Raw genomic sequence first — 113793 nt, 5'->3', positions numbered from 1 at the left:
AGTCCGACGGGTTCCGGCGGGCGTTCCTGCGTCAGGTCGCGCGGGCGGCGGGGCGGCGGTTCGTCCCCGCGCCCGACACGTCGTTCGGCGCGCTGCGCGAGGAGCAGCTGGACCGGCTCGGCGATCTGATCGAGCAACACGCGGACACGGAGGGGCTGTTGCGGTTGATCGAGGGTGGGGCACCCTCGTCCCTCCCCTTCGTCCCTCCTGGGGCTCCGCCCCAGCCCCCCGAACCCACTCCGTCCCAGGAGGCCACCCCTTGAACACCCCCTACCCCTTCACCGCCCTCGTCGGCCAGGACGATCTGCGGCTCGCGCTGCTGCTCAACGCCGTCTCTCCGGCCGTGGGCGGCGTGCTCGTGCGCGGTGAGAAGGGCACCGCCAAGTCCACGGCCGTACGCGCCCTTTCGGCGCTGCTGCCCGAGGTGTCCGTCGTCTCCGGCTGCCGGTTCTCCTGCGACCCGGCCGCGCCGGACCCGAACTGCCCGGACGGGCCGCACGAGTCCGGTGCCGCGGACGGCCGGGCCGCACGGATGGTCGAGCTGCCCGTCGGCGCCTCCGAGGACCGGCTCGTCGGCGCCCTCGACATCGAACGGGCGCTGTCCGAGGGCGTGAAGGCCTTCGAGCCCGGCCTGCTCGCGGACGCGCACCGCGGCATCCTCTACGTCGACGAGGTCAACCTCCTCCACGACCACCTGGTCGACCTGCTGCTCGACGCGGCCGCGATGGGCGCCTCGTACGTGGAGCGCGAGGGCGTGTCCGTACGGCACGCTGCGCGGTTCCTGCTCGTCGGCACGATGAACCCCGAAGAGGGCGAGCTGCGGCCGCAGTTGCTGGACCGGTTCGGCCTGACCGTCGAGGTGTCCGCGTCCCGGGAACCGGACCAGCGGGTCGAGGTGGTGCGGCGCAGGCTCGCGTACGACGACGGGCCCGAGGAGTTCGCGGCGCGCTTCGCCGCCGACGAGGCCGAGTTGCGGGAGCGGATCGTGGCGGCGCGTGCGCTGCTGCCGTCCGTGCGGCTCCGGGACGCGGCGCTCCGGCAGATCGCCGCGACCTGCGCGGCGTTCGAGGTCGACGGGATGCGCGCGGACATCGTGATGGCCCGTACGGCGACGGCGCTCGCGGCGTGGGCCGGACGCGAGGACGTGCTCGCCGAGGACGTGCGGCAGGCCGCGCTGCTCGCCCTGCCGCACCGCAGGCGCCGCAACCCCTTCGACGCGCCCGGCCTCGACGAGGACAAGCTCGACGAGACCCTGGAGGAGTTCGGCGGCCCCGAGGACGACGGCCAGGACCCTGATCCCGACCCCGAGCCCGAGCCCGACGGGCCCGGTGACCCTGACGGACCCGGTGACCCCGACGGGCCCGGCGGTGGCGCGCAGCCCCCGCAGGGCGGCCCCGAGGTGCCGCCGCAGGGCGGCGAGGCCCAGGACGCCCCGGAGGACCGCGAGCCCCAGGCCGCCCCGGCGCCCGCCCCGGAGCAGGCGCCGGTCGCCGCGACGGAGCCGTTCCGCGCCAAGCTGCTCACCGTGCCCGGCACGGGTGCGGGCGCGGCGGGCCGCCGCTCGCGGGCCCGTACCGAGCACGGCCGTACGACGGGTGCGCGGCGGCCGCGGGGCGCGCTCGGCAAGCTGCATCTCGCGGCGACCGTGCAGGCCGCGGCGCCGCACCAGCACGCGCGCGGGCGGTCGGGTGCGGGGCTCGTGGTGCGCCGGGACGATCTGCGGCAGGCGACGCGGGAGGGGCGTGAGGGCAACCTCGTGCTGTTCGCGGTGGACGCCTCCGGGTCGATGGCGGCACGGCAGCGGATGAGCGCCGTGAAGGGCGCCGTGCTCTCGCTGCTGCTCGACGCGTATCAGCGGCGCGACAAGGTGGGCCTGGTGACGTTCCGGGGCAAGGGCGCCGAGGTGGCGCTGCCGCCCACGTCGTCCGTGGACGCGGCCGCCGCACGCCTGGAGCAGCTGCCCACGGGCGGCCGGACGCCGCTCGCGGAGGGCCTGTTGAAGGCGCACGACGTGCTGCGCGTCGAGCGGCTCCGCGACCCGGCGCGGCGCGCGCTGCTCGTCGTCGTCACGGACGGCCGGGCCACCGGCGGGCCGGAGCCGGTCGCGCGGGCGACCCGGGCCGCGGGCCTGTTCGCCGCCGAGGGCGTCGCGACCGTCACGGTCGACTGCGAGGCGGGCCCGGTCCGGCTCGGCCTCGCCGCGGAGCTCGCGCGGAACCTCGGCGGCAGCGCGGTCACCCTCGACGAGCTGCGCGCGGACAACATCGCCGGACTCGTCCGCGACCTCCGTGACGTACCCGCCAACTCCTCCACCAGAAAGGCCGCCTGATGCCTCAGGGACAGCCGTCCGTCGTGCCCGACGACGGGCTCACCACCCGCCAGCGCCGCAACCGCCCGCTCGTCGCCGTGCACACCGGCACCGGCAAGGGCAAGTCGACGGCCGCGTTCGGGCTCGCTCTGCGGGCCTGGAACCAGGGCTGGCCCGTCGGGGTGTTCCAGTTCGTGAAGTCGGCGAAGTGGAAGGTCGGCGAGGAGCGGGCCCTGAAGGTGCTCGGCGCCTCCGGCGAGGGCGGCACCGTCGACTGGCACAAGATGGGCGAGGGCTGGTCCTGGGTCCAGCGCGACCTCCAGGGCGACAACTCCTCCAACGAGGAGAAGGCCCTGGAGGGCTGGGAGCAGGTCAAGCGCGACCTCGCGGCCGAGACGTACCGGATGTACGTGCTCGACGAGTTCGCGTACCCGATGCACTGGGGCTGGATCGACGTCGACGAGGTCGTCTCGGTGCTGCGGGACCGGCCGGGGCAGCAGCACGTGGTGATCACCGGGCGGAACGCGCCGCGGGCGCTGGTGGACTTCGCGGACCTGGTGACGGAGATGGGCAAGGTCAAGCACCCGATGGACGCGGGCCAGAAGGGTCAGAGAGGCATCGAGTGGTGATGTCGGACCACCAGCTTCAGAGGGGCCCCGCCTCGTGACCTCCGTACCGCGTCTGGTCATCGCCGCGCCCTCCTCGGGCAGCGGCAAGACCACCGTCGCCACCGGACTGATGGCGGCCTTCGCCGAGGCCGGGCTCGCGGTCTCCCCGCACAAGGTCGGGCCCGACTACATCGACCCCGGCTACCACGCGCTCGCCTGCGGCCGCCCCGGTCGCAACCTCGACGCGTACATGTGCGGCACCGGCCTGGTCGGCCCGCTGTTCGCGCACGGCTCGGCGGGCTGCGACCTGGCCGTGGTCGAGGGCGTCATGGGGCTGTACGACGGGGCCGTCGGGCAGGGCGAGCTGGCGTCCACGGCGCAGGTCGCGAAGCTGCTCAAGGCGCCCGTCGTGCTGGTCGTGGACGCCTCGTCGCAGTCCCGCTCGGTGGCGGCGCTCGTGCACGGCTTCGCGTCCTGGGACCCTCAGGTGCGGCTCGCGGGCGTGATCCTCAACAAGCTGGGCTCGGCCCGGCACGAGGAGATCCTGCGGGACGCGCTCGGCGAGTCCGGGGTGCCGGTGCTCGGGGCGCTGCGCCGGGAGAGCCAAGTGAAGGCGCCGTCACGGCACTTGGGGCTCGTGCCGGTGGCGGAGCGGCGGGCCGAGGCTCTGGAGTCGGTGGCCGCGCTCGCCGCGCGGGTACGGGAGGGCTGCGACCTCGACGGACTGCTCGCCCTCGCCCGCACCGCGCCCGCCCTGCCGGACGCGCCGTGGGACCCGACGGCCGGCCTGGAGCCCGTCGCGGGTCCGGGGAAGCTGGTCGCGCTCGCCTCCGGGCCCGCGTTCACGTTCTCGTACGCGGAGCACGCCGAGCTGCTCACCGCCGCCGGTGCCGAGGTCGCGCCGTTCGACCCGCTGCACGACGAGCAACTCCCGTACGGGACGGCCGGGTTGGTGATCGGCGGCGGCTTCCCTGAGGTGTACGCGCCGGAGCTGTCCGCCAACGAACCGCTGCGCAAGGCCGTGGCGGACCTCGCGCTCAGCGGGGCGCCGGTGGCCGCCGAGTGTGCCGGTCTGCTGTACCTCGCCAAGTCCCTGGACGGGAAGCCGATGTGCGGGGTGCTCGACGCCGAGGCGCGCATGTCGGAGCGGCTGACGCTGGGGTACCGGGAGGCCGTCGCCGTGTCGGACAGCTCGCTCGCGGCGACGGGCACACGGCTGCGCGGGCACGAGTTCCACCGCACGGTGATCGAGCCCGGCGCGGGCCCGACGCCCGCCTGGGGCATGCACCTTCCGGAACGCCGGGTGGAGGGCTTCGTGCGGGGCGGCGTGCACGCCAGCTATCTGCACACCCACTGGGCGGCCGCCCCGGACGTGGCCCGCAGATTCGTGGCAAGCTGCAACTCGTGAGCCCCGCAGCCGAGTTGGACCACCTGGTCCTCGCCACCCCCGACCTCGACCACACCGTCGCCGAGGTCACGGCGGCGACCGGGGTGGCCCCGGCCGAGGGCGGCCGCCACCTCGGGTACGGCACCCGGAACTTCCTGTACGGGCTCGGGCCCGTCTCCCCGATCCTTACGGGCCGACGGGCCCCAGGCTCCGGGGCGTACCTGGAGATCGTCGGTCCCGACGAGGAGCAGCCCGCCCCGCGCGGCCCGCGCTGGTTCGGCATCGACGCGCTCGACGGGCCCCGCCTGGTGGCCTGGGCGGCCCGGGTCGACGGCATCGCGGAGCGGGTCGCGTACGCCCGGGCCCGCGGGTACGACCCGGGCGAGCCGGTGTCCATGGCCCGGCGCGCCTCCGACGGCTCCTCCCTCGCCTGGCGGTTGACGCTGCCGGGGCCCGAAAGGCTGCTGCCGTTCCTGCTCGACTGGGGCGCCGCCGTGCACCCCTCGGAGCGGGGCCTTCCGGTGCTGCCGCTGCTGTCGTTCGAGGCGGGCCACCCGGATCCGGAGGCGGTACGGGCCGGTCTGGACGCGCTGTGCGCCGGTGCGGCCGCCCCACGGGTCACGAGCGCCCCGCGGCCGTACCTCCGGGCCGTGGTCGAGGGCCCGCGCGGCCGGGTCGGGTTCGGGCGGGGAGTCGTACCGTCATGAGGAGCCGCGCGCGCTCACTCCGCCGCGCCGACCACCAGCCAGATGAAGCCGACGCCCGCCACCGTGCAGCACAGCGTCGGCACCGCCGGGTGGTCGTGGTGGGCCTCGGGGAGGATCTCCGCGGCCGCGAGATAGAGCAGCGCGCCGCCGAAGAAGCCGAGATAGCTGCCGAGGAACTCCTGGGGCAGCGTGAAGAACATCGTGGACGCGGCCCCCACGACCGGCGCCGCGGCGGCGGCGAACAGCATGGCGAGCGCCTTGCGCCGGGCGTTCCCGTACAGGCTCGTGATCGTGTACGTGTTGAAGCCGTCCGCGAAGTCATGGCTGATGACGGCAAGGGCGACGGTCAGGCCCATCGCGCCGCCCGACTGGAAGGCCGCGCCGAGCGCGACGCCGTCCATCAGGCTGTGCAGGACCATCGCGGCCGCCGCGGTGAGCCCGACCTGCGGCACCCGCTCGTCGGAGCCGTGCGCGGCCTGTCGTACGGCGAGCAGCCGCTCCACGACGTGGGCGACGAGGAAGCCGCCGACGAACAGCAGCAGCGCCTGGGGCACGCCGTGGATCTCGCCGTCCGCGGCCTCCAACGCCTCCGGCAGCAGCTCCAGGCCGACGACGCCGAGCATCAGGCCGCCCGCGAAGCCGAGCACCAGGTGCCTGCGGTCGGTGACGCGCTGCGCCGCCCAGCCGCCGACCAGCGTCATCAGGAACGCGCCGAGCGCGACGATCACCGCCATGGGGTCTTGCTAGCGGATGGACCCGGTCCCTCCGGCCTGCGACACACCTGATATCTCCTGGTCACACCTGCCCCGTACGTGTCCGCCCGCGCTGTTCGAACCGAGAGGAGCCGCCCATGCCCGGCACGCCGCCACGCTCCGGCACGCCGCCACGCTCCGGTGCGCTGATCGCCGGTGTGGGTGCCGCCCGTGGTGTGCCCCTGGACGAGGTGCTCGGCGTGGTGCGTGCCGTGCTGCGCGAGGCGGCCCGGCCCGAGTCCGGCCTCGGCGCGCTCGCGACGGTGGACGCGAAGGGCGGCGAGCCCGGCGTCGTCGGGGCAGCGCGGGCGCTCGGCGTACCGCTCCTGACGTACCCGGCGGCCGAGTTGGCGCGGGTGGCCGTCCCGAACCCGGCGGGCGCCGTGCTCGCCGCCGTCGGCACGCCGTCCGTCGCCGAGGCCGCGGCGCTCGCCACGGGCGGCCGGCTGCTCGTGCCCAAGCGGAGGTCGAGCCCCGAGGGCGGGCCCGCCCGGGCGACCTGCGCGCTCGCGCACACCGACTCCTTCCCGTACCGCCCCCTCCCCGAGGAGACCGTGTGACCACACCTGAGACCGAATCGGCCGCCGCCCGGCCGGTACTGCTCGTCGCGGACGACGGCACCGAGGCGCTCCGCGCCTTCGTCGACGCGCTCGGCCGCCACAGTCCCGAACTCCCGGTGGCGGGCGGCCACTTGAAGCAGGTGTCCGGCCTGATGGGCGACGGCACGGCCCGCCCGACCGTCGTACCTCTGACGCTCGCCCCCGCGCCGCACGCCGAGCGCGCGGTCGCCTCGGCCCTCGATCCCGCCCGGCTCTCGTACGCGTACGGGCCCCTGCTCGGCGGGCATCCCGTCCTGCTCGACGTCCTGGAGCGGCGGGTGGAGGCGGCGCTCGACGCCGGGGCGGCGCGCACGCCGGGAGACCGGGCCGGGGTCACGGTGCTCCTGGTCGGCCCCGGTGCCACCGCTCCGGAGGCCAACGCCGAGGTGCACCGGGTGGCGCGGCTGCTGTGGGAGGGGCGCGGGTACGCGGGGGTGGAGACGGCGTTCGTGTCGCTGGCCGCGCCGGACGTGCCGAGCGGGCTCGACCGGTGCGTACGGCTCGGGGCGCGGCGGATCGTGGTGCTGCCGTACTTCCTGCTCGACGGCGCCCTGCCGGACCGGGTGCGGGCGCAGGCCGAGGGCTGGGCGGAGGCGCACCCGGAGGCCGAGGTGCGCACGGCGGACGTCGTCGGCCCGGACCCGGCCCTGCTCGACCTGCTGGTACGGCACCACCACGAGGCCACCACCCCGCACGACCCCCGGGAAAGACATGCACAAGCACACTGAGCGCCTGCCCGCCCACGGCCACGACCTGCGGCACCACGGTGACGCGGAGGTCAGGGACGACGGCGCGGAGCTGACCGACCTCGCGGTCAACGTCCGTACGGACACGCCGCCTTCGTGGCTGCGCGAGCACATCGCCGCGTCCCTCACATCCCTCGCCGCGTACCCCGACGGCCGTGCGGCGCGGGCCGCGGTGGCCCGGCGGCACGGCCTCGCCCCGGAGCGGGTGCTGCTCACGGCGGGCGCGGCGGAGGCGTTCGTGCTGCTCGCGCGGGCGCTGCGGGTACGCCGGCCGGTCGTCGTGCACCCGCAGTTCACGGAGCCGGAGGCGGCGCTGCGGGACGCGGGGCACGAGGTGCGGCGGGTGCTGCTGCGCGCGGAGGACGGCTTCCGGCTCGACCCTGCGGCGGTGCCCGATGACGCGGACCTGGTGGTGGTGGGCAACCCGACCAACCCGACGTCGGTGCTGCACCCCGCCGGTGCGATCGCTCAACTCGCCCGCCCTGGGCGGACGTTGGTCGTGGACGAGGCGTTCATGGACGCGGTGCCGGGTGAGCGCGAGGCCCTCGCGGACCGTACGGACGTGCCGGGCCTGGTCGTACTGCGCAGCCTCACCAAGACCTGGGGGCTCGCGGGCCTGCGCATCGGCTACGTACTGGCCGCGCCGGAGACCGTAGCGGACCTGGAGCGGGCCCAGCCGCTGTGGCCGGTCTCCACACCGGCCCTCGCGGCGGCCGAGGCGTGCATGACCCCGCGGGCGCTGGCGGAGGCGGAGGCGGCGGCCCGCACGATCGCCGTCGACCGGGCCCATCTCCTGGCGGGCCTGGCGGAGTTCGAGGAGGTCACGGCGGTGCGCGAGGCCGAGGGCCCGTTCGTCCTGCTCCGCGTCACGGGGGCGGCCGACCTCCGCGCCCACCTGCGCGACCTCGGCTTCGCACTCCGCCGCGGCGACACCTTCCCCGGCCTGAACCCGGACTGGCTCCGCCTCGCGGTACGAGACCAGGAGACGACGAACCGGCTGCTACGGGCACTGGAGAAGACGCTGCTGTCGACCGGACGCTGACCGTCGGGGTGAGGGAGAGGCAGCACAGGGCAGGCGCGGCCTCCCCCCGTCCTCAGGCGCGCCCGCGGGCCAGGGCCGGGGTGCCGCGCCCACCTGCGCGACCTCGGCTTCGCCCCCACCTGCGCGACCTCGGCTTCGCGCTCCGCCGCGGCGACACCTGGGTGAGGGAGAGGCAGCACAGGGCAGGCGGCCGCCTCTCCCCCACGTCCTCAGGCGCGCCTGCGGGCCACGTACAGGGCGCCGCCGCCCAGGGCGAGCAGGAGCACCGCGCCGGCCGCGACGTACGGCGTCGTGGAGTCGCCGCCCGTCTCGGCGAGGTGTTGCGGCTTCGTTGCCGCCTGCGGGCGGGTCTCGTCCTTCGGCTGTTCCTTCGGCTGTTCCTGCGGCTGCTCCTCCGGGGGCTGCTTCGCGGGCGGCGTCGGGGCCTCGCAGGTGGCGCCCGCGAGGGTGACGGTCCCGTCGACCTCGGCGACGTTCAGCTTCAACGGGTTGACGGACACCTTGAGTTCGAGCGCGGAAGCCGCGGCCGTACGGGACGTGGTGTGCGTCTTCGCCAGGTCGAGGCGGACCTCGCCGACGCCGGGCACGTCCACGCGGGTCGGTCCTGCCGCGGAGAGCGTGACCTTCTTGCCGAGCACGGTCACCGACCCCACCACGTCGGCCTCGGCGACCGGCTGCCCGCCCGCCACGCAGACCGCCTTCGAGGTGACGTTCTCCAGCTCGATCAGCGGCAGCCCGGGCAGCCCCGGCAGGTGGACCTTGGCCCGTGTGAGGTGCGTACGGCCCTCGGCCTTGTGCCGGTCGGCGGTGGCCTTCGCGGAGGCCGCCTCGGCGCGCACCATGCTGAACGGGCGGCCCTGGTCGATGCCGTCGACGTCGACGGTGAGCGCGGTCTTCTCCGCCGACGCGGGCGCGTTGACCTCGTTGAGGGAGGCCCGGACCGGCACGTTCACGGACTTGTTGAGCAGCGAGACGTCGAGTCCCGCGCGCAGGACGACCGCACTGGCCTTGCCGTCGCCACCCGTGGCATGGGCGGGCACGGCCCCGGCGAGGGCCGTGGGTCCTGCGGCCAGCGCCGTCGCGGCCGCGATGGAGGCGATCCGCCGGGACCGCCGGGACCGCCGAGGACACGGCACGGGCGTGCGGAAGGTGTTGCTGTTCACGGTGGTGGAACCCCCACGAGAATTGAGCGCGAGCGCTCAGGGACGAGGGGCCGCTGACGCCGCCGTACGGGGACAGTCGTACGGCGTCGGCGGCCCGGACCCCGGCATCGTTACGCACACGGAGTGAACCGGCAGCGACATGGGGTCACTTCACTCCAAAGTGGGGTTTCCGCCCTCGTTTTCGAATCCCCCGGCACGTGCGTTCCCTTCCGCCTCCCGCGTCACGCCCCTTGCCGGACCTGGGAGTTGTCGTACGGGAAGGGTCCCGCGGGGTGGTGAAAGGTGCGCAACGAGTCGTGGGCGCGCGGGGGCACGGGTGCGTCAACCCGACGCCACGCGCGCCCCCGCGCCCCCTGAACCCGCTGCGGGCTCACCCCACGACGTTGCCGTTCACCACGATCCGGCGCGGGGCCGCGAGCGCGCGTACGTCCGCGCGCGGGTCCTCGCCGTACACCACGAGGTCGGCGGCGGCGCCCTCGGTGAGACCGGGGCGGCCGAGCCAGTCGCGGGCGCCCCAGGTGGTGGCGGAGAGCGCGGCCAGCGGCGGGATGCCGGCCTTTGTGAGCTCGACGACCTCGGCGGCGGCGAGGCCGTGCGCGAGGCCGCCGCCCGCGTCGGTGCCGACGAAGACGGGGATGCCGGCGTCGTAGGCGGAACGCACGGTGTCGTAGCGGCGGTCGTACAGGCGGCGCATGTGGTCGGCCCAGATGGGGAACTTGCTGTCGCCGCCCGCCGCCAGTTTCGGGAAGGTCGCGATGTTCACGAGGGTCGGGACGATGGCGACGCCGCGCTCGGCGAAGAGCGGAATGGTGTCCTCGGTGAGCCCGGTGGCGTGCTCGATGCAGTCGATGCCCGCCTCGACCAGGTCCCGCAGCGAGTCCTCGGCGAAGCAGTGCGCGGTGACGCGGGCGCCGAGCCGGTGCGCCTCGGCGATCGCGGCCTCCACCTCGGCGCGCGGCCAGCAGGAGCCCAGGTCGCCGGTGGAGCGGTCGAGCCAGTCGCCGACGAGCTTGACCCAGCCGTCGCCGCGCCGCGCCTCCTGGCCGACGTAGGCGACCAGCTCGTCCGGCTCGATCTCGTGGGCGTAGTTGCGGATGTAGCGCTTGGTGCGGGCGATGTGCCGGCCCGCGCGGATGATCTTCGGCAGGTCCTCGCGGTCGTCGATCCAGCGGGTGTCGGAGGGCGAGCCCGCGTCCCGGATCAGCAGGGTCCCGTTGTCCCGGTCGGTGAGGGCCTGCCGCTCGGCGGTCCCGGCGTCGACCGGGCCGTGCGCGTCGAGGCCCACATGGCAGTGCGCGTCGACGAGGCCGGGCAGCGCCCAGCCCTCGACGGTGGTGACGTCGTCCGCCCCCGGCGGCCGCGTGAAACTGATCCGCCCGCCGACGACCCACAGCTCGTCCCGTACGTCCTCCGGCCCGACGAGCACCCGCCCCCGGACCCTCAGCACCCCTGAATCACTCATGTCCCGAGCGTAGAACCCACTCGGTACGCTCGGACCGGCACCCGGACAAGAACACGTCAAGCGGTCCCGCGGACCCTCCGCGGGGCCGCAGGACCGTCAAGAAGAGAGCACCACCGTGACGCACCCCTTTCTCGACCTGGCTCCGCTGACCCCCGCGCACTTCGCCGCGATCGAGCAGCGGGTGGCGCGGCTGATGCGGACCGAGCAGGACGTCGTGATCATGCAGGGCGAGGCGCTGCTGCCTCTGGAGGCCGGTATCCGCTCCGGGGCCCGGCCGGGTTCCACCGCGCTGAACGTGGTGACCGGGCCGTACGGCCAGACCTTCGGCAACTGGCTGCGGGACTGCGGCGCCACCGTGATCGACCTGGCCGTGCCGTTCCACACGGCCGTCACCGCCGACCAGGTGCGGGAGGCGCTCGCCGAGCACCCGGAGATCGACTTCGTCTCGCTCGTGCACGCGGAGGCGGCGACCGGCAACACCAACCCGGTCGCGGAGATCGGCGAGGTGGTCCGGGAGCACGGCGCGCTGTTCTACCTGGACGCGGTGGCCTCGATCGCCGCGGAGCCGGTGCTGCCGGACGCCTGGGGCGTGGACCTGTGCATCATCGGCGCGCAGAAGGCGATGGGCGGCCCGGCCGGGGTCTCGGCGGTGTCGGTGAGCGAGCGCGCCTGGCAGCGGTTCGAGGAGAACCCGCGGGCGCCGCGCGCCTCGTACCTCTCGCTCCTGGACTGGAAGGCGCGCTGGATCGACGGCGGCCGCAAGGCGCTCCTGCACGCCCCGGCGCAGCTGGAGATGCTGGCCCTGGAGGCCTGCGTGGAGCGGATCGAGTCGGAGGGCCTGGACGCGGTCACGGCCCGGCACGCGACGGCCGCGGCGGCGACACGGGCGGGCGCGGTGGCGCTCGGGGTCCTGGAGCCGTACGTGCACGAGGCGCGGGACGCGGCGCCGGTGGCGACGACGCTGCGCGCCCCGGCGGGCGTGGACGCCTCGGAGCTGGTGGCGCGGGCGCTCGCGGCCGACCCGGCGCTGCCCCTGGTGGCGGGCGGAGGGGCGCTGGCCAAGGAGATGATCCGGGTCAACCACTACGGTCCGGACGCGACGCGTGGCGCGGTGCACGCGAGCCTGGCGGCACTCGGCGCCGCGCTCGGCGAGGCGGGGCTCACGGTGGACCTGGAGGCCGCTCGGCGTGCGGTGACATCCGCCTGGGAGTAGCGTTTCAGGTTGCCCGTCAATTTCGCATCAAGATTCGCATCAAGAATCGGGCAGCAGCGCTTGGGCCTCCGGCTTCGAAATCTTCCGGGGCCATAAATCAATGTCGTATTCACGAATGCGGGGAGCTGCTTTTCGAGCGCAGCTTCCCGTATTCTTCTGCCCGCTTTCCCCGGTCCTAAACGCAAAAATTTTGCGAACGCCAAACGACGTAATTCGGGCAGATCTCGTGAGGGTTTCCAGCTTGTGACCGACGCCACACGCGGAGCGATATGCCCCAGAATATCCGGACAAATAAGGGCATCCAGCGGGCTGTTTGCGCGAGCGCGCACGCCCGCGTGATAACACATCAAGCCCGTTCAGGTAACCCCTCCTCGCGATGCAATTTCTTTTTTCGGTCGGTAAATTCAATATGCATGACAGCCGCACAAGCAGACCTTGCAAGTGCCCGTACCGCCTTTCGCGAAATGCCGGGGGACTTGCGGCTCGACACCCCGGAGGTGACGGACGGAGCCGCACTCTGGCGTATCGCCCGTGACTCGAAGACCCTCGACCTGAACTCCTCGTACAGCTACCTGCTGTGGTGCCGTGACTTCGCCGGCACCTCGGTGATCGCACGGGACGCGGACGGGGAAGCGGTCGGGTTCATCACGGGATACATCAGGCCCGAGCGCCCGCAGACCCTCCTGGTCTGGCAGGTCGCCGTCGACGCGTCGCAGCGTGGACGCGGGCTCGCCGCCGCGATGCTGGACGGCCTCGCCGAGCGCGTCGCGAAGGAGCACGGGCTCCGGTCCCTGGAGACCACCATCTCGCCCGACAACATCCCGTCGCAGCGCCTGTTCACCTCGTTCGCACAGCGCCACGACGCCGACCTCGCACGAGAGGTGCTGTTCAGCGCCGAGCAGTTCCCCGACGGCGGCCACGAACCCGAGGTGCTCTACCGCATCGGGCCGCTGCCGTACTGATCCGCAGGCGGACCGCCCCGAGCGGCCCGCAGTCCATCCGTCAGTCCTGACCATCCACTCGGACCCCCCACGCCTATATCTCCCAGGAGGAGATTCGCTGTGACCATCACCCAGCCGGACCTGAGCGTCTTCGAGACCCTGGAGTCGGAGGTGCGCAGCTACTGCCGCGGTTGGCCGACGGTCTTCGACCGCGCGCAGGGCAGCCGCATGTACGACGAGGACGGCCACGAGTACCTCGACTTCTTCGCCGGAGCCGGCTCGCTCAACTACGGGCACAACAACCCGGTCCTCAAACGCGCCCTCATCGACTACATCGAGCGGGACGGCGTCACGCACGGCCTCGACATGTCGACCACGGCCAAGCGCGCCTTCCTGGAGTCGTTCCAGAACACGATCCTGCGCCCGCGTGACCTGCCGTACAAGGTCATGTTCCCGGGCCCGACGGGCACCAACGCCGTCGAGGCCGCGCTGAAGCTGGCCCGCAAGGTCAAGGGCCGCGAGTCGATCGTGTCCTTCACCAACGCCTTCCACGGCATGTCGCTCGGCTCGCTCGCCGTGACCGGCAACGCCTTCAAGCGCGCCGGCGCCGGCATCCCGCTGGTGCACGGCACCCCGATGCCGTTCGACAACTACCTCGACGGCCGCACCCCCGACTTCATCTGGTTCGAGAGCCTCCTCGAGAACTCCGGCTCGGGCCTCAACAAGCCCGCCGCCGTGATCGTCGAGACGGTGCAGGGCGAGGGCGGCATCAACGTGGCCCGCGCCGAATGGCTGCGCCAGCTCGCCGACGTGTGCAAGCGCTGGGACATGCTGCTCATCGTCGACGACATCCAGATGGGCTGCGGCCGTACCGGCGGGTTCTTCTCCTTCGAGGAGGCGGGCATCGTGCCGGACATCGTCACCGTCTCGAAGTCCATCTCCGGCTACGGCCTGCCGTTCGCCCTCACCCTGTTCAAGCCCGAGCTGGACGTGTGGGAGCCGGGCGAGCACAACGGCACCTTCCGCGGCAACAACCCGGCGTTCGTCACCGCGGCCGCCGCGCTCGACGCCTACTGGGCGGACGGCCAGATGGAGAAGCAGACCCTCGCCCGCGGCGAGCAGGTCGAGCAGGCCCTGAAGGCGATCCGCAGCGAGCACCCCGAGGCCACCGTCGAGTACCGGGGCCGCGGCCTGGTCTGGGGCCTGGAGTTCCGCGACAAGGGCCGGGCCGGCAAGGTCGCCAAGCGCGCCTTCGAGCTGGGTCTGCTGATCGAGACCTCCGGCCCGGAGAGCGAGGTCGTCAAGCTGCTCCCCGCCCTCACCATCACGCCGGACGAGCTGGACGAGGGTCTGCGCACCCTGGCACGCGCCGTACGCGAGACCGCCTGAGCGCGTCCCTCACCCAGCTGTACGTACGTAAGAGAAAAGGAACCAACTCACCGTGATCGTCCGTTCGTTCAAGGACATTGAAGGCACCGACCGGCACGTCAAGTCCGCCTCGGGCACCTGGGAGAGCAAGCGCATCGTGCTCGCCAAGGAGCGCGTCGGCTTCTCGCTGCACGAGACCATCCTCTACGCGGGCACCGAGACGTCCATGTGGTACGCCAACCACATCGAGGCCGTCGTGTGCACCCGGGGCGAGGCGGAGCTGACCGACGACACGACGGGCGAGAAATACACCATTACGCCCGGCACCATGTACTTGCTCAATGGCCACGAGAAGCACACGATGCGTATCAAGGAGGACTTTCACTGCATCTGTGTCTTCAACCCGCCCGTCACGGGCCGCGAGGACCACGACGAGAACGGCGTGTACCCGCTGCTCACCGAGCCGGACGAGGGCTGACAGCAGGGCTTGAACAGCCCCCCTTGACTCCCGGTCGCCGCACCCCGCCTCGGGGGCGGGGTGCGGCGGCCGGGTACATCCCGAACAGGGCCGTACGAGAGGAGAGGCAGGCAACACCATGACCACCGCACCCGAACGCACCGCAGACCTGTACCCGACCCGAGGCACCGCCGAGGTGCTCACCGAGCGCGAGGACCCAGTCATCTGGTCCGAGCCGGGTACGGAGGGGCCGTTCGCGGCCGCGGAGCTGTCGGCGTTCGACCGGGACGGATTCATCCAGGTCGACGAGCTGGTCTCCGGGGACGAGGTGGGCGTCTACCAGGCGGAGTTGAACCGTCTGACCCAGGACCCCGCCATGCGTGCCGATGAGCGCTCCATCGTGGAGAAGAGCTCGGGGGAGATCCGTTCCCTCTTCGAGGTGCACAAGATCAGCGATGTCTTCGCCAAGCTGGCGGCGGACCCGCGCGTCGTCGGACGAGCCCGGCAGATCCTGGGTTCGGACGTCTACATCCACCAGTCACGGATCAATGTGAAGCCCGGCTTCGGCGCCTCCGGCTTCTACTGGCACTCCGACTTCGAGACGTGGCACGCGGAGGACGGGCTCGCGAACATGCGGACCGTGTCCGTGTCCATCGCCCTCACCGAGAACTACGCGTACAACGGCAGCCTGCTCCTCATGCCGGGTTCGCACCGCACCTTCCTCGGCTGCGAGGGCGCCACTCCGAAGGACAACTACAAGCGTTCCCTGCAGATGCAGGACGCGGGCATCCCCTCCGACGAGGCGCTGACGAAGCTCTCGGACGAGTACGGGATCGCACAGTGGGTCGGCAGCGCCGGTTCGGCCGTGCTGTTCGACTGCAACACCATGCACGGCAGTGGGGACAACATCACTCCCTTCCCGCGGAGCAATGTGTTCTTCGTCTTCAACAGTGTGGAGAACACCGCGCAGGAACCCTTCGCGGCACCCATCCGGCGCCCCGAGTACATCGGCGCCAGGGACTTCACCCCGGTACGGTGAGCCCTTCGCGGTGACGTAAGTGATGTGACGCTTGGCCCGGTTCCCCTTGAGGGAGCCGGGCCAACCGTCGTATACGGCAGGGGAGTTCAGTCGCAGAGGAGTTCAGCCGCCGAGCGCGTCGAGCAGCCGGTCCACGTCCGCGCCCGAGTTGTACAGGTGGAACGCCGCCCGCAGGTTGCCCGCGCGGTCCGAGACCTCGACGCCCGCGCGGCTCAGCTCCTCCTGGCGGAAGCCGAGTCCGGGGACCGACACGATCGCGGAACCGGGCGCGGGGACGGGTTCGTGGCCGAGCCGGGCGAGCCCTTCCCGGAACCGGTCGGCGAGCGCGGTGTCGTGGGCGTGGACCGCCTCGACGCCGATCCGCTCGATCAGGTCGAGGCCGTGCCGGGCCCCGACGTACGACAGGAGGCTGGGGCTGACGTCGAACCGGCGGGCGGAGTGGGCGAGTTCACGGACCGGCCCGTAGCAGCTGTCCCAGGGCTCCTCCCCCGCGACCCAGCCCGCGAGGATCGGCGTGAGCGAGCCGAGGTCGTCGGGCACGACCAGGAACGTGACGCCGCGCGGGCAGAGCAGCCACTTGAAGGCGACGGCCACGGTGAAGTCGTCGCCGGAGGCGTCGTACGGCAGCCAGCCCGCGGACTGCGAGGCGTCGACGAGCGTACGGGCGCCGTGGGCGCGGGCGGCGGCGCGGATCGCGTCGAGGTCGGCGATCCGGCCGTCCGCGGACTGGGCCAGGCTGAACCCGACCAGGGCGGTGCCGGGCCGGACGGCCTCGGCGAGGCTCTCCAGCGGGGCGGTGCGGACCTTGAGGTCGCCGCGGACGTGGAACGGGTTGACCAGGGAGCTGAAGTCGCCCTCGGGGAGCAGGACTTCGGCGCCCGGCTGCAGGGACGCGGCGATCAGGCCGGTGTAGACGGCGACGGAATCGCCCGCGGCCACACGGGTCGCCGGGACGCCGACGATCCGGGCGAAGGCGGCGCGCGCCGCCTCCACGTCGGCGAACATGTCGCCCGCGCGCCCGGCCGCGATCGCCACGACGGCGTCCTGGACGGCCCGGACGCCGTCGGCGGGGAGCAGGCCGCTGCTCGCGGTGTTCAGATACGTCGTCTGCGGTGCGAAGGCCGCACCCGAGAGGCTCTCCATGTCCCTACTCTGCGCCGCGGCCCAACCCCTCGTCCATTGCGCGTTGTTACGGGGTGGCCCCAAGCGGTGCTTATACGTCGCCCTTGACCTGCGGAACCTCGCAGCCGTCGGGGCCGCAGCTGTCTCCGTCAGAGGTGACGGAGGTGACGGCGGTCAGCGGGGCCCGGTCGCCCCACGCCTGCTCCAGGGCCTGGGCGAACACCTCGGCGGGCTGGCCGCCGGAGACGCCGTACCGCCGGTCGAGGACGAAGAACGGCACGCCGGTGGCGCCGAGTTCGGCGGCCTCGCGCTCGTCGGCACGCACCGCGTCGGCGTAGGCGTCCTCGTCGGCGAGCACCGCCCGCGCCTCGGCCTCGTCGAGTCCGGCCTCGACGGCGAGGGCGAGCAGCACCTCGGGGTCGAAGACGGAGCGCTCCTCGGCGAAGTTGGCGCGGTAGGCGAGTGTGAGCAGCTCGTCCTGGCGGCCGCGCGCCCTGGCCAGGTGCAGCAGCCGGTGGATGTCGAAGGTGTTGCCGTGGTCGCGGCCCTCGGTGCGGTAGCCGAGGCCCTCGGCCCGGGCGTTCTCGGCCACGTGCTGCTCCATGGCGCGGGCCTCCTCGACGGTACGGCCGTACTTCCGGGCCAGCATGTCGATCACCGGGGCGGTGTCGCCCTTGGGGCGGTCCGGGTCGAGCTCGAAGGAGCGGTGCACGACCTCGACGGCGTCGCGGTGGGCGAAGGTCGCGAGGCCCTGCTCGAACCGGGCCTTCCCGATGTAGCACCAGGGGCAGGCGATGTCGCTCCAGATCTCGACGCGCATGGTGTTGCTTCTCTTCTCCGTACGGGGGTGGCGGTACGGGGTGGTCAACGTGGCACCGGGACCGCGCATTCCCGCGTCACAGCGCGCGGTGCATGACGTACAGCGCGACCCGCCCCCGCGTGGGGTGCTCGAAGGCCTCCGGGATCGTGCCGACGACGGCGAAGCCGAGGGAGCGCCACAGGTCGAGCGCCGGGTTGGTCTCGACCACGGCGTTGAACACCATCGCCTCGTACCCGTCCTTCGCGGCCGCGTCGAGTACGTGCTCGGCCAGGCGGCGCCCGATGCCGCGGCCGGTGTGGGCCGGGTCGACCATGAACCCGGCGCCCGCGACATGGGCGGCCGGTCCGCCGTAGTTCCGCTTCACGGACGCGGAGGCGAGGACGGTGTCCGGGTCGGAGTCGTCGACGGCCACGAACACCCGCGCGCCGGGCGGCATCCAGAGGGCCCGGGCCGCGTCCTTCGGGGTGTCCCGGTCCCAGGAGTAGGTCTCCCCCGCGCTCACGATCCGCTGCCAGAACGGCCAGATCCGGTCCCAGTCCCGCTCCCCGGCGTCTCTGATGGTCAGCATGGCCGGAGTCTCGCAGAGGGGCGCGCGGTGGCCGAAACCAATTCTGTCGCCCGGCGGACGGGCCGAGCAGGATGGCCCGATGACCGATCACGGGGAACACCGCAAGCACAGGGCCGCACTCGACACGCTCGCGCGCGACCCGTACCCGCTGTACGCGCGCGCCCGCGACACCCCGGGCCTCACCTTCGTACCGGAGTGGGACGCCTGGCTGGTCTCGCGCTACAAGGACGTGCGGGAGGTGCTGCGCAGTCCGGAGGACTTCTCCTCGGCGCGTGCGCTGCGGCCCCCCGCCCGGCCCGCGCCCGAGGCGCTCGCGGTGCTCGCCGAGGGGCCTGGTGGCGGGCCCGTGGTGCTGTCCTCGGACGGCGAGACCCATCAGGAGCTGCGCGCTCCGGTCGTACGGGGCCTCTCGGCGCCGCGCGTGGCGGCGGTGCGGGAGTTCGTGACGGCACGGGCGGGCTCGCTGATCGACGCGTTCACGGCGCGGGGCGGGGCCGAGCTGATGGAGGCGTACGCGCGGCCGCTGCCCGCCGAGGTGATCTGCCGCCTCTACGGCCTGGACGAGGCGGAGACAGAGGTGGCGCTGCGCGGCAGCCGGCAGGCGGAGGCCCTGCTGTTCCGCACGCTGCCGGTGGACGCGCAGGTGCGGGCGGCGCGGGACGTGGTGGCGCTGCAGCGGCTGCTCGCCGGGCACGTGGTGCGGCGGCGCGAGCGGCCCGGCGACGACCTGATCTCGGAGCTGACCCGCGCGCTCGCCCCGCCGGACGCGGGCGCGCTGTCGGACGAGCTGCTCGCCCGGGTGGTGTCCAACCTGCAGAACCTGCTGGCCGCGGGCCATCTGACGACGACGGCGCTGATCGGCACAGTGGTGCATCGGCTGCTCGCGGAGCGGTCGCTGTGGGAGCGGTTGTGCGCGCATCCGGAGTCGATCCCGGAGGCCGTCGAGGAGGCGGCCCGGTGGGGGTCGCCCGTGCAGGGCTTCTTCCGGCTCACGACCCGTCCGGTCACGTTGAGCGGTACGGAACTCCCGCCCGGCGCCTCGCTGTTCGTGTCGTACGCGGCGGCCAACCGCGATCCGTCCCTGACCGCGGACCCGGACACGTACGCCCCCTCCCGGCCGCGCACCCACCACCTGGCCTTCGGCCACGGCCCACACGCCTGCCCGGGCTCGAGCCTGGCCCGCGCGCAGCTCCACACGACGCTGGACCTGCTGACACGGCGCCTGCCGTCGCTTCGCCTGGCGGCGGGCGGGCCGGTGGAGATGTCTCCGACCCTCATCCACTGGTCGCCCAAGTCACTCTCGGTCGCGTGGGATTGAGTTCTCCCCCGCCGACGATCGAGGGGGCCCGTCCGGCAGGCCACGCGGCGCCGGCCGCATATTGGCACAGCGGGGAAGGGGCGGGGAGGGGAGAAGAAGCGTGCCCACTCCCGTCACCGCGAGCAGCCCCGCGCTGATCAGCATGCTCACCCGCAGCCCCGGCAGGAAGTCCTCGGCCAGGAGTGCGCCGAAGGTCGCGATGCCGAGGGCGCCCGAGACCTGGCGGGCGGAGTTCAGGACGCCCGCCGCGACGCCGGCGCGTTCCGCGGGGACGGCTTCCATCATCGCGGCGGTCAGCGGCGGGATGGTCAGCGCGCAGCCGAGGGCGAGCGGCACGAGGAGGAGGGCGAGGTGGAGGGCGGGTGTGGTGGCGTCGACGGGGAGGACGAGCAGGAAGCCGAGGCTCGCCAGGGCCTGGCCGATGAGCATGGGCAGCCGGGGACCGTACCGTCCGGCCAGCTTGCCCGCGACGACGTTGGTGCCCGCGATCAGACCGGTCATCGGCAGGAAGATCAGCCCGGCCTCCAGAGCCGAACGCCCCTGCACCTGCTGGAAGAACAGGCTGAAGACGAAGGTCACACCGTAGAACGCGACACTGCACGCGGCGCCCGCGGCCATCAGGACGGCCACGGACCGGTCGCGGAACAGGTCGAGCGGGACGACCGGGTGCGGTTGACGCGACTCGACGTACAGGAAGAGCGCACCGGCGGCGAGCGCCACGGCGCCGGAGACGAGGCCGGTCGTACCGCCCTCGATGACGGCGAAGGTGAGCGCGGTCAGGGCGACGACGGCGGTGAGCTGTCCGGGCAGGTCGAGGGGGGTTGGCGCGGGGCGGCGTTCGGTGCGTGGGGCGCGGACCAGGAGAGCGAGGGCGGCCGCGCCGAGGGGCAGGTTGACGAGGAAGATGCCGCGCCAGTCCCAGGCGGTGGTGAGGGCGCCGCCCGCGACCGGGCCGAGCGCGATGGCGACGGAGCCGCCCGCCGCCCACAGCGCGACGGCGCGGGCCCGCGCGGTGGCGTCGGCGTACGCCTGGCGGACGAGGGCGAGCGAGGCGGGCAGGACGACGGCGGCGGCGATGCCCTGGACGACGCGGGCGCCGATGAGCAGGCCGAGGCTCGGGGCGAGTGCGCAGGCCACGGACGCGGCGGTGAACAGGGCGATGCCGATCCCGTAGGCGCGGCCGGCGCCGGCCCGGTCGGAGAAGGCGCCGGTGGACAGCATCAGGGCGGCGAAGGCGAGGGTGTACGCGTCGACCACCCACTGCAGGCCGGTCATGCCGCCGCCGAGTGCGTCGCCGATGGCGGGGAGCGCGACGTTGACGATGGACGCGTCCAGGGTGATCAGGGCGAAGCCGAGGAGCGCGGCGAGGAGGGTGAGCGCCGGGGAGGTCGTGGCCCGGCCGGGCTCCAACTGCCCCTGCTTCAGCGGCTGTTGGGAGGAGTCGGAGTGTTCGGGCCGATCGGTGGTGACTGCCATGCGCTCAGCTTGTCGATCTCCGCGGGCGTAGAGTAGTGGCTTGAATGCCATACGTCCGGAGGTTCTGGCCATGCCGTTGCCGCACCGGGTCGCGGTGATCGCGCCCTCGCCCGTGTCGATGTTCAACCTGTCCGTGCCGGAGCTGCTCTTCGAGAAGGTCGAGGTGGGCGGGGGTCCGGGCTACGAGCTGGTCGTGTGCACCGCCGAGCCCGGCACGATCGTCACGTCCGGCGGACTCGAACTGCGCGTGGAGCGCGGCCTGGACGCCGTGGCGGAGGCCGACACGGTGGTGGTCGCGGGCACCGGGCGCCGGTACGCGCCGGACCCGCGCGTGGTGGCGGCGGTGCGCGCGGCGGAGGCCGCGGGCAAGCGGATCGCGTCGATCTGCAGCGGGGCGTTCGTGCTCGCCGAGGCGGGGCTGCTCGAAGGGCGCGCGGCGACGACGTACCACGGCCTGGCCGCGGAGCTGCGGCGCCGCTATCCGTCGGTGGACGTGCAGGGCGATGTGCTCTACGTCCAGGACGGGCAGGTCATGACGGCCTCGGGGTACGCGGCGGGGATCGACCTGTGCCTGCACATGATCCGTACGGACTACGGGGCCGCGGTGGCGAACACGGTGGCCCGGCTCGCCCTGGTCGCGCCGGTGCGGCCGGGAGGCCAGACCCAGTTCACGCAGACGCCGCTGCCGGCGGAGCGGGGCAACGTCTGCAAGGACACCCGGGGGTGGGCGATGCGAAACCTGGACCGCACGCTCACGCTCGCCGAGCTGGCGCGGCATGCGGGGGTCAGCGTGCGGACGCTGAGCCGGCGCTTTCACGCGGAGACCGGGGTGAGTCCGCTGCAGTGGCTGCTGCATCAGCGGATCGAGCGGGCGAAGGAGCTGCTGGAGACGACGTCTCTGCCGATGGAGCAGGTTGCCCGTGCCTGTGGTCTCGGCACGGCGGACTCGCTGCGCCAGCATGTGCAGCGGCGCACGGGGCTGACGCCTTCGGCGTACCGGGCGACGTTCACTCGGCTCGCCGCGGGCTGATTCTTCCCCTCCCCGCCCCTTCCCGAACTGGGGCTCCGCCCCAGACCCCGCTCCTCAAACGCCGGAGGGGCTGATTTTTCAGCCCCTCCGGCGTTTGAGGAGGCCCGTCCGGCAGGCCACGCGGCGCCAGCCGCATATCGACACAGCCGGGAAGGGGCGGGGAGGGGAGAATCGCGCCCGCGGCCTACGACCCGTCCCGCAGCGCCCCCAGCCCGTACTCCCGGAAACGGACCTGCTCGAACCGCACCCCGCACCCCTCCCCCTTCGGGGACTGGGCCATGAAGCCCACGAGCGCGGCGCGGGCCGCCCGCTCCTCGCCCAGGGTGAAGACGCGGACGAACGTCCACCGCACGCCGTCCACCGACGCGTGGAACGCGAACACCTTCCCCGTACGCGCGATGCGGAGCCAGACATACTCGCCGCGAACCTCGAACGCGTTCGCGTCGTCCGAGTAGCCGCGGGTCACGACCGTGCAGACGTACGGCCGGTCCGGGGAGAGTTCCAGGCAGAGCTTGGCCCACTCGCGCTCGCCGACGTGGAGATACAGGACGCCCGCGTCTCCCGGCGCCCGCAGCTCGGCCCGTACGCGCGCGATCAGCTGGAAGTCGCCCTCGGGCGCGCCGAGCAGCCGGGGCGCGTCGGAGGCCGGGGCGAGCGCGGCACCGCCGGGCGGCACGAAGCGGTCCTGCCCGGCGCCCGCACGGCCGGTGAGCACGCCGTTCTCGTACGACCAGCCTCCGTCGGGCCCGAACTCCCGCAGGGGGAAGGGCAGTTCAGGGAGCAGCAACAGATTCACCCCTGCTCGCGGCGCGGCACCCCGAGCGGGTTGTCGTCGCGCAGTTCGGGCGGGAGCAGGGCCTCGGGGGTGTTCTGGTACGCGACGGGCCGCAGCCAGCGCTCGATGGCCGTGGCGCCTACCGAGGTGGAGGTGGAGGTCGTCGCCGGGTACGGGCCGCCGTGATGCTGGGCGGGGGCCACCGCGACCCCCGTGGGCCAGCCGTCGACGAGCACGCGCCCGGCGAGCGGCGTGAGCTCGGCGAGGAGCTGTGCACCCCGGTCGCTCCCGCCCGCGGACTCGGCGGCGGAGAGGTGCAGTGTCGCGGTGAGGTTGCCGGGGAGCCGGGACAGTACGGCGGTGGCCTCGGCGGCGTCCGCGTACCGGGCGACCACCGTGACCGGGCCGAAGCACTCCTCCAGGAGCAGGTCGTGCGCGCCCTCGGCGGCGAGCCGGGAGGCGGGCACGGTGAGGCAGCCCGCGCCGACGGTGTGCTCGCCGCCCGCGCCGGGGGTCACCGGGGCGTCCACGTCGGGGAGTTCGGCACGGGCGCGCACGCCGTCGACGTACGCCCCGCGCATCCGGTGGTCGAGCAGGACGCCCGCCTCGACCTCGCTGACCTCGTGCGTGAGGGCCTTGACCAGGCGGTCGCCGGGCTCTCCCGCGGGGGCGAGGACGAGTCCCGGCTTGGTGCAGAACTGGCCGACGCCGAGCGTCATGGACGCGGCGAGTCCGGCGCCGATCTCCTCGGCCCGTTCGGCGGCCGCGGCCTCGGTGACCACGACCGGGTTCAGGGACCCCAGCTCGCCGTAGAAGGGGATCGGGTGCGGGCGGGCGGCCGCGGCGTCGTACAGCGCGCGGCCGCCGCGTACCGAACCCGTGAATCCGGCGGCCGCGACCAGCGAATGCCGTACGAGCTCCACGCCCGCCTCGAAGCCGTGCACCAACTGCACGACGTCGCCGGGCAGTCCGACCCGCTCGGCGGCGCGGCGCAGCGCGTCGGCGCAGAGTTCGGCGGTGGCGGGGTGGTCCGGGTGGGCCTTGATCACGACGGGGCAGCCCGCGGCGAGCGCGCTCGCGGTGTCGCCGCCGGGCACGGAGAAGGCGAGCGGGAAGTTGGAGGCCGCGTAGACGGCGACGACGCCGAGCGGGACCTTGTAGCGGCGCAGGTCGGGCCAGGGCGGGGTCTGCGTGGCGTCGGCGCGGCTGATCAGCACGTCGAGGTAGGCGCCCTCGTCGACGACGTCCGCGAAGGACCGCAACTGGTAGGTGGTGCGGGCGAGTTCACCGGTGAGGCGGCCGGGGCCGAGGGCGGTCTCCGCGTCGGCGGCCTCGATCACGTGCTCGGCGCGCTCGTCGAGCAGGTCGGCGGCGGTGCGCAGGAACGCGGCGCGGACGTCCCGGGGGGCGAGCGCGGCGCGTGCGGCGTGGGCGGTCCGCACGGCCTGGTCGACCTCTGCGGGGGTGGCCTCCACCGCAACTTGCTCGCGCGGCTTCCCCGTTCGGGGATCGACACTCCAGACTGGGGCGGGGGATGCTGCCACGGCCGGTTCCTCCTGGTGTGACCAGATGTGACTGTTGGTGCCGCCACGTGATTGCCGGAGGGAATTACCGCCGACGTGGCCCCACCCACCAGGGCGTTCGTTATGGTGAACGACGTCTCCGAGGGTGAATGGTGGAGTCGGAGGCTATGTCCAGGCGAACGAAGGGGTCAAGGGCGATGTCGGCTGCCGAGGCCAGCGGTGGGGCGCAGGTCAAGTCCGCGGTTAGGACCGTGGAGTTGCTCGAGTATTTCGCAGGCCGGCCCGGAATGCACTCCCTCGCGGCGGTCCAGGAGGCCGTCGGCTATCCCAAGTCCAGCCTCTACATGCTGCTTCGCACCCTCGTGGAGCTCGGCTGGGTGGAGACGGACGCCACGGGCACGCGGTACGGGATCGGGGTGCGGGCTCTGCTCGTGGGCACCTCGTACATCGATGGTGACGAGGTCGTGGCCGCCGCCCGGCCCACGCTCGACCGGCTCTCCGACGACACCTCGGAGACCATCCACCTGGCCCGGCTCGACGGCGTCAACGTCGTCTATCTGGCCACCCGCCAGTCCCAGCACTATCTGCGGCCCTTCACGCGCGTCGGCCGCCGGCTGCCCGCGCACTCCACCTCGCTCGGCAAGGCGCTGCTCGCCACGCACACCGACGAGCAGGTCCGCAAGATGCTGCCGGAGACGCTCGCGCCGCTCACCGAGAACACCCTCACGGACCGCGAGAAGCTGATCGAGGAGCTGCACCAGATCCGCGAGCAGGGCTTCGCCGTGGACCGCGAGGAGAACACCCTGGGCCTGCGCTGCTTCGGCGTCGCGATCCCGTACCGCACACCCGCGCGCGACGCCATCAGCTGCTCGGTGCCGGTGGCGCGGCTCACGCCGGGGCACGAGCAGATGATCAAGGACGCGCTGTTCGACGCCCGTGACCGGCTGACACTCGCCACCCGGAGGCTCTGATGCATCGGCCCGCCTATGCAGTCGCGCTGCGCCCGGTCCACGACAGCGATCTGCCCGTCTTCTACCGGCTAATGAACGACCCCGAGTCCGCCCGCGTCGCCGCGTTCACCTCGCCGAGGACCGCGGACTGGGACCTGTTCCAGGACCACTGGACCGGTATCCGCACCTCCACCGCCGTGGCGCGCACGGTCCTCGTCGACGGTGACGTGATCGGCAGCGCCGTGGTGTACGGCGAGCCGGGCGAGCGCGAGGTGACGTACTGGATCGACCGCGCCTTCTGGGGCCACGGCATCGCGACGGCCGCCCTGCGCGCCCTGATCGCCGAGGTCCCGGAGCGTCCGCTGTACGGGCGCGCCGCCGCCGACAACGTGGGCTCGCTCCGGGTCCTGGAGAAGTGCGGCTTCGCGGTGACGGCACGGGAGAGCGGGTACGCGCACGCGCGCGGCGCCGAGATCCCCGAGTACGTGCTGCGCCTGGACTGAGCCCTCCGCGTACGGCCTCACCCGGCCTCCCCCGCGCGGCGGAGGCGGTTCGTCTTCGGGCAGGACGTGCGGCGGCGGCCCGGCCGGGAGCGTGGAGGCATGACCTCGCACACCGTTTCCGCGCCCGCGTCCGCCCCTACGGGTCTCCAGCCTCGGCCGGGCCCTCCAGGCCGTCGGCGATCCTCGCCTGCCCACCCGCATCTCCATTTGATCACCCATGAACACGTTGCACAGGAAAGCGGTCGTAAAGGCCGACGTACACACTTCAACGGGAGCAGTGTCGATCCGTTCTGATCTGCAGCTCATACTCACTGCCGTATGTGCGTACGGTTGCTCGCATGCAGCTTCGGTACAGCTTTCGTCTGTACCCAAACCACACCCAACGCGGCTTGTTGGCGCGGGCATTCGGGTGTGCACGGGTCGTATTCAACGACGCCGTGCGGGCCCGGGAGGACGCGCGCGAGGCGGGCTTGCCGTTCCCGAAGGCTGGAGAGCTGTCCACGCGCCTGATCACCCAGGCCAAGCAGACCGAGACCCGCTCCTGGCTCGGCGAGGTGTCCGCGGTGGTGCTCCAGCAGTCCCTGCGTGATGCCGAGTCGGCCTACAAGAACTTCTTCGCTTCCCTCAAGGGCGAGCGCAAAGGCCCCAGGCTGGCGGCGCCAAGGTTCAAGTCACGTAAGGACGCGCGGCAGTCGATCCGGTTCACCGCCAACGCCCGCTGGTCAATCACCAACAACGGGCGGCTGATCCTGCCGAAGATCGGTGCGGTCAAGGTGCAGTGGTCGCGACACCTGCCGTCGGCGCCCTCATCTGTCACGGTGATCAAGGACGCTGCCGGGAGGTATTTCGCCTCGTTCGTGATCGACACCGACCCGGTTGCCGACGCAGCGCGCATGCCCGACACCGGCCAAAGCGTGGGCATCGACCTGGGCCTGACGCACTTCGCGATCCTCGACGACGGCACAAAGGTCGACTCTCCGCGATTCCTACGCCGCGCGGAGAAGAAGCTGAAGAAGGCCCAGCGGGGGCTGTCCCGCAAGCAGAAGGGATCCCGAAACAGGGAGAAGGCCCGCCGGAAGGTCGCCCGCGCCCATGCCCAGGTCGTCGACGCGCGCCGTGAATTCCACCATCAGTTGTCCACGAAGCTGATCCGCGAGAACCAAGCGATCGCAGTGGAAGACCTGGCGGTGAACGGTCTGGCGCGCACGAGGCTGGCTAAGAGTGTGCACGACGCGGGCTGGGCACAGTTCGTGGCTATGCTCGTCTACAAGGCCGAACGCTACGGACGGACCCTGATCAAGATCGGCCGGTTCGAGCCGACCAGCCAGACCTGCTCGCACTGCGGCCATGTAGACGGACCCAAGCCCCTGCACGTCCGCGTATGGACCTGCCCCGCATGCGGAACCGTCCTGGACCGGGACACCAACTCCGCACGCAACGTGAAAAGGGCCGCCGGACTGGCGGCATCAGCCTGTGGAGCGCCGATAAGACCAGAACCTCTTCTGGCACAGTGCAACGAAGCAGGAAGCCACGGGTTCCCTCCTGAAGTCTGCACCGCCTAGCGGGGCAGACTTCGGGAGAGAAGTCCAGAATCCTCGGGCTTCAGCCCAAGGAGCAAGTCAAGCCGTGGCCGTGCCGCTCGCCGCCTGCGCCGCCGCGGCCGCGGGCCTGCTCGCCCGGTGTGCGCCGTCGCTGCTCGGGCCGACGCCCGCGGACCGGCTCGCGCGGGCGGAGGCCCGCGCCGCCGACCTGGCCGTGCGCAACCGGCTCGCGCGGGAGCTGCACGACTCGGTGGGCCATGCCCTCAGCGCCGTGACGCTGCAGGCGGGCGCGGCCCGCCGGGTGCTCGACAGTGACCCCGGCTTCGTCCGCGAGGCGCTCGCCGCGATCGAGGACACCACCCGCCGTACGGTCGGTGAACTCGACGCGGTGCTCGGCCTGTTGCGGACGGGCGACGACGCGACCAGCTTGCCCGCGCCGACCCTCGCCGACGGCCTCGACGGACTGCTCTCCCGTACGCGCGCGGCGGGTCTGACGGTGACGGCAGAGGTCGAGGGAGACCTGGCGGCCCTGACCGCCCTCGTCGGCCGCGAGGGGTACCGCATCGTGCAAGAGGGCTTGAGCAACGCGCTCCGGCACGGCGACGGAGGCCCGGTCACGGTCCAACTTGCCCTGAAGGACGAGGAGTTGAGCCTCGTCCTGACCAATCCCGGCACGGCGCCCGTGAAGCCGCGAAGCGACGGCGGGCGCGGCCTGCGCGGCATCGAGGAGCGCGCCCGGCTGCCCGGCGGCACGGCCCGCGCGGGCGCCGCCGACGGCACCTGGACCCTGGACGTACGACTCCCTGTGGAGGCTCTCCCATGACCACACCGCCGGTACCGGCAGGCGCGGGGCGGGCGGCGCTGCGCGTCGTGCTCGCCGACGACGAGCGGATGGTGCGCACCGCGCTGCGGGTCATCCTCGACGCGGAGCCCGGCATCGAGGTGGTCGGGGAGGCGGCGACCGGCGCGGAGGCGGTGTCGGTGGTGCGCGCGGAGCGGCCCGACGTGGTCCTCATGGATGTGCGGATGCCGGAGATCGACGGCATCCGCGCCACCGAGCAGATCCTCGGCTCGCTCGCGGCCCCGCCGCGGATCGTGGTCGTGACGACCTTCGAGAACGACGCGTACGTGTACGGCGCGCTGCGCGCCGGCGCCTCCGGGTTCCTCCTGAAGCGGGCCGAGCCCGACCAGCTGGTGCAGGCGGTGCGCCTGGTCGCCACGTCGGACTCGCTGCTGTTTCCCGCGGCCGTACGGGCCCTGGCGACGGCGCACGCGCAGGCCGGCGCGGCGCCCCCGGGGTGGGTGGGGCGGCTGACGGAGCGCGAGGGCGAGGTGCTGCGACTGATGGCGACCGGCCTGAGCAACGCGGAGATCGCCCGCCGCATGGACGTGGGCCCGGCGACGGTCAAGTCGCACGTGGCGGCGGTCCTCGCCAAGACCGGTGCGCGGGACCGCACCCAGGCGGTGATCGCGGCGTACGAGGCGGGTGTGGTGGGCGGGGCGCGGGACCAGCGCGGATGAAGACTTCCTGAGAAACCCGCCCGAAAGGGAACATCAGTCGCTGCCTGACGCGTCACCTCTGTGGGATGAACAAGACGATCAGGCGCGCTTCGGTCTTTTCGCTGCTGCTCGTGCTCGCCCTTCTCCTGAGGGCGACGTGGGTGCAGTTCTACGACGGCGAGGCGCTCGCAGACAACAAGCACAACCGCCGGGACGCGATCGAGCAGTACGCGTACCCGCTGGGCAACATCGTGGTGGCCGGAGACACGGTCACCGGTTCGGAGAGGACGACAGGCAGCGACCTCGCGTACAAACGCACCTACACCGACGGCAAGCTCTACTCCGCCGTCACCGGCTACAGCTCGCAGGTGTACGGGGCGACGCAGCTGGAGGGCATCTACCAGGACGTCCTCGACGGCACCGACAACCGCCTGAAGAGCCCGGTCGACGCGGTCACCCGCAAGCACGCCGACCCCGGCAACGTGGTCACGACCCTCGACCCGGCGGTGCAGAAGGCGGCCTACGAGGCGCTCGGGGACACCAAGGGCGCTGCCGTCGCGATGGACCCGGGCACGGGCGAGATCCTCGGCATGGTCTCCACCCCGTCGTACGACCCGTCGAAGATCAGCGGGTCCGCGGACGGGGAGGCGTGGCAGGCGCTCACCGGGGACGAGGACAAGCCGATGGTGAACCGGGCGCTGCGCCAGCCGCTGCCGCCGGGCTCCACGTTCAAGCTGGTGGTGGCCGCGGCCGCGCTGGAGAACGGGCTGTACAACTCGGTCGACGAGCGCACCGACAGCCCCGACCCGTACACGCTGCCCGGCACGAGCACGGTGCTGCGCAACGAGAACGCGTCGGCGCCCTGCGAGGACGCCACGCTCCGCACGGCCCTGCAGTACTCCTGCAACAACGTCTTCGCGAAGCTGGCCGCCGACCTGGGCGCGGACGAGGTGAAGGCGACGGCGGAGAAGTTCGGCTTCAACGACGACGAGCGGGACGTGCCGGTGCGCGCCTCCGAGAGCGTCTACCCCGCCGGGATGGACAAGGCCCAGACGGCTCTGTCCGGCATCGGCCAGTTCGACGTGACGGCGACGCCGCTGCAGATGGCGATGGTGTCGGCGGCCCTCGCGAACGGCGGTGAGCTGGTCGACCCGCACATGGTGTCCGAGGTGACGGACGGGAACGGTTCGACCCTTGAGGACCTCTCCGACGCGTCCTCGCACCGGGTGGTGAGCGAGCGCACGGCCGAGCAGCTGACGTCCGCGATGCAGACGGTGGTGGACAAGGGCACGGGTTCCAACGCCCGGATCGACGGCCTGACGGTCGGCGGCAAGACGGGCACGGCCCAGCACGGCGAGAACAACTCGAAGACGCCGTACGCCTGGTTCACGTCCTACGCCGAGGACGCCTCCGGCAAGCAGGTCGCGGTGGCGGTCCTGATCGAGGACTCGGGCGCGGCACGCTCGGAGGTCAGCGGCAACGGGCTGGCGGCGCCGGTGGCGGAGGCGGTCATGCGGGCGGCACTCGGGTAGTCGGTCCCGCACCGTCGACGTGGGCACCGTCGATCGCCCTGCGGGCTCGTCCTCAAACTCCCCCAGCCTCCGGCCGGGAGGTGCCCCCAGACGGGCTGAATTCACGTGCCCCGACAGGGGCGCGGGGAACTGCGCGACCAGCCACGACGGCGCGGCAGCCGAACAACAGCTGCTGCAAGCTTTCGGGAAGGGGCGGGGTGGGGAAAATCAGGCCGCAGGCCAGTCGGGGCGGCGCCCCGCCAGGCCGACCACCTGGTCGAGGAGCGGGGCCCCGGCGGGCACCTCCAGCACCGGGCCGAAGATCTCGCCGCGATCCTCCGGCGCCCGGGACTGGTCCAGGAACCCGTACGTCACCGCGAGGCACTCCGGGTCCGGGGCGTAGTCCTGGCCGGTCGCCCGGGCCAGGTCCCAGCCGTGGACGACCAGCTCGTCGACCGCGACAAGCCCCATCACCTCCGCCGGCAGCGTCACCCCGCCCGCCCGCGTCTCCCCCTCCCACGCGGACGGATCACGCCACGCCTCCCCGAGCTCGCTCAGCGCGCCCCGCAGCTCGGCCCGCCAGTCCTCGCCGATGTCCGGGACGCCGCTGCCCGGGTCGGTGTCGGTGGTCGGCCCGAAGTCCTTGCGGGCGGCGTCCCGGAACGCGACGGCCAGCTGCGTGAGGTGGCCGAGCAGATTGCGTACGGCGTACTCCGGGCACGGCGTGGGATCGCCGAGCCGGCTGTCGTCGACCTGCTCGGCGAGGCGGGCGACGACTCGCGCCTGGGGCGTGAGGTCGGGCATGCCGTCGGTGGTCGTGTCGTCTGCCATCGCGCGCTCCTTGTTCCGGTCGGGTCTCCTCAGGGTGGACCGCCGCCGAGCCCCGGACTCATCGGTGGGCGCCGGACGGCTTACCTCCGCAGCGCCCGCCGTACCTCCGCCAGGTCCGCGTCCGACGCCAGGCCCGCGTGGTAGAGCCGCAGCTCCGTCGCGCCCGCGCGGGCGGCGCGTTCCGCGTCCCGGGCGAGGGTGCCGGGTGCGCCGCCCATGCCGCTCACCACGGTGAGGTTGGCGGCGAGGACCGTCCCCGGTGGGGCGGCCGCGGCGAACGGCGCGAGCAGGGCGGGCCCGCCCGTGCACGGCACCACCACCCCGTCCGCCACCGCGAGCACATGAGACGGCTCGACGCCCGCGTTGGCGCCGCAGTGGTACGGAACGGGGTCGGCGTGCAGCAGCACCTGGAAGCCCGCGGGCGCCGCCGCACGTACCGCCGCGCTCGCGTCCTCCTGCAGCGTACGGGCCGTACGGCCCCTGAACTCCAGGGTGGCGGCGGCGAGTTCGGCGCCCAGGAGCCGCTCGACCGTCGCGCCCTCGCCGGTCTCGCCGCGCCACACGGGCGCGAGGGCGTCGCGTACGGAGCGCGCGAGCCGCCCGGCGGACAGCCCGGCGTCCTCGTACCCCCGGGCGCAGGCGGCGCAGAAGCAGAGGGACATCAGGTACTGCGCGGCGTCCCCGAGGGGGACGCCGGAGGTCTTGTCGTGGGCGTGCAGATGGGCGAGCCCGTACCAGCCGCAGGACTCCAGCTCGGTGCCGAGCGCGCCGGGGCGCGCGGCGGAGTCGGCGGCCAGGGTCGTGACGTACGCGCGGACCTCGGGCTGCGCGATGCAGGGCGCCCAGGGGTAGCGGTCGCCGTAGGCGTTGACGACGGAGGTGTCCGGATGGTCGGCGCCCATACGGGAGTTGTGGGCGAGGACGACCCAGGAGTGGACGTCGAGCCCCGCGTCGGCGAGGGCGGCGGCGGCCTCGGCGAAGGCGTCGCCGGGCGCCCAGTCCCCCGCCGGGTACGGCCGCAGCCGCCGCCCCTGCCACGGCGGGCCCGGCGGGTGGAGTACGGCGGCGTGCGCGGCCGTGACGACGCGGTGGCGCGGGTGGCGGGGGGTGAGGGCGCGGGTGGAGTGGTAGGCGGAGGCGAGGATGACCTGCTGGACGCCGAGGTCGACGAGGCGCGCGGCGGCCTCCGGGTCGCCGTTCACGTCCCAGGGATAGAGGAAGGCGGACGTCTTCACGCGGCGCCGCCTTGGCCGGCAGGCGTCCCGTCGGTCAGCTCCGGGCGCGTTCGATGAGCTGGGCCAGCTGCTTGACCGTGCCCGGGTCCGGTTCGGTCAGCGGTGACCGTACGGGCCCGACGTCCAGGCCCCGCAGCCGCACCCCGGCCTTGACGAGCGAGACGGCGTATCCGCGGCCCGAGTCGCGCAGGGCGACCAGGGGCCGGTAGAAGCCGTCGAGGAGCTCGACGAGTAGCCGCTCGCCCTCCGGCGTACCGGCGTTCAGGGCGCGGTGGAAGGCCAGCGCGGTCTCGGGGGCGAAGCAGAACGCCGCCGAGGAGTAGAGCGTGACGCCGAGGGCGCGGTAGGCCAGCTGGGTCCACTCGGCGGTGGGCAGGCCGTTGAAGTAGAGGAAGTCCTTGTTGCCGGAGACCCGGACGGCGCTGATGATGCCCTGCATCAGGTCGAGGTCGCCGCGGCCGTCCTTGAGGCCGACGATCCTCGGGTGGCGGGCGAGTTCGACCACGGTGGCGGGGGTGAACACGGCGTTGTCGCGCTGGTAGACGATCACGTCGAGCGCGGTGGCGTCGGCGATCGCGGTGAAGTGCCGTACGAGGCCCGCCTGTTCGGCGGCGACCAGGTACGGCGGCAGGGCGAGGACGCCGTCCGCTCCGGCCTCTTCCGCGAGGCGGGCGTACCGCACCGCGAGGGCCGTGCCGTAGCCCACGCCCGCGACGACGGGCACGCGCCCCCCGGCCTCCCTGGCCCCTTCGGCCTCCGCTGCCCCTTCGGCCTCCGCTGCCTCCCCCGCCTCCTCGACGGCGGCGGCCACGCAGTCCCGGAACTCCTCGGGGGTCAGCGCGTGGAACTCGCCGGTGCCGCAGCAGGCGAAGACGGCGGCGCCGCCCGCCTCGATCCCGGCGCGCACGTGCGTACGGAACGCGTCGAGGTCGACCGCGCCGTCCGGCCCGAACGCGGTGACGGGGAAGAACAAGGGCCCGCTGGGGACGCGGAGTCGGGCGGCGAGCGGGGCTGACGTCACGGGCTCTCCCTCGCGATTCTGATCGCTGTCCACATTTCTGAACTCGACCACGCTAAGGCGGCGGGCGACGCCGGTCAGGGATCAGTAGAATCCGTCAACCACCCACTTCGGCGCCGGTCTTGACGTCACCGAGTCGCACTTCCCAGCTTGTCCGAGCATGTGAATGACTGTCTGTGCGTTTGTTTGCCTGTCCGATGGAGGAGAGTTCATGGCCGCGCCCCGCACCGTCCTGCTCACCGGCGCCGCGGGCGGCGTCGGCACGCTGATGCGCGAGCTGCTTCCGCGGTACGGGTACGAGCTGCGCCTCCTCGACCTGGTCCCCGTGGAGGGCGCGCCGGACGCGATCACCGCCGACCTGGCCGACAAGGACGCCCTGCGCGCGGCCGTCCGGGGTGTGGACGCGATCGTCCACCTGGCGGGCATCTCGCTGGAGTCCTCGTTCGAGAACGTCCTGCGCGCCAACATCGAGGGCACCTACCACCTGTACGAGGCGGCCCGCGAGGAGGGCGTGCGGCGGATCGTCTTCGCCTCCTCCAACCACGCCGTCGGCTTCACCCCGCGCCCGCGCCCCGGCGACCCGCTGATCCCGGTCGACACGCCGCGCCGCCCCGACACGTACTACGGCCTCTCCAAGGCCTTCGGCGAGGACCTCGCGCAGCTCTACTGGGACCGGCACGGCCTGGAGACGGTGTCCGTGCGGATCGGCTCCTGCTTCCCCGAGCCGACGTCGGTGCGGATGCTGTCGGTCTGGATGAGCCCGGCCGACGGCGCCCGGCTCTTCCACGCCGCGCTGACCGCGCCGGAGGTCGGACACACGGTCGTGTACGGCTCGTCCGCCAACTCCCGCCTGTGGTGGGACCTTTCGAGCGCCCGCGCACTCGGGTACGAGCCGCGCGACGATTCGGAGCGGTACGCGGAGAAGCTCGTCGCCGAGCAGGGCGAGCTGGACGACTCCGACCCGGACCACGCGCACCTGGGCGGCCCCTTCTGCACGAGCCCGCCCATGTGGCCGCGCTGACGCCCGAGCGGGCGCCCTGCCGGGCGGGCAGAAACCGGGCACAGTACGGGCACGAACGGTCACCCCCAGGGGGCTCCGCCCCCGGACCCCCGCTCCTCAATCGCCGGAGGGGCTCATTTTTGAGCCCCTCCGGCGCTTGCGAAGCGGGCACGTTCCGCCCCACCCCGGACATGCCCCCACCCCGCCCCGCCCGGTAGAACTTTCCTCAGGGCGCCCGAACGGGCACCCCCGTCCGAGGAGAGGAGCCACCCGTGAGTGCCGAGGAACGCCAGCGGGAGATCGTCCGGGCCGCCCGGCGCGCCGGCAGCGTCGACGTCACGGCCCTCGCGGCCGAGCTCGGCGTCGCCAAGGAGACCGTCCGCCGCGACCTGCGCGCCCTGGAGGACCACGGCCTGGTCCGCCGTACCCACGGCGGCGCGTACCCCGTGGAGAGCGCCGGCTTCGAGACGACCCTGGCGTACCGCACCACCATGCGCGTACCCGAGAAGCGCCGGATCGCGGCCGCCGCGGCCGATCTGCTCGGCGACGCCGAGACCGTCTTCGTCGACGAGGGCTTCACCCCGCAGCTCATCGCCGAAGCGCTGCCGACGGACCGCCCCCTCACCGTCCTCACCGCCTCGCTCGCCACCGCGAACGCCCTCGCCGAGGCGGCGAACGACACGACGGTGCTGCTGCTCGGCGGCCGGGTGCGGCCCGGCACTCTCGCCACCGTCGACCACTGGACGACCAGGATGCTCTCCGGCTTCGTCGTCGACCTCGCGTACATCGGGGCCAACGGCATCTCCCGCGAGCACGGACTCACCACCCCCGATCCCGCCGTGAGCGAGGTCAAACGGCAGGCCATGCGGGCGGCCCGGCGGCATGTGTTCGCCGGGGTCCACACCAAGTTCGGGGCCGTGAGCTTCTGCCGGTTCGCGCACATCGGCGAGTTCGAGGCGATCGTCACGGACACCCAGCTGCCCGCCGCCGAGGCCCAGCGCTACGCCCTGCAAGGGCCCCAGGTCCTCCGCGTCTGACCCGCACCCCCGCACACCCGCACACCCGCACACCCGAGGAGCGTTCATGCGAACCCAGAGCCGAAGGAAGCCGCGCGCCCCGCTCGCCGCGGCCGCCGCAGGCGCGCTGTTGCTCTCCGGCTGCTGGACCGGAGCCGGCGGGACCGGTTCCGGTGACTCCATCGACGTACTGATGGTCAACAACCCGCAGATGATGGAGCTCCAGAAGCTCACCGCCGCCCACTTCACGCAGCAGACCGGCATCAAGGTGAACTTCACGGTGCTCCCGGAGAACGACGTCCGCGACAAGATCAGCCAGGACTTCGCCAACCAGGCGGGCCAGTACGACGTGGCGACGCTCAGCAACTACGAGATACCGATCTACGCCAAGAACGGCTGGCTGCGCGAACTCGGCCCGTACGCACGCAAGGACACCCGCTTCGACCAGGGCGACATCCTGCCCCCGATGCGCCAGTCCCTCACCGGCGACGACGGGAAGCTGTACGGCGAGCCCTTCTACGGCGAGTCGTCCTTCCTGATGTACCGCAAGGACGTGTTCGCCCGGCACGGCCTGGACATGCCCGCGCGGCCCACCTGGCAGCAGGTCGCCGAGCTCGCCGCGAAGGTGGACCGCGCCGAACCCGGCATGAAGGGCATCTGCCTGCGCGGGCTGCCGGGCTGGGGCGAGCTGACGGCGCCGCTCACCAGCGTCGTCAACACCTTCGGCGGCACCTGGTTCGAGAAGGACTGGACGGCCCGCCTGGACAGCGAGGAGTTCAAGGAGGCCACGCGCTTCTACGTCCGACTGGTGCGCGAGCACGGCCAGTCGGGCGCCGCCCAGTCCGGGTACGCGGAGTGCCTCAACAACCTCACCCAGTCCAAGACGGCCATGTGGTACGACGCCACGGCCGCCGCGGGTTCCCTGGAGGCGGCGAAGTCCCCGGTCAAGGGCAAGGTCGGATACGTACCGGCGCCGGTCGTGCGCACGGAGTCCTCCGGCTGGCTCTACACCTGGGCCTGGGGCCTGCAGAAGGCGTCCCCGAATCCGGACAAGGCCTGGAAGTTCATCTCCTGGGCCTCGGGCAAGGAGTACGAGCGGCTCGTCGGCGAGAAGTTCGGCTGGGCCAACGTACCGGCGGGCAAGCGGGCCTCCACGTACGAGATCCCGGAGTACCGGCGGGAGGCAGCCGCCTTCCAGGAGGTGACGCGGAACGCCATCGCCTCGGCGCGGCCGCGCGACCCGGGCGTGCAGCCGCGGCCCGCGCCCGGCATCCAGTTCGTCGGCATTCCCGAGTTCACCGACCTCGGCACCCAGGTCTCGCAGGAGATCAGCGCGGCCATCGCGGGCCGCCAGTCCGTGGACAGCGCCCTGGCGACGTCGCAGCGGCTCGCCGAGAAGATCTCCGAGGAGTACGAGGGCCGATGACCACCACCACCGTCACCCGCGCGGCGACCGCGCCGCGCGCCGCCACTCCCCCGGTCCGGCTGCGGGCCTGGGCCACGCGGGCGCCGCTGCTCCCCGCTCTGGTCTTCATGATCGTGATCACCCAACTGCCGTTCGTGGCCACCCTGGTGATCTCCTTCTTCGACTGGAACGCCCTCTATCCCGAGGCCCGCGGCTTCGCCGGACTCGGCAACTACGCCGAGGTCCTCACCGACCCCGACCTGCGCCGCTCGGTCCTCACCACGATCGCCCTCACCGCGACCGTCGTCCTGGTGAGCCTGGTCCTCGGGCTCTGCCTCGCGCTCCTCCTCGACCGGCCGTTCCGGGGCCGCGGCCTCGTCCGTACGCTGCTGATCGCGCCGTTCCTGCTCGTGCCCGTGGCCGCCGCGCTGCTGTGGAAGCACGTGCTCTTCAACCCCGAATACGGCCTGTTCAACGGCCTGTTGAGCCTCGTCGGAGGGCCGCAGCCCGACTGGGTGTCGACCATGCCGCTGATGGCCATCGAGGCCTCGCTGATCTGGCAGTGGACGCCGTTCATGATGCTGATCCTGCTCGCCGGACTGCAGAGCCGCTCCCCCGAACTCCTGGAGGCGGCCCGCATCGACGGCGCCGGCAACTGGCAGATCTTCCGCCATATGACCCTGCCGCACCTGCGCCGCTACCTCGAACTCGGCGCCCTGCTCGGATCGATCTACATCGTGCAGAACTTCGACGCCGTCTTCACGATCACCTCCGGCGGCCTGGGCACCGCCAACCTGCCCTACACCGTCTACCAGTCCTTCTACCAGGCCCACGAGAACGGCCTCGCCTCCGCGGCGGGCGTCCTCGTCGTCCTCGGCTCCCTGGTCATCGCGACGTTCGCGCTGCGCGTGGTGTCGTCCCTGTTCCGTGAGGAGGTGTCCCGCGCATGAACGCGCCCCGCACGACCTTCGTTGTACGGATACGCCGCTCGGGCCTCGGCGTCCTCGCCTGGCTCGCCGCCCTCGCCTTCGCCCTGCCGCTGGCGTGGATGGGCCTGACGTCCTTCCACTCCGAGCAGGACGCGGCCACCAACCCGCCCTCCGTCGCCGCTCCCCTCACCCTCGACGGCTACCGCGAGTTCTTCGGCCTCGACGGCGGGGCGAGCCCCTGGCCCGCGCTGATCAACTCCACGGTCGCCTCGCTCGCCTCGACGCTGCTCGTCCTGCTGCTCGCGCTGCCGGCCGCGTACGCCCTGTCCATCCGGCCGGTGAAGAAGTGGACCGACGTCCTGTTCTTCTTCCTGTCGACGAAGATGCTGCCGGTCGTCGCGGGCCTGCTGCCGATCTATCTGTTCGCGAAGAACGCCGGGCTGCTCGACAACATCTGGCTGCTCGTCCTGCTCTACACCTCGATGAACCTGCCGATCGCCGTCTGGATGATGCAGTCCTTCCTCGCGGAGGTGCCGGTCGCCGTGATCGAGGCGGCGCGGGTGGACGGAGCGAGGCTGCCGACGGTCCTCGGCCGCGTGGTGGCCCCCATCGCGCTGCCCGGCATCGCGGCCACGGCCCTGATCTGCTTCATCTTCAGCTGGAACGAGCTGCTCTTCGCCCGGGTCCTCACGGGTGTGGTCGCCCAGACGGCGCCCGTCTTCCTCACCGGCTTCATCACCAGCCAGGGCCTGTTCCTGGCCAAGGTGTGCGCCGCGTCCCTCGTCATCTCGCTGCCGGTGCTCGCCGCCGGTTTCGCCGCCCAGGACAAGCTGGTCCAGGGCCTGTCGCTAGGAGCCGTGAAATGAACCCGGGAGCCGCCCTATGAAGGCAGCCGTCATCGAGTCCGTCGGCAAGGTCACTGTCTCCGAGGTCCCGGACCCCGCGCCGGGCCCCCGCCAGGTGGTCGTCGAGGTCGCCGCCTGCGGCCTGTGCGGCACGGATCTGCACATCCTCCAGGGCGAGTTCGCGCCCTCCCTGCCGATCGTGCCGGGCCACGAGTTCGCCGGTGCGGTCGTCGGCCTCGGCAGCGAGGTGACCGAGCTGCGGATCGGCGACCGGGTGGCGGTCGACCCGTCGCTCTACTGCTACGAGTGCCGCTACTGCCGTACCGGCCACAACAACCTCTGCGAGCGCTGGGCGGCGATCGGCGTCTCCACCGCGGGCGGAGCCGCACAGTACGCGGTGGCCCCCGTCGCCAACTGCGTCCGCCTGCCCGAGCACGTCCGCACCGCCGACGCCGCCCTGATCGAACCGCTCTCCTGCGCGGTACGCGGCTACGACGTGCTGCGCGCCCGCCTCGGCGCCCACGTCCTGATCTACGGCTCCGGCACCATGGGCCTGATGATGCTGGAGCTCGCCAAGCGCACCGGCGCGGCCAGCGTCGACGTCCTCGACGTCAACCCCGAACGCCTCGCCACCGCACGGCAGTTGGGCGTCACGGGCGCGGCCACGAGCGCCGACGAGCTTGACCGGCCGCAGGGCTGGGACATCGTGGTCGACGCGACCGGCAACGGCGCCGCGATCCAGGACGGCCTGGACCGGGTCGCCAAGGCGGGCACGTTCCTGCAGTTCGGCGTGGCCGACTACGCGACGACGGCGACGATCAGCCCGTACCGGATCTACAACCAGGAGATCACCATCACCGGATCGATGGCCGTCCTGCACAGCTACGAGCGGGCGGCGGAGCTGTTCGCCGGGGGCGTGCTCGACCCGGAGGTGTTCATCAGCGACCGTCTCCCGCTCTCCCGCTACCCGGAGGCGCTCGACCACTTCGCGTCCGGGGCGGGGCGCAAGACGGTGGTCGTACCGGACTGATCCGTTCCGGGGGCCGTGGCCCGTGACCCGCGAGGGTCACGGCTCCGCATCGGGCCGGTGAAACCTGCCGGAGTAAGGGAACGGTAAAGCGGGGTCGTTCGTTACCTGGGGCATGACAGCTATGACCCCCGGCTCGAACATCCCTCTCTCCGCCGCGCGCGTGACGGTGGACGTCGCCGCCCCGGTGCGGCTCGACGTATCGGGCCTGCTGCTCACCGCCGACGGCAAGGTGCGCTCCGACGACGACTTCATCTTCTACAACCAGCCCTCGGGCCCCGGTGTCACCTATCGCTCGGGCGGCGGCTCCGCGCCCGACGCGATCACGGTGGACACCTCGGCGGTCCCGGCGGGCATCGAGAAGATCGTCGTCACCGCGAGCCCGGACGCCGCGGGCCAGACCTTCCAGGGCGTCGAGCCCACGGCCACCATCCGGGACGCGGACGGCGGCGCCACCCTCGCCACCTTCACCCCGCCGCAGCTCGGCGCCGAGACCGCGCTCGTCGTCGTGGAGATCTACCTCCGCAACGGCGCGTGGAAGGCCCGCGCGGTCGGCCAGGGGTACGCGAACGGCCTCGCCGGCATCGCCACCGACTTCGGCGTCTCCGTCGACGAGGAGCCGGCCGCCCCCGCCGCCCCGGTCGCCGCGCCCGTCCAGACCCCGCCGCCCGCTCCCGCGGCCCCGCCCGCCCCGTCCGCGCCCGAGCCCGCGCGTGCGATGGCGCAGACGCCTCCGCCGCCCGCTCCCCCGGCCCCGGCCGGCGGTCCGAACGCCCCCGGCACCGGCAAGATCAACCTGGACAAGGGCCGCGTCAGCCTGCAGAAGAACCAGACGGTGTCCCTGGTCAAGGGCGGCAAGCCGCTGCTCTCGCAGGTCAAGATGGGCCTCGGCTGGGAGCCCGCGTTCCGCGGCAAGGACATCGACCTGGACGCCTCGGTCATCGCGTACGGCCCGAGCCGCAACCACGTCGACAGCTGCTACTTCGGCAAGCTCGCCATCCTCAACGGCGCCATCAAGCACTCCGGCGACAACCTCACGGGTGAGGGCGGCGGGGACGACGAGGTCATCGTGGTCGACCTCGGCCGCCTCCCGCAGGAGGTCTCCGGCCTGGTCTTCACGGTGAACTCGTTCTCGGGCCAGAAGTTCAACGAGGTCGCGAAGGCCTACTGCCGCCTGATCGACGCCGCCACGAACGAGGAGCTGGTCCGCTTCGACCTGACCGGCGCCGAGCCGCAGACCGGCGTGATGATGGCCAAGCTGATCCGCCAGTTCTCCGGCGAGTGGGAGATGACGGGCATGGGCGAGTTCGTGAAGTCCCGCACGGTCCGCGGCATGGTGAAGCCCGCGGCGCAGGCGCTCTAGCCGCACGCAGGCAGCCGTACGCAGGCAGCTGTACGCAGGCATCCGTACGCAGGCATCCGTACGCAGGCAGCCGTGCGCGTCAGGGCGGTCACGAAAGCGTGGCCGCCCTGTCGTGTGCCCCGGGGAAGCCCGGTCGGGCGGCCGTTTCAGCTCGACGGCTTCGCGTAGTCCTGCGCCATACCACCGGCGAAGTCGTACAGCACGACCTGATCGTCACCGACGACCCACGCATCGTGCCCGGGCGGCAACACGAAGACATCGCCCGGTCCGACCTCGGCCTCCGCACCGTCGTCCATCCGGATCCGCATCCGGCCCTGTACGACATAGCCGTTGTGGTGGATCTGGCAGCTGTCGGTCCCCGCGAGCGGGGCCACGGACTCGGACCAGCGCCAGCCGGGCTCGAAGGTGCCCACGGCGAAGTCGAGCCCTGTCAGATGGACCGCTTCGAGGTGACCGCGCGGGAAGTCCCGCCGCTCGTCCGGCTTCTCCACCGCCTTGACCTCGATCATGATCACGCCCTCCGTTCTGCTCGTACGGACGTCACGGAGTCGGTCGTCGTCGGCGCGGCCGCGCCCGCGGCCGGCCCCTCCCTTCCATCGTCCGCCTGCCGACCGGGCGCCGCATCCGTTGCCGGTGCCGCCCCTCCGCGGCTCCTCGCGGCGAGTCCAACAACCCGCAACGTTCCGTCCAACGACCCTTCACCCAGGGCGAGTTACCTTGCCGCCCATGACTCCCCCCACCCGCAGAAGCATCCTCACGGCGGGCGGTCTCGCGCTCGCCACGATTCCGCTCGGCGGGCTCACCGCCGCGCAGGCCGCCGCCCGCCCCCGACCCGCCGCGGCCGCGACCCTCGACGTGATCAGCGACGTCCAGGGCGATCTGGCCGACCTCGGCCGCGCCCTCGACAACCTCGCCGCACTCGGCCGCTCCGACGCCCTGGTGATCGCCGGTGACCTGGTGGCGCAGGGCACGCAAGCGCAGTACGAGGATCTGTACGGGACCCTCGCCGACCACAGCCACCCGGACCGGGTGCTCGCCGCCCTCGGCAACCACGAGCAGTACAACGCGGACCCGTTCGACACCCAGGTCAAGCGGTTCCTGCAGTACACGGGCATGCCGGACGTGTACTCGCAGACCACGGCCGCCGGGCTGCCGCTGCTCTTCATCGGGACCACGGCGCCCGCCGTGAACGGCACCAGCCCGCCGTTCGTCACCCTGGGCGCCTCCCAACTCGACTGGCTTGACGGCGCGTTGGCGGCGCACGCGGACCAGCCGCACGTCCTGGTCTTCAGCCACCACGTACTGCCGGGCACCGTCTCGGGTACGACGGGTCCTGACGCGGCGCGCTTCTACGACCAGGACTTCGTGGACGAGACCGAGCTGCTGACCATCCTCGGCCGCCACCCCAACGTGGTGTTCTTCTCCGGCCACACCCACTGGGACCTGAACCGCGACGACTGGGCCGCGAAGAAGGTCGTGGAAGGCGGCGACCCCGCCGGGTTCACCGTGGTCAACACCGGCTTCATCCAGACCATGTTCGGCCCGGACGGCAACGGCGGCGAGGAGGCGCTGTCCGGCGCCGAGTCGCAGGGCCTCCGGCTCCTGGTCGGCGAGGGCGGTGAACTCACCGTCGAATCAAGGGATTTCCGGCGAGACAAGCTGATCCGCAGCCTCACCCTCTGACGCGCGGCGCACAAGCCGAGGGCCCGTCCCGCCCCCCCCCCGTGGCGGGACGGACCCCCGTGGCCGGACGGACCCTCGTCGTCAGGCATCGCTCACGCCACCCACGGCCAGTCCGCGTCCCGGCCCCGCTCAAGGAGCGGAACCATGCGGAAGGCCGCGTCCGAGAGCCCGCCGAACGTGTGCCTGTTCAGCTTGCCCGACTCGCCATGGCCCGCGCGGTAGCCCGCGAGGTTCCAGGTGTAGACGGGCACGTCCGCCGGGACCTGCTCGGTCGGGTCGCCGAGCGCGCTGTACGCGTACTGCTCGTCGGTGACGATCAGCACCCGGTCGTGGCCGCCGTAGAATCGGCGTACCGCCGTGGTCGTGTCGGTGCCGCCCAGGTCTCCGAAGCGCTCCAGGACCTTGAGGACCGACTCGCCCTTGCGGCACGTCACCGAGGAGCTGGTCGAGCCGAACTGCACCAGCTCCGCCGACTCGGCCCGCATCGCGAGCGCCGTACCGAAGATCGCGGCGGCGTCGGCCCGGTTGAGCTCGGAACGCTCCGACAGGCGGCCCCACATCGACCCGGACCGGTCGACGAGGATCAGGGTGCGGCCGGGCAGCGCGGGCACGTTGGCCAGCGAGTGCCCGAGCGCCCGCTCCAGCGGGTAGGCCCAGCGCAGCGACGGTGCGTGCTGGTACGCGGCCAGGTACCGGAACGGGAACTGCCGCGAGCGCGCCACCTCGGCCGGGTCGGAGATCTTCGCCGCGACCCGCTGCGCGACCTCGTCCGAGACCCCGGCCTCGTCGAAGTTCCGCAGGTTCCGTACGAGCGCCATGGCGCCCATGGATGGAATCACGGCCTCCCACGCGGCCTTGTCCATCGGCCCCTGCAGCCAGCCCGCGAGCGCCTCCCAGGTGATCCCGGCCGCGGCGAGCCGCTCGGGCCCGTCGGGCGCGGTGACCACGGCGCGCCGCTCGGCGACGGGCAGCGCCATCAGCGCGCGGTGCGCGGCGAGCACCGGCACCGAGGCGGGCGGCACGGCCGTGTCCGGGTTGTGCCGCCGGTCGAGCGCGTACTGGAACAGGTCGCCCTGCCACGGCTTGTCCGGGTCGGGCGCGGCGTGCACGAGGTTCAGGATGTCGCCGAAGCGGTAGCCCTTGCTCGAAGTGTCGTACTTGAGCAGCGACTTGCCGTGGTAGAGCCGGCGCACCGCGTCCGCGACGCCGCGCTTGACGGGCTTCGGAACGGCGCGGCCGTACGTCGCGGTCCAGTAGCCGAGCAGCTCTCCGGGCTCGTCCGGGCGGCGCAGCACGGAGGCGATGACCTGCCGGTTCGACGGGCCGTCGGACACCCCGGCGTCCAGGCGGGCCTTGACGTACTCGGCGGCGCCGACGAGGGCGGCGGTACGCAGGTTGCCCTCGCCGCGCAGCCAGGCGAGCAGGCCCGCGGTCCACTCCGGGTCCTCGATCGCGAGACGGCGCACCAGCCGCGCGAAGCGGTCGTCGCGCGCGGCGCCGTCCTCGTAGAAGGTCTGCTGGGCCACGAAGTTGGCGATCGACAGAAGGAAGAGCTCGGAGCGTGCGTCCCGCTCGGTACCGCGTCCACCCTCGTACGTACGGAGGGTGCGGCCGGTGGACGTCACGCGCGAGGTGCCGCGCGGGCCGGAGTTGCGGGTGTTGAAACGCGCCATGAGAATTCCCCCGAATTCAATGCGTGAGAGATCGTAAGAGAGATACGGAATCAGGGGGAGGCTGACGGCACGGCAGAGCCCGAGTTCAGAAGCGGCGACGGACTATCCGAATGCTCTACCCAGTTGAGCTACACCGACCCGGAGTCGATGACGGGACTCGAACCCGCAACCCTTCGATCAAAGAAGTAACCGTTGCCTACGCACCGGGCTCACCGATGCCTTGGCCTCCCGAGTTCAAGAGTGGCGGCGGCGTGAATTCTTGAGAGGAAGTAGCCGCAGCCCGCGCACCGGGAGGTGCAGGACATGCATGAAGTTGTGGTGTCCAGAGTTCAGGCCGGCGGAACCGACATTAGGTGCTCTGGCCCCTGAGCTACACCGGTATGAGTACCGGCGGCGGGATTCGAACCCGCGACCTCCCCGTTATCAGCGGAAGTAGGTCCTGCCTTCGCACCTGGACGAGAATTACCTTAGGAGGAACGGCAGTCGGGGCGCCAAGGGTTTTTCGCCGGGACGCATCCGGCTCAGCGGGGCTGGCGCTTCCACGGCCCCGTGATGGCCAGCATGATGCCCGGCTCCTGGATGTTGGCGTACAGCGTGCGCCCGTCGGGCGAGAAGACGACGCCGGTGAACTCGCTGTACTCCGGCTCCGCATCCGTACCAATGTTGAGGTCGTTGCGCGCGATCGGATACGTGCGGCCGCGGTCCGTGGCGCCGAAGAGGTGCTGCACGCCCTCGCCGTCCTCGGAGATGATCAGGCCGCCGTACGGGGAGACCGTGATGTTGTCCGGGCCGTCGAACGCGCCGTCCTTCGAGGGGTCCGGGTTGACGCCGAGGAGGACCTTCAGGGTGATCGTCCGGCGGCGCGGGTCGTAGAACCAGACCTGGCCGTCGTGCGGCTTGCCGGGGCTCTCGTCGCGGGCGTACGAGGAGACCAGGTACGCGCCGCCGTCCGCCCACCACATGCCTTCGAGCTTGCGGCCACGGGTGACCTCGTCGTCGGCGAACTGCTGCCGTACGGGGGTGGTGCGGGCGTCGCGGTCCGGGACGTCGACCCAGTCCACGCCGTACACGGTGCCGATCCTCGTGGCGCGGGAGAGGTCGTCCACGAACCGGCCGCCGGAGTCGTAGCACTGGGGCGCCTGCAGCACACCGGCTCCGTCGGCCAGGGTGCGGAGCTTGCCGCGGCCGTGCTCGAAGCCCTTCGGCGGGACCCAGCGGTAGAACAGGCCGTTGGGCTCGGCGTCGTCCTCGGTGAGGTAGGCGTGGCCGCGCTTCGGGTCGATGACGACGGCCTCGTGGTCGTAGCGGCCGAAGAACTTCAGCGGCTCGGGGTGGCGGTTGGCGCGGCGGTCCAGGGGATCGACCTCGAAGACATAGCCGTGGTCCTTGGTCATGCCGTTCTCACCGGCCCGGTCGGAGTTCTCCTCGCAGGTCAGCCAGGTGCCCCAACGGGTGCGCCCGCCCGCGCAGTTGGTGGACGTACCGGCGATCCCGACCCACTCGGCCACCTCGCCGCCGCGGCGGACCTCGACGACCGTGCAGCCGCCGGCCGCGGCCGGGTCGTACACGAGCCCTTCGGTGAGCGGCACCGGGTGGTCCCAGTCGGCGCGCGGGCCCTTCAGCTCGTGGTTGTTGACGAGCAGGGTGGCGCCGCGCGGGCCCTCGAAGGTGGCGGTGCCGTCGTGGTTGGAGGGCGTGAACTCGCCGGTCTCCAGGCGGGTCTCGCCGGTGCGGGTGATGACGCGGTACGAGAACCCGGCGGGCAGGGCGAGGATTCCGGCCGGGTCGTCGATCAGCGGGCCGTAGCCGGGGCCGTCGTCCTTCGCGGTCGCCTCCGCGGTCTCAGCGGCGTCCTGGGTGGCGAGGGCTCCGTCGGTGGTGGCGAGCACCCCGGCGGTGCCGACGACGGCGACCCCCGCTCCGGCGACGGCGGAGCGTCTGGTGAATTCCCTGCGGCTGAGCGGCATCGTCTCTCCCGAAGCGGTGGATCCAGGTGTGTCCGAGCGGGGTGGCTGCGGGCTCAGGGTCACGGCCGCGTATAAACGGCGGTTGAACACCGCCCGACGTCTGGAGAGCCGCTTTCATGAACCTGCCTGCCACCGGCCGCCGCCGCGTCCTGGTCTCCGGGGCCTCCCGCGGGCTCGGCCGCGCCGTCGCCCAGGCCTTCGCCGCGCACGGCGACCGGGTCGCCGTGCACTACAACTCCCGCCGTACGGAAGCCGAAGCGACGCTCGCGTCATTGGAGGGCGAGGGGCACGTCCTGGTCGGCGGTGACATCTCCGACCCTGCCGGAGCGGCACGCGTCGCCGAGGAGGCGTTCACGGGGCTCGGCGGGATCGACGTACTGGTGAACAACGCGGCGGTCAACGTCCGGCATCCGCTGCCGGACACCTCGTACGGGGAGTGGGCGGCGCAGTGGCAGCAGCATGTCGCGGTGAACCTGCTGGCCACGGCGAACCTGAGCCATCTCGCGGGGCGCCGGATGATCGAGCAGGGCACGGGCGGGCGGATCGTCAACGTCGGCTCGCGGGGCGCGTTCCGGGGCGAGCCGGACCATCCGGCGTACGGGGCGACGAAGGCGGCGGTGCACGCGCTCGGGCAGTCGCTCGCGGTGTCGCTCGGGCCGTACGGGATCGGGGTCGCGTCGGTGGCGCCGGGCTTCTTCGAGACGGAGCGGGTGGCGGGGCGCCTTGAGGGCGCGGAGGGCGAGGCGATCCGCGCGCAGTCGCCGTTCGGGCGGGTGGGGGCGGCGGAGGAGATCGCTGCGGCGGTGCGGTGGCTCGCGTCCCCGGAGGCGGAGTGGGCGTCGGGGACGGTGTTGGACCTCAACGGGGCTTCTCACTTGCGGACATGAACCGGCACCCGGCGCCGGGGCTGAACTCGTCGTTCAGCGCACTCGGCGCCGGGGGTTGTGCCCACCCTCCCCCAAGCTCTCGGCTTCGCTCGAGCAGGGGGGACCCCCATCGCCCTGCGGAACAACTGCCCACAACGATAAAAACTAGCGGCCGGCGCTTCGCGCCTTGAACGCTGCCTTGCGGGCCTCCTTGGCTACCTTCTTGTCGGGGTGCAGCCGCCCCATCGCCTCCAGCACATCCGCCGTGGCCGGGTGGTCCACCCGCCAGGCCGTGTCGAAGAACCCCCCGTGCTGCTGCGCCAAGCCCTCGACGAGCCCCTGGAGTTCCTCCGAGTTGCCCTCGGCCGCGAGCTGCGCGGCGACCGTGTCGATCGTCAGCCAGTAGATCATCGCCTCGGAGGGCGGCGGTACGTCGGCGGCGCCGTGCTCGGTGAGCCAGACGCGGGCGAGGCCGCCGAGCTCAGGGTCGTCGAGGACCTCGCGGAGCGCGGGCTCGGCCTCCCCGCCGACCAGGGACAGGGCCTGCTGGCAGCGGAGCCGGCGCAGCGGCGCGTCCTCGTCGCCGCCGCGGGCGGCACCCAGCAACTCCCGTGCCGCGGGCAGCGGTTGGTGCTGCCGCAGCCACAGCTCGGTCTCGGCGCGCGCGGCGCCCTCGGGGAAGTCGGCGGTCGCGGCGAGCAGGACGTCGGCACCCTTGTCCGCGAGGTCGCCGACCGCCGGGGCGTCGATCCCGGCGTCCAGCATGCGGGAGCGCACGCCGTACAGGCCGAGCGGGGTGAGGCGGACCATGCCGTAGCGGCTGATGTCCTCCTCGTCCGGGGAGAGTTCGGCGGGCTCCTCGCCGGCCTCGGCCATCAGCGCCTCGTCGACCGGGGTGAAGTCGACGAGCCCGACGGGTTCGAGCAGCCGGAACTGGTCGTCGAGCCGCATCATCGCGTCGGAGACCTGCTCCAGGACGTCGTCGGAAGGCTCGCCCATGTCGTCCGGCACGATCATGGACGCGGCGAGCGCGGGCAGCGGCACGGGGGCGTCGGCCGGGGCGTCCTCGGCGACGGTGAGGAGATAGAGGTTGCCGAGGACGCCCTCCAGGAACTCGGCCTCCGCCTCCGGGTCCCAGCCCAGGCTGTCGAGGTCGATCTCGCCGCCCTCCTCCAGAGCGCCGACGAGGTCGTCCAGGTCGGGCACGGCGGCGTCGGCGAGGACCGTGTCGAGGGCGGTGAGCCAGATGGAGAGGACGTCCTGCGGGGAGCCGGAGGTGAGCAGGGCGAGCTCCTCGCCCTGGGTGACGGTGGCCTCGGGCTCGTCCCCGTCGCCCTCCCCGGACTCCCCGGCCTCCTCGGCCTCCTCGGCCTCCTCGGCCTCCTCGGTGATCTCCACGAGGCCGGTGTCGACGGCCACGCGCCACGCCTCGCTCGCGTATCCGGGCCCGTCCTCGTCGTCCGCCGCGTACCCGAGGAGTGCGGCGGCCTCGGGGAGCTGCTCGTCGGCGAGTTCGCCGCCCGCCCCGACCCGGGTGTCCGGCCCCGCCCAGCGAGCGAGCCGCACGGCGCGGGCGAGCAGCGGAACGGTGAGCGCGTCGCGCGCCAGTTCCGCCTCGGAGTTCAGCCGCACCGGCGGCAGGGTGGGGCGTTCTGGGGACATGGAGTGGTTCTCCTCGGACGGTCAGGGCTTGGCGGCTCCCAGCGTAGACGGATTTCCACCCAAGCAGCCCGGTTCATGGGTACGTGGACGTTCCTTCGACGGGCGTACACCGGCCGAGCCTTGACAACTCCCTTGGCCACACAAGAGATTGACGCGCGTAGAGAGCCTGTGCAACTCCTCACCCCCCATCTGACACCTTCTGGAGTCCGACGATGCCCTCGCGTATATCCCGCAGATCCACCGCCGTCGCCGCCGTGCTCGCCACCGCGCTTGCGGCCGGCCTGATCACCGTCTCGACCACCTCGTCCGCCTCGGCCGCGGAGATCCGTGTGCACGACGTCCAGGGCGGCACCCGGCTCTCCCCGCTGGCCGGGGAGCGGGTGAAGGACGTGCCGGGCACGGTGACGGGGGTGCGTACGTACGGGGCGCGCGGCTTCTGGATCCAGGACACCGCGCCCGACGGCGACCCGGCGACGAGCGAGGGCGTCTTCGTCCACACCGGCTCGACCACGCCGACCGTCAAGCCCGGTGACGTCGTACGGGTCTCCGGCACCGTCAGCGAGTACGTGCCGGGCGGCGCCGACTCCGGCAACCAGTCGGTCACGCAGATCACCAAGCCGACGGTGGCCGTGGAGTCCTCGGGCGGCGCGGTGCCGAAGCCGCGGCGGATCGACGCGGACGCCGTGCCCTCGGCGTACACCCCGAAGGGCGACCCGGCGGACGGCGGCAGCATCAACAAGCTCGCGCTCGACCCGGAGGCGTACGCCCTGGACTTCTACGAGTCCCTGGAGGGCATGAACGTCTCGGTCGGCTCCTCGCGGGTGGTCGGCGCGACCGACCCGTACCACGAGCTGTGGATCACGGTGAAGCCGGACGAGAACCGCAGTCGGCGCGGCGGCACGGTGTACGGCTCGTACGCGGCGCAGAACACCGGACGGCTGCAGATCCAGTCGCTGACGCCGGTCGCGGAGAAACCGTTCCCCAGGGCGGACGTCGGGGATGTGCTGTCCGGTACGACCGAAGGGCCCCTGGACTTCAACCAGTTCGGCGGCTACACGCTGACGGCCCGCACGCTCGGCGAGGTCACCGGCAAGGGCCTGGCGCGCGAGAAGACCCGCAGGCAGGGCGCGGACGAGCTGGCGGTCGCCACGTACAACGTGGAGAACCTGGACCCGAAGGACCCGCAGGAGAAGTTCGACGCGCTCGCGCAGGCCGTCGTCGCCAACCTGGCGAGCCCGGACGTCCTCGCCCTGGAGGAGATCCAGGACGACAACGGCGCGACGGACGACGGCACGGTGTCCGCCGAGGAGACGCTGAAGAAGTTCACGGCGGCGATCGCGAAGGCGGGGGGCCCGGCGTACGAGTGGCGCTCGATCGACCCGGAGGACAAGAAGGACGGCGGTGAGCCGGGCGGCAACATCCGTCAGGTGTTCCTCTTCAACCCGGAGCGGGTGGCGTTCAGGGACCGGCCGGGCGGCGACGCGACGACCGGTACGGACGTGGTGCGCAGCCGGGGCCGTGCCGCGCTGACCCACTCACCCGGCCGGATCGACCCGACGGACGCGGCGTGGGAGAACAGCCGCAAGCCGCTGGCCGGCGAGTTCGTCTTCCGCGGCCGTACGGTCTTCGTGATCGCCAACCACTTCGGCTCGAAGGGCGGCGACGAGTCGCTGGTCTCGCACCACCAGCCGCCGAACCGCTCCTCGGAGAAGCAGCGGCATCTGCAGGCGGCGTCGGTCAACGCGTTCGTGAAGAAGGTCCTGAAGGCGCAGAAGAGCGCGGACGTCGTGGTGCTCGGTGACATCAACGACTTCGAGTTCTCGGCCACGACCGAGACCCTCACGGCCGGCGGCGCACTGAAGGCGGCCGTCAAGTCCCTTCCGCGCGCGGAGCGTTACTCGTACGTCTACCAGGGCAACTCCCAGGTTCTCGACCAGATCCTGACGAGCCCGGGGGTCGGTCGGTTCGCGTACGACAGCGTGCACATCAACGCCGAGTTCGCGCGGCAGAACAGCGACCACGACCCGCAGGTGCTGCGGTTCCGGCCGTAAGGCGGGGGGGTGACGCGGGAGTGAGGCGGGGTGCGGCGCCCGGAACGGCGCACCCCGCCCCTCGTTACCCGTTGCTGAGGCTCACGGCGGGCAGGTACCGCTTGAATCCGCCTCCCTCCGCGAGGCCCGGGTGGTGCTGCACCCGGTGCCAGGCCTCGGTGGCCGAGCCGATGCCGTCGCCGGGGGCGGCGAGCGCCTCGATGTGCGCCTGCTCGCTCTCCCACTCCGCGTAGTTCATGACCCGGGTGCCGTCGAGGCTGGTGTGGAAGGACGCCGAGATGCCGCCCGGGTGGGGCTCGTCGCTGTCGAGCGCTGCGAAGACGAGGTCGACCCACTCGCGCTGCCGCTGCGGATCGGGCCCGACGAACGGCACGTCGACGATGACGACGCAGCCGGGCACGCGCGCCTGGTCGGCCTCGTCGTTCAGGGATCGCCCTCGGTACAGCTCGTACGTGCGCAGCCCGAGCCGCTCGATGCCGGGGACGGCGGCGTCGATGTCGGCGTTCCGCGCGTCCCGCCCGTTGCCCGCGGCGGCGGAGAACTCCTCGTAGGCGTCGAGGTCGCGCCACTGCGAGTAGTGCAGCAGCGTGGAGCCGTCAGTTCCGGTGTAGACGCTGTACGAGAGCAGCCCCTCGTGCGGCCACTCCCGGCTCTCCCAGGCCTTGGTGATCGCCTCGACGGCAGCCTTCTGCCCCTCGGGCGTGCGGACGGCCCAGGTACTGGAGAGGACGACGCCGACCCCGCCCCTGCGCGGGTCGGGCAGGATGCTGCGCTGCACGGACATGGTGACCTCCCTGTGGATACGGGCACGGCCCCGGGTGGCGCCGTGATCACCATGCTCGAACTTGAACTTCGGTTGAGGTCAAGCGCGTTCGACCGTCCCTTCGGACCGGCTGGCCCCGCTTCCCCGCACGCCCGCTCCCGCCACGGCGAGGGGTCACCCTGGGTGTAGCACCGCTTACCCGTACCCTGAAGCAGAATTAAGTGGAGTCCGTGCCACCGCGTACCGAGACTGCACGCATGACCTCAGCCTCGCCCCTCGGCCGCGCCCTCTGCGCGATGATCACGCCCTTCGACGCTTCCGGCGCCCTCGACCCGGAGGGCGCCGGGCGGCTGGCCGTGCGGCTCGTCGACGAGGGCTGCGACGGCCTCGTCCTGTCCGGCACCACCGGCGAGTCCCCGACGACCAGCGACGCCGAGAAGGCCCGGCTGATCCGCGCGGTCCGGGAGGCCGTCGGCGACCGGGCCTCGATCGTGGCCGGGGTCGGCAGCGCGGACACCGCGCACGCCAAGGAGCTGGCCAGGCAGGCCGAACAGGCGGGCGCGGACGGCCTGTTGCTGCTCACGCCGTACTACAGCAAGCCCCCGCAGGACGCGATCGAGGAGCACTTCCGTACGGTCGCGGACACCACGGGCCTCCCGGTGCTGCTCTACGACATCCCGGGCCGCACCGGCACCCGCATCGAACCGGAGACGATGCTGCGCCTGGCCGAGCACCCGCGGATCGTCGGCGTGAAGGACTGCGCGTACGACCTGCTCGGCACGCAGAAGGTCCTGGCGCGCACGGAGTTGGCGTACTACACGGGCTGCGAGGAGTTCATCCTGCCGCTGTACGCGGTCGGCGGCGCCGGGTACATCAGCACGGTGGCGAACGTCGTACCCGCGGAGCTGCGCGCAATCCTGGACGCGTTCGACGCGGGTGACACGGCGGGCGCCACGCTGCTGCAGCGGCTCGCGCTGCCGCTGATGGAGCTGATGATGGCGGACGGCCTGCCCGGCGCGGTGACAGCGAAGGCCCTGCTCGGCGCACTGGGATTGCCCGCGGGCCCGGTACGAGCACCGCTGCGGGCGGCGGACGAGGGGCGGACGGCTCGGCTGGTGATGGCGTACGGGGCCACAAATTCAGCCCGTCCGGCAAATCCAGCCCGTCCGGCGTTTGAGGACGAGGCCGCAGGCCGATAAAAAGCCCGTCCGGCGTTTGAGGACGAGCCCGAAGGGCGACTTACGGCAACCGAGTCAACGGAACCCGCAAGTCGCCCTAACAACTAGTCGTTGGAGTGCAGAACCTCGTTCAGCCCGCCCCACACCGCATTGTTCGGCCGAGCCTCCACCGCACCGGTCGTGGAGTTGCGGCGGAACAGGATGTTCGAAGCCCCGGACAGCTCGCGGGCCTTCACGATCTGCCCGTCGGGCATCGTCACCCGCGTACCCGCCGTGACGTAGAGCCCGGCCTCGACCACGCACTCGTCGCCGAGCGCGATGCCGATGCCCGCCTCCGCGCCGATCAGGCAGCGCTCGCCGATGGAGATGCGCTCCTTGCCGCCGCCGGAGAGCGTGCCCATGGTGGACGCTCCGCCGCCGATGTCCGAGCCGTCACCGATGACGACGCCCGCGGAGATGCGGCCCTCGACCATCGACGTGCCGAGCGTGCCGGCGTTGAAGTTGACGAAGCCCTCGTGCATGACGGTGGTGCCCTCGGCGAGGTGCGCGCCGAGGCGGACGCGGTCGGCGTCGGCGATGCGCACGCCCTTGGGAGCGACGTAGTCCGTCATGCGCGGGAACTTGTCGACCGAGGTGACCGAGAGGTGCAGGCCCTCGGCGCGGGCGTTCAGGCGGACCGTCTCCAGGTCGTCGACGGCGACCGGGCCGAGCGAGGTCCAGGCGTTGTTGGAGAGCAGGCCGAAGACGCCGTCCAGGTTCTGGCCGTGCGGCTGGACCAGGCGGTGCGAGAGCAGGTGCAGGCGCAGGTACGCGTCGTGCGCGTCGAGCGGCTTGTCGTCGAGGGACGCGATGACCGTACGGACGGCGACGATCTCGACGCCGCGGCGGGCGTCCTTGCCGATGGCCTGGGCGGCGCCCTCGCCGAGCAGTTCGGTGGCGCGGTCGGCGGTGAGCTTCTCGGTTCCGGCCGGGCCCGGCTCGGCGGTGAGCTCGGGGGCGGGGAACCAGGTGTCGAGAACGGTGCCGTCGGCGGTGATGGTGGCGAGGCCGGCGGCGACGGCGCCGGTGGTGCGGGAAGTCGTGTCGGTCATGACAGGAAACCTAACCGGCGCGGCCCCGCCGAGGCGAACCGGTCTCACCGTCCGGTCGCGGCCCCGCTCCCTTTGCCCGCTCGATCTCCCTCTGCCCCCTCGATGACCCGCGCGAGCATCTCCCGCGCGTACTCCTCGTCGTACGCGCCGCCCGTGAGCAGCACCTGCAGACAGATCCCGTCGAGCATGGCGGCGGTCGCGCGGGCCGTGACCGGGTCGGTGCGGCGGGCGATCAGGGCGCCGACCTCCTCGCACCACTCGGCGGCGACGGGCCGGAGCGCGGGGCGGCGCAGCGCCGCGAGGTAGAGCTCGTACTCCAACTCGACGCCGGTGCGGTCGCCGTCGAGCCACTCGCCGGTGAGCCGGGCCAGCTCGGCGGCGAGGTCGGCGCCCGGGTCGGCGAGGGCGCCGCCGTGTTCCCGTACGACCTTCGCGAAGCCCTCGTTGGTCTGCCGCAGCGCGGCCACCATCAGGTCGTCGAGCGTCTTGAAGTGGTACGTGGTCGAGCCGAGCGGCACATCGGCCTCGGCGGCGACGGTGCGGTGGCTGAGGCCGTTGATGCCCTTGGCGCCGACGACCCGGATCGCGGCGTCGATGATCCGCTGGCGCCGCTCGGGGTCGTACCTGCGCCCGGCCATCAGTGCGCCCCGCCCAGATTGAGCAGCACGACACCGCCGATCACCAGGGCGATCCCGGCGATCTTGGCGAGGCTCGTGGACTCGCCGAGGAAGAGCATGCCGATGACGGCGACGGCGGCCGTGCCGACCCCGGCCCAGATCGCGTACGCGGTGCCGACCTGCATGGTCTTCAGCGTCTGTGCGAGCAGGGTGAAGGCGAGCAGATAGCCGGCGACCGTGGCGAGCGAGGGCCAAAGGCGCGTGAAGCCCTCGCTGTACTTCATGGCCGTCGTCCCGGCCACCTCCGCCGCGATGGCCGCGGCCAGCAGTCCGTATCCCATGTGTACCAGCGTACATAACGTTGTGTACGTGCGTACACAGAACGGTCGCTCGTTCCTGCCGGAGCGGGACCGGCTACCGTGTCCCGGTCCAGGGGGACGAATCACAGGAGCGAGACGCATGTCGATGGACAAGGGGCGGGGCGGGGCCGAGCAGCCGGAAGAGGCGGCCGGTTCCGGAGGAGCGGAACAGCCACCGCAGGACGCACCACCGCCGCAGGACGCACCGCCGCCACAGCAGCAGCAGCCGCCGCAGGCACCGCCGCCGGACGGGGCGTACGCGGCGTACGGACAGCATCCGCAGTACCCGCAGTACCCGCAGTACGGCCCGGGACCGTATCCGCCGCCCGGTCCCGGCCCGTTCGCCTGGGGGCTGCCGCCCGCGCCGAAGCCCGGCGTGATCCCGCTGCGTCCGCTGCAGCTCGGCGACGTCCTGGGCGGCACGTTCGCCACGGTCGGCCGCTGCTGGCGCGCACTGTTCGGGATATCCCTGATCGCGTACGGCGGCGCGCTGATCGCCGTCGTCCTCGCCCTCGGCCTGGCGTACGTGTTCGTCGGCGACCACTTCCGCGCCTTCGTCGACAGCTCGGAGTACGGGGAGCCGCTCTGGTCCGACACCCTGCCGGTGATCGTCGCGGGCATCTCGGTCTGGGTGTTCGCGCTGATCGCGATGCTCGTCGCGTCCGCGATGGTCTCCGCGGTCTGCCCGGCGGCCTTGCAGGACGCGGTGCTCGGGCGGCCCTCGGCCTTCGGCACGGTCTGGCGCCGCACCATGGCGCGCGTTCCGGCCGTCATCGGCACCGGCCTGCTCACGGCGCTGATCGTGGCGATCCCGTTCCTGCTGTTCCTCGGCGTCGGCCTGGTCGTCACGGTCGTCTCGTACACCGAGCAGAGCAACCCCGGGGCGGTCCTCGCGCTGTGGTTCCTCGGGCTGCTCGCGCTGCTGCCGCTGGTCATGTGGCTGTGGGTGCGCTTCTCGCTCGCCCCCGCGGTCGCCGTCTTCGAGTCGGCGGGACCGGTCACGGCGCTGCGCCGCTCGACCCGTCTGGTGCGCGGCTCCTGGTGGCGGATCTTCGGCATCTCGCTGCTGGTCTACCTGATGGCGGGCGTCGCCGGGTACTTCATCCAGATCCCGTTCAACATGATCGGGATGTTCTCGGCGATGCCGACCGCCGGCGCCATGGGCCCGAACCCCGAACCCGCCGAAGTCTTCGCCACCATGGGCGTGTTCATGTTCTTCATCATGATCGGCGCCCTGGTCAGCCAGCTGGTCACGGCCCTGTTCCCGCAGCTCGCCGTCAGCCTGCTCTACGTCGACCAGCGCATCCGCAAGGAGAGCCTGGACGTCACCCTCGCCCAGGCGGCGGGCGTCCCGCTGACACCGGCGCCCGCTCCGGCCCCGTACCAGGGCTGAGCACGCGAAGAGGCCCCCGGAGCAGCTCGCTCCGGGGGCCTCTTCGTACGTACGCGTACGCGGTGGTGGCTCAGACGTTGAATCCGAGCGCGCGCAGCTGCTCGCGGCCGTCGTCCGTGATCTTGTCCGGGCCCCACGGCGGCATCCAGACCCAGTTGATGCGCAGCTCGCTGACCAGGCCCTCGGTGGCCGACTTGGCCTGGTCCTCGATCACATCGGTCAGCGGGCAGGCCGCCGACGTCAGGGTCATGTCGATCGTCGCGATGTTCGCGTCGTCGACGTGGATGCCGTAGATCAGGCCCAGGTTGACGACGTCGATGCCCAGCTCGGGGTCGACGACGTCCATCAGCGCCTCGCGGACCTCCTCCTCGGAGGCCGGCTTCAACGTGGCCGTCTCGTTGTCACTCATGCGGTCTTCCTCGCTGTGGTCTCGCGGTCCTCGCCGAATGCCTGGGCGGTCGCGTCCTTCCACGCCATCCAGCTCAGCAGAGCGCACTTCACCCGTGCCGGGTACTTGGAGACTCCGGCGAACGCGACCGCGTCCTCCAGGGTCTCCTCCATCGTGTCGTCCGGCTCGATCTTGCCCTTGGACTGCATCAGCTCCAGGAAGACTTCCTGGATCCGCTGCGCCTCGGCCAGTTCCTTGCCGACGAGCAGTTCGTTCAGCACGGACGCGCTGGCCTGGCTGATCGAGCAGCCCTGTCCTTCGTACGAGACGTCCGCGATGCGCTCGCCGTCGTACTTCACCCGGAGCGTGATCTCGTCACCGCACGTCGGGTTGACGTGGTGCACCTCGGCGTCGCCGTCGCGCAGACCGCGTCCGTGCGGGTGCTTGTAGTGATCCAGGATCACGTCCTGGTACATGGAGTCCAGCTTCACCAGTCAGCCCTGTCCGTCTCTGTTTCCCTTGTCCTCGGCGTTTCCGTGGCCTCAGCCGAAGAAGTTCCGTACGTGCTCCAGGCCCTCGACCAAGGCGTCCACCTCGGCCGGAGTGGAGTACAGATAGAACGACGCTCGCGTGGTCGCAGGAATTCCGTACCGCAGGCAGACCGGGCGCGCGCAGTGGTGGCCCACGCGGACCGCGATGCCCTGCTCGTCGAGGACCTGGCCCACGTCGTGCGGGTGGATGTCGCCGAGCGTGAAGGAGATCGCGGCGCCGCGGTCCTCGGCCGTGGTGGGGCCGATGATGCGCAGGTCCGGGACTTCCTGGAGACGCTTGACGGCGTACTCCGTGATCGCGTGCTCATGCTGCGCGATCTTGTCCATGCCGATCGAGGAGAGGTAGTCCACCGCCGCCCCGAGGCCGATGGCCTGCGAGATCGGCGGGGTGCCCGCCTCGAACTTGTGCGGCGCGGGGGCGTACGTCGACGAGTGCATCGAGACGGTCTCGATCATCTCGCCGCCGCCGAGGAACGGGGGCAGGTCCTCCAGGAGTTCCTGCCGTCCCCACAGCACGCCGATACCGGTCGGGCCGCACATCTTGTGGCCGGTGAAGGCGACGAAGTCGGCCTGCAGCGCCTGCACGTCGAGCGGCATGTGCGGCGCGGCCTGGGAGGCGTCGACGCAGACAAGCGCGCCGACCTCCTGGGCGCGGCGCACGATCGCCTCGACCGGGTTGACCGTGCCCATGATGTTCGAGACCAGCGTGAAGGAGACGATCTTCGTCTTCTCGTTGATGATCTCGTTGATGTCGGACAGGTCGAGGCGGCCGTCGTCGGTGAGGCCGAACCACTTCAGCTTCGCGCCCGTGCGCTGCGCGAGCAGCTGCCAGGGAACGATGTTGGAGTGGTGCTCCATCTCCGTGATGACGATCTCGGTGTCGCTGTCCACGCGGTAGGGCTCGTCGGCCCAGCCGAGCATGTTCGCCACGAGGTTGAGCGACTCCGAGGCGTTCTTCGTGAAGATCACCTCGTTGCGGCTCGGGGCGTTGATGAACTCGGCGACCTTGTCACGCGCGCCTTCGTACAGCGCCGTGGCCTCCTCGGCGAGGACGTGCACGCCGCGGTGGACGTTGGCGTTGTGCTGCTCGTAGTACTCGCTGAGCACGTCGAGCACCTGGCGCGGCGTCTGGGAGGTCGCCGCGTTGTCCAGGTAGACGAGCTTCTTGCCGTCGTGGAGCACCCGATCCAGGATCGGGAAGTCCTTGCGGAGCGTCTCCGTGTCGAGGAGGCCCGGCAGCTGCTGTGTCACGCCGTTGCGCCGCCCTTCACGTACTTGTCGTAGCCCTCGTTCTCAAGCTGGTCGGCGAGCTCGGCACCGCCGGACTCGACGATGCGGCCGCCCGCGAACACGTGGACGTAGTCGGGCTTGATGTAGCGCAGGATGCGCGTGTAGTGGGTCACCAGGAGGGTGCCGACGTCGCCGTTCTCACGGACGCGGTTGATGCCCTCGGAGACGATGCGCAGCGCGTCGACGTCCAGGCCGGAGTCGGTCTCGTCGAGGATCGCGATCTTCGGCTTGAGCAGCTCCAGCTGGAGGATCTCGTGGCGCTTCTTCTCACCGCCGGAGAAGCCCTCGTTGACGTTGCGCTCGGCGAAGGACGGGTCCATGTTGAGGCGCTCCATGGCCTCCTTGACCTCCTTCACCCAGGTGCGCAGCTTGGGGGCCTCGCCGCGGATCGCCGTCGCCGACGTACGCAGGAAGTTGGAGACGGAGACACCCGGGACCTCGACCGGGTACTGCATCGCGAGGAAGACGCCGGCGCGGGCGCGTTCGTCGACCTCCATCTCCAGGACGTTCTCGCCGTCGAGCGTGACGGTGCCGGAGGTGATCGTGTACTTCGGGTGACCCGCGAGGGAGTAGGCGAGCGTCGACTTGCCGGAGCCGTTCGGGCCCATGATGGCGTGGGTCTCGCCCTGCTTCACGGTCAGGTCGACACCCTTGAGGATCTCCTTCGTGGCGTTGTCGGCCTCGACGGTGACGTGCAGGTCTCGGATTTCAAGCGTTGCCATGGGTGCCTCAGGACTCCTGGGTGAGGGAGACGAGTACATCGTCTCCTTCGATCTTTACGGGGTATACGGGGACGGGGCGCGTCGCGGGTAGGCCGGACGGCTTGCCGGTGCGGAGGTCGAACGCGGAGCCGTGCAGCCAGCACTCGATCTGGCAGTCCTCCACTTCGCCCTCGGAGAGGGAGACGTTCGCGTGCGAGCAGATGTCGTTGATCGCGAACACCTCGCCCTCGGTCTGGACGACGGAGATCGGCGTGCCGTCGAGTTCCACCCGCTTCGGGGTGTCCTCCTCCAGCTCGCTCAGGCCGCAGACGCGTACGAAGCCCGCCATCAGACGGTGGCCTCCAGCTCCGTCTCGATCTTCGCGATGAGGCGCTCCTCGATGTCCGGGACACCGATCTGCTGGACCAGCTCGGCGAAGAAGCCGCGCACGACGAGGCGGCGGGCCTCGACCTGCGGGATGCCGCGGGCCATCAGGTAGAAGAGCTGCTCGTCGTCGAAGCGGCCGGTGGCACTGGCGTGGCCGGCGCCGACGATCTCGCCGGTCTCGATCTCCAGGTTCGGCACGGAGTCGACCCGGGCACCGTCGGTCAGAACCAGGTTGCGGTTCATCTCGTACGTGTCGGTGCCCTCGGCGGCAGCCTCGATGAGGACGTCACCGATCCACACGGCGTGCGCGTCGTCGCCCTGGAGGGCGCCCTTGTACGTGACGTTGGACTTGCAGTGCGGGACGTTGTGGTCGACCAGGAGGCGGTGCTCCTGGTGCTGGCCGGCGTCCGTGAAGTACAGGCCGAGCAGCTCGGCCTCGGCTCCGGGGCCCGCGTAGTTGACGCGCGGGTGGATGCGGACGACGTCGCCGCCGAAGGTCACGACGACCGACTTGAAGGTGGCGTCGCGGCCGACCAGGGCGTTGTGCTGGGAGACGTGGACGGCGGTGTCGTCCCAGTCCTGCACGGAGACCACGGTGACCTTGGCGCCGTCGCCGACGATGAAGTCGACGTTGGCGGCGCGCACGGCGTCACCGGTGTGGTCGATGACGATGACAGCCTCGGCGAAGGCGCCGACGTCGAAGACGGTGTGCCCGAAGGTGGTGCCGCCCTCGCCGTGCAGCGTGACGCGCACGGGCTGGTCGAGCACCTGCTCCTTGGGGACCGAGACGACGGTGGCCTTCTCGAAGGAGGAGAACGCCTGCGCGGCGACGCGGTCGACGGGCGTGCCCGCCTTGCCGATGCGGGCGTCGTCCCGGCCGACCGACTCGACGGTGACGCCCTCGGGCGCGTCGATCTCGGCCTTCAGGGCGCCGTCGGCCTTCGCGGTGCCGTCGTGCAGGCCCTTGAGGCGGTCGAGCGGCGTGAAGCGCCACTCCTCCTCGCGGCCGTGCGGGACCGGGAAGTCGGCCACGTCGAACGACGGGGGCGCGCTCATGCGCGTCGCGACGGTGGACTCGGCGGCCACTGCGACCGAGCCGGCGGTGGTGGAACCCACCGGGAGATTCTGAGCCTCAGCCATGGCTGTCGTAGTGCTCACTTTCTTGGATCAAGACGTGTAGCTGCTTCGGATCGAGGGTCGATCAGCGAGCGATCGAGGAGCGGGAGCCGGGCCGGTCGAGCACCGCCCGGCCCCCGCGGCCGGTGCCTTAACCGACCGCGCCCTCCATCTGCAGCTCGATCAGCCGGTTGAGCTCCAGTGCGTACTCCATCGGCAGCTCCTTGGCGATCGGCTCGACGAAGCCGCGCACGATCATGGCCATGGCCTCGAACTCGGTCATGCCGCGGCTCATCAGGTAGAAGAGCTGGTCCTCGGAGACCTTGGAGACGGTGGCCTCGTGGCCCATGGAGACATCGTCCTCGCGGACGTCCACGTACGGGTACGTGTCCGAGCGCGAGATGGTGTCGACGAGCAGGGCGTCACAGAGGACGTTGGACTTGGAGCCCGGTGCGCCCTCGCCGATCTCGACCAGACCGCGGTACGACGTACGACCGCCGCCGCGGGCCACGGACTTGGAGACGATGTTGGACGAGGTGTTCGGCGCCATGTGGACCATCTTGGAGCCGGCGTCCTGGTGCTGCCCCTCGCCCGCGAAGGCGATGGACAGGGTCTCGCCCTTGGCGTGCTCGCCCATCAGGTAGACGGCCGGGTACTTCATGGTGACCTTGGAGCCGATGTTGCCGTCGATCCACTCCATGGTCGCGCCCTCGTACGCCACGGCGCGCTTGGTGACCAGGTTGTAGACGTTGTTCGACCAGTTCTGGATGGTCGTGTAGCGGCAGCGGGCGCCCTTCTTGACGATGATCTCGACGACCGCGGAGTGCAGCGAGTCCGACTGGTAGATCGGCGCGGTGCAGCCCTCGACGTAGTGGACGTAGGCGTCCTCGTCGACGATGATCAGCGTCCGCTCGAACTGGCCCATGTTCTCGGTGTTGATCCGGAAGTAGGCCTGGAGCGGGATCTCCACGTGCACGCCCTTCGGCACGTAGATGAAGGATCCGCCGGACCAGACGGCCGTGTTCAGCGACGCGAACTTGTTGTCGCCGACGGGGATGACGGTGCCGAAGTACTCCTTGAAGAGTTCCTCGTGCTCCTTCAGCGCGGTGTCGGTGTCGACGAAGATGACGCCCTGCTCCTCCAGGTCCTCACGGATCTGGTGGTAGACGACCTCCGACTCGTACTGCGCGGCGACACCGGCGACGAGGCGCTGCTTCTCCGCCTCGGGGATGCCGAGCTTGTCGTATGTGTTCTTGATGTCCTCGGGCAGGTCCTCCCAGGAGGTGGCCTGCTTCTCCGTGGACCGCACGAAGTACTTGATGTTGTCGAAGTCGATGCCGGAGAGGTCTGAGCCCCAGTTCGGCATGGGCTTCTTGTCGAACAGGCGCAGGCCCTTGAGGCGGAGCTTGGTCATCCACTCCGGCTCGTTCTTCTTCGCCGAGATGTCGCGGACGACGGCCTCGTTCAGGCCGCGCTTGGCTGCGGCACCGGCCGCGTCGGAGTCGGCCCAGCCGTATTCGTACTTGCCCAGGCCCTCCAGCTCGGGGTGAGCAGTCTCCTCGATGGGGAGCGTCATGCGGGGTTCCTCCCGGCCGTGCTTGCAGATGCTGTGGTGGTCTTCGGTTCTTGCTGTGGCGAGACGGTCTCGACGCGGGGGATGAAGGTGGTGCACACCCCGTCCCCGTGGGCGATGGTGGCCAGTCGCTGCACATGGGTGCCGAGCAGATGGCTGAAGAGTTCCGTCTCCGCCTCGCACAGCTGCGGGAACTGTTCGGCCACATGGGCGACCGGGCAGTGGTGCTGACACAGCTGCTCGCCCCGTTGCGGGAGGGGCGCGCTACGCGCCGTAGCAGCGTACCCGTCGGCCGTGAGTGCCCGGGCCAGGGTCTCCGCCCGCTGTTCGGGGGCCACGGCGGCCAGCTGCTCGCGGTATTTCTCCGCGGTGGCGACCAGCCGGGCGCGCGCGAAGGCGGCGACCGCTGCGTCCCCGAGTTCCCCGCCGCCGGCCGACTGGGAGATCCAGTGCAGCGCCTCGGCGGCGAGCTTGTCGTAGGACTGGTCGAAGGCGTCCCGGCCGCAGTCGGTCAGGGCGAACACCTTGGCCGGGCGGCCTCGGGTGCGCGCTCCGTAGACCCGCTGCTCACGGGGTGCCACTACGTCGTCGGCGACCAGGGCGTCGAGATGCCTGCGCACCGCGGCCTGGGTGAGGCCGAGCCTGCCTGCGAGCTCGGCCACGGTGGACGGTCCGTGGTCCAGGATGGAGCGCGCGACGCGGTTGCGCGTACTGCGCTCACCGGTCGCGAGTTCCTCCTGCGGAGCCTCGCCAACGTTTTTCACAACGCCATTGTTGCGTAATTCCTCTGGCTCCGTAAAGCCGCGCCCGAACCCCTCGCCGGTGGCCTCGATCACTAAGGTTCACCTAATTTCTGTGTGTTTCCACGGTGCCCGGCGGTCTGCGCGGCCTGTCCGTGGTGGGAAGCCACCAGGCCCCGTACCGGGCACGCGGAAGCCCTCTCTAGACTTCCCGGCATGCATGAAGAGCCCGTCGCAGGCGGCGTCCTCCAGGTGCGCGGCCTGGTGAAGCGGTACGGATCCAAGACCGCGGTGGACGGCCTCGACCTCACGGCCCACGCGGGCGTCACCGCCGTACTCGGCCCGAACGGCGCCGGCAAGACCACCACGATCGAGACCTGCGAGGGCTACCGCAGGCCGGACGCGGGCCAGGTCCGCGTCCTCGGCCTCGACCCGGTCAGGCAGGCCGCCGCGCTGCGCCCGCGGATCGGCGTGATGCTGCAGTCCGGCGGCGTCTACTCCGGCGCCCGGGCCGACGAGATGCTGCGCCACATGGCGAAGCTGCACGCCCACCCGCTGGACGTGGACGCCCTGATCGAGCGTCTCGGCCTCGGCTCCTGCGGCCGTACGGCCTACCGGCGGCTCTCCGGCGGACAGCAGCAGCGGCTCGCCCTCGCGATGGCCGTGGTGGGCCGGCCCGAGCTCGTCTTCCTCGACGAGCCGACCGCGGGCCTCGACCCGCAGGCCCGCCGCTCCACCTGGGACCTGGTCCGCGAGCTGCGCGCCGACGGCGTCTCCGTCATCCTCACCACGCACTACATGGACGAGGCGGAGCAGCTCGCGGACGACGTCGCGATCGTCGACGCGGGCCGGGTCGTCGCCCAGGGCAGCCCCGAGCAGCTCTGCAAGGGCGGCGCCGAGAACACCCTGCGCTTCACCGGCCGCCCGGGGCTCGACGTGGCCTCGCTCCTGAAGGCCCTGCCGACGGACAGCGCGGCGGCCGAGCTCACCCCGGGCTCGTACCGCGTCACCGGCACCGTCGGCCCGCAGCTGCTCGCCACCGTCACGTCCTGGTGCGCCCAGCACGGCGTGATGCCGGAGAGGATCTCGGTGGAGCGGCACACCCTTGAAGACGTCTTCCTGGAGCTGACCGGTAAGGAGCTGCGCGGATGAGCGCCGGTACGTATACGCCGAAGCCGGGAGCGGCCCCCGTCGGGCGGATGATCGCGGCGCAGGCGGCCCTGGAGACGAAGATGCTGCTGCGCAACGGCGAGCAGCTGCTGCTCACAGTGGTCATCCCCTCGCTGCTCCTGGTCCTCTTCTCCACGGTCGACATCGTCGATACGGGCAGCGGCGAGGCCGTGGACTTCCTCGCGCCGGGCGTGCTCGCGCTCGCCGTGATGTCGACGGCCTTCACGGGCCAGGCGATCGCGACCGGCTTCGAGCGGCGGTACGGCGTGCTCAAGCGGCTCGGCGCCTCGCCGCTGCCGCGCTGGGCCCTGATGACCGCGAAGACGCTGTCGGTCCTGGTCACCGAGGTGCTGCAGATCGCGCTGCTCACGGCGATCGCCCTCGCGCTCGGCTGGTCCCCGCACGGCGACCCGCTCTCCGTGGCGCTGCTCCTGGTCCTCGGTACGGCGGCCTTCTCCGGGCTCGGCCTGCTGATGGCCGGCACGCTCAAGGCCGAGGCCACGCTCGCCGCCGCGAACCTGGTGTTCCTGCTGCTGCTCGTCGGCGGCGGCGTGGTCGTGCCGCTCGACAAGTTCCCGGATGCGGCCCAGTCCGTGCTCGGTCTGCTGCCCATCTCGGCGCTCTCGGACGGGCTGCGGGACGTGCTGCGGGACGGGGCGTCGATGCCGTGGGGCGCGGCGGGTGTGCTGGCGGTATGGGCGGTCCTCGGCCTGGGGGCGGCGGCCCGGTTCTTCCGCTGGGAGTAGACCGTCCGCTTTCGCTCCCCCTCGTGAACCCCTCGTGAACCGATGCACAAGGCCCCCTCTACGATGGTGCGCGTGCCGAAGTTGACCCGAGCCGACCTGGCTCAAGCCGCGCGCAATCCGCTCGCCTTCATCGCCGAGCGCTGGACTCCCGAAACCCGGACGGCCCGGCTCGCGGCGCTCACCGCCCTCGTCATGAGCTGCGTGATCGTGGTCACCGGCGGCGCCGTCCGGCTGACCGGCTCCGGCCTCGGCTGCCCGACCTGGCCGAAGTGCACCGCCGACTCCCTCACCGCGACCAGCGAGATGGGCGTCCACGGCGTCATCGAGTTCGGCAACCGCATGCTCACGTACGTGCTGTGCGCGGCGGTCGGCTGGGCGATCATCGCGGCCCGCTCGCAGAAGCCGCGCCGCCGCAGCCTGACCCGGCTCGGCTGGGCCCAGTTCTGGATCGTGATGGGCAACGCGGTCCTCGGCGGCATCGTCGTCCTGGTGGGCCTCAACCCGTACACCGTGGCCGCGCACTTCCTGCTCTCCACGACGCTGATCACAGTCGCCACGCTGATGTGGGTGCGCACCGGCGAGGGCGAGGGGGACGCCGCGCCGCGTCCGCTGGTCGGCAAGGCCGTGCGGCAGCTGGTGTGGTGCCTGATCGTCGCGTCGGGCCTTCTGGTCGCGATCGGCACGGTGGTCACGGGCTCGGGTCCGCACGCCGGTGACTCCAGCGACGTACCCCGGATGGACATCGGCGCCATCGGCCTCGACTGGGAGGGCGTGTCCAAGCTGCACGCGGTCCTCGCCTGGATCGTGGTCTCGCTGACCTTCGCGCTGTGGTTCGTGCTCAAGGCGGTCGACGCCCCGCGCGGCCCTCTGGCCCGCACCCGCGACCTGTTCCTGATCCTGCTCGCCCAGGGCGTGATCGGTTACGTGCAGTACTTCACGGAGCTGCCCGAGGTCCTGGTCGGCGCGCACATGCTGGGCTCGTGCCTGGTGTGGATCGCGGTGGTACGGGTCCTGTTGGCCCTGCACGAACGCCCGCGCGCGGAACCGGGTATCCCGTCCCAGGCGGACCCGGAGCTGTCGACGGTCTGACCGCCACGGGGCTCCGCCCCGGACCCCGCTCCTCAATCGCCGGAGGGGCTCAATTTTGAGCCCCTCCGGCGATTGAGGAGAAATCAGCTCAGCCCGTACACCCTGCGCGCGTTCCCCGACGCGATCAACCCCGCCACGCGATCCGCGTCCGCCCGCGACCACGCCCCCTCGGCCACCCACCCCCCGAGCACCCGCCCCAGCGCCTCCCGGAACAGCTGGGCCCCGACCACATGCAGCTCGGGCAGGCCGTGCGCGCCGCTGGAGAACAGCAGCTTGCCGAACGGGGCGAGTTCGAGGATCTCCGCGAGCAGCGTCGCCGCCCGCGCCCCGCTCCGTACGACCGCGGGGCCGAGGTCCGCGTAGACGTGCGGGAACACCCCGGCGAGGTGCGCGGCCTGACGGTGGTACGGGTAGCCGTGCAGCAGCACCAGATCCGTGCCGAGCCCGGCCGTGGCCCGCGCGAACTCCCCCACGTACCGCTGCGGATCCCCCGTACCCGCGTGCAGTTGGAGCGGGAGACCGGAGGCCACGGCGATCCAGACGAGGTGCCGCAGGAGTACGGGATGGGTGAGGCGGTCGCCCACGCGGCGCCCGGCGAGCCAGCGGTCGGCGGCGCCGCGCACCTCCCCGGCGTCCGGCGGCTGCGGCGCGAGGGCGAGGCCGTGCGCGCCCCCGACGGAGGCGAAGGCGACGGCGCCCGCGGCGGCTCCGTGGACGCACTCGGCGAGGTTGGCGAGGAAGGTCTCGACGGTGCCGGAGGTGTCGGCGACCTGCTCGGCGAGGAGTTCGAGGCGGACGATCTCGTGGGCCTCGGCGGCGCCCGCGGCGGCCAGTTCGGGCGGCCCGGTCAGATCGCCGGGCAGCCCGGTGTCGACGAGATACGTGCCGATGCCGGTGGCCCGGAGCAGCCGGCGGCCCGCCTCGATCACGCCGAGCTCGCGGCGCCTGGCCAGATAGCGGGCGGGCTGGCAGTGCGGTTCGAGGCCGAGCAGCGGCGGGCACCAGCGGCGCACCGCGAACCCGGTCTGGGTGTCGAAGAAGGTGGTGCCGGGGGCGGGCGGCCCCTCGCCCCGGCCGAGGTGGGCCTCGAAGGTGCCGAGGCCCAGCTCCGTACGCAGCACCCCGTGGCAGCACTGGTCCACCAGGGGCGGTGTCTCGATCATCCGGGCTCCCGTGCGTGGACCGTCTTCCGTCAACAGTCCTAACGGGTGAACCCGGTCTCAGGTGTTGCTCGGGCCCCCGACCTGCAGGCCCGCCATGCGCGACCACTCGTACCGACCGGTGACGACCTTGGCCGCGAACTCGCCGTCGAAGTCCTCGTGGACGGTGAGCCCGGACTTCTCCACCGCCCTGCGCGCCACGGCGTCGGTACGCGCCACGAGGTCGCCCCAGCCGCCGTCCTCACCGACGAGGACGATGCGGGAGCCGCGCTCCCCGAGGTAGGCGATCTGCGCCTCGGCGCCGCCGTGCGCCTTCGCGAAGGCGGTGATCTCCTTGGCGAGCTTCGCCGCCTGCCGCTCCGCGCGCCCGTCCGCGGGCTTCTCTTCGACCTTGGTGTCTGCCATACCCCGATGCTACTTGTGGGTATTCGGGCGCGGCAATGGCCCCTGACACACGGACGCCGGGCGGCTGAGGGGCAGCCGCCCGGCGTACGAGAGTCAGTGGCTCAGCGCAGGAACGGGTCCACCGCGACCGCCACGAACAGCAGCGACACGTACGTGATGGACCAGTGGAACAGGCGCATCTCCTTGAGCTTCGCGCCCGTCACCCCCGCCTTCGCGCGGGCCTGCAGCGCGTGCGCCTCCCAGAGCCAGAAGCCGCCGGTGGCCAGCGCGACCGCGGTGTAGAACCAGCCGGTGTAGCCGAGCGGCTGGAGCAGCAGCGAGATGCCGACCATGACCCAGCTGTAGAGGACGATCTGCTTGGCGACGACCTTGTTGGAGGCGATCACCGGGAGCATCGGGACCTGGGCGCGGGCGTAGTCGTCCTTGACCTTCATGGACAGCGGCCAGTAGTGCGGCGGAGTCCAGAAGAAGATCACCATGAACAGGATGACCGCGGCCCAGGACATCGAGTTGGTCACCGAGGACCAGCCGATGAGGACCGGGAGGCAGCCGGCGATGCCGCCCCAGACGATGTTCTGCGCGGTCCTGCGCTTGAGGATCATCGTGTAGACGACGACGTAGAAGAGCAGCGCGCCGAGCGAGAGCGCGGCGGAGAGCCAGTTGATGAGGAGCCCGAACCAGACCGTGGAGATCACGGCGAGGGCGACGCCGAAGACCAGGCCCTCGGTGGGGCTGATCAGGCCGGTGACCAGGGGGCGGTTCCGGGTGCGCTCCATGAGGGCGTCGATGTCCCGGTCGTACCACATGTTCAGGGCGTTGGCGCCGCCCGCGGAGAGGTAGCCGCCGAAGCAGGTCGCGAGGACCAGCCACAGGTTGGGCACGCCCTGCTCGGCGAGGAACATCACCGGGACCGTGGTGATGAGGAGCAGTTCGATGATGCGTGGCTTGGTCAGTGCCACGAACCCCATGACGAGGGGACGGATCGGCCGACGGCCGGAGTTCGCCACGCCCTCGGACTCGAGCTCACCCGCCGTGCCCTCGGCACGGGCGGTGCCCCCGCCTGTTGGACGGGATTCAACGGCCGTCACGCACACCCCTGACAGAGACTCCCAGCAAGCCGACCGTGGGTGTCACCTGAACATGAAGACCCGGTAAAGGCTCGCGCGTACCACGCCACTGTAGACGTAGGCCATACCCGGCTCTTCGCGGGGGTCGGTCGTGTTGGGCCGGTTGCCGCGACGCTGGTCCGGCGCCCGCCGACGGCCCTGTGGCGCACCGCCGGTGAACGGCTCGGGAGGCGAAGGTGACAGACCCCCGGCAGTCTGGGACGAGTCGAAAAGATGCACGCTCGCGCGGCGGTAGGCTCGACAGCGACCGGCGCACGACGGCGCCGTGAGTCGACGACATACGACGGCGGACGACGACGTTCGGCGACGACGTTCGACATGTAGAGCATGTGGAGAGGAGCCCTGACCCAGGGTGAGCACCGAGCCGACCACCACAGATCTCGAGTGGACCGATCTGGACCAGCGGGCCGTTGACACCGCCCGCGTCCTGGCCGCCGACGCCGTACAGAAGGTCGGTAACGGCCATCCCGGTACGGCCATGAGCCTCGCGCCCGCCGCGTACACCCTTTTCCAGAAGGTGATGCGGCACGACCCCGCGGACGCCGACTGGGTGGGCCGCGACCGGTTCGTCCTCTCCGCGGGGCACTCGTCGCTGACGCTGTACATCCAGCTCTACCTGGCCGGGTACGGCCTGGAGCTCGATGACCTCAAGTCGTTCCGCACCTGGGGCTCGAAGACCCCGGGCCACCCGGAGTACGGCCACACCGCCGGCGTCGAGACGACCACGGGCCCGCTCGGCCAGGGTGTCGCGAACGCCGTGGGCATGGCCATGGCCGCGCGGTACGAGCGCGGTCTGTTCGACCCTCAGGCGCCCGCGGGCGAGTCCCCGTTCGACCACACGATCTGGGTCATCGCCGGTGACGGCTGTCTGCAGGAGGGCATCTCCGCCGAGGCGTCCTCCCTCGCGGGCCACCAGAAGCTCGGCAACCTCGTGATGCTGTGGGACGACAACCACATCTCCATCGAGGGCGACACGGAGACGGCCGTCTCCGAGGACACCCTCAAGCGGTACGAGGCGTACGGCTGGCACGTGCAGCGCGTCGAGCAGCTGCCCAGCGGCGACCTGGACCCGAAGGGGCTGTACGAGGCGCTGCAGGCCGCGAAGGCCGTCACGGACAAGCCGTCGTTCATCGCGGCCCGTTCGATCATCGCCTGGCCGGCGCCGAGCGCGCAGAACACCGAGGCCGCGCACGGCTCGGCCCTCGGTGACGAGGAAGTCGCCGCCACCAAGCGGGTCCTGGGCTTCGACCCGGAGCAGTCCTTCGAGGTCTCCGACGAGGTCATCGGCCACACCCGCGAGGCGCTGGAGCGCGGCGTGCAGGCGAAGGCCGAGTGGGAGAAGGGGTTCGCCGCCTGGCGCACCGCCAACCCGGAGCGCGCCGCCGAGTTCGACCGCGTCAACGCGGGCGAGCTCCCGGCCGGCTGGGAGGAGAAGCTCCCCGAGTTCGAGACCGGCAAGGGTGTCGCGACGCGTGCCGCCTCGGGCAAGGTCCTGCAGTCGCTCGGTGCGGTGCTGCCGGAGCTGTGGGGCGGCTCGGCCGACCTCGCGGGCTCCAACAACACCACGATCGACAAGACGAGTTCGTTCCTCCCCGAGGGCAACCCGCTGCCGGGCGCGGAGCCGTACGGCCGGACGATCCACTTCGGCATCCGCGAGCACGCCATGGCCGCCGCCATGAACGGCATCGCGCTGCACGGCCACACGCGTATCTACGGCGGCACCTTCCTGGTGTTCTCCGACTACATGCGCAACGCCGTCCGCCTGTCGGCCCTGATGCACCTGCCGGTGACGTACGTGTGGACGCACGACTCCATCGGCCTCGGTGAGGACGGCCCGACGCACCAGCCGGTCGAGCACCTCGCCTCGCTGCGCGCGATCCCGGGTCTGAACGTCGTCCGTCCCGCGGACGCCAACGAGACCGCGATCGCCTGGCGCGAGATCCTGAGGCGCTACACCAAGGAGTTCGGCAAGGGCACCCCGCACGGTCTCGCCCTCACCCGCCAGGGTGTGCCGACGTACGAGCGCAACGAGGAGGCCGCGAAGGGCGGTTACGTCCTGTTCGACGCCGAGGGCGGCGAGCCCGAGGTCATCCTGATCGGTACGGGTTCCGAGGTGCAGCTGGCCGTCGAGGCGCGCGAGCGGCTCCAGGCCGGGGGCGTCCCGACCCGTGTCGTGTCGATGCCGTGCGTGGAGTGGTTCGAGGAGCAGTCGCGGGAGTACCGCGACAGCGTCCTGCCGCCGTCGGTCAAGGCGCGTGTGGCGGTCGAGGCCGGTATCGGTCTGACCTGGCACAAGTACGTCGGCGACGCCGGCCGGATCGTCTCCCTGGAGCACTTCGGCGCCTCCGCCGACGCGAAGGTCCTCTTCAAGGAGTTCGGCTTCACCGGCGAGGCCGTGGCTTCCGCCGCGAAGGAATCCGTGGCGGCCGCGCAGCGCTGACGCTGACACCACGACTCACCCCTCATCACAAGCAGGAGATGCAATTTCCATGACAGACGCACTCAAGCGCCTCTCTGAAGAAGGCGTCGCGATCTGGCTGGACGACCTGTCGCGCAAGCGGATCACGTCCGGCAACCTCGCCGAGCTGATCGACCAGCAGCACGTCGTGGGCGTCACCACCAACCCGTCGATCTTCCAGAAGGCGATCTCCGGCGGGTGGGGGTCCCCCCGCTCGAGCGAAGCCGAGAGTGGGGGAGGTTACGAGCAGCAGCTCGCCGACCTCGCGGCCCGCAAGGTCACCGTCGAGGAAGCCGTCCGCATGATCACGACGGCCGACGTGCGCGACGCCGCCGACATCCTGCGCCCCGTCTTCGACGCCACCGGCGGCAAGGACGGCCGCGTCTCGATCGAGGTCGACCCGCGCCTGGCGCACAACACGGCGGCCACGGTCGCCGAGGCCAAGCAGCTGGCGTGGCTGGTGGACCGCCCCAACACGCTGATCAAGATCCCGGCGACCAAGGCCGGCCTGCCGGCGATCACCGAGGTCATCGGCAAGGGCATCAGCGTCAATGTCACGCTGATCTTCTCCCTTGAGCGGTACCGCGCGGTCATGGACGCCTACCTGGCCGGTCTGGAGAAGGCCAAGGCCGCGGGCCTGGACATCTCGCTGATCCACTCGGTGGCGTCCTTCTTCGTGTCCCGCGTGGACACGGAGATCGACAAGCGCATCGACGCCCTGGGCACCGAGGACGCCAAGGCCGCGCGCGGCAAGGCCGGCCTCGCCAACGCCCGGCTCGCGTACGAGGCGTACGAGGAGGTCTTCTCCTCGGACCGCTGGGCCGCCCTGGACAAGGCCAACGCCAACAAGCAGCGCCCCCTGTGGGCGTCCACGGGCGTCAAGGACAAGGCGTACAAGGACACCCTGTACGTCGACGACCTGGTCGCGCCGAACACGGTGAACACCATGCCGGAGGCCACCCTGGAGGCGACCGCCGACCACGGGCAGATCACCGGCAACACCGTCGCGGGCACGTACGAGCAGTCCCGCGCCGAGCTCGACGCCGTCGAGAAGCTGGGGATCTCGTACGACGAGGTCGTGCAGCTGCTCGAGGACGAGGGCGTCGACAAGTTCGAGGCGTCCTGGATCGACCTGCTCAAGTCGACCGAGGCGGAGCTCAAGCGCCTCGCCCCTTCGGAAGGCTGATCTTGTCTCCCACTGTCGACGGAGCCAACCCGCTTCGTGACGCACTGGACCGACGGCTCCCGCGTATCGCGGGGCCGTCGGGCCTGGTGATCTTCGGCGTCACGGGCGATTTGTCCCGTAAGAAGCTGATGCCTGCCGTCTACGACCTGGCCAACCGGGGGCTGCTGCCGCCGGGCTTCTCGCTGATCGGCTTCGCCCGGCGCGAGTGGCAGGACGAGGACTTCGCGCAGGAGGTGCACGACGCGGTCAAGGAGCACGCCAGGACGCCGTTCCGCGAGGAGGTCTGGCAGCAGCTGAGCCAGGGCATGCGGTTCGTGCAGGGCGACTTCGGCGACGACGAGGCGTTCGAGACGCTGAAGTCGACGATGGAGGAGCTCGACAAGGCCCAGGGCACGGGCGGCAACTTCGCCTTCTACCTGTCGGTGCCGCCGAAGTTCTTCCCCGAGGTCGTCCAGCAGCTGAAGAAGCACGGCCTTGCCGACCAGCGCGGGGACTCCTGGCGGCGCGCGGTCATCGAGAAGCCCTTCGGGCACGACCTGGCCTCCGCCCAGGAGCTGAACGCCATCGTGCACGAGGTGTTCAAGCCCGACCAGGTCTTCCGTATCGACCACTACCTCGGCAAGGAGACCGTCCAGAACATCCTGGCGCTCCGCTTCGCCAACACGCTCTTCGAGCCGATCTGGAACCGGTCGTACGTCGACCACGTGCAGATCACGATGGCCGAGGACATCGGCATCGGCGGCCGCGCCGGGTACTACGACGGCATCGGCGCCGCCCGTGACGTCATCCAGAACCACCTGCTCCAGCTGCTCGCCCTGACCGCGATGGAGGAGCCCGCCTCCTTCGACGCGGACGCGCTCGCCGCCGAGAAGACCAAGGTCCTCGGCGCGGTGAAGATCCCCAAGGACCTGTCGAAGGGCACGGTCCGCGGGCAGTACGCGGCGGGCTGGCAGGGCGGCGAGAAGGTCATCGGCTACCTCCAAGAGGACGGCATCGACCAGCAGTCGAAGACCGACACGTTCGCCGCCATAAAGCTGGAGATCGACAACCGCCGCTGGGCGGGCGTCCCGTTCTATCTGCGCACCGGCAAGCGCCTCGGCCGCCGGGTCACCGAGATCGCGGTCGTCTTCCAGCGCGCCCCGCACTCCCCCTTCGACCACACCGCGACCGAGGAGCTGGGGCAGAACGCCCTGGTCATCCGGGTCCAGCCGGACGAGGGTGTCACGATGCGGTTCGGCTCGAAGGTGCCGGGCACATCGATGGAGGTCAGGGACGTCTCCATGGACTTCGCGTACGGCGAGTCCTTCACGGAGTCCAGCCCCGAGGCGTACGAACGGCTCATCCTGGACGTGCTGTTGGGCGATTCGAACCTCTTCCCGCGCACCGAGGAGGTCGAGCTGTCCTGGAACATCCTCGACCCGATCGAGCAGCACTGGGACAGGAACGGCAAGCCCGCGCAGTACGCATCGGGCACCTGGGGCCCCGTCGAGGCGGACGAAATGCTCGAACGAGACGGACGGAGCTGGCGTCGGCCATGAAGATCGACCTCACGGACACCACGGCCAGCAAGGTCAACAAGGCCCTCGTCCAGGGCCGCCGCGCCATCGGCTCCCCCGCCATCGGCATGGTGCTCACCCTGGTCATCGTCACCGACGAGGAGAACGCTTACGACTCCCTGCGGGCGGCCAGCGAGGCCTCGCGCGAGCACCCCTCGCGCACCCTCGTCGTCATCAAGCGGGCCGCGCGCTCCCCTCGTGACCGCACGTCGTCCCGCCTGGACGCGGATGTGCGGGTGGGTGCCGACGCCGGTACGGGCGAGACGATCGTGCTCCGCCTCTACGGCGACGTCATCAACCACGCCCAGTCGGTGGTCCTGCCGCTGCTCCTCCCGGACGCCCCGGTCGTCGTGTGGTGGCCGGTGAACGCGCCGCTCGACCCGGCGAACGACCCGCTGGGCGCACTCGCCCAGCGCCGGGTGACCGACACGTACGCGGCGGAGCAGCCCATCCACGAGCTGGCCTCCCGCGCGGAGACGTACACGCCCGGCGACACGGATCTGTCGTGGACCAGGATCACCCCGTGGCGCTCCATGCTGGCCGCCGCTCTCGACCAGGTGACCTGCCAGGTCACGGCGGCCGAGGTGGAGGGCGAAGAGTTCAACCCGAGCTGTGAGCTGCTCGGCATGTGGCTGGCCGACCGGCTCTCGGTGCCGGTGACCCGCTCGCTGTCCAGCGGTCCGGGGCTCACCTCGGTACGTCTGGACACCGACTGCGGTCCGATCGTGCTCGACCGGGCCGACGGCTCCCTGGCGACGCTCTCGGTGCAGGGCCAGCCGGACCGTGCGGTGGCGCTCAAGCGGCGCGAGACGGCCGAGCTGATCGCCGAGGAGCTGCGCCGCCTCGACCCGGACGACACCTACGCGTCGGCGCTGAAGTACGGCGTCGACCGGCTCGCGGAGGCGGACGCGCCGAAGTCGGCCCCGCCGGCCGCGTCGCCGGCGGAGGCTGCTTCGGGTTCGGGTTCGGGTTCGGGCTCGGGTTCGGGTTCAGGTGCGGGTGCGGGTTCGGGCTCGGGTTCTTCGGGTGCGAAGAAGGCGGCCAAGTCCCCGGCGAAGAAGGCGAGTTCGGGTTCGGAATCCGGTACGTCGAGGGCGGCGTCGAAGTGAGTACGGCTCCGCAGCTCGTCGTCCACCGCGACAAGGAACTCATGGCCCAGGCAGCCGCGGCCCGCCTGATCACGAAGATCGTGGACGCGCAGGCCGCCCGCGGCTCGGCGTCCGTGGTCCTCACCGGCGGTCGCAACGGCAACGGCCTGCTCGCCGCGCTCGGCACGTCCCCCGCGCGGGACGCCATCGACTGGAGCCGCCTGGACCTCTGGTGGGGCGACGAGCGGTTCCTGCCGGAAGGCGACCCGGACCGCAATGTCACGCAGGCCCGCGAGGCGCTGCTCGACTCGGTGCCGCTCGACCCGGCCCGCGTGCACGCGATGCCCGCGTCGGACGGCCCGTTCGGCATCGACGCGAACACCGCGGCCGAGGCGTACGCGTCCGAACTGGCCAAGGCCGCACAGCCGGAGAACCACTCGGAGGCCCCGTCCTTCGACGTGCTGCTCCTCGGCGTCGGCCCCGACACCCATGTGGCGTCGCTCTTCCCCGAGCTGCCCGCGGTGCGCGAGACCGAGCGGATGGTGGTGGGTGTGCACGGCGCCCCCAAGCCGCCGCCGACCCGGATCACGCTCACCCTGCCCGCGATCCGCTCCGCCCGTGAGGTGTGGCTGCTCGCGGCGGGCGAGGACAAGGCACAGGCCGTGGCCATCGCGCTGTCCGGCGCGGGCGAGATCCAGGCCCCGGCAGCGGGCGCCCGCGGACGCTCCCGCACGCTGTGGCTCCTGGACGCGGCGGCGGCTTCGCAACTGCCACGGGATCTGTACCCCCCGGCGTCGGCATAATCAGCCCGTCCGGCGTTTGAGGACCGGGGTCTGGGGCGGAGCCCCAGTTACGGGAAGGGGCGGGACTGGGGAAAGAAAACCCAGCCCCGCCCCTACCTGCGTGCAGTCTCAACGCCCCCGCAACGACCGGTACTTCGCCACAAGCGCCCGGGACGAAGCGTCCAACCCCTCCACATCCGCCCCCTCCGTCAACGCCGGCTCCACCCGCTTCGCCAGCACCTTCCCCAACTCGACCCCCCACTGATCGAACGAGTCGATGTTCCAGATCGCGCCCTGCACGAACACCTTGTGCTCATAGAGGGCGATCAGCTGCCCGAGCACGAACGGAGTCAGCTCGGCGGTGAGGATCGTGGTCGTCGGGTGGTTGCCGCGGAACGTCTTGTGCGCGACCAGCTCCTCGGGCACACCCTCCGCCCGCACCTCGTCCGGCGTCTTGCCGAACGCCAACGCCTGTGTCTGCGCGAAGAAGTTGGCCATCAGCAGATCGTGCTGCGCGACCAGGCCGGGCAGCAGATCGCCGACCGGCTTGGCGAAGCCGATGAAGTCCGCCGGGATGACCTTCGTGCCCTGGTGGATCAACTGGTAGTACGCGTGCTGCCCGTTGGTGCCCGGCGTGCCCCAGACCACCGGCCCGGTCTGCCAGTCCACCGGGTTGCCCTCGCGGTCCACCGACTTGCCGTTGGACTCCATGTCCAGCTGCTGGAGGTACGCGGTGAACTTGGAGAGGTAGTGCGAGTACGGAAGGACCACGTGCGACTGGGCGTCGAAGAACCCTCCGTACCAGACCCCCAACAGGCCGAGCAGCAGCGGGACGTTGGACTCCGCCGGTGCCGCGCGGAAGTGCTCGTCGACCAGGCGGAATCCGTCGAGCATCTCGCGGAAGTGCGCAGGCCCGATGGCGATCATCAGGGATAGGCCGATCGCCGAGTCGTAGGAGTAGCGGCCGCCGACCCAGTCCCAGAACTCGAACATGTTGGTCGTGTCGATGCCGAACTCGGCGACCTTCTCGGCGTTCGTGGACAGCGCCACGAAGTGCTTCGCCACGGCGTCCTGCCCGGCCTGCAGACCGGTGAGCAGCCAGTTCCGCGCGGAGGTGGCGTTGGTGATCGTCTCGATCGTGGTGAATGTCTTCGAGGCGATGACGAACAGCGTCTCGGCCGGGTCCAAGTCCCGTACGGCCTCGTGCAGATCGGCGCCGTCGACGTTGGAGACGAAGCGGAACGTCAGATCGCGGTCGGCGAAGGACCGCAGCGCCTCGTACGCCATCGCCGGGCCGAGGTCGGAGCCGCCGATGCCGATGTTCACGACGTTCTTGATGGGCTTGCCGGTGTGGCCCGTCCACTCACCGGCGCGGACACGCTCGGCGAAGGCGCTCATCTTGTCGAGGACGGCGTGCACCTTCGGCACGACGTTCTCCCCGTCGACCTCGATCACGGCGTCTCGCGGGGCGCGCAGCGCGGTGTGCAGAACAGCGCGGTCCTCGGTGGTGTTGATCTTCTCGCCGCGGAACATGGCGTCCCGCAGGCCGAAGACATCGGTCGCGGCGGCCAGCTCGCGGAGCAGCTCAAGGGTCTCGTCCGTGACCAGCTGCTTGGAGTAGTCGAGGTGCAGGCCGCCCACCTGCGCCGTGTACTTCTCGGCTCGCTGCGGGTCGGCGGCGAACAGTTCCCGCAGATGTGCTTCGCCCAGCTGCTCACGGTGCTTTCCGAGCGCCGTCCACTCCGGCAACTGATTGAGCCTGGTGCGGCTTGCTGCGTTCATCTCGGACTTCAGCCTTCTCTCTACCTGAGCCTGCAACTTCCCCGCTGCCCCTCCAACCTAATTGATCAGCGAGCGGTATGAGCTGTCTGTCCCCTGTCGGCCGACTTAAGGAGCGGTGACCGGGGACTTGAGCGCGGGTATCAGCGCGGCGACGGAGAGCACGAACAGCGCGGCGGCAAGCAGCGCCGGGGTGTTGAGCCCCCAGGCCGAGGCGGCGACACCGGCGAGTGCCGCGCCCACCGGGGTGGCGCCGAGCGACAGGGTGCGGAAGGCGGCGCTGATCCGGCCGATCGCATCGGTGGGGCTGCGCTGCTGCATGAGCGTGACCTGGTTGACGTTCCACACCATGCCCATGAAGCCGAACACCACGAGCCCGAGCAGGACGGCCCAGACGCTGCGTATCGTCCCGATCGCGAGCAGCGGCACGATCTGCACGAGGCCCGCGAGGAAGATGCTCCGCAACCGCCCCACGCGGCGCCCGATCCGGTTGGCGCAGAGCCCGGCGGCGACACTGCCCACGCCGTACGCGGACAGGCAGAGGGCGTACGCCGTCGCGCTCGCGTCGAGCCATCCCGTGACGTGCAGGACGAGGGTGGCGATGAGCCCGCCGACGCCGACGTTGCACAACGTGGCCGCGAGGCACAGGCCGCGCAGCGCCCGGTCCTGCCACAGGATCCGCACTCCTTCGGCGATGTCGGCCCGCAGGCCGCTCCCGCTCAGCGGTGCCGCCCGCTCGCGCGGTGCCGTACGCAGGGAGGCGATCAGTGCGGCGCCGAGCAGATACGTGGCGGCGTTCGCGGCGTAGGGCACGGCGATTCCCGCGGCGAGCAGCAGGGGCACCGCGGGCGTGGCCAGGAAGCTGCTGACGAGCATCTGGCCGGTCTGCAGGCGGGCGTTGGCGCTGCCGAGGGCCTCGGGGCCGACGACGGCGGGGAGCAGGGCCGTGGCCGCGTTGTCGAAGAGGGTCTGGAGGGTGGTGAGGACGAAGGCGAGGATCATGAGCAGCGCGATCGTCGCCTGGCCGAAGGCGACGGCCACGGCGAAACCGCCGATCAGCAGTCCTCGTAGGAGATCCACGGCCCACATGGCGCGTCGTTGGTCGACCCGGTCGGCGACCGCTCCGCCGATCAGGCCGAAAAGGATCCAGGGCAGATAGCCGCAGGCGGTGACGAGGGCCACGAGCGTCGGTTCGTCGGTGAGAGTCGTGGCGAGCAGCGGCAGAGCGGCGATACGCAGCGAGTCACCCAAGCGGGAGATGATCGCGGCCGACCACAGCCGACCGAATCCCCCGCGCCAGGACGGCGCGCGCTCCGCCGCGGCTGCCGCGGTCCCCGCGGCGTCCGTTACCCCCTCGACCACGCCAACTCCCCCTTTTGGTCAGCTACTTGCAGACCTTAGAGGAGGCCACTGACAATCGGCCGCGGCGCGGCTCCGACCTGGGAGAACAGACCTCGGAAAGCAGTCCGGCCGGACACCCTCGGGGGTGTCCGGCCGCTCTCAATTCCTAGATCTCGCCGCGCAGTTTGGCGAGTGCCTCGGCGAGGATGGCCTCGCCGTCCGCGTCGCTGCGCCGCTCGCGGACGTACGCGAGGTGGGTCTTGTAGGGCTCGGTGCGCGGCGGGTCCGGCGGGTTGTCCCGGTCCTGGCCGGCCGGGAATCCGCAGCGCGGGCAGTCCCAGGTGTCGGGGACCTGCGCGTCACTGGCGAAGCTCGGCTGTGTCTCATGCCCGTTGGAGCACCAGAAGGAGATGCGCAGGCGCGGCGCGGACTCGCCCCGCTCGGCCTCGCCCATCGGCCCCGCTCCGACCCGACTTCCACGGATCGCGTTGCCACTTGCCACGGTCGTAACTCCCTGCGTAACAGTGCTGCACAGCGTTGCTCACCGGCGGCCGTGCCGCGGGTGCCCCAGTCTACGTAAGGCCCAACGCGCGTCCAGTGTTTGGAGTTACACCCCCACCCCGGAGACGCACGGCCATAATAAGCCGCCTATAAAAGGCGTACGGCAATACCGCGTCAACCGGTAGGACGATAAAGCGTCAGCTGTCGAGCTTCATCAGCAGGCCGAGCACGACAATGCACGCGAACCACAGCAGACCGACCACGACGGTGATGCGGTCGAGGTTGCGCTCGGCGACCGAGGAGCCGCCGACGGAGGACTGCATACCGCCACCGAACATGTCGGAGAGGCCACCGCCCTTGCCCTTGTGCATCAGCACCAAAAGCATCATGAGTCCGCTGAAGACGAGCAGGGCGATCGAGAACCCCATAACCACGGCTGGACCAACTTCCTCGGTATCTGTACGACGACGGGGCCCGAGTCTCGCGTGAATGAGCGGAAAGCTCAGAAAAGCAAGCCTCGGACCCCGCAAGGGTACGACGTTACGTCGCTACCGCATACTCAGTCCCGGTCGGTTCCCGGACTCACTGGTCGCGGAATCGGACGATCTTGACGAACTCGTCGGCGTCGAGCGCCGCACCGCCGATGAGGGCGCCGTCGACGTCGGGCTGCGCCATGATCGCGGCGATGTTCCCGGCCTTCACCGAACCGCCGTACTGGATGCGCACCTTGTCGGCGAGCTCCTGGTCGTACAGCTCGGCGAGCTTGCCGCGGATCGCGCCGCAGACCTCCTGCGCGTCCTCGGGGGTGGCGACCTCGCCGGTGCCGATGGCCCACACCGGCTCGTAGGCGATCACGACGGACTCGGCCTGCTCGGCGGGGACGTCCTTGAGACCGCCCTCGACCTGAGTCAGCGTGTACTGGACCTGCTGGCCGGCCTTGCGGATGTCCAGGCCCTCGCCGACGCACAGGATCGGGGTCATGCCGTGCTTGTAGGCGGCCTTCACCTTGGCGTTGCAGATCTCGTCGTTCTCGTCGTGGTACTGGCGGCGCTCGCTGTGGCCGATGGCCACATAGGTGCACTTGAGCTTCGACAGCATCGGGCCCGAGATCTCACCGGTGTACGCACCGGAGTCGTGCGCCGAGATGTCCTGGGCGCCGTACTTGATCTTGAGCTTGTCGCCGTCCACCAGGGTCTGCACGGAGCGCAGGTCGGTGAAGGGCGGAAGGACGGCGACCTCGACGGCCTCGTAGTCCTTGTCGGCGAGCGCGAAGGCGAGCTTCTGGACGTGGGCGATGGCCTCGAGGTGGTTGAGGTTCATCTTCCAGTTGCCCGCCATCAGGGGCGTACGCGTGGTCATTAAGGGTCAGTCCTCCAGTGCGGCGAGGCCCGGCAGGGTCTTGCCCTCGAGGTATTCGAGGGAGGCACCGCCACCGGTCGAGATATGGCCGAACTTCGACTCGTCGAAGCCCAGGTTGCGGACGGCGGCGGCGGAGTCGCCACCGCCGACCACCGTGAAGCCCTTGCTGTCGAGCAGGGCCTGCGCGATGGCCGTCGTGCCGCCAGCGTAGTCGGGGTGCTCGGCGACTCCGACGGGGCCGTTCCAGAACACCGTCTCGGCGTCGGTGATCTTGGAGGCGAACAGCTCGCGGGACTTGGGGCCGATGTCCAGGCCCTCCTTGTCCGCGGGGATCCGGTCGGCGTCGACGGTGTCGAAGTCGGCCGGGGCCTTGGTCTTCAGGTCCGGGAACTCGGTGGAGACGAGGACGTCGACCGGGAGGACGAGCTCGACGCCGCTCTTCTCGGCGCGCTCCATGTACTCCTTGACCACCGGGATCTGGTCCTCCTGGAGGAGGGAGATGCCGACCTCGTACCCCTTGGCCTTGAGGAAGGTGTACGCCATGCCGCCGCCGATGAGGAGGCGGTCGGCCTTGCCGAGGAGTTCGTCGATGACGGCAAGCTTGTCGGAGACCTTGGCGCCGCCGAGGACCACGGTGTACGGGCGCTTGACGTCCTCGGTGAGCTTCTTGAGGACGCTGACCTCCTTGGCGATGAGGTAGCCCGCGGCGTGCGGGAGCCGCGCCGGGAGGTCGTACACCGAGGCGTGCTTGCGGTGCACGGCGCCGAAGCCGTCGCCCACGTACAGGTCGGCGAGGGCGGCCAGCCGGTCGGCGAAGGCGCCGCGCTCGGCGTCGTCCTTGGAGGTCTCGCCGGCGTTGAAGCGCAGGTTCTCGACGACGGCGACCTGGCCGTCGGCGAGGCCCGCGACGACGGACTTGGCGGAGTCGCCGACGGTGTCCGTGGCGAACTGCACGTCGGCGCCGAGGAGTTCACCGAGCCGGGCGGCGGCCGGGGCGAGCGAGAAGGCCGGGTCCGGGGCACCCTTGGGGCGGCCCAGGTGGGAGGCGACGACGACCCGCGCGCCCGCGTCGGCGAGCGCCTTCACGGTCGGCAGCACGGCGCGGATACGGCCGTCGTCGGTGATGGTGGTGCCGTCCAGCGGCACGTTCAGGTCGGCGCGGACGAATACCCGCTTACCGGCGACGCCTTCGGCGAGAAGTTCGTCGATCGTCTTCATTTCTCAGGGACTCCTTGAAAGCTTCCGAGCAAACAAGCTACGGGGCCCGGGCGGCGCGAAAGATCACGCTGCCCGAGCCCCGTAGCTCACATCGAGATGCCTGTCCGAATCAAGTCCGGGTCAGAGCTGGCCACCGACGAAGGTGGTGAGGTCGACCAGACGGTTCGAGTAACCCCACTCGTTGTCGTACCAGCCGAGGATCTTCACCGTCTTGCCCTCCTGGACCATCGTCATGGAGGAGTCGAAGGTGCAGGAAGCCGGGTCGCTGACGATGTCCGAGGACACGATCGGGTCCTCGGTGTAGTACAGGAAGCCCTTGAGCTCGCCGTCCGCGGCCTTCTTGAACGCGGCGTTGACCTCGTCCTTGGTGACCTCGCGGGTGAGCTCGACGACCAGGTCCGTGGCGGAGCCGGTGGGAACCGGGACGCGCATGGCGATGCCGTCCAGCTTGCCCTTGAGCTGCGGCAGGACGAGGGCGGTGGCCTTGGCGGCACCGGTGGTCGTCGGGATGATGTTCTCCGCGGCGGCACGGGCGCGGCGCAGGTCCTTGTGCGGGAAGTCCAGGATGCGCTGGTCGTTGGTGTACGCGTGCACGGTCGTCATCAGGCCCTTGACGATGCCGAAGTTCTCGTCGAGAACCTTGGCCATCGGCGCCACGCAGTTGGTGGTGCAGGAGGCGTTGGAGATGACGTGGTGCTGTGCCGGCTCGTACTTGTCCTGGTTGACGCCCATCACGATGGTGATGTCCTCGTCCTTGGCCGGAGCCGAGATCAGGACCTTCTTGGCGCCACCGGCGATGTGCTTCGCGGCGTCTTCCTTCTTCGTGAAGATGCCGGTCGACTCGATGACGATGTCGACGCCCAGGTCGCCCCAGGGGATGTCCGCGGGGTTGCGCTCGGACAGCACCTTGATGGTGTGTCCGTCGACGGTGATGGTGTCTTCGGTGTGGGTGACCTCGGCCTTGAGGCGCCCAAGGATGGTGTCGTACTTCAGCAGGTGGGCCGTGGTCGCGGTGTCACCCAGGTCGTTGACGGCAACGACCTCGATGTCCGCGCCCTGCTCCAGGAGCGCCCGGAAGTAGTTGCGGCCGATGCGACCGAAGCCATTGATGCCTACGCGGATCGTCACGAACCGATCTCCTCGTTGGTACGCCGGTCTGTGCGCCGGCGAGCTGAATGGGATGTCCCCGACCGCCTCCGACCCTACCTCTCCTGAGACGTTCGAGTGACATCGACAGGGTCCGTACGAGTTGCGGCGGCCCGCACCGTGTTTGCGGATACGGCCCTCCGTTCGTCACTCAGAGTCAGCAGGGCGGGGAAGTAAGCGCTTGGCCCATCAGACGGGCGGAAGCGCCCTCATTTGAGTGCCCGTCGAGGGTGCCTCCGACACCTCCACTGTCACGCCCCGTAACTACCGCGCGAGGCCTGCACAACGCGCGTTCGCGGCTCCGGAGGTAGCCATTCCGGGGGTCATCCGGAGGGTGCCTCCGCAGGGTTGGCGGCTCGTTCTGAGCGTCAGGACGCTCGTTTGTCAATGTGGCGTCGACAACATCGAGTGACACCTCGTGCCGGTAAAAAAAGCTTCGGCCCAGGACGACGAACCCGCTCAGCTTGTGAGACGCGTCCGGCCTCGGCGGACGACTCGGCCGGGGTCCGGGTCCGGGTTCCGCGCGGAGCGCGCAAAAGCCGTCGGTGTCCGGAAATTTCCGGACACCGACGGCTTTACGTGCGATGGGTCAGCGGGTCGGTCAGCCGACCAGGTTGTCGGCCATCTCCTCCGTCAGGTTCGACTCCGTACCCGGAATGCCGAGGTCCTGGGCGCGCTTGTCGGCCATCGCCAGGAGGCGGCGGATGCGGCCCGCGACCGCGTCCTTGGTCAGCGGCGGGTCGGCGAGCGCGCCCAGCTCCTCCAGGGAGGCCTGCTTGTGCTCCATGCGCAGCCGTCCGGCCGCCGCGAGGTGCTCCGGCACCTCGTCCCCGAGGATCTCCAGGGCGCGCTGCACGCGGGCGCCCGCGGCGACCGCGGCGCGGGCGGAGCGGCGCAGGTTGGCGTCGTCGAAGTTGGCCAGGCGGTTGGCGGTGGCCCGGACCTCGCGGCGCATCCGCCGCTCCTCCCAGGCGAGCACCGACTCGTGGGCGCCGAGCCGGGTCAGCAGCGCGCCGATCGCGTCACCGTCACGGACGACGACGCGGTCCACGCCGCGCACCTCTCGGGCCTTCGCGGCGATGGAGAGCCGGCGGGCCGCGCCGACGAGCGCGAGCGCCGCCTCGGGCCCCGGGCAGGTCACCTCCAGGGAGGAGGAGCGGCCCGGCTCGGTCAGCGAGCCGTGCGCCAGGAACGCTCCGCGCCAGGCGGCCTCGGCGTCGCAGGTCGCACCCGAGACGACCTGCGGGGGCAGTCCGCGGATCGGGCGGCCGCGGCCGTCCACCAGGCCGGTCTGGCGCGCCAGTTGGTCACCTCCGGCCACCACGCGTACGACATAGCGGGAGCCGCGGCGCAGACCGCCCGCGGCCATCACCATGAGCTCCGAGCCGTGCCCGAAGATCTCCAGGATGTCCTTCTTGAGCCGCCGGGCCGCCATCGCGGTGTCCAGCTCCGCCTCGATCACGATGCGGCCGCTGACCAGGTGAAGCCCGCCCGCGAACCGAAGAATCGCCGAGACCTCTGCTTTTCTGCAGCAGGTCCGGGTGACGGGAAGCCGGGAGATTTCGTCCTTCACCGCTGCCGTCATCGCCATGGGCCGATCCTTCCATGCATCCGAAAAATACGGTCGTACGCGGCGGCCAGGAGCTCCGGGTCGTGCTTCGGAGAGCCGGCGGCCTGGGCCACCGGCGCCAGCTCGACCGCCGCCCCCAGACGCTTGGCGGCGTCGGTGAGGCTGTCGCGGTCGGGCACGGCGGCCTCGTCGGCCAGCACCACGTCCAGGGCGAGTTTAGGGGCGTGTCGTCCCAAAACCTCCAAATGACGCTGCGGTGAGAAGCCTTCGGTTTCTCCGGGCTGGGGTGCGAGGTTGAGCGAGAGGACCTTTCGGGCCTTGGTCTCGGTGAGCGCCTCCAGCAGTTCCGGCACGAGCAGGTGCGGGATCACGGAGGAGAACCAGGAGCCGGGGCCGAGCACCACCCAGTCCGCGTCCAGGACCGCGGCGACGGCGTCGGGCACGGCGGGCGGGTCGTGCGGTACGAGATGCACGGACTGCACCTCGCCGCGGGTGAGCGCGACGTTGGCCTGGCCGCGGACCGTGTCCACGTCCTCCGCGCGCTCCGGGTCGTGCCCCTTGACCAGCGCCTGCAGCTCCAGCGGCACGGCGGACATGGGCAGCACCCGGCCGTGCGCGCCGAGCAGCTTGCCGACCAGGTCGAGGGCCTGGACGTGGTCGCCGAGCTGCTCCCACAGGGCGACGATCAGCAGGTTGCCGACCGCGTGCTCGTGCAGCTCGCCCTTGGACTGGAAGCGGTGCTGGATGACGCGGGCCCAGGTCTGGCCCCAGTCGTCGTCCCCGCAGAGCGCGGCCAGGGCCTTGCGCAGGTCGCCGGGCGGGAGCACGCCCAGCTCGTCGCGGAGCCGGCCGCTGGAGCCGCCGTCGTCGGCGACGGTGACCACGGCCGTCAGGTCGCCGGTGATCCGGCGCAGCGCGGCGAGCGAGGCGGACAGGCCCATGCCGCCGCCGAGCGCGACGACCTTGGGCGGCTGGGCGGAGCGCCTGCGGCTGATCCGGGCGATCCGGACCCGCCGGGCACGGGGACTCACTCGCGCCCCATGTCCCGGTGGACGACCACGGTCTCCACGCCCTCGGTGGCGAGGCGCGCGGCGAGCTTCTCCGACATGGCGACGGAGCGGTGCTTGCCGCCCGTACAGCCCACGGCGATGGTGACGTACCGCTTGCCCTCGCGGCGGTAGCCCGTCGCGATCAGCTGGAGCAGTTCTGTGTAGCGGTCGAGGAACTCCTTGGCGCCGGGCTGGTTGAAGACATAGCCCGAGACCTCTTCGTTCAGACCGGTGTACGGGCGCAGCTCCGGGACCCAGTGGGGGTTGGGCAGGAAGCGGCAGTCGACCACCAGATCGGCGTCGACCGGCAGGCCGTACTTGTACCCGAACGACATGACGGTGGCCCGGAGTTCGGGCTCCTCGTCACCGGCGAACTGGGCGTCCATCTTGGCGCGCAGCTCGTGGACGTTCAGGCTGGAGGTGTCGATCACCAGGTCCGCGTCGCCGCGCAGCTCGCGCAGCAGGTCGCGCTCGGCGGCGATGCCGTCGACGATGCGGCCGTCGCCCTGCAGCGGGTGCGGGCGGCGCACCGACTCGAAGCGGCGCACCAGGGCGTCGTCGGACGACTCCAGGAAGACGATCCGCCGGGTGACGTTCTTGGCCTCCAGGTCCGCGAGGGACTGGCGCAGGTTGTCGAAGAAGCGGCGGCCGCGCACGTCCACGACGACCGCGATGCGCGCCACGTTGCCCTGCGAGCGGGCGCCGAGCTCCACCATGGTGGGGATCAGCGCGGGCGGCAGGTTGTCGACCACGAACCAGCCGAGGTCCTCCAGGCACTTGGCCGCCGTGGAGCGGCCCGCGCCGGACATCCCGGAGATGATCACCAGTTCGGGGATGGCCTCCGCGGCGGGCTCGATGGTGCCCGTTCCCGTACTCACCTGTGCTCCGTCTTCTTCGCGCTCTGTCATGTGTCCTGCCCCCGTCTCTCCACGGCGCCCGCGGGTGCCTGTGCGGCCTCCGCCGTCACGGGTGCCTCTTCTTCAATGATCTCTCCGGTCGCCGTGTTCACCGCCGGGGCGGCCGGGGCCGCCTCGGCGAGGGCCGCGGCGATCGTCTCGGCCGTCTTGCGGCCTATCCCGGGGACCTCGCAGATCTGCTCAATTGTGGCGGATCGCAGTTTCTTCACGGAACCGAAGTGTTTGATGAGTGCCTGCTTGCGCGTCTCTCCCAGGCCGGGCACCGCGTCCAGCGGCCCCGCCCGGAACCTCTTGGCCCGCTTCTTTCGCTGATAGGCGATCGCGAAACGGTGCGCCTCGTCACGTACGCGCTGGAGCAGGTAGAGGCCCTCGCTGGAGCGGGGCAGGACCACCGGGTCGTCCTCGTCCGGCAGCCAGACCTCCTCCAGGCGCTTGGCGAGGCCGCACACCGCGACGTCGTCGATGCCCAGCTCGTCCATGGCCCGCTTGGCCGCCGCGACCTGCGGCTTTCCACCATCCACGACCACGAGCTGCGGCGGGTACGCGAACCTCTTCGGGCGGCCGTCCTCTTCGGTGAGGGAGTCCTCGGGGGCCTCGGCCTCCTCGGCCCACTCTCCCGTCTTCTCCTTCTCCGCGATGTACCGCCGGAAGCGGCGGGCGATCACTTCGTGCATCGACCGGACGTCGTCCTGGCCCTCGCCGTGCCAGACCTGGGTGTCGCCGACGCGGCCCTTGATCTGGAAGCGGCGGTACTCGCTCTTGCGGGCGAGGCCGTCCTCGAAGACCACCATCGACGCGACGACGTCGTCCCCCTGGAGGTGCGAGATGTCGAAGCACTCGATCCGCAGCGGGGCGCTGTCCAGGTCGAGCGCGGCGGCGATCTCCTCAAGGGCGCGGGAGCGGGTCGTCAGGTCGGAGGCGCGCTTCGTCTTGTGCAGGACGAGGGAGTGCTGTGCGTTGCGCTGGACCGTCTCCATCAGGGCGCGTTTGTCGCCGCGCTGCGGCACGCGCAGGCCGACGCCGCTGCCGCGCCGCTCGGCGAGCCACGCCTGCACGGGCGCCACCGGGTCCGGCAGGGCGGGCACCAGCACCTCCTTGGGTACGGCGTCACCGCTCTCCTCGCCGTAGAGCTGCTGCACCGCGTGCTCGACCAGGTCGCCCGTGGTGACGGCCTCGACCTTGTCGGTGACCCAGCCGCGCTGGCCGCGGACCCGGCCGCCGCGGACGTGGAAGATCTGCACCGCCGCCTCCAGCTCGTCCTCGGCGAGGGCGATCAGGTCGGCGTCGGTGTCGTCGGCGAGGACGACGGCGCTCTTCTCCATGGCGCGCCTGAGGGCCTCGATGTCGTCCCGCAGGCGGGCCGCCCGCTCGTACTCCATCTCCTCGGCGGCGGCCGCCATCTCCTTCTCCAGGCGGCGGAGGTACGCGCCCGTACGGCCGGCCATGAAGTCGCAGAAATCCTCGGCCAGTTCACGGTGGTCCTCGGCGGTGACACGGCCCACGCAGGGGGCCGAGCACTTGCCGATGTAGCCGAGCAGGCAGGGGCGGCCGGTGCGGGCGGCGTTCTTGAAGACGCCCGCCGAGCACGTGCGCACCGGGAAGACGCGCAGCATCAGGTCGACCGTCTCGCGGATGGCCCACGCGTGTCCGTACGGGCCGAAGTAGCGCACGCCCTTCTTCTTGGCGCCGCGCATGACCTGGACCCGCGGATACTCCTCATTGAGGGTGACCGCGAGGTACGGGTAGCTCTTGTCGTCTCGGTACTTGACGTTGAACCGCGGGTCGAACTCCTTGATCCAGGTGTACTCGAGCTGGAGCGCCTCGACCTCGGTGGTCACCACGGTCCACTCGACGGAGGCCGCGGTCGTGACCATCGAGCGGGTGCGCGGGTGCAGACTCGCCAGGTCCTGGAAGTAGTTGGCGAGCCGTTGGCGCAGGCTCTTGGCCTTCCCGACGTAGATCACCCGGCGGTGCTCGTCGCGGAACTTGTAGACCCCCGGGGAGTCGGGGATCTGTCCCGGCTTGGGGCGGTAGGTGGAGGGGTCAGCCATGACTCTCACCCTACTGGCGGGGACTGACAGCCGGGGCCGGGCACCGCGATGCCGCCCACGGGTGCGGGCGGCATCGCTCGGGGGGTGGCGGCTCGTGCTGGTCGTGTGGCCGCTAGGCCGTCTCGGCTGCCCGACGGCGGGTCCGTACGGTGCGTACGACGGTCAGGCCGAGGGCCACGCACGCGCCGAGGCCGGCGGCGGTGGAGGCCACGGTCAGGGCGGGGTCGGAGGCCTCGTCGGGCTGGGCCTGCGTGCCTGCGGCGGGCTGGGCCTGGGCGGGTGCGGCGGGCTGGGCCCGCGTGCCTGCGGCGGGCTCGGACCGCGGTGCGTAGCCGCCCGCCTTGCCCGACTTCGCGTACGGGGAGCCGGGGAGCTTGTCGCCGTACGCGCGCTCAACTCGGCCGCGGTAGGCGGACAGTGAGGTTCCGTCGGCGCCGATCGCGCGGACGGCGTCCCGGTCGAGGGGCAGCACGCGCGCGTGCCGCGTCACGTACCAGGCGTTGATCTGCGGCTCATGAAAGACGGTGCCTCCAGGGAGCTTTTCGGCACCCACGCGCGCGTAGTGCGTTTCGTCGTCCCCTGTGGCGATGTTCACCACCTTCCAGGTGCCGCCCTGTTCCACCGTCCACAGGGACGCCTCCTGGCCGTCGGACGACACAGCCTTGCTGGCCAGGAACTCCCGGCGGGCGACCGGGGCGCCCTTCTTTCCGGCGACGAAATCAGGCGCCAAGTAGTACACGGGAACGGCCTCACCCTTGATGCGCGGTTCGGCCGCACGCACGGTGACGGTTCCCTCGCGGGCGAAGAAGCGGGACAGCGTGGCCCGGGTGCCGGGCGCATCGGCGGCCCTGTGGGCGGCCGAGCGGGCGGCGGCGGACGGGGCCTCGTCCCGGGCGGGCGTCTCGGCGACCGCGTGCGGTGCGCCGAGGCCGAGCAGCAGCGTGGCCGCCGTACCGGCGAGCACGGCCTTCAGGCGTACGGGTCGGCTCATCGCGCTCACGCCCCGATCCGGTAGAGCGAGTGGGTCCAGGAGAACGTGCCGTTGTTCACGTACCAGTCGTGCGAGGCCCAGTTGTAGCGGTCGCTGGAGGGCCAGGGGTCGCCCCAGTAGACCCAGCTGTTCGCGTCGTCGTAGCCGTACAGGACGTGCATGTGGCCGCCGCCGTTGGACCACTGGATGCGGGTCTCCACGGGCCGTCCCGCGTTCACCTCGCTCTGCACCGTGGGGTAGCGCAGCCAGCCGTTGACGTACGAGCCGGGATTGACGCCCATCCAGCGCAGCGCCGTCTGCACATTGCCGAGCGTGGCCTGGTTGTTGGGGCAGTCGGGGCCCTGCTGCCGGTTGAAGGCGGCGTTGCAGAACTGGTTCTGCGAGTAGTTCTCGCCCAGGTAGGCGGCGATGGTGTTCCCGGCCGCCGCCCAGCACCAGTTGGACTTCTGCTGCGCCTGCATCGTGATGTCGAGGCGGCCCGCGGCGAGCGCGGAGACGTCGTCGGCCGGGGCGGTGGCGCGGGTGGGGGTCCCGCTGGTCGTGGTGGGGTCTGCGTGGGCCGTGGGGGCGGTGAGGACGGCCGTCGCCGCGATCGCTGCGGCGGCGAGCAGCCGTCTCTTTCGGTTGCGCATCGCGTTCCTCCCTGAGCAGGGGTGGGGAGTGGAGGAGCGCGTCCGGACGCTGTGCAGGAGCATCAGGTGTTGTCCGGAGCAGGTCAACCCGCTTCAATGCGGGGTGGCACGGGACGTGAACGGGGGCGTACGAGTGTGAACACGTCCCCCGCGGCGACCAGGCAGCGAGCGCACGAGCAGGCGCTTCGGCGACACGGTCGGCGTGAACGTTCACAAGGAGGGGTGCCCCATGCGGAGCGCCGGTGAAAACTCCCCGGAGGCGGCCGAGTTGGCCTCCGCCCTGCGCAGCGGCCCGTTCCATGTCGCCCTGCGCGCGGCGATCAGCGTACGGGGCCTGCCCCTGCACCGGGTGCGGCACCATCTGGCGGGCAAGGGGGTGCACGTCGGTGTCACCAGCCTGAGCTACTGGCAGCAGGGCGCCCGCAGACCGCAGCGCCCCGAGTCGCTGCGCGCGGTCCGTGCCCTGGAGGAGGTGCTGCGGCTGCCGGAGGAGTCCCTGCTCAGGCTGCTCGACCTGAACACCGGGGCGGAGCGGCCGCCGACCCGCTCGTACCGTTCGCTCGTCGATGTCTCCGGCGTGATCGAGACGCTCCTCGGCGGCCTCGGGCTGCCCCTGGACGGCGGGCTGCACACGGTCGGCCACCAGGAGCGCGTACGGATCGGCGCGCGCCGGGAGCTGCTCGGCCGCGATTCACAGCACATAGTGCGCGCCCACCACGACGGCGTGGACCGATATATGGCCATCCACCATGGCGATCCGGGGTGTGCCCCGGACCGGGTGAAGGTCAGGGCGATCGAGAACTGCCGTACAGGGAGGGTGCGTTGGCACCAGGCGTCGGGGATCCTGCTCGCCGAGCTGCTCTTCGACACCCGGCTGCGGACCGGCGACACCCATCTCTTCCACTACGCGTTCGAGGACGGCACTGCGGGCGCGAGCAGCGAGTACGTCCGTGGCTTCAGCTTTACGGGCGGGCAGTACGCGCTGCAGGTGCGCTTCCATCCGAGGGCGCTGCCGGTGCGCTGCCACCGCTTCGCCCAGCACTCGGCGGCGGCGCGGCGCAGCGGCCTGGAGGACCTCACGCTGAGCGGGCGGCACCGCTTCGTGCACCTGGTGGAGCCGGAGGTGCGGGCGGGGCTGCTGGGGATCGGGTGGGACTGGGAGTGAGCGCCCGTGGTGCGCCTCAGGCCTCCGGGCCCGCGATCAGCTTGCCTTTCTCGGTCCGCACGGGGACCTTCGGCAGCGGCACGGTGGCCGGGCCCTTGAGGGCCTTGCCGGTGTGGATGTCGAACCTGCTGCCGTGGCAGGGGCAGTTGCCCTCGTCCTTCTCGATCTTGTCGAGGACGCAGCCGGCGTGCGTGCACTGGGCGCTGAACGCCTTGTACTCGCCGTCGGCGGAGCGCGTCACGAGCAGGCGCTGCTCGCGGTAGAGCTTCACGCCGCCGACCGGCACCGCCTCCGCGTCGCCGAGGTCGACGGGCGCGGTGGGCGTGGGGTTCTGGGCGTGCCCGACCTTGGACTCCGTCGAGCAGGCCGCGACGCCGAGACCTGCCGTACCCGCGAGGGCCGCGCCTTTCAGGACGGTACGACGGGCAGCGGCCTTGCCGGGCATGGGGTCTCCACTGGTCAGGGTGTCGGTGAGGTCGGCGGTAGGGCGCCGGTGACGCAAGCGACGATACCGGTGCAGATCAGTACGGTGACGGGCGGGTCAGTACGCGACCGGCGGTCTGCACGGTGACCGGCTGGTCGGTACGGGGACCGGCGGGTCAGTACGTGGACCAGCGGGTCAGTACGGGGACCGGCTGGTCGGTACCGGGACCGGCGGGTCAGTACGGGGACTTCCGGGCCTCCAGGTGCCGGCGCAGCCGCTCGGTGTCCTGCTCCCGCCAGCCGTCGGGCGGCAGGACGGCGGCCCAGCCGTCGACGGATCCGGCGCCATAGCGGTGTCCGTGCGGTGCGTCCACGCCGTACGAGACGGCCATGTCGACGGTCGTCTGCCAGAAGCCCACGAACGGGAACCAGTCGATCTCCGGCGTGATGTCCGGCCCGAGGGGCTGGTCCAGCCACTGCGGGCGTTCGAGGAGCAGGTCGGGCGACCACCAGACGACCGGGTCGGACGCGTTCTGCAGATAGACCGCGCGGGGATGCCCCCAGTCGGCGGGCGGGCGTCGCAGATCCTTCTCGGGGAACTGTGCGAAGCGCACATTCCTGCCGTCTTCGAACTGTGGCCGCCACACAGGGCTGCCTTCGTCACGGCGGGCGCGGAGCTCCTGGGACACGGGCGAGAAGTGGGGGGTGCCGATGAGGAGCGCGCCGTCGGTGCCGCCGAGGAGTGCGTCGACGCTGCCGAAGGAGTCCTCGATGGCGTACGCGCCGAGGCTCTCGCCGGTGACGGCCAGCCGGGGCCGCTGCCGCTCGGGCAGCGCGTCGAGCTCTGTGCGTACGGCCTCAACGAGGGCGCGCGTGGACTGCCCGGCCTTCTCCTTGTCGACGAGGAAGGAGACCCAGCTCGGCAGGTACGAGTACTGGACGGCGACGATGGCCGTGTCGCCGCCGTACATGTACTCCAGTGACTCGGCCACGGTGGCGTCGACCCAGCCGGACCCGGTGGTTCCGGCGATGGCGAGCACCTCGCGGTCGAAGGCTCCGGTCCGCTTCAACTCCCGTACCGCGAGCTGCGCTTGGGCCTGGAACGGCTCGTCCTCGTCCTCGCTGAAGGCCTCGGGCGCGGAGGAGCTGATGTAGACGCGCACCGGGCTTTTCGCGGGCCGGCCGGTGTACGCCGAGATGCGGGCGGCGCTCAGGCTGGAGCCGGTGAAGTTCCGCCCCTGGAAGCCGAGGTCCTGCCAGCGGATCAGCGATTCGGGGCCTCCGGACACCAACCGGGATGTGGGCCTGTGGATGCCGTCCTTGGTGCCGAAGTTGGTGGCCTGGGCGATGCGGTCGGCGACGTCGATGATGCCGCGGTCGAAGACGACGTCACGGATGCCGACGGTGACGAGCAGGGCGCTGATCAGCAGCCCGAGGCCGACCGCGACGGGCCTGGGGAGCAGTCGGCCGAGGCCGTGGATGAGCCGGCTGGAGCCGAGGCGGATCAGTCGGGCGAGGAGGAGGACGAGCAGGGCGATCGCCACGGTCATCAGCGCGATCAGCGCGGAGTCCCAGGTGAGGGCGGGCGGCAGGCCCTGGAGGGCGCGTAGTTGGCGCTGCATCCGCGCACTCTCCGCGAGCAGCCATCCGGCGAGTACGGGGCTGAGCACCCAGTAGGCCTGCCAGCAGCGGACGCGGGCGGGCTCGCTCGGCCGCCTGCGGACGAGGGCGCGGAAGAGGGTGCTGAGGGTGGAGCCGACGGCGTATCCGATGGCTGCGGTGATGCCTCCGATGACGCCTTGGAGGTACCAGGGTCTGGGGACGAGCGAGGGGGTCAGGGAGAGCCAGAAGAAGACGGTGGCGACGCAGGTGGCTGTGAGGTCGGGCCAGCGGCGCACGAGCCAGGACTCGTCGGGGCGGTCCTTGAGGGGGTGGCGGGCGAAGGCGGCGATTCCTCTTGCGGCTCTCTCGACATGCCTCCCCGGGTTGCGCATGGGCCCACGGTAGGGGGCGCCTGCTCCGACTGCGCGTGGATTACGGCCAGTTGTCGATTACGGCCGGTTGTCGATACGGCCGGTGTCGAAAACGGCTAGTTGCCGGGGCCATTCCTCGGGGACGGTCCTGCCCCGTGCCGCAGCCCTTGCCGGGGTGCTCGCTCGCCGGACGGACCCGAGTGGAGTCCGTCGGGGAGGTCGCTCGCCGGACGGACCTGGGTGGAGTCCGTCCGGCGAGCGTCGCCTCTACGGGCCGGCTGGGGCCCGGGTTCCCGGCGGGCCGGGGTCCCCCCGGCGGGGCCGGGTCTCGTCAGGCCTTACGCGTGCGTGCCGCCGTCTTGGCCGGGGCCGTGGCCGGGGCGGTGGCCTTGGCCGTCTTCTTGGCGGCGCCCTTCGCTGTGCCGGTCTTCGCTGTGACGGCCTTCGCTGTGACGGTCTTCTTGGCGGGAGCCTTGGCCGCCACCGTGCTGTTCACCGCCTTCTTCGTGGTGCGCTTACGGGCCGGGGGCACCGTCGCGTCGCTGACCCGGTCCGACCCGAGGGTGTCCCGCAGGAACTTGCCGGTGTGGCTGGCGGGGATGCCCGCCACCTCCTCCGGGGTGCCTTCGGCGATGACGAGGCCGCCGCCGCTGCCGCCTTCGGGGCCCATGTCCACGACCCAGTCGGCTGTCTTGATCACGTCGAGGTTGTGCTCGATGACGATGACCGTGTTGCCCTTGTCGACCAGTCCGGACAGGACGTTGATCAGCTTGCTGATGTCCTCGAAGTGCAGGCCGGTGGTGGGCTCGTCCAGGACGTACACGGTGCGGCCCGTGGAGCGCTTCTGGAGTTCGCTCGCGAGCTTGACGCGCTGCGCCTCACCGCCGGACAGGGTGGGCGCGGACTGGCCCAACCGCACGTACCCCAGGCCGACTTCGTTGAGCGTCTTGAGGTGGCGGGCGATCGTCGGGACGGCCTCGAAGAAGCCGAGCGCCTCCTCGATGGGCATGTCCAGGACCTCGGCGATGGACTTGCCCTTGTAGTGCACTTCCAGGGTCTCGCGGTTGTACCGCGCGCCGTGGCAGACCTCGCACGGGACGTACACGTCCGGCAGGAAGTTCATCTCGATCTTGATCGTGCCGTCGCCCGAGCAGTTCTCGCAGCGGCCGCCCTTGACGTTGAACGAGAAGCGTCCGGGCATGTATCCGCGGACCTTCGCCTCGGTGGTCTCGGCGAACAGCTTGCGGACGTGGTCGAAGACTCCGGTGTACGTCGCCGGGTTGGAGCGCGGCGTCCGGCCGATGGGCGACTGGTCGACGTGCACCACCTTGTCGACGAGGTCGTCGCCGTCCACGCGCGTGTGCCGGCCCGGGACGTTGCGGGCGGCGTTCAGCTCACGGGCCAGGTGGGTGTACAGGATGTCGTTGACCAGCGTCGACTTGCCGGAGCCGGAGACTCCGGTGACCGCGGTGAGGACACCGAGCGGGAACGACACGTCGATGTCCTGCAGGTTGTTCTCCCGGGCGCCGTGCACCGTGAGGCGGCGGGCCGGGTCGGCGGGGCGGCGGATGTCGGGGATCGGGATGGCCTTCTCGCCCGCGAGGTACTTGCCGGTCATCGACTCGGCGTTGTTCAGCAGCTCCTTCAAGGGGCCGCTGTGGACGACCTTGCCGCCATGCTCACCGGCGCCGGGGCCGATGTCGACGACCCAGTCCGCGACCTTGATCGTGTCTTCGTCGTGCTCGACCACGATCAGGGTGTTGCCCATGTCGCGCAGGCGGACCAGGGTCTCGATGAGCCGGTGGTTGTCCCGCTGGTGCAGGCCGATGGAGGGCTCGTCCAGGACGTAGAGCACGCCGACGAGGCCGGAGCCGATCTGGGTGGCGAGGCGGATGCGCTGGGCCTCGCCGCCGGAGAGGGTGCCCGCGGCGCGGTTCAGGGAGAGGTAGTCCAGGCCGACGTCGACCAGGAAGCGCAGCCGTTCGTTGACCTCCTTGAGGACGCGCTCGGCGATCTTCTTGTCGCGCGCGTTGAGCTTCAGCTCGGCCAGGAAGTCCGCGCAGTCGGCGATCGACATGGCGGAGACCTCGGCGATCGACCTGCCCATCACGGTGACGGCGAGGACGATCGGCTTGAGGCGGGTGCCTTCACAGGTGGGGCAGGGCACCTCGCGCATGTACCCCTCGAAGCGCTCGCGGCTGGCGTCGCTCTCGGCCTCGCTGTGCCGCCGCTTCACGAAGGGGACGGCGCCTTCGAAGGGCGTGGTGTACACCCGCTCCCTGCCGTACCTGTTGCGGTAGCGGACCTCGATCTGGGTCTTGTGGCCGTTGAGGAGGGCCTTCTTCGCGCGCTGCGGGAGCGCCGCCCAGGGGGTGTCCGCACTGAAGCTGAGGGCGTCGGCGAGGGCTCCGGTGAGGCGGCCGAAGTACTCCTTGGTGTGGCCGTGCGACCAGGGGTGGATGGCGCCTTCGTCGAGGGACTTGTCCTCGTCGGGCACGATCAGCTCGGGGTCGACCTCCATGCGCGTGCCGATGCCGGTGCAGTCCGGGCAGGCGCCGAAGGGCGAGTTGAACGAGAAGGAGCGGGGTTCGAGCTCTTCGAAGGAGAGGTCGTCGTGCGCGCAGTAGAGGTGCTCGGAGTACATCCGCTCGCGCTCGGGGTCGTCCTCGGGGAGGTCGACGAAGTCGAGTACGACCATGCCGCCGGAGAGGCCGAGGGCGGTCTCCACGGAGTCGGTGAGGCGGCGCTTGGCGGAGTCCTTGACGGTGAGGCGGTCGACGACCACCTCGATGGTGTGCTTCTCCTGCTTCTTCAGCGTGGGCGGCTCGGAGAGCTGGATGGTCTGCCCGTCCACACGCGCGCGGCTGTAGCCCTTGGTCTGGAGGTCGGAGAAGAGGTCGACGAACTCGCCCTTGCGCTCACGCACCAGCGGCGAAAGCACCTGGAAACGGCTGCCCTCGGGGAGCTCCAGGACCTTGTCGACGATCGCCTGCGGCGACTGGCGCGCGATGGGGCGGCCGCACTCGGGACAGTGCGGCTTGCCGATGCGCGCGAAGAGCAGGCGCAGGTAGTCGTACACCTCGGTGATGGTGCCGACCGTGGAGCGGGGGTTGCGCGAGGTCGACTTCTGGTCGATCGAGACGGCCGGGGAGAGGCCCTCGATGAAGTCGACGTCGGGCTTGTCCATCTGGCCGAGGAACTGGCGCGCGTACGAGGAGAGGGACTCCACGTACCGGCGCTGGCCCTCGGCGAAGATCGTGTCGAACGCCAGCGAGGACTTACCGGAGCCGGACAGACCGGTGAAGACGATGAGCGAGTCACGCGGAAGGTCGAGCGAGACATTTTTCAGGTTGTGCTCGCGCGCGCCACGGACGATGAGACGGTCGGCCACGCCGGTCCGCACCTTTCACTAGAGAAGCGGGGGCGGGGCCCCCGTCTCAACAGACTATGGGGGCCGCCACAGCGAAGGACTGCACTGCTTGAAACTCCTCGGCACCGCTTCGCATTCCAACAGTCCAAGAGTGCCTCGACCCAGGCTATAGCACGCGCATTCGATTTACGGTCACGGTCCGGCGGCTTCACCCGTACGAGTGCCGGGGCTATCGTCGGAGCCATGAGTGATCATGTGCGTGACCTGGAGTCCCTACGCGAAGCGACCGATCGGCTCCTGACCGCGGTCGGCAAACTGGACAACGCGGCGGTCGCCGCGCCGTCACGGCTTCCGGGGTGGACCCGCGGCCACGTCCTGGCCCACGTGTCCCGCAACGCGGACGCCCTGGTGAACGTCCTCGCGGGTCGTCCCATGTACGCGAGCGCCGCCGACCGCGACGGCGACATCGAGCGGGACGCCCCGCGACCGCAGCCGGAGCAGCTGGCCGACCTGCGCGAGAGCGCGGAGCGGTTCCTGGAGGCTACCTCCGTCGACGCCGACTGGTCGCGGACCGTGGAGCTGCGCAACGGCGTGACCGACACCGCCTCGCGTGTGCCGTTCCGGCGTCTGATCGAGGTGGAGCTGCACCACGTCGACCTGAACATCGGCTACGAGCTGGAGGACCTGTCGGCGGACTTCACGCGGCGCGAGATCACGTTCCTCGCGGACCGTTTCTCCGGCAATTCCACCGTGCCGGAGATCGCGGTCACCGCCACCGACGGCGGCCAGTGGACCACCGGCCGCCAGGACGGCGACGTCATCTCCGTGATCGGCCCCTCCGCCGATCTGCTGGGCTGGCTCGCCGGCCGCCGCGAGGGCGCGGGCCTGGACTGCGACGGCGGACTGCTTCCCGTTCTGCCCGCTCTGTAGGCAGTACGGGAAGCAGTCCGGTCCGTAGGCAGCCCGGTCCCTAGGCTGCATGCACTTCCTGCTCGGTAGGGTGAATCCATGACGTACAGCGGAGCGGTGAAGGTCGGTGGACCCGCGGACGTGCACGAGCTCGCGGACCTGATGATCTCCAAGATCGCCGTCGGCCCCATGAACAACAACGCGTATCTGCTGCGCTGCCGGGGTACCGGCGAGCAGCTCCTGATCGACGCGGCGGCCGAGGCGGGCACGCTGCTCGACTTCATCGGCCCGAGCGGGATCACGTCAGTGGTCACCACGCACCGGCACGGCGACCACTGGGGCGCACTGCAGGAGGTCGTGACCGCGACCGGCGCGCGCACGTACGCGGGGCGCTTCGACGTGGACGGCATTCCCGTGGCGACCGACGTTCCGGTCGAGGACGGGGACACGATCAAGGTGGGCCGCGTCGAGCTGACCGCCCGCCACCTGGTGGGCCACACGCCGGGCTCGATCGCCCTCGTCTACGACGACCCGCACGGTCACCCGCATGTGTTCACCGGCGACTGCCTCTTCCCGGGGGGTGTGGGGAACACACACAACGACCCGAAGGCGTTCGTGAGCCTGATCGACGATGTCGAGACCAAGCTCTTCGGGCAGCTCCCCGACGAGACCTGGGTCTACCCGGGCCACGGCAACGACACCACCCTGGGCGCCGAGCGGCCGCACCTGGCGGAGTGGCGCGAGCGCGGCTGGTAGACCTCCGGCCGAGCCCCGACCCCCGACCCGCCCCGTCACACCGTGGCGGGGCGTCGTCGTCCCCAGGGAGGACTGTCGCTGCGCGGGCGCTGCGCGGAGGCAGCTCCGGGAGGGTGTGGGATCTCTACACCACCGAGGGACGGTGGGTCGTCAAGACCCAGGCGGCGTCTGAGGATTGGCAGCGCCGCCACATGGCACGAGCCCACACCCTCGACCGGGCCGCCTACATCGCCGGCCTCCCCCTGGCCCGTCCCGTCACCCCGCCCGAACCCGCTGTCGGCTTCTGGCACGACATCGACGCCACGCACGCGCGCGTGGTGGAGTTCGTCGAGAACGCCCACCCTGTAGTGGTTGATTCGGCAGTCGCACCCGGGGCTCTCGCCGCATGGTTGGGACGCACCCTGGCGTCGATCGGGCAACTGGGCGTGCCCGGTGCCCCGGCGACCGTGACATCGGCCCCGCCAACGGGCAGTCCTCGCCGCGCACCTGGCAGCGGGTGGGGCGCAGGGCCCGGCGGACGAGTCGGCCTTGGCGGGGCTGCTGCGGGCGACGCTCGGGTTCACGGCGTACACGCTGTGGCTGTCGCTCGGACACCGCGGCGGTGAGGCGCTGGGCCGGGCGCGGGCGGCGGTACGGTTCCGCGGCGGCGGGCTCGCTGCAGCGGGGCGTCACGGCGCTTCCGGAGTGGTGTGCGCTGCTTTCGGTGACGCACACGCGCGGTGCTTGTTCCTCTCGTGCGGTCAGAAGCCCCTGGCGAGCGCGTGCCGCCGCGTGCGGTGAGGCCTCCCGGCGCCGTGGGCGGCACCTCCGTGCAGCTTGGACAATGGTCGGGTGACTCCCCACTACCGCGTACTCGGCCCCACGCGCGTGCTGCACCCCGACGGCGAGGAGGCCTCGCCGGGCGGCGCACGGCTGCGCGCGCTGCTGACCGCTCTGGCCGCCGACTGCGGTCGAAGCGTGACCGTGGGGCAGCTGATCGCCCAGGTGTGGGGCCCGGACGAAGAGCCGCCGGCGGACGCGGTGAAGGCCTTGCAGGCGCTGGTCGGCAGGCTGCGGCGCACGCTCGGGCACACAACGGTGGCCTCGGCGCCCGGCGGCTATCTGCTGGCCGCCGATCCCGACGACATCGACCTGCACCGTTTTGAACGGCTCGCATCAGCGGGGGCGGCCGCCTCCGCAGCGGGCGACGCCGCACGCGCGGTGGCGCTGTTCGACGAGGCACTCGCCCTCTGGAGCGGGCCCGCGCTGCTCGACCTCCCCGGACACGCGACGGACCCGCTGGCCGTACGCATGGAGCGGCTGCGCGACACGGCACACCGCAACCGGCTGGCAGCGCAGGTCGCCCTGGGCCAGGCGGACGCGGCGCTGGGAGAACTCACCGCGTCGGCCGCCGAGAACCCGCTCGACGAGCCGCTGCAGGCACTGTGGCTGCGCGCCCTGCACGCCACGGGGCGCACCGCCCAGGCCCTGGCGGGCTACGAGGAGGTACGGGCCGGACTTGCCGAGCGGCTGGGCACATCCCCGGGTGCCGAACTGCGGTCGCTGCACGCCGAGTTGCTTCGGCCGTCGCCAGGCGCCGGCGACGGTCCGGGATCGGCTTCCGGGAGCCCGGAGGCGGCGCTTCCGTCCACTGGCCACCCGTCGCGCTCCCCCGCGCCCGGGGCGCACGCTCCGGGCAACCTTCGCGCTCCCCTCACCTCCTTCGTCGGCCGCGAGTCGGAACTCCTGCTCCTCGCCGGGGAGTTGCAGAAGCAGCGACTTGTCACGCTGCTCGGCCCCGGCGGTGTCGGCAAGACGCGACTGGCGACGGAGGCGGCCCGGACAGGGCACGAGACAGCGGGGAAGGAGGTGTGGCAGGACGGCGTATGGGTGGCCGAGCTGGCGCCCGTACGTGATGCGGAGACCGTCCCTGAGGCGGTGCTCACGGCCCTTGGCGCCCGCGAGACGACGGTGCGCGGCCCCGGTGCGTCCGCCGAGGAGCTGCAGCCCGCGCCCCGCGACCCGTTGGCGCAACTGGTCGAGCACTGCCGACGTCGACGGCTCCTGCTCGTCCTCGACAACTGCGAACATCTGGTGGGCGCCGCCGCCGAGTTGGTGCACGCGCTGCTCACCGAGTGCCCCGAGGTGACCGTCCTGGCAACCAGCCGGGAGCCGCTCGGAGTGCCCGGGGAGGCGGTGCGGCCCGTCGAGCCGCTGCCGCAGGACGTGGCGCTTCGGCTGCTCGCCGCTCGGGGTGCGGCCGCGCGGCCGGGCTTCCGCGTCCAGGACGATCCGGACGCCTGCGCGGAGATCTGCCTCCGGCTCGACGGCCTGCCCCTGGCGGTCGAACTGGCCGCCGCACGGCTGCGGTTGCTCACCGCACGACAACTGGCGGACCGGCTGGACGACCGGTTCCGGCTGCTCGGCCGGGGCAGCGGCAGCCGCACGGCCCTGCCCCGGCAGCAGACGCTGCGCGCCGTCGTGGACTGGTCGTGGGACCTGCTCGACGAGGCCGAGCGGACGGTGCTGCGGCGGCTCTCCGTCTTCTCGGGCGGCTGCACCGTGGAGCAGGCGGAGGAAGTGTGCGGCGCGGGCACGCTGGAGACGCTCGCGTCCCTGGTCGACAAGTCCCTCGTGGTGGCGACACCACCGGGAGCCGAGGAAACCGACGCACGCCATGGAACCGATGCACCCCAAAGAGAGGAGGGCGAGCTCTGGAGCACGGACATGACGACAACTCCATACGCCTACGAGGGCATGCGGTACCGGCTGCTCGAAACAGTCGCCGAGTACGCCACCGAGCGCCTCACCGAGGCCGGAGAGCGGGAGTCCGTCGTACGACGGCATCTCACCGCGTACCGGGAGCTGATGCGCATCGGCGAACCGGAGCTGCGCGGGCCGCGGCAGGTGGGCCGGCTGCGGCGGTTCGAGCGCGAGCACGACAACGTACGCACAGCTCTGCGTACCGCGGTCGAGCTGGGGTCGGAGCAGGACGGGCTGTGCCTGGCGCTGTCGATGAGCTGGTTCTGGCAGCTGCGGGGCCACCAGGCGGACGCCCGTATCTGGTCCTCGGCGGTCGCCGCGCTGGGCCCGGACCCCTTCGAGGATCCGGTTCGGGTCGCGGTGCCGCTGGAGGAGCGGTGCACCGACCGCCCGCCGCCCTGGGACGAGGAACAGCTGTGGGAGGCGCGGCGCGGGATCCGGCTCCTCGTGCAGGCGACCAGTCCAGAGGGAGACGCGGACGCGCTCGCGCGGCCGGAGACGCAGGCGTACATGCGTCGGGTCGTGGCGGCGTACCGCTCCGGGATGCCGCAGGTCAGCCGCCAGCCCGGGTCGGTGTGGTACTTCGCGCGGCTGATGACGGGCGAGTTCGCGGATGTCGAGGAGACGATGGACGCGGTCGTGCGGGACATCGAGGCCCTGGATGAGCGCTGGCGGCAGGCGCACGCCTGGGAGCTCGGGTTCACGTACCTGATGCGAGCGCGACTGGCGCACGACCGTCCGGAGGCACCGGAACCGTCGGCAGGCGACGCCGACCTGGCCCTCGGCCACTTCGAGCGGGCCGACAACCCGTGGGGCATCGCCGAGTCGCTCGCCGCTCGGGGCGAGGAGCACGCGCGCCGGGGGCGGTACGCGGAGGCGGCCGTGGACCTCGAGCGGGCGATGACGGAGGCCGTGCGGATCGGGGCGCACCATCAAGTGCCATTGTTCAAGGCGCGGTTGGCGGATGTACGGCTGCGGATCGCGGGCGACGGGACGGAGCGGGAGGAGGCGGAAGGGCTGCTGCGCGAGGCGGCGCGAGAGGCGGACCGGTTCGGTGGCGAGCCGGTCAGCACCGCCCGGCTGCTGCTCGTGCAGCACTACGGCGCCTCGGGCCGGACCGATCGAGCGCGAGAGGAGTTGCTGGAGCTGGAGCGGTCCCTGCCCGGCGGGGTGTCGGCGCTGTTCGAGGGGGCGCTCGCGGGGCAACGGGCGTGGCTGGACTGTCTGGACGGGAGGTTCGAGCAGGCCGCGGAGCACGTCGGGCGGGCGGTGCGCCGGATGGAGAGCGTGGCGTACCTGGTCGCGCCGTGGCTCGTCGCCGACCAGTTCCTCGTCGCCGCCTGGGCCAAGTCACGGCTCGGCGCGGGCGCGGACGGGGCGCGGCTGCTCGGCGCGTACGACGGATATGGGCTGAGCGGGAGTTTCGGCTTCAGGCCGTTCCCCGACGCGGCGGAGATACGGTCGCGCGCCGAGGCCGAGCTGCGCACGGCCCTGGGGTCCGCGGCTTACGAAGCGGCCCATGCGCGCGGGAGCAAGCTGTCCGTGCGGGAGGCGGCGGCTTTGGTGTGAGGGTGCTCGACCCGCCACCCGACGCCCGTCCCCCGTCTCCCGTCTCCCGTCTCCCGCCACCGGCCGCCCCTACGGGGTCGCCCCTGAGCCCGGGCCCCTCGCTGGGCCTTTGCCTAGTTCTGCGCCTGTGCCTGGGTCTGGGTCCGCGCCTTGGCCTGCGCCTGCGCCTTGGCCTGTGCCTGGGCCTGTGCCTGGGCCTGTGCGAGAAGCTCCTGGGCGTCGGCCAGGTCGTCTGCCGTGGGGGCGTCGTCCTGTGTGAGACGCAGTCTCCAATACCCGGCGAAGTCGACGTCCTTCTTGGCCATGCCCCGCTCCCCCACCAGATGGCGACGCAGCGCGCGTACGGCACCGGCCTCACCGGCCAGCCAGGCGTAGGCGGAGCCTTCGGGGAAGGTGGCGCTCCGGATCGCGCCGAGCAACAGGCCCGCGTGCCCGGCGGGGGTCTCGCCCCGGTGCAGCCAGTGCACGGTCAGTTCGCCGCGGGTCGTGAACTGCTGCTCGTCGGCCGCGTCCTGAACCTCGATGCAGGCGACCGCCTTGGCGCCCTCCGGCAAGGCTTCGATGATCGTGCCGAGCGCGGGCAGCGCCGTCTCGTCCCCGGCGAGGAGCGTCCAGTTGGCGATGCCGAGCGGGACCGGCTTCGAGTAGTGGGCCGATGGGCCGAACATGCCGATCACGTCGCCGGGTTGTGCCCGGGCAGCCCAGCGGGTGGCGGGGCCCACGCCCGCGTCACCGTGCAGCACATCTCGATGCCCGCTGTCTCCGTGCCCGCAGGCGCCGTGCCCGCCGTCGCCGTGCCCGCCGTCGCTGTGCAGCACGAAGTCGATGTCGATCGTCGCGTCCACCGGGTGGTGCGCGCGCACGGTGTAGCTGCGCATCCAGGGACGTTCCGCCTCGGGGATCGCGTGGAACCCCTCGTACCAGCGCATCGGATCCCCGCCTCCGGCCCCGGCTTCGGGCAGGCGCGGGCGGTCCTGGCCGGGCTTCGGGAAGTACAGCTTGACCTGCTGGTCGGGGCCGTCGAGGCGGAGGTCGGCGAGGTCGGCGCCGCCGAGGGTGATGCGGGCCATGCGCGGTGTGAGGCGTCGGGCGCGGACGACGTGGAGGAACCGGACGGGGAGCTGTGTCGCGTACGAGGTCATGGCTCGACGCTCTCGCGTCGCGTCGACAGATCGGCGACAGCCCGTCTACACCCCCTGCGGGGCGGAGACGGGCTGTCACCGTTCTCGTGCGCCGGACGCGCCGGCCGGCTGTCGCGCCGACCGACTGTCGCGCCGACCGACTGTCGCGCCGGCCGTGGCCGTCAGGCCTCTATGTCGTCCTTCGAACGCTCGGACTTCACCGAACCGTCTTCGGCCTTGAGCTGCTTGGCCTCCGACTGTTCGCCGCCCGGCAGGTCCGCGCTCTTGGCGGCCTCCTGGGCCTCCTGCTTCTTCGCGGCGATCAGGCTGGTGATCGTGGTGACGATCAGCACGGCACAGATGACGCCGAGGGAGAACGGAATGGAGATCTCCGGTACGTGCACACCGCTCTCGTGCAGTGCGTGCAGGACCAGCTTCACGCCGATGAAGCCGAGGATCACCGACAGGCCGTAGCTCAGGTGGACCAGCTTCTTCAGCAGTCCGCCGATGAGGAAGTACAGCTGCCGCAGACCCATCAGGGCAAAGGCGTTGGCGGTGAAGACGATGTACGGATCCTGGGTCAGGCCGAAGATCGCGGGGATGGAGTCCAGGGCGAAGAGGACGTCGGTGCTACCGATCGCCAGCATGACGACCAGCATCGGCGTCATGACCTTCTTGCCGTTCTCCTCGATCCACAGCTTGGTGCCGTGGTAGCGGTCGGCCACGCCGAAGCGCTTCTCGGCCGCCTTCAGGAGCTTGTTCTCCTCCCACTCCTCGTCCTCCTCCTCGGCCCTGGCCTCCTGGATCAGCTTCCAGGCGGTGTAGATCAGGAACGCGCCGAAGATGTAGAACACCCACGAGAAGCTCGCGATGATCGTGGCACCGGCGGCGATGAAGATCGCGCGGAGCACGAGAGCTATGAGGACGCCGACGAGCAGGACTCGCTGCTGGTACTGCGAGGGCACCGCGAACTTGCCCATGATCAGTACGAAGACGAAGAGGTTGTCGACGCTCAACGACTTCTCGGTGATGAAGCCGGCGAAGAACTCGCCCGCGGGCTGTCCACCGCCCCAGATCAGCAGGCCGAGCCCGAAGAGCGCGGCGAGAACGATCCAGACGACCGTCCAGATTCCGGCTTCCTTGATGGATACGTCATGGGGCTTGCGCCCGATGAAGAAGTCAGCACCGATCAGGGCACACAGGCCCACGATCGTGAGGACCCATAGGGTCAGGGAAACATCCACTGCGCCTCCGGCAGTACGTAACGGCACAAACACCAGCGTCGTCGCTGCCGGAGGTCTCTTCCACCCGAGGCGCCGCTCTCACGAACGCTCGGCGGGCCGACGCCCCGGGACCTGGCCCAGATCCGTATTGACGGGAACGCCGCATTCAGGGAGTACTCCCCTCCGCGAGATGAAGAGTACGCGAATTACCAAGGAAAGGTAAAGAGTGAAGTAAAGCACAAACCAAACGTGCAGGTCAGAGGGGTTTTGCGATGGGGGTCGTGAGCAAAACCCGCCTTGACCATCTCAACGTCCCCAGGCTCTGCGCGCGTCGGCGACCCGGGCCAGGACGTCGCTCAGCACCTCACTGCCGGGCGGGGTGAGCGAAGGCTCGTACGTCCAGGCATGGCCGACCCACGGGTCCGCGAGGTGGTCATCGGGCACCGGCGTGAGCCGCAGCAGCGAGCGCCACAGCGGGTCGAGGATCGGTCCGTACTCCGCGGCGTCCTCGCGGTCGGCGACCATCATCAGGTGGACGCCCACCGCCGGGCCCTCGTCGGCGAGGTACCGCAGCTGGGTCACGGCACGGTCGTCGAAACCGTGCGGGAAGTCGTTGACGATCAGCAGTTGCTCGGCCGTGTCCACATCGGGCGGCAGCGAGTCCGTGGCGCGCGCCCGCACCGCCATCTGCACCAGATCCACCCGGCGCGTCAGCCGGGCCAGGACCTCGGACACCCCTGCCGCCCCTGCGGCGGGCGGATCGGCGAGCACACCCGAGTCACGCAGCGGAGCGAGCGATCCGGCCGCCGAGCCCGCGGGGTCGATGACATGCACCGCGAAGTCGCCGGGCGGGTACACGGCGAGCAGCCGGGCCGCGTGCGCCACCGCCGTGTCCATGGCGAGGCCGCGCGTCTCCTCGCTGTCGGCCAGGGACGCGGTGGCCGACGAGGACGTGCGTCCGCTGTCGATCCAGAGTCCGCGTTCGAGCGGCAGCCTGATCAGCATCGGGATCCGCAGATCGGCGCACTCGGGCAGATGGAGGTCACCCAGGCGCAGCGCCATGGGCGCCTCCATCGGGACGCGGTACGCGTGCCAGACCGGGTTGTCCCAGGCCGCGAAGGACGGCGGCAGGGCGGGCTCGACCACATCGGCCTCGGCGGAGAGCTGGGCGACGTCCCGGTCGAGGACCTCCCTGGCCTGCTCGACCAGCTTGGCCTGCTTGGCACGGGCCGCCTCACGCGCGGCGTCGCCCTGCCCGCTGATCCGGCTGCGCGGGTCGGTGAGGACCTGGTCGAGCTCCTGCTCCATACGGGACTCGGCGAAGTCCACGGCACTGCGGTACGCGGCGGCCGTACGGGCCAGGTCCTCGAACATGCCCCACACCTGGTTGTAGAGCCGCTCCTCCATGGACCAGCCGGTCGCGTCACCTGCGACGGGCCGCGCGGGCGCGCCCGGTTGCGCGGACTGCGGGGCAGGCGCCGGCGCGGGCGGCGCGGCCGTACGACGAGCGGGGTGGGTGTAGTCGACGGGACCGCCGGTGGACGCCGGGGTGGCGGTCGTGGCGGTCTGCGGCTCGGGCTGGTCGACGCGGTCCTGGGTCGGCTGGGTGTGCCCGTCGGGTCGGCCGCCCTGCTCGTCGGAGCGGACGGGCGTACGTGCGGCGGAGGACGGGGTAGGCGCGGGCTGGTGCGGGACTCCGCCGTCACCGGTCGGCGCGGGGCCGGTCGCCGGGCCCGCCGCTGCCGGGCCGGTCTGCACCGGAGACGGCGCCTGCGCCTGCGCCACATGACCGTCAGGAGCGGAAGCCGTAGCCGGGTGCGGGGAGTTGGCGGACGAAGCGGCCGCCGTGCCGTGGGTCTCCTGCGCGGGCGGCGCGGCCTGCCGTACCCGGTCGCCCTCGGCGGTGCGCTGCGGGGGCGCCGCGACGGAACGGGCCACACCGCTCGCCACGGCGTCCAGGATCTCGGCGGCGAGCGCCGGGCCGTCCGGCAGCCCCTGGTCGGTGAGCATCGCGGCCAGCCCGCCCGCGTACCCCTGGCCCACGGCGCGCACCTTCCAGGCGCCCTGCCTGCGGTACAGCTCCAGGGCCACCACGGCGGACTCCGCGTCCAGGTCCGTGATCGTGTAGCTGGCGATCTCTGAGCCATCGAGCCCGGTCACCGCGACGAACGGGGCCGCCAGGGCGCCGAACCTGACCGGGCCTCCCCCGCCGTCGGCCACTTGGGAGCCGTCGGTGACGGGCAGCGCCAGCAGGATGTTGACCCGCTCCGCGCCGGGCGGCAGGGCACCGAGGTCCACGGCGAGGCGATGGTCGGCTGCGGCCTGCTTGGAGACCTCGAGGCCCGGCACACCGGGGGACGCGGGGTGCGCCACCCAGTCGGCTCCGCGGACCTTGCCCTGCTCGTCACTGAGCGTCGCACCCGCCACGATCGGTCGGCCGGCCGACACCCGGATCTCCAGTCGGGTCTGGGGCAGTACGTGGTTCTGGCCCCTGACCAGCTCGGCCGTCATCGCCTTCGTTCCCCTCGTTGCGCTTTTCTTCAATTGCCGCCGACACGTCTGCCGCCGTCACGCCTGCAGGCGTCACCTCTGCAGGCGTCACCTCTGCAGGCGTCACCTCTGCAGGCGTCACCTCTGCAGGCGTCACCTCTGCAGGCGTCACCTCTGCAGGCGTCACAGTCAGACCGGCGCCCGTTGCCTGCCTCAACTTCCGCCCTCAACTGCCGCCGCCAGTACGTTAGTTGACGCGTACGGGTGTGCTTACAGGTGCGGCAGGATCGACGGCATCAGGTCCTGGAAAGTACGGCCGTTGGCCGGGGTTCCGAGGGCCGTCATGGACCAGCCGGAGCCCGTGCGGTGCACCTTGGCCATGATCTGGGCGGTGTACTGGCCGCCGCCGTCCAGCGTGAACCGGGACATCTCCTGGCCGTTCGTCTCGTCCACCAGGCGGCAGAAGGCGTTCTGCACCTCCTGGAAGGTCTGTCCGGTGAAGGAGTTCACCGTGAAGACGATCTGGTCGATGTGGACCGGGACGCGCTGCAGGTCGACGAGGATCGCCTCGTCGTCCCCGCCCTGGCCGACGCCGCCGACGAGGTTGTCACCGGTGTGCCGCACCGAGCCGTCGTCGCTGACGAGGTGGCGGAAGAACACCACGTCCACCGGCTGCTTGTCGGCGAACAGGACCGCCGACGCGTCGAGGTCGACCTCCTTGGTCCGGGAGCCGAACAGGCCGCGGCGCTGCGCCGCCTGCCAGCCGAGCCCCATGCGCACCGCGGTCAGGGTGCCCCCGTCATTCTTCTGCAGGCTGATCGCCTGCCCCTTCGTCATGTTGACCGACACGCGCTGTCCCCTCTCGAACCTTTCCCCAACGACCAACCGCCCCAAGTGCGGTTGCTCAGCACCCTACGCAGTGCCACTGACAGCACCGCAGTCCGGACAGCGCTTTGTGGCGTTCTTGCAACACATCCCGCCGACCCCGGCCGGCCGGTCGGCTCCGGCCGGGTGCGGCGGCGTGCTCAGGCGTTCCTCACCGGTCTCAGGCGAGGCCCGCCTCCTTCATCTGACGCAGTTCCTTCTTCATCTCGGACACTTCGTCACGCAGCCGGGCGGCGACCTCGAACTGGAGGTCCGCGGCCGCGGCGCGCATCCGGTCGGTCATCTCCTCGATCTGCTCGGCGAGTTGGGCCGCGGGCCGGTCCGTGGGAACCTGCTCGGCCTTCCCCTTGGCCGCCTTGCGCGACTTGGCGGACGTGCCCGCCGCGGCGTCCTGCCCCTTCGCCGAACCGAGGGACGGCACCGGGGCCTTGGCGCCCTTGCCGTCCTTGGCCTTGCGGTAGCCGGAGCCGAGGAGCTCCTCCGTGTCGACCTCCTCGCGGGCGATGGCCGACACGATGTCGTTGATCTTCTTGCGGAGCGGCTGCGGGTCGATGCCGTTCGCCTTGTTGTACGCGACCTGCTTCTCGCGGCGCCGGTTGGTCTCGTCGATGGCCTTCTCCATCGCCGGGGTGATCTTGTCCGCGTACATGTGGACCTGGCCGGAGACATTGCGCGCCGCGCGGCCGATGGTCTGGATCAGGGAGGTGCCTGAGCGCAGGAAGCCCTCCTTGTCGGCGTCGAGGATCGCCACCAGGGAGACCTCGGGCAGGTCGAGGCCCTCACGGAGGAGGTTGATGCCGACCAGGACGTCGAACTCGCCCGCGCGCAGCTCCCGCAGCAGCTCGACGCGGCGCAGGGTGTCGACGTCGCTGTGCAGATAGCGGACCTGGATGCCCAGTTCGAGGAAGTAGTCCGTGAGGTCCTCGGCCATCTTCTTGGTGAGCGTGGTGACGAGGACGCGCTCGTCCTTCTCCGCGCGGGTGCGGATCTCGTGCACCAGGTCGTCGATCTGCCCCTCCGTGGGCTTGACGACGACCTCCGGGTCGACCAGGCCGGTGGGGCGGATGATCTGCTCTACGTGCCCGTCCCCGCGTGAGAGCTCGTACGTCCCCGGGGTGGCCGAGAGGTACACGGTCTGGTCGATGCGCTCCTGGAACTCCTCCCACTTCAGTGGGCGGTTGTCGAGCGCGGAGGGGAGCCGGAACCCGTGGTCGACGAGGGTGCGCTTGCGGGAGGCGTCGCCCTCGTACATGGCACCGATCTGCGGGACGGTCACGTGGGACTCGTCCAGGACGAGCAGGAAGTCGTCCGGGAAGTAGTCGAGGAGGGTGTGCGGGGGTGTGCCGGGGTCGCGGTCGTCGAAGTGCATCGAATAGTTCTCGATGCCGGAGCAGGAGCCGATCTGGCGGAGCATCTCCAGGTCGTACGTGGTGCGCATGCGCAGGCGCTGGGCCTCCAGCATCTTGCCCTGCTTCTCCAGCTCGGCCAGGCGCTCGTCCAGCTCCTTCTCGATGCCGGTGATCGCCTTCTCCATGCGCTCGGGGCCCGCGACGTAGTGGGAGGCCGGGAAGACGTACAGCTGCTCGTCGTCGCTGATGACCTCGCCGGTGAGCGGGTGCAGGGTGGAGAGCGCCTCGATCTCGTCCCCGAACATCTCGATGCGGACCGCGAGTTCCTCGTACACCGGGAAGATCTCGATGGTGTCGCCGCGGACGCGGAAGGTGCCGCGCGTGAAGGCGAGGTCGTTGCGCGTGTACTGGATGTCGACGAAGCGGCGCAGGAGTTGGTCGCGGTCGATCTCGTCGCCGATCTTCAGGGAGACCATGCGGTCGACGTACTCCTGCGGCGTGCCCAGGCCGTAGATGCAGGAGACGGAGGCGACCACCACGACGTCCCGCCGGGTGAGCAGCGAGTTGGTGGCGGAGTGGCGCAGGCGCTCCACCTCCTCATTGATCGAGGAGTCCTTCTCGATGTAGGTGTCCGACTGCGGGACGTACGCCTCGGGCTGGTAGTAGTCGTAGTACGAGACGAAGTACTCGACGGCGTTGTTCGGCAGGAGTTCGCGGAACTCGTTGGCCAGCTGCGCCGCGAGCGTCTTGTTCGGCGCCATCACGAGCGTGGGGCGCTGCAGCTTCTCGATCATCCACGCGGTGGTGGCGGACTTGCCGGTGCCGGTCGCGCCGAGCAGGACGACGTCCTTCTCGCCTGCGCGGACGCGTCGGTCGAGGTCGGCGATGGCGGTGGGCTGGTCACCGCTGGGCTGGTACGGGCTGACGACCTCGAAGGGCGCCACCGTGCGTTCGATCTTGGATACGGGCCGCATGAGAACCACCGTACGACTCCCCACTGACAACCGGCCCCGCATTCGGCCCTGAGCCGCCGTCCTGCCTGGTCACAGGCGTACGGACGGCCGACCGGTGATCACCGGTCGAGGCGGGAGCGCGGGCCTCGCGGCGGGGCCGGGACGAACGTGCGGCGGCGGGGCGGGCGGCCCCGGGCCGCGTCGGAGCCTGGTCCGTGGGCCGGTATGCCGGGGCGGGGCACGAGCGCGGGGCCGGGGCGCGGGCTCTGCTCCGCGCGCTGCCGGTCGGCGCCCGTCGCCATCAGCGGGTCGAACATCACGACCACGCCGGCCAGAACGAGGAAGGCGAGCGGGCCGATCATCATGGGCGCGAGCAGTTCGGCGGGCGGGTCACCGGCCGGCAGGCTGCCGGAGCCGTGCAGGTGCACGTCGAGCGCGGCCATGCCGGTGTAGTGCATGCCGGTCACCGCGAGCCCCATGACGAGGCTGGCCCCGAGGCTCCACAGGAAGCCCCGCACCTGTACGGCGGCCCAGAGCGCGGCGGTGGCCGCGACGACGGCGATCACCACAGAGAGGGAGACGGTGAACGTGTCGTACCGGAGGGAGCCCTGCAGGCGCATTCCGGCCATGCCCAGATAGTGCATGGAGGCGACGCCGAGACCGGTGATGGTGCCGCCCGTGAAGAGCGCCATGACCGTCGCCCCGCGGTAGCCCACGATGAAGATCCCGATGCCGACCATCACGATGGCGAGGCCCAGGCTGGCGAAGGTGATCGCGGCGTCGTACCGGACGGGGACCCCTTCGACGGCGAACCCCATCATCGCCACGAAGTGCATGGTCCAGATGCCCGAGCCGATGGCGGCCGAGCCGAGGGCGAGCCAGCCCGGCCGCCAGGAGTTCTCCACGAGCAGCGATCTGGTGGTGCAGCGCAGGCCCAGCGCACCGCCGAGGCAGGCCATCAGGTACGCGACCACGGGCGTGACGAGCCCGTAACTGAATCCGTCGACCGTCCCCTGCATGCGTGGCAGCCCCTCCACCTGAATTGACTTGGTATCACCTGCGAGCCCCCGTGCAATCACCCTCTCAGAGCGAGTGATTGAGCAGAGATTAGAGCGCACCGACAAACGTACGAGCGATTTTTCGGCAAAGAATCCGGCGGCATGGGCGTGTTCGGGCTGTCTCGGGGCAACTCCGTTCAACCTGTGTCCATCCGGCGCCTGCCCCTTGTTAGTCATCGACTGTCACTCTCGTCCGGTCCGCGCTCTCTCGACCCGAGGAGTCCACGTGTACGCACGTCCCGCAGCAGCAACAGCCGCAGCGCTACTGGGAGTCGGCGCGCTCTTGCTCCCCACGACCACGGCCCACGCCGCCGCTCCGCAGACCACGAACGCCGTTCAGGCACCCGCCGACACCGACGGCCCGCTGGTCGTCGCCCACCGCGGCGCCTCCGCGTACGCCCCCGAGAACACGCTCGCCGCCATCGACAAGGCCCGGGACATGGGCTTCCGTTGGGTCGAGAACGACGTGCAGCGCACCAAGGACGGCGAGCTCGTCGTCATGCACGACGACAACCTGAAGCGGACGACGAACGTCGAGGAGGTCTTCCCCGACCGCGCTCCCTGGAAGGTCGCGGACTTCACCTCCGCCGAGATCGCCAAGCTGGACGCGGGCAGCTGGTTCGACGCCAAGTACAAGGGCGAGCGCGTGCCGACGCTCGAGCAGTACATGAACCGGGTCGAGCGGAACAACCAGAAGCTGGTCCTCGAGGTGAAGAAGCCGGAGCTGTACCCCGGCATCGAGCAGGACACGCTGCGGGTGCTCGAGAAGACGGGCTGGCTCGACCGCGGGCACGTCAGCAGCAAGCTGGTGTGGCAGAGCTTCAACGCGGACAGCATGCGCAAGGTGCACGCGCTGCGACCCGACATCAAGAAGGGCTTCCTGGGTACGCCCTCGGTCGCTGAGCTGCCGGAGTACGCGACGTTCGTCGACCAGATCAACGCGCGGCACACCACGATCTCGCGGTCGTACGTGGCGGCGATCCACGCGATGAGAGGCCCGCACGGCAAGCCGCTGGAGATCTACACGTGGACCGTCGACGAGGCGGCGGACGCGCGGCGCGCGGCCGGGTACGGCGTCGACGGGATCATCACCAACAGGCCGGACGTGGTGCGCTCGGCGGTCGGCGACGACGACTGAGCGGGGACGGTTCGGCAGCGGACACGACCCGGTCTGCGGACACGGCCCGGCCTCGGGCCGGGTCCGCCCGCCGGGTCGGCACGGGAGCGGGGGGGGGGGGGGGGGGGGGGGGGGGGGCGCCCCCCGGCCCCCCCGGGGGGGGGGGGGGCCCGGGGGGGGCGGGGGGGGGGGGGGGGGGGGGGGGGGGGGGGGTGGGGGGGG

General features: G+C 71.3%; 98 protein-coding genes and 1 pseudogene (1 of these 99 only partly in view). 46 read left to right on the top strand and 53 right to left on the bottom strand.

The window, feature by feature from the left end; genetic code table 11:
• The 5 genes in view from QIT00_RS23385 to QIT00_RS23365 are tightly spaced (at most 34 nt apart) and all read left to right on the top strand, a layout consistent with a single transcriptional unit that may run on beyond the window.
• A protein-coding gene (locus QIT00_RS23385) for a cobyric acid synthase (protein ID WP_282537321.1) crosses the window boundary here: on the top strand, window positions 1-263 show its final stretch. Its footprint begins 1285 nt before the window's first position; the window shows 263 of its 1548 coding nt (coding positions 1286-1548); the start codon falls outside the window, past its left edge; the stop codon is at window positions 261-263.
• Entirely contained in the window at window positions 260-2329 is a 2070-nt protein-coding gene (locus QIT00_RS23380; protein WP_282537320.1) for a putative cobaltochelatase, read from the top strand. The genes QIT00_RS23385 and QIT00_RS23380 overlap by 4 nt, the downstream gene beginning before the upstream one ends.
• The gene (cobO, locus tag QIT00_RS23375; protein WP_282537319.1) at window positions 2329-2937 is read left to right on the top strand and encodes a cob(I)yrinic acid a,c-diamide adenosyltransferase; all 609 of its coding nucleotides are present in this window, start codon (window positions 2329-2331) and stop codon (window positions 2935-2937) included. Before QIT00_RS23380 ends, cobO begins: the two co-directional genes overlap by 1 nt.
• Before the next feature lie 34 nt (window positions 2938-2971).
• On the top strand, window positions 2972-4324 hold the full coding sequence (locus QIT00_RS23370) for a cobyrinate a,c-diamide synthase (protein WP_282537318.1): 1353 nt from the start codon (window positions 2972-2974) through the stop codon (window positions 4322-4324).
• A complete protein-coding gene (locus QIT00_RS23365; RefSeq protein WP_282537317.1) occupies window positions 4321-5010 on the top strand; it encodes a VOC family protein in 690 nt (229 codons plus the stop codon). Before QIT00_RS23370 ends, QIT00_RS23365 begins: the two co-directional genes overlap by 4 nt.
• 14 nt (window positions 5011-5024) lie before the next feature.
• On the opposite strand, the gene QIT00_RS23360 is transcribed toward QIT00_RS23365, so the two are convergent.
• Entirely contained in the window at window positions 5025-5744 is a 720-nt protein-coding gene (locus QIT00_RS23360; RefSeq protein WP_282537316.1) for a ZIP family metal transporter, read from the bottom strand.
• A 116-nt stretch (window positions 5745-5860) separates the two neighbouring features.
• Between QIT00_RS23360 and QIT00_RS23355 the strand changes: the two genes are divergently transcribed.
• From QIT00_RS23355 to cobC, 3 genes are read left to right on the top strand one after another with little or no spacing between them, the layout of a single operon-like run.
• Window positions 5861-6322: a cobalamin biosynthesis protein gene (locus QIT00_RS23355; RefSeq protein WP_349017201.1), complete on the top strand. Its 462-nt coding sequence runs from the start codon at window positions 5861-5863 to the stop codon at window positions 6320-6322.
• Window positions 6319-7089 carry a sirohydrochlorin chelatase gene (locus QIT00_RS23350; protein WP_408909834.1) on the top strand — a complete coding sequence of 257 codons (771 nt, stop codon included), beginning with the start codon at window positions 6319-6321 and terminating at the stop codon, window positions 7087-7089. The genes QIT00_RS23355 and QIT00_RS23350 overlap by 4 nt, the downstream gene beginning before the upstream one ends.
• Entirely contained in the window at window positions 7073-8149 is a 1077-nt protein-coding gene (gene cobC, locus QIT00_RS23345; RefSeq protein ID WP_282537315.1) for an Rv2231c family pyridoxal phosphate-dependent protein CobC, read from the top strand. Before QIT00_RS23350 ends, cobC begins: the two co-directional genes overlap by 17 nt.
• 209 nt (window positions 8150-8358) lie before the next feature.
• Here cobC and QIT00_RS23340 read toward each other — a convergent pair whose 3' ends face one another.
• Window positions 8359-9312, bottom strand: a complete 954-nt coding sequence (locus QIT00_RS23340; protein WP_282537314.1) for an SCO1860 family LAETG-anchored protein — start codon at window positions 9310-9312, stop codon at window positions 8359-8361.
• 370 nt (window positions 9313-9682) lie between these two features.
• Window positions 9683-10774, bottom strand: a complete 1092-nt coding sequence (locus tag QIT00_RS23335; protein ID WP_282537313.1) for an amidohydrolase family protein — start codon at window positions 10772-10774, stop codon at window positions 9683-9685.
• 115 nt (window positions 10775-10889) lie between these two features.
• On the opposite strand from QIT00_RS23335, the gene QIT00_RS23330 reads away from it, so the two are divergent.
• The 5 genes from QIT00_RS23330 to thpD all read left to right on the top strand — a co-directional run bounded on the left by QIT00_RS23330 (window position 10890) and on the right by thpD (window position 15792).
• Window positions 10890-11987 (top strand): pyridoxal-phosphate-dependent aminotransferase family protein, encoded by a 1098-nt coding sequence (locus QIT00_RS23330; protein ID WP_282537312.1) that lies wholly within the window; start codon window positions 10890-10892, stop codon window positions 11985-11987.
• Between the two features lie 413 nt (window positions 11988-12400).
• Window positions 12401-12949 (top strand): diaminobutyrate acetyltransferase, encoded by a 549-nt coding sequence (gene ectA / locus QIT00_RS23325; protein ID WP_282537311.1) that lies wholly within the window; start codon window positions 12401-12403, stop codon window positions 12947-12949.
• 99 nt (window positions 12950-13048) lie between these two features.
• Entirely contained in the window at window positions 13049-14317 is a 1269-nt protein-coding gene (gene ectB / locus QIT00_RS23320) for a diaminobutyrate--2-oxoglutarate transaminase (protein WP_282537310.1), read from the top strand.
• Window positions 14318-14369: 52 nt separating this feature from the next.
• Window positions 14370-14774, top strand: a complete 405-nt coding sequence (locus QIT00_RS23315; RefSeq protein ID WP_282537309.1) for an ectoine synthase — start codon at window positions 14370-14372, stop codon at window positions 14772-14774.
• Between the two features lie 118 nt (window positions 14775-14892).
• Complete coding sequence (gene thpD / locus QIT00_RS23310; RefSeq protein WP_282537308.1) at window positions 14893-15792, top strand: ectoine hydroxylase; 900 nt, start codon at window positions 14893-14895, stop codon at window positions 15790-15792.
• 102 nt (window positions 15793-15894) lie between these two features.
• Here thpD and QIT00_RS23305 read toward each other — a convergent pair whose 3' ends face one another.
• From QIT00_RS23305 to QIT00_RS23295, 3 genes are all read right to left on the bottom strand, one after another.
• Window positions 15895-16935, bottom strand: a complete 1041-nt coding sequence (locus tag QIT00_RS23305) for an aminotransferase class V-fold PLP-dependent enzyme (protein WP_282537307.1) — start codon at window positions 16933-16935, stop codon at window positions 15895-15897.
• Window positions 16936-17005: 70 nt separating this feature from the next.
• A complete protein-coding gene (locus QIT00_RS23300; protein WP_282537306.1) occupies window positions 17006-17734 on the bottom strand; it encodes a DsbA family oxidoreductase in 729 nt (242 codons plus the stop codon).
• 76 nt (window positions 17735-17810) lie between these two features.
• Window positions 17811-18299: a GNAT family N-acetyltransferase gene (locus tag QIT00_RS23295; protein ID WP_282537335.1), complete on the bottom strand. Its 489-nt coding sequence runs from the start codon at window positions 18297-18299 to the stop codon at window positions 17811-17813.
• A gap of 82 nt (window positions 18300-18381) precedes the next feature.
• Between QIT00_RS23295 and QIT00_RS23290 the strand changes: the two genes are divergently transcribed.
• Window positions 18382-19620 carry a cytochrome P450 gene (locus tag QIT00_RS23290; RefSeq protein ID WP_282537305.1) on the top strand — a complete coding sequence of 413 codons (1239 nt, stop codon included), beginning with the start codon at window positions 18382-18384 and terminating at the stop codon, window positions 19618-19620.
• Here the strand turns inward: QIT00_RS23290 and QIT00_RS23285 are convergent.
• Window positions 19597-21096, bottom strand: a complete 1500-nt coding sequence (locus tag QIT00_RS23285; protein WP_282537304.1) for an MFS transporter — start codon at window positions 21094-21096, stop codon at window positions 19597-19599. The genes QIT00_RS23290 and QIT00_RS23285 overlap by 24 nt on opposite strands.
• A gap of 70 nt (window positions 21097-21166) precedes the next feature.
• Between QIT00_RS23285 and QIT00_RS23280 the strand changes: the two genes are divergently transcribed.
• Window positions 21167-22126 carry a GlxA family transcriptional regulator gene (locus QIT00_RS23280; protein WP_282537334.1) on the top strand — a complete coding sequence of 320 codons (960 nt, stop codon included), beginning with the start codon at window positions 21167-21169 and terminating at the stop codon, window positions 22124-22126.
• A 184-nt stretch (window positions 22127-22310) separates the two neighbouring features.
• Here the strand turns inward: QIT00_RS23280 and QIT00_RS23275 are convergent, their stop codons facing one another.
• Window positions 22311-22913 (bottom strand): DUF1349 domain-containing protein, encoded by a 603-nt coding sequence (locus tag QIT00_RS23275; RefSeq protein ID WP_282537303.1) that lies wholly within the window; start codon window positions 22911-22913, stop codon window positions 22311-22313.
• A gap of 5 nt (window positions 22914-22918) precedes the next feature.
• Window positions 22919-24445 (bottom strand): aldehyde dehydrogenase (NADP(+)), encoded by a 1527-nt coding sequence (locus QIT00_RS23270; protein WP_282537302.1) that lies wholly within the window; start codon window positions 24443-24445, stop codon window positions 22919-22921.
• A gap of 176 nt (window positions 24446-24621) precedes the next feature.
• Between QIT00_RS23270 and QIT00_RS23265 the strand changes: the two genes are divergently transcribed.
• From QIT00_RS23265 to QIT00_RS23240, 6 genes and pseudogenes are all read left to right on the top strand, one after another.
• Window positions 24622-25395: an IclR family transcriptional regulator gene (locus QIT00_RS23265; protein WP_282537301.1), complete on the top strand. Its 774-nt coding sequence runs from the start codon at window positions 24622-24624 to the stop codon at window positions 25393-25395.
• Complete coding sequence (locus QIT00_RS23260) at window positions 25395-25877, top strand: GNAT family N-acetyltransferase (RefSeq protein ID WP_282537300.1); 483 nt, start codon at window positions 25395-25397, stop codon at window positions 25875-25877. The genes QIT00_RS23265 and QIT00_RS23260 overlap by 1 nt, the downstream gene beginning before the upstream one ends.
• Window positions 25878-26215: 338 nt before the next feature.
• Window positions 26216-27439: an RNA-guided endonuclease InsQ/TnpB family protein gene (locus QIT00_RS23255; protein ID WP_282537299.1), complete on the top strand. Its 1224-nt coding sequence runs from the start codon at window positions 26216-26218 to the stop codon at window positions 27437-27439.
• Between the two features lie 88 nt (window positions 27440-27527).
• A pseudogene (locus QIT00_RS23250) lies at window positions 27528-28241 on the top strand (sensor histidine kinase); the annotation flags it as partial.
• On the top strand, window positions 28238-28939 hold the full coding sequence (locus tag QIT00_RS23245; protein WP_282537298.1) for a response regulator transcription factor: 702 nt from the start codon (window positions 28238-28240) through the stop codon (window positions 28937-28939). The pseudogene QIT00_RS23250 and the gene QIT00_RS23245, both read left to right, overlap by 4 nt.
• Window positions 28940-29004: 65 nt before the next feature.
• Window positions 29005-30450: a peptidoglycan D,D-transpeptidase FtsI family protein gene (locus QIT00_RS23240; protein ID WP_282537297.1), complete on the top strand. Its 1446-nt coding sequence runs from the start codon at window positions 29005-29007 to the stop codon at window positions 30448-30450.
• A gap of 207 nt (window positions 30451-30657) precedes the next feature.
• On the opposite strand, the gene QIT00_RS23235 is transcribed toward QIT00_RS23240, so the two are convergent.
• The 3 genes from QIT00_RS23235 to QIT00_RS23225 all read right to left on the bottom strand — a co-directional run bounded on the left by QIT00_RS23235 (window position 30658) and on the right by QIT00_RS23225 (window position 33516).
• The gene (locus QIT00_RS23235; RefSeq protein ID WP_282537296.1) at window positions 30658-31260 is read right to left on the bottom strand and encodes a TIGR03086 family metal-binding protein; all 603 of its coding nucleotides are present in this window, start codon (window positions 31258-31260) and stop codon (window positions 30658-30660) included.
• Window positions 31261-31340: 80 nt separating this feature from the next.
• Window positions 31341-32495 carry a hypothetical protein gene (locus QIT00_RS23230; protein ID WP_282537295.1) on the bottom strand — a complete coding sequence of 385 codons (1155 nt, stop codon included), beginning with the start codon at window positions 32493-32495 and terminating at the stop codon, window positions 31341-31343.
• 34 nt (window positions 32496-32529) lie between these two features.
• Complete coding sequence (locus tag QIT00_RS23225; protein ID WP_282537294.1) at window positions 32530-33516, bottom strand: 5-dehydro-4-deoxyglucarate dehydratase; 987 nt, start codon at window positions 33514-33516, stop codon at window positions 32530-32532.
• Window positions 33517-33724: 208 nt separating this feature from the next.
• Between QIT00_RS23225 and QIT00_RS23220 the strand changes: the two genes are divergently transcribed.
• From QIT00_RS23220 to QIT00_RS23190, 7 genes are all read left to right on the top strand, one after another.
• Complete coding sequence (locus QIT00_RS23220) at window positions 33725-34534, top strand: NAD-dependent epimerase/dehydratase family protein (RefSeq protein WP_282537293.1); 810 nt, start codon at window positions 33725-33727, stop codon at window positions 34532-34534.
• 251 nt (window positions 34535-34785) lie between these two features.
• On the top strand, window positions 34786-35550 hold the full coding sequence (locus tag QIT00_RS23215) for a DeoR/GlpR family DNA-binding transcription regulator (protein ID WP_282537292.1): 765 nt from the start codon (window positions 34786-34788) through the stop codon (window positions 35548-35550).
• A 46-nt stretch (window positions 35551-35596) separates the two neighbouring features.
• Window positions 35597-36955, top strand: a complete 1359-nt coding sequence (locus tag QIT00_RS23210; protein ID WP_282537291.1) for an ABC transporter substrate-binding protein — start codon at window positions 35597-35599, stop codon at window positions 36953-36955.
• On the top strand, window positions 36952-37884 hold the full coding sequence (locus QIT00_RS23205; RefSeq protein WP_282537290.1) for a carbohydrate ABC transporter permease: 933 nt from the start codon (window positions 36952-36954) through the stop codon (window positions 37882-37884). Before QIT00_RS23210 ends, QIT00_RS23205 begins: the two co-directional genes overlap by 4 nt.
• Window positions 37881-38729 carry a carbohydrate ABC transporter permease gene (locus QIT00_RS23200; RefSeq protein WP_282537289.1) on the top strand — a complete coding sequence of 283 codons (849 nt, stop codon included), beginning with the start codon at window positions 37881-37883 and terminating at the stop codon, window positions 38727-38729. Before QIT00_RS23205 ends, QIT00_RS23200 begins: the two co-directional genes overlap by 4 nt.
• A 16-nt stretch (window positions 38730-38745) precedes the next feature.
• Window positions 38746-39738 carry a zinc-dependent alcohol dehydrogenase family protein gene (locus QIT00_RS23195; RefSeq protein WP_282537288.1) on the top strand — a complete coding sequence of 331 codons (993 nt, stop codon included), beginning with the start codon at window positions 38746-38748 and terminating at the stop codon, window positions 39736-39738.
• Between the two features lie 121 nt (window positions 39739-39859).
• The gene (locus tag QIT00_RS23190; protein WP_282537333.1) at window positions 39860-41098 is read left to right on the top strand and encodes a TerD family protein; all 1239 of its coding nucleotides are present in this window, start codon (window positions 39860-39862) and stop codon (window positions 41096-41098) included.
• Window positions 41099-41244: 146 nt separating this feature from the next.
• Here QIT00_RS23190 and QIT00_RS23185 read toward each other — a convergent pair whose 3' ends face one another.
• A complete protein-coding gene (locus tag QIT00_RS23185; protein ID WP_282537287.1) occupies window positions 41245-41607 on the bottom strand; it encodes a cupin domain-containing protein in 363 nt (120 codons plus the stop codon).
• Between the two features lie 217 nt (window positions 41608-41824).
• Between QIT00_RS23185 and QIT00_RS23180 the strand changes: the two genes are divergently transcribed.
• Entirely contained in the window at window positions 41825-42781 is a 957-nt protein-coding gene (locus QIT00_RS23180) for a DUF4073 domain-containing protein (RefSeq protein WP_282537286.1), read from the top strand.
• 92 nt (window positions 42782-42873) lie between these two features.
• Here the strand turns inward: QIT00_RS23180 and QIT00_RS23175 are convergent, their stop codons facing one another.
• Window positions 42874-44454: a TROVE domain-containing protein gene (locus QIT00_RS23175; protein WP_282537285.1), complete on the bottom strand. Its 1581-nt coding sequence runs from the start codon at window positions 44452-44454 to the stop codon at window positions 42874-42876.
• Window positions 44455-44975: 521 nt separating this feature from the next.
• Complete coding sequence (locus QIT00_RS23170; RefSeq protein ID WP_282537284.1) at window positions 44976-46421, bottom strand: alkaline phosphatase PhoX; 1446 nt, start codon at window positions 46419-46421, stop codon at window positions 44976-44978.
• Window positions 46422-46537: 116 nt separating this feature from the next.
• On the opposite strand from QIT00_RS23170, the gene QIT00_RS23165 reads away from it, so the two are divergent.
• Window positions 46538-47308: an SDR family NAD(P)-dependent oxidoreductase gene (locus QIT00_RS23165; protein ID WP_282537283.1), complete on the top strand. Its 771-nt coding sequence runs from the start codon at window positions 46538-46540 to the stop codon at window positions 47306-47308.
• A gap of 144 nt (window positions 47309-47452) precedes the next feature.
• On the opposite strand, the gene QIT00_RS23160 is transcribed toward QIT00_RS23165, so the two are convergent.
• On the bottom strand, window positions 47453-48949 hold the full coding sequence (locus tag QIT00_RS23160) for a hypothetical protein (RefSeq protein WP_282537282.1): 1497 nt from the start codon (window positions 48947-48949) through the stop codon (window positions 47453-47455).
• A gap of 212 nt (window positions 48950-49161) precedes the next feature.
• On the opposite strand from QIT00_RS23160, the gene QIT00_RS23155 reads away from it, so the two are divergent.
• Window positions 49162-51000, top strand: a complete 1839-nt coding sequence (locus QIT00_RS23155; protein WP_282537281.1) for an endonuclease/exonuclease/phosphatase family protein — start codon at window positions 49162-49164, stop codon at window positions 50998-51000.
• A 64-nt stretch (window positions 51001-51064) separates the two neighbouring features.
• Here QIT00_RS23155 and QIT00_RS23150 read toward each other — a convergent pair whose 3' ends face one another.
• Window positions 51065-51784 carry an antibiotic biosynthesis monooxygenase gene (locus tag QIT00_RS23150; RefSeq protein ID WP_282537280.1) on the bottom strand — a complete coding sequence of 240 codons (720 nt, stop codon included), beginning with the start codon at window positions 51782-51784 and terminating at the stop codon, window positions 51065-51067.
• Window positions 51785-52020: 236 nt separating this feature from the next.
• On the opposite strand from QIT00_RS23150, the gene dapA reads away from it, so the two are divergent.
• Window positions 52021-52962: a 4-hydroxy-tetrahydrodipicolinate synthase gene (gene dapA / locus QIT00_RS23145; RefSeq protein WP_282537279.1), complete on the top strand. Its 942-nt coding sequence runs from the start codon at window positions 52021-52023 to the stop codon at window positions 52960-52962.
• A gap of 83 nt (window positions 52963-53045) precedes the next feature.
• On the opposite strand, the gene dapD is transcribed toward dapA, so the two are convergent.
• From dapD to QIT00_RS23130, 3 genes are read right to left on the bottom strand one after another with little or no spacing between them, the layout of a single operon-like run.
• Window positions 53046-54032 carry a 2,3,4,5-tetrahydropyridine-2,6-dicarboxylate N-succinyltransferase gene (gene dapD, locus QIT00_RS23140; protein WP_282537278.1) on the bottom strand — a complete coding sequence of 329 codons (987 nt, stop codon included), beginning with the start codon at window positions 54030-54032 and terminating at the stop codon, window positions 53046-53048.
• 44 nt (window positions 54033-54076) lie between these two features.
• Window positions 54077-54670 (bottom strand): TetR/AcrR family transcriptional regulator, encoded by a 594-nt coding sequence (locus tag QIT00_RS23135; RefSeq protein ID WP_282537277.1) that lies wholly within the window; start codon window positions 54668-54670, stop codon window positions 54077-54079.
• Complete coding sequence (locus QIT00_RS23130; RefSeq protein WP_282537276.1) at window positions 54670-54990, bottom strand: DMT family transporter; 321 nt, start codon at window positions 54988-54990, stop codon at window positions 54670-54672. The genes QIT00_RS23135 and QIT00_RS23130 overlap by 1 nt, the downstream gene beginning before the upstream one ends.
• Window positions 54991-55108: 118 nt before the next feature.
• Here QIT00_RS23130 and QIT00_RS23125 point away from each other — a divergent pair, with 118 nt between their 5' ends.
• Window positions 55109-56401: a hypothetical protein gene (locus QIT00_RS23125; RefSeq protein ID WP_282537275.1), complete on the top strand. Its 1293-nt coding sequence runs from the start codon at window positions 55109-55111 to the stop codon at window positions 56399-56401.
• A gap of 70 nt (window positions 56402-56471) precedes the next feature.
• On the opposite strand, the gene QIT00_RS23120 is transcribed toward QIT00_RS23125, so the two are convergent.
• From QIT00_RS23120 to QIT00_RS23085, 8 genes are all read right to left on the bottom strand, one after another.
• Window positions 56472-56810, bottom strand: coding sequence for a metal-sulfur cluster assembly factor (locus tag QIT00_RS23120; protein ID WP_282537274.1), 339 nt, complete (start codon window positions 56808-56810; stop codon window positions 56472-56474).
• Window positions 56807-57280: a Fe-S cluster assembly sulfur transfer protein SufU gene (gene sufU / locus QIT00_RS23115; protein ID WP_282537273.1), complete on the bottom strand. Its 474-nt coding sequence runs from the start codon at window positions 57278-57280 to the stop codon at window positions 56807-56809. The genes QIT00_RS23120 and sufU overlap by 4 nt, the downstream gene beginning before the upstream one ends.
• 51 nt (window positions 57281-57331) lie before the next feature.
• A complete protein-coding gene (locus tag QIT00_RS23110) occupies window positions 57332-58591 on the bottom strand; it encodes a cysteine desulfurase (RefSeq protein ID WP_282537272.1) in 1260 nt (419 codons plus the stop codon).
• Window positions 58588-59352 carry a Fe-S cluster assembly ATPase SufC gene (gene sufC, locus QIT00_RS23105; RefSeq protein WP_282537271.1) on the bottom strand — a complete coding sequence of 255 codons (765 nt, stop codon included), beginning with the start codon at window positions 59350-59352 and terminating at the stop codon, window positions 58588-58590. Before sufC ends, QIT00_RS23110 begins: the two co-directional genes overlap by 4 nt.
• Window positions 59353-59359: 7 nt before the next feature.
• Complete coding sequence (locus tag QIT00_RS23100) at window positions 59360-59680, bottom strand: bifunctional 3-phenylpropionate/cinnamic acid dioxygenase ferredoxin subunit (protein WP_282537270.1); 321 nt, start codon at window positions 59678-59680, stop codon at window positions 59360-59362.
• A complete protein-coding gene (gene sufD, locus QIT00_RS23095; protein WP_282537269.1) occupies window positions 59680-60858 on the bottom strand; it encodes a Fe-S cluster assembly protein SufD in 1179 nt (392 codons plus the stop codon). The genes QIT00_RS23100 and sufD overlap by 1 nt, the downstream gene beginning before the upstream one ends.
• A gap of 127 nt (window positions 60859-60985) precedes the next feature.
• On the bottom strand, window positions 60986-62410 hold the full coding sequence (sufB, locus tag QIT00_RS23090; protein ID WP_282537268.1) for a Fe-S cluster assembly protein SufB: 1425 nt from the start codon (window positions 62408-62410) through the stop codon (window positions 60986-60988).
• Window positions 62407-63171 (bottom strand): helix-turn-helix transcriptional regulator, encoded by a 765-nt coding sequence (locus tag QIT00_RS23085; RefSeq protein ID WP_282537267.1) that lies wholly within the window; start codon window positions 63169-63171, stop codon window positions 62407-62409. Before QIT00_RS23085 ends, sufB begins: the two co-directional genes overlap by 4 nt.
• A 192-nt stretch (window positions 63172-63363) precedes the next feature.
• Between QIT00_RS23085 and QIT00_RS23080 the strand changes: the two genes are divergently transcribed.
• From QIT00_RS23080 to QIT00_RS23070, 3 genes are read left to right on the top strand one after another with little or no spacing between them, the layout of a single operon-like run.
• Entirely contained in the window at window positions 63364-64299 is a 936-nt protein-coding gene (locus QIT00_RS23080; protein WP_282537266.1) for an ABC transporter ATP-binding protein, read from the top strand.
• Entirely contained in the window at window positions 64296-65063 is a 768-nt protein-coding gene (locus tag QIT00_RS23075; protein ID WP_282537265.1) for an ABC transporter permease, read from the top strand. The genes QIT00_RS23080 and QIT00_RS23075 overlap by 4 nt, the downstream gene beginning before the upstream one ends.
• A gap of 42 nt (window positions 65064-65105) precedes the next feature.
• On the top strand, window positions 65106-66152 hold the full coding sequence (locus QIT00_RS23070) for a COX15/CtaA family protein (RefSeq protein ID WP_282537264.1): 1047 nt from the start codon (window positions 65106-65108) through the stop codon (window positions 66150-66152).
• An 83-nt stretch (window positions 66153-66235) separates the two neighbouring features.
• Here the strand turns inward: QIT00_RS23070 and QIT00_RS23065 are convergent, their stop codons facing one another.
• From QIT00_RS23065 to QIT00_RS23055, 3 genes are all read right to left on the bottom strand, one after another.
• A complete protein-coding gene (locus QIT00_RS23065; protein WP_282537263.1) occupies window positions 66236-67315 on the bottom strand; it encodes an amidohydrolase family protein in 1080 nt (359 codons plus the stop codon).
• Window positions 67316-67372: 57 nt separating this feature from the next.
• On the bottom strand, window positions 67373-67717 hold the full coding sequence (locus tag QIT00_RS23060) for a hypothetical protein (protein WP_282537262.1): 345 nt from the start codon (window positions 67715-67717) through the stop codon (window positions 67373-67375).
• A 101-nt stretch (window positions 67718-67818) separates the two neighbouring features.
• Complete coding sequence (locus QIT00_RS23055) at window positions 67819-68805, bottom strand: heme o synthase (protein WP_408909833.1); 987 nt, start codon at window positions 68803-68805, stop codon at window positions 67819-67821.
• Window positions 68806-69196: 391 nt separating this feature from the next.
• Here QIT00_RS23055 and tkt point away from each other — a divergent pair, with 391 nt between their 5' ends.
• Genes tkt through pgl form a run of 5 tightly spaced genes read left to right on the top strand, consistent with a single transcriptional unit; the run spans window position 69197 to window position 75935 of the window.
• Window positions 69197-71284, top strand: a complete 2088-nt coding sequence (gene tkt / locus QIT00_RS23050; RefSeq protein WP_282537261.1) for a transketolase — start codon at window positions 69197-69199, stop codon at window positions 71282-71284.
• Between the two features lie 49 nt (window positions 71285-71333).
• Window positions 71334-72488: a transaldolase gene (gene tal, locus QIT00_RS23045; RefSeq protein ID WP_282537260.1), complete on the top strand. Its 1155-nt coding sequence runs from the start codon at window positions 71334-71336 to the stop codon at window positions 72486-72488.
• Window positions 72489-72490: 2 nt separating this feature from the next.
• Window positions 72491-74026, top strand: coding sequence for a glucose-6-phosphate dehydrogenase (gene zwf, locus QIT00_RS23040; RefSeq protein ID WP_282537259.1), 1536 nt, complete (start codon window positions 72491-72493; stop codon window positions 74024-74026).
• Window positions 74023-75153 (top strand): glucose-6-phosphate dehydrogenase assembly protein OpcA, encoded by a 1131-nt coding sequence (gene opcA / locus QIT00_RS23035; protein ID WP_282537258.1) that lies wholly within the window; start codon window positions 74023-74025, stop codon window positions 75151-75153. The genes zwf and opcA overlap by 4 nt, the downstream gene beginning before the upstream one ends.
• 41 nt (window positions 75154-75194) lie before the next feature.
• On the top strand, window positions 75195-75935 hold the full coding sequence (gene pgl / locus QIT00_RS23030) for a 6-phosphogluconolactonase (RefSeq protein WP_408909835.1): 741 nt from the start codon (window positions 75195-75197) through the stop codon (window positions 75933-75935).
• Between the two features lie 108 nt (window positions 75936-76043).
• On the opposite strand, the gene pgi is transcribed toward pgl, so the two are convergent.
• The 13 genes from pgi to QIT00_RS22965 all read right to left on the bottom strand — a co-directional run bounded on the left by pgi (window position 76044) and on the right by QIT00_RS22965 (window position 90468).
• Window positions 76044-77696: a glucose-6-phosphate isomerase gene (gene pgi / locus QIT00_RS23025; RefSeq protein ID WP_282537256.1), complete on the bottom strand. Its 1653-nt coding sequence runs from the start codon at window positions 77694-77696 to the stop codon at window positions 76044-76046.
• A gap of 105 nt (window positions 77697-77801) precedes the next feature.
• A complete protein-coding gene (locus QIT00_RS23020; protein ID WP_282537255.1) occupies window positions 77802-79055 on the bottom strand; it encodes an MFS transporter in 1254 nt (417 codons plus the stop codon).
• A 145-nt stretch (window positions 79056-79200) separates the two neighbouring features.
• Window positions 79201-79536 (bottom strand): RNA polymerase-binding protein RbpA, encoded by a 336-nt coding sequence (locus tag QIT00_RS23015; RefSeq protein WP_003957010.1) that lies wholly within the window; start codon window positions 79534-79536, stop codon window positions 79201-79203.
• A gap of 196 nt (window positions 79537-79732) precedes the next feature.
• Complete coding sequence (secG, locus tag QIT00_RS23010) at window positions 79733-79963, bottom strand: preprotein translocase subunit SecG (protein WP_282513817.1); 231 nt, start codon at window positions 79961-79963, stop codon at window positions 79733-79735.
• 154 nt (window positions 79964-80117) lie between these two features.
• Entirely contained in the window at window positions 80118-80894 is a 777-nt protein-coding gene (gene tpiA / locus QIT00_RS23005) for a triose-phosphate isomerase (protein WP_282537254.1), read from the bottom strand.
• Window positions 80895-80900: 6 nt separating this feature from the next.
• On the bottom strand, window positions 80901-82112 hold the full coding sequence (locus tag QIT00_RS23000) for a phosphoglycerate kinase (RefSeq protein WP_282537253.1): 1212 nt from the start codon (window positions 82110-82112) through the stop codon (window positions 80901-80903).
• 120 nt (window positions 82113-82232) lie between these two features.
• Complete coding sequence (gene gap, locus QIT00_RS22995; protein ID WP_282537252.1) at window positions 82233-83240, bottom strand: type I glyceraldehyde-3-phosphate dehydrogenase; 1008 nt, start codon at window positions 83238-83240, stop codon at window positions 82233-82235.
• 619 nt (window positions 83241-83859) lie between these two features.
• Window positions 83860-84849, bottom strand: a complete 990-nt coding sequence (gene whiA, locus QIT00_RS22990; RefSeq protein ID WP_282537251.1) for a DNA-binding protein WhiA — start codon at window positions 84847-84849, stop codon at window positions 83860-83862.
• On the bottom strand, window positions 84840-85859 hold the full coding sequence (locus QIT00_RS22985) for a gluconeogenesis factor YvcK family protein (RefSeq protein ID WP_408909832.1): 1020 nt from the start codon (window positions 85857-85859) through the stop codon (window positions 84840-84842). Before QIT00_RS22985 ends, whiA begins: the two co-directional genes overlap by 10 nt.
• Complete coding sequence (gene rapZ / locus QIT00_RS22980) at window positions 85856-86785, bottom strand: RNase adapter RapZ (RefSeq protein WP_282537250.1); 930 nt, start codon at window positions 86783-86785, stop codon at window positions 85856-85858. The genes QIT00_RS22985 and rapZ overlap by 4 nt, the downstream gene beginning before the upstream one ends.
• A complete protein-coding gene (gene uvrC / locus QIT00_RS22975) occupies window positions 86782-88845 on the bottom strand; it encodes an excinuclease ABC subunit UvrC (protein ID WP_282537249.1) in 2064 nt (687 codons plus the stop codon). Before uvrC ends, rapZ begins: the two co-directional genes overlap by 4 nt.
• 112 nt (window positions 88846-88957) lie before the next feature.
• Entirely contained in the window at window positions 88958-89836 is an 879-nt protein-coding gene (locus QIT00_RS22970; protein WP_282537330.1) for a hypothetical protein, read from the bottom strand.
• 5 nt (window positions 89837-89841) lie between these two features.
• The gene (locus QIT00_RS22965; RefSeq protein ID WP_282537248.1) at window positions 89842-90468 is read right to left on the bottom strand and encodes a papain-like cysteine protease family protein; all 627 of its coding nucleotides are present in this window, start codon (window positions 90466-90468) and stop codon (window positions 89842-89844) included.
• A gap of 229 nt (window positions 90469-90697) precedes the next feature.
• Here QIT00_RS22965 and QIT00_RS22960 point away from each other — a divergent pair, with 229 nt between their 5' ends.
• The gene (locus QIT00_RS22960) at window positions 90698-91633 is read left to right on the top strand and encodes a hypothetical protein (RefSeq protein WP_282537247.1); all 936 of its coding nucleotides are present in this window, start codon (window positions 90698-90700) and stop codon (window positions 91631-91633) included.
• 16 nt (window positions 91634-91649) lie between these two features.
• Here the strand turns inward: QIT00_RS22960 and QIT00_RS22955 are convergent, their stop codons facing one another.
• The 3 genes from QIT00_RS22955 to uvrA form a co-directional block, all read right to left on the bottom strand.
• The gene (locus tag QIT00_RS22955) at window positions 91650-92078 is read right to left on the bottom strand and encodes a Rieske (2Fe-2S) protein (RefSeq protein ID WP_282537246.1); all 429 of its coding nucleotides are present in this window, start codon (window positions 92076-92078) and stop codon (window positions 91650-91652) included.
• A gap of 214 nt (window positions 92079-92292) precedes the next feature.
• Window positions 92293-94050, bottom strand: a complete 1758-nt coding sequence (locus QIT00_RS22950; protein WP_282537245.1) for an alpha/beta hydrolase — start codon at window positions 94048-94050, stop codon at window positions 92293-92295.
• Window positions 94051-94360: 310 nt separating this feature from the next.
• Complete coding sequence (gene uvrA, locus QIT00_RS22945) at window positions 94361-97420, bottom strand: excinuclease ABC subunit UvrA (protein WP_282537244.1); 3060 nt, start codon at window positions 97418-97420, stop codon at window positions 94361-94363.
• Between the two features lie 222 nt (window positions 97421-97642).
• Between uvrA and QIT00_RS22940 the strand changes: the two genes are divergently transcribed.
• The 3 genes from QIT00_RS22940 (at window position 97643) to QIT00_RS22930 (ending at window position 103375) form a co-directional block, all read left to right on the top strand.
• The gene (locus tag QIT00_RS22940; RefSeq protein WP_282537243.1) at window positions 97643-98329 is read left to right on the top strand and encodes a maleylpyruvate isomerase family mycothiol-dependent enzyme; all 687 of its coding nucleotides are present in this window, start codon (window positions 97643-97645) and stop codon (window positions 98327-98329) included.
• 78 nt (window positions 98330-98407) lie between these two features.
• A complete protein-coding gene (locus QIT00_RS22935; RefSeq protein WP_282537242.1) occupies window positions 98408-99064 on the top strand; it encodes an MBL fold metallo-hydrolase in 657 nt (218 codons plus the stop codon).
• Window positions 99065-99895: 831 nt separating this feature from the next.
• Window positions 99896-103375 (top strand): AfsR/SARP family transcriptional regulator, encoded by a 3480-nt coding sequence (locus QIT00_RS22930; protein ID WP_282537241.1) that lies wholly within the window; start codon window positions 99896-99898, stop codon window positions 103373-103375.
• A 113-nt stretch (window positions 103376-103488) separates the two neighbouring features.
• Here the strand turns inward: QIT00_RS22930 and QIT00_RS22925 are convergent, their stop codons facing one another.
• The 6 genes from QIT00_RS22925 to QIT00_RS22900 all read right to left on the bottom strand — a co-directional run bounded on the left by QIT00_RS22925 (window position 103489) and on the right by QIT00_RS22900 (window position 112415).
• Window positions 103489-104517: a siderophore-interacting protein gene (locus tag QIT00_RS22925; protein ID WP_282537240.1), complete on the bottom strand. Its 1029-nt coding sequence runs from the start codon at window positions 104515-104517 to the stop codon at window positions 103489-103491.
• Between the two features lie 161 nt (window positions 104518-104678).
• Complete coding sequence (locus tag QIT00_RS22920) at window positions 104679-105740, bottom strand: TerC family protein (protein WP_282537239.1); 1062 nt, start codon at window positions 105738-105740, stop codon at window positions 104679-104681.
• Between the two features lie 285 nt (window positions 105741-106025).
• A complete protein-coding gene (locus QIT00_RS22915) occupies window positions 106026-108230 on the bottom strand; it encodes a TerD family protein (RefSeq protein ID WP_282537238.1) in 2205 nt (734 codons plus the stop codon).
• Window positions 108231-108479: 249 nt separating this feature from the next.
• Window positions 108480-109058 (bottom strand): TerD family protein, encoded by a 579-nt coding sequence (locus tag QIT00_RS22910; RefSeq protein ID WP_282537237.1) that lies wholly within the window; start codon window positions 109056-109058, stop codon window positions 108480-108482.
• Between the two features lie 196 nt (window positions 109059-109254).
• Window positions 109255-111417, bottom strand: coding sequence for an excinuclease ABC subunit UvrB (uvrB, locus tag QIT00_RS22905; RefSeq protein WP_282537236.1), 2163 nt, complete (start codon window positions 111415-111417; stop codon window positions 109255-109257).
• 98 nt (window positions 111418-111515) lie between these two features.
• Window positions 111516-112415 (bottom strand): MHYT domain-containing protein, encoded by a 900-nt coding sequence (locus QIT00_RS22900; protein WP_282537235.1) that lies wholly within the window; start codon window positions 112413-112415, stop codon window positions 111516-111518.
• A 265-nt stretch (window positions 112416-112680) separates the two neighbouring features.
• Here QIT00_RS22900 and QIT00_RS22895 point away from each other — a divergent pair, with 265 nt between their 5' ends.
• Window positions 112681-113592: a glycerophosphodiester phosphodiesterase gene (locus QIT00_RS22895; protein ID WP_282537234.1), complete on the top strand. Its 912-nt coding sequence runs from the start codon at window positions 112681-112683 to the stop codon at window positions 113590-113592.
• Window positions 113593-113793: the final 201 nt, after the last annotated feature.

It is taken from the genome of Streptomyces luteolus (assembly GCF_029968015.1).
GTDB classification, from domain to species: Bacteria; Actinomycetota; Actinomycetes; order Streptomycetales; family Streptomycetaceae; genus Streptomyces; species Streptomyces luteolus.
Note: the sequence above shows the minus strand (reverse complement) of the source record. Positions and strands in the feature narration are given on the sequence as shown.

What these genes read in the sequence shown, in the direction of transcription:
- QIT00_RS23210 (WP_282537291.1), top strand. Translation starts at nt 35,597, where the DNA reads ATGCGAACCCAGAGCCGAAGGAAGCCGCGCGCCCCGCTCGCCGCGGCC.
- QIT00_RS23175 (WP_282537285.1), bottom strand. Translation starts at nt 44,454, where the DNA reads ATGGCGCGTTTCAACACCCGCAACTCCGGCCCGCGCGGCACCTCGCGC.
- QIT00_RS23165 (WP_282537283.1), top strand. Translation starts at nt 46,538, where the DNA reads ATGAACCTGCCTGCCACCGGCCGCCGCCGCGTCCTGGTCTCCGGGGCC.
- QIT00_RS23255 (WP_282537299.1), top strand. Translation starts at nt 26,216, where the DNA reads ATGCAGCTTCGGTACAGCTTTCGTCTGTACCCAAACCACACCCAACGC.
- uvrC (WP_282537249.1), bottom strand. Translation starts at nt 88,845, where the DNA reads ATGGCTGACCCCTCCACCTACCGCCCCAAGCCGGGACAGATCCCCGAC.
- QIT00_RS23150 (WP_282537280.1), bottom strand. Translation starts at nt 51,784, where the DNA reads ATGTCCGTGCAGCGCAGCATCCTGCCCGACCCGCGCAGGGGCGGGGTC.
- sufC (WP_282537271.1), bottom strand. Translation starts at nt 59,352, where the DNA reads ATGGCAACGCTTGAAATCCGAGACCTGCACGTCACCGTCGAGGCCGAC.
- QIT00_RS23080 (WP_282537266.1), top strand. Translation starts at nt 63,364, where the DNA reads ATGCATGAAGAGCCCGTCGCAGGCGGCGTCCTCCAGGTGCGCGGCCTG.
- QIT00_RS23185 (WP_282537287.1), bottom strand. Translation starts at nt 41,607, where the DNA reads ATGATCGAGGTCAAGGCGGTGGAGAAGCCGGACGAGCGGCGGGACTTC.
- sufB (WP_282537268.1), bottom strand. Translation starts at nt 62,410, where the DNA reads ATGACGCTCCCCATCGAGGAGACTGCTCACCCCGAGCTGGAGGGCCTG.
- QIT00_RS23265 (WP_282537301.1), top strand. Translation starts at nt 24,622, where the DNA reads ATGTCGGCTGCCGAGGCCAGCGGTGGGGCGCAGGTCAAGTCCGCGGTT.
- QIT00_RS23360 (WP_282537316.1), bottom strand. Translation starts at nt 5,744, where the DNA reads ATGGCGGTGATCGTCGCGCTCGGCGCGTTCCTGATGACGCTGGTCGGC.
- QIT00_RS23235 (WP_282537296.1), bottom strand. Translation starts at nt 31,260, where the DNA reads ATGGCAGACGACACGACCACCGACGGCATGCCCGACCTCACGCCCCAG.
- ectA (WP_282537311.1), top strand. Translation starts at nt 12,401, where the DNA reads ATGACAGCCGCACAAGCAGACCTTGCAAGTGCCCGTACCGCCTTTCGC.
- QIT00_RS23355 (WP_349017201.1), top strand. Translation starts at nt 5,861, where the DNA reads ATGCCCGGCACGCCGCCACGCTCCGGCACGCCGCCACGCTCCGGTGCG.
- QIT00_RS23060 (WP_282537262.1), bottom strand. Translation starts at nt 67,717, where the DNA reads ATGGCAGACACCAAGGTCGAAGAGAAGCCCGCGGACGGGCGCGCGGAG.
- QIT00_RS23245 (WP_282537298.1), top strand. Translation starts at nt 28,238, where the DNA reads ATGACCACACCGCCGGTACCGGCAGGCGCGGGGCGGGCGGCGCTGCGC.
- QIT00_RS22955 (WP_282537246.1), bottom strand. Translation starts at nt 92,078, where the DNA reads ATGCCCGGCAAGGCCGCTGCCCGTCGTACCGTCCTGAAAGGCGCGGCC.
- QIT00_RS23100 (WP_282537270.1), bottom strand. Translation starts at nt 59,680, where the DNA reads ATGGCGGGCTTCGTACGCGTCTGCGGCCTGAGCGAGCTGGAGGAGGAC.
- QIT00_RS23135 (WP_282537277.1), bottom strand. Translation starts at nt 54,670, where the DNA reads ATGGCCGGGCGCAGGTACGACCCCGAGCGGCGCCAGCGGATCATCGAC.
- QIT00_RS23075 (WP_282537265.1), top strand. Translation starts at nt 64,296, where the DNA reads ATGAGCGCCGGTACGTATACGCCGAAGCCGGGAGCGGCCCCCGTCGGG.
- QIT00_RS23200 (WP_282537289.1), top strand. Translation starts at nt 37,881, where the DNA reads ATGAACGCGCCCCGCACGACCTTCGTTGTACGGATACGCCGCTCGGGC.
- pgi (WP_282537256.1), bottom strand. Translation starts at nt 77,696, where the DNA reads ATGAACGCAGCAAGCCGCACCAGGCTCAATCAGTTGCCGGAGTGGACG.
- QIT00_RS22925 (WP_282537240.1), bottom strand. Translation starts at nt 104,517, where the DNA reads ATGACCTCGTACGCGACACAGCTCCCCGTCCGGTTCCTCCACGTCGTC.
- QIT00_RS22960 (WP_282537247.1), top strand. Translation starts at nt 90,698, where the DNA reads ATGCGGAGCGCCGGTGAAAACTCCCCGGAGGCGGCCGAGTTGGCCTCC.
- QIT00_RS23290 (WP_282537305.1), top strand. Translation starts at nt 18,382, where the DNA reads ATGACCGATCACGGGGAACACCGCAAGCACAGGGCCGCACTCGACACG.
- QIT00_RS23120 (WP_282537274.1), bottom strand. Translation starts at nt 56,810, where the DNA reads ATGAGTGACAACGAGACGGCCACGTTGAAGCCGGCCTCCGAGGAGGAG.
- QIT00_RS23285 (WP_282537304.1), bottom strand. Translation starts at nt 21,096, where the DNA reads ATGGCAGTCACCACCGATCGGCCCGAACACTCCGACTCCTCCCAACAG.
- QIT00_RS23155 (WP_282537281.1), top strand. Translation starts at nt 49,162, where the DNA reads ATGCCCTCGCGTATATCCCGCAGATCCACCGCCGTCGCCGCCGTGCTC.
- QIT00_RS23160 (WP_282537282.1), bottom strand. Translation starts at nt 48,949, where the DNA reads ATGTCCCCAGAACGCCCCACCCTGCCGCCGGTGCGGCTGAACTCCGAG.
- QIT00_RS23190 (WP_282537333.1), top strand. Translation starts at nt 39,860, where the DNA reads ATGACCCCCGGCTCGAACATCCCTCTCTCCGCCGCGCGCGTGACGGTG.
- QIT00_RS22935 (WP_282537242.1), top strand. Translation starts at nt 98,408, where the DNA reads ATGACGTACAGCGGAGCGGTGAAGGTCGGTGGACCCGCGGACGTGCAC.
- QIT00_RS22950 (WP_282537245.1), bottom strand. Translation starts at nt 94,050, where the DNA reads ATGCGCAACCCGGGGAGGCATGTCGAGAGAGCCGCAAGAGGAATCGCC.
- cobC (WP_282537315.1), top strand. Translation starts at nt 7,073, where the DNA reads ATGCACAAGCACACTGAGCGCCTGCCCGCCCACGGCCACGACCTGCGG.
- QIT00_RS23180 (WP_282537286.1), top strand. Translation starts at nt 41,825, where the DNA reads ATGACTCCCCCCACCCGCAGAAGCATCCTCACGGCGGGCGGTCTCGCG.
- QIT00_RS23065 (WP_282537263.1), bottom strand. Translation starts at nt 67,315, where the DNA reads ATGATCGAGACACCGCCCCTGGTGGACCAGTGCTGCCACGGGGTGCTG.
- QIT00_RS23305 (WP_282537307.1), bottom strand. Translation starts at nt 16,935, where the DNA reads ATGGAGAGCCTCTCGGGTGCGGCCTTCGCACCGCAGACGACGTATCTG.
- secG (WP_282513817.1), bottom strand. Translation starts at nt 79,963, where the DNA reads ATGGGGTTCTCGATCGCCCTGCTCGTCTTCAGCGGACTCATGATGCTT.
- tpiA (WP_282537254.1), bottom strand. Translation starts at nt 80,894, where the DNA reads ATGACCACGCGTACGCCCCTGATGGCGGGCAACTGGAAGATGAACCTC.
- QIT00_RS23260 (WP_282537300.1), top strand. Translation starts at nt 25,395, where the DNA reads ATGCATCGGCCCGCCTATGCAGTCGCGCTGCGCCCGGTCCACGACAGC.
- thpD (WP_282537308.1), top strand. Translation starts at nt 14,893, where the DNA reads ATGACCACCGCACCCGAACGCACCGCAGACCTGTACCCGACCCGAGGC.
- QIT00_RS22915 (WP_282537238.1), bottom strand. Translation starts at nt 108,230, where the DNA reads ATGACGGCCGAGCTGGTCAGGGGCCAGAACCACGTACTGCCCCAGACC.
- pgl (WP_408909835.1), top strand. Translation starts at nt 75,195, where the DNA reads ATGGCCCAGGCAGCCGCGGCCCGCCTGATCACGAAGATCGTGGACGCG.
- dapA (WP_282537279.1), top strand. Translation starts at nt 52,021, where the DNA reads ATGACCTCAGCCTCGCCCCTCGGCCGCGCCCTCTGCGCGATGATCACG.
- QIT00_RS22965 (WP_282537248.1), bottom strand. Translation starts at nt 90,468, where the DNA reads ATGCGCAACCGAAAGAGACGGCTGCTCGCCGCCGCAGCGATCGCGGCG.
- QIT00_RS22900 (WP_282537235.1), bottom strand. Translation starts at nt 112,415, where the DNA reads ATGCAGGGGACGGTCGACGGATTCAGTTACGGGCTCGTCACGCCCGTG.
- QIT00_RS23000 (WP_282537253.1), bottom strand. Translation starts at nt 82,112, where the DNA reads ATGAAGACGATCGACGAACTTCTCGCCGAAGGCGTCGCCGGTAAGCGG.
- QIT00_RS22970 (WP_282537330.1), bottom strand. Translation starts at nt 89,836, where the DNA reads ATGAGCCGACCCGTACGCCTGAAGGCCGTGCTCGCCGGTACGGCGGCC.
- dapD (WP_282537278.1), bottom strand. Translation starts at nt 54,032, where the DNA reads ATGACCGACACGACTTCCCGCACCACCGGCGCCGTCGCCGCCGGCCTC.
- QIT00_RS23300 (WP_282537306.1), bottom strand. Translation starts at nt 17,734, where the DNA reads ATGCGCGTCGAGATCTGGAGCGACATCGCCTGCCCCTGGTGCTACATC.
- whiA (WP_282537251.1), bottom strand. Translation starts at nt 84,849, where the DNA reads ATGGCGATGACGGCAGCGGTGAAGGACGAAATCTCCCGGCTTCCCGTC.
- sufD (WP_282537269.1), bottom strand. Translation starts at nt 60,858, where the DNA reads ATGGCTGAGGCTCAGAATCTCCCGGTGGGTTCCACCACCGCCGGCTCG.
- QIT00_RS23130 (WP_282537276.1), bottom strand. Translation starts at nt 54,990, where the DNA reads ATGGGATACGGACTGCTGGCCGCGGCCATCGCGGCGGAGGTGGCCGGG.
- QIT00_RS22940 (WP_282537243.1), top strand. Translation starts at nt 97,643, where the DNA reads ATGAGTGATCATGTGCGTGACCTGGAGTCCCTACGCGAAGCGACCGAT.
- tal (WP_282537260.1), top strand. Translation starts at nt 71,334, where the DNA reads ATGACAGACGCACTCAAGCGCCTCTCTGAAGAAGGCGTCGCGATCTGG.
- QIT00_RS23170 (WP_282537284.1), bottom strand. Translation starts at nt 46,421, where the DNA reads ATGCCGCTCAGCCGCAGGGAATTCACCAGACGCTCCGCCGTCGCCGGA.
- QIT00_RS23070 (WP_282537264.1), top strand. Translation starts at nt 65,106, where the DNA reads ATGCACAAGGCCCCCTCTACGATGGTGCGCGTGCCGAAGTTGACCCGA.
- QIT00_RS23335 (WP_282537313.1), bottom strand. Translation starts at nt 10,774, where the DNA reads ATGAGTGATTCAGGGGTGCTGAGGGTCCGGGGGCGGGTGCTCGTCGGG.
- rapZ (WP_282537250.1), bottom strand. Translation starts at nt 86,785, where the DNA reads ATGACAGAGCGCGAAGAAGACGGAGCACAGGTGAGTACGGGAACGGGC.
- QIT00_RS23240 (WP_282537297.1), top strand. Translation starts at nt 29,005, where the DNA reads ATGAACAAGACGATCAGGCGCGCTTCGGTCTTTTCGCTGCTGCTCGTG.
- QIT00_RS23125 (WP_282537275.1), top strand. Translation starts at nt 55,109, where the DNA reads ATGTCGATGGACAAGGGGCGGGGCGGGGCCGAGCAGCCGGAAGAGGCG.
- cobO (WP_282537319.1), top strand. Translation starts at nt 2,329, where the DNA reads ATGCCTCAGGGACAGCCGTCCGTCGTGCCCGACGACGGGCTCACCACC.
- QIT00_RS23195 (WP_282537288.1), top strand. Translation starts at nt 38,746, where the DNA reads ATGAAGGCAGCCGTCATCGAGTCCGTCGGCAAGGTCACTGTCTCCGAG.
- QIT00_RS23205 (WP_282537290.1), top strand. Translation starts at nt 36,952, where the DNA reads ATGACCACCACCACCGTCACCCGCGCGGCGACCGCGCCGCGCGCCGCC.
- QIT00_RS23280 (WP_282537334.1), top strand. Translation starts at nt 21,167, where the DNA reads ATGCCGTTGCCGCACCGGGTCGCGGTGATCGCGCCCTCGCCCGTGTCG.
- uvrB (WP_282537236.1), bottom strand. Translation starts at nt 111,417, where the DNA reads ATGCGGCCCGTATCCAAGATCGAACGCACGGTGGCGCCCTTCGAGGTC.
- QIT00_RS23220 (WP_282537293.1), top strand. Translation starts at nt 33,725, where the DNA reads ATGGCCGCGCCCCGCACCGTCCTGCTCACCGGCGCCGCGGGCGGCGTC.
- opcA (WP_282537258.1), top strand. Translation starts at nt 74,023, where the DNA reads ATGAAGATCGACCTCACGGACACCACGGCCAGCAAGGTCAACAAGGCC.